Raw genomic sequence first — 112,644 nt, forward strand, 5'->3', positions numbered from 1 at the left:
CGGCCGAATGCATGGTGGGACCAAACGCGGCCGCCGTTCGGCCGGGTTGAGGGCTGGATTTGGCGCCGGCGAACCTTCCATGCGGTCCCGGTTTGCATCACTCGCGTCCGGCAGCCAACCGGCCGTGGTCAAGATGGCGTCCTTCGGTGGCGGCAGCAGGCTTGGCGCGATGATCGGCTATATCTCGCGCAACGGCGACGTCGTCGTCGAGAACGAGCGTGGCGAACAGCTGCGGGGCCGCGATGAACTGTCCTCGGTCCCGGGTGAGTGGGACCACCTGATGAAGAATCGCGCCGAAAGCCGCGATATCGGGTCATTCGTGGTGGAGGTGAAGGAGCAGTTCGATCCGGCATCGGCTATTCACGAGCAGGCGCGGGCGATCCTCAAACGCGGGCTTGGTGACCGGATGTTTGCCTTTGCCGCATCGCCTCGCAATGATGACACGGGCTTTACCATCGAGGGCGTCACTGTCTTGCGCGACAGCATGGGTGAGCGCCTCACCGGTGACGCGAAAGCATCGGCGATCGTGCAAGGTCGTCTGGATGGTGACGAGGGCGAGCAGAGCGTGGCAACGATGTTTCGCTTCACCGGTTACGGCAACGGCACAGACTACGGCTCCGCCCGGCTTCGTGATCTTGTCGGTCGACACCAGGGCGTCGTTCACGATGAGCAAGGCGGTGCGATCACGGATGCCAAGCAGGCCGGTGATGTCGTGCAGCTCAAATGGCGCGACGGCCTGCATAGCCGCAAGCCGCGCGACGTCATGCATGTCGTCCTCTCGGCACGGGCCGGAACGGATGTCCAGGCTTCCCATGCCGCCGCACGAGGGTTCCTGGCGCAGGAATTTGCCGGTTACCGCTATGTGTTTTCCCTGCATGACCCGTCGAAGGACCCAAAGCCCGAGGAGGCGGGCGGCAAACGGCCGCATGTGCACGTCCATGCGATCGTTGCCATGCGTTCGGATGCCGGCGATCGGATCGAAACGACGATTTCGGTGTTTCGTCGCTGGCGGGTGACGATGGCGGAAAAGGCACGCGCGCACGGCATCAATATGGAAATGACCGATCGGCGCGAGCGGGCGAGTGCCGCGGCCTATGGCAAAAACCAGGTGCGTCCGACAAATCGCCACGGGCGAACCGAACACGAGGCAACGAGCGAGGCCGCGCAGCGACGATATGATGCGAAGCGGTCCGACAGACATAGCTTGCCTCAAACAGAGCGAAGCCGACGCTATACTGATTTCGCTAAGCGCCAATGGGAGGCTGTGGCCACAGAACATGGCGGAGAAGGAGTCGAAAGCTTCGCTCAATCGCAGCTTATCCGTTTAGAATCAGAAGTGGTGCGTGATCATCCCCGAGTGCCTGGTGGGCGTAAGACGGAAAGTTTGCGCTCGCAATTCATAACGCATCTGGTATCTCTGGATCAGATCGTTTCGAGGGATGAGCCAATGCGTCAAATGAGCCGATCCGAATTCGAAGCCTATGAGAAGCGTGTCGAGACCGCCCTGTTCCAGGCGGAACGCGTCATTCCCGCAAACGAGCGCGCAAACTTCGACGAGATTGCCTCTGCAGCCCGTGAGCATGTAAGTGTGCGGCGCGAACTGATGGAACTGCAGGAGCAAAACGGTGAGCGGATCGCCAGCGATGAGCCAAGGCTGCGCGAAGGTGACAACGATGCCAACGTGCGCTGGGACGAGTCGGTCGCGCGCCATGGGCTGCGGACCGTCGAAGCAGCAAACGAGATCATGCTCGAGGTGGAGCACTACCGTGAAGCGATCGACCTCGCGGATGCAGGCGAAGGCAACGCCAATAAAGCGTCGTTGCAGGCAAGCCTGGACCTTGTAATTGCCCGTGTGGGTGAGCTCGGTGCCTCCGGCAATACATTGATCCGAGAAATCGCCGAGGTGGATCACGACCTCAGGATTGCGATCGAAGCGGCCGAGCGCTCGCCGCAGCGCGGTGGCAAGATGACACAGGAAGGGAACGGCACCTCGGTGATCCAGACGTCACCTACCGCTCTGGACGTGTTGCGCGATCATGACGATGAGGCAAGCCGTGTTCAAACTGAAGAGGAACGGGACAGGCCGGTCGCCGATATGACGCAGCAGAGTCGGGATCGTCCAGCTCCTCGATCAGGCGATGCGACGCGCTCCGATCCAGCCCAGCAACATATTCCGAGCCTCGACCAGCTCCAGCGCGAGACCGATGAACGGCAAGAGCGCGAACGCGACGATCGCGAGCGATAAGGCGGCTGATCCATGCGAGGCGAACGCGCGGCGGGCGGTCCGGTTCGTTGCAGGGCTGAGAAGCCGGTACGCCGCGCTTCTCGCTTTGGCCAGGTGTCCGATCAGCTGTCTTTCAACGCTACATCATGTTTTACATCGTCCATGACCACGCCGTCCGTATCGAGCGGGTTTTGCATGGCGCCCGCGATTTGGAAGCCATCCTTGGGGACAACTAGCGACGTGCCGCCTCTCGCGTTGGGCCGCATTTGCCATATGAGCCTCCTCGTGCGGAGACCTGGCCTATTCTAAGCCGATTTCGACCGGATCAGGGATGGTTTGCGCCAAAATCTCCTTGATGTTCTTCCGCCGCGGCAACGGCATATCGGGTACTGCAGCAAGGGACGCAGCAATCGCAGCTTTCAAACGACTACCTGTCGGTAACAACTTTTCTTCGACTTGCGCCTGCCGATCGCCGGCCAGTGCACCTTCGGGCGATATCAGCTTCGATTTCGCTTTCCGACTTACGCTGGATCTTGGTCTTGCCCGGATGCTGCGCGCTACCTTCTTCGCGCCTGTCTCCGCACTCTCAGTTGTCGTGTACATGTTTGACATTGGGGCGTGCGCTTGACCTCCCTCGGGAGGGAGACTTGACACGGTCTCATCTCCCGCTGCGATGGCGGGAACCCGAAGGGTCGCGGCGAACTCCGTTTCCGGAACGTCGACGGGATGTTCCGCGGCATATTTCGCAGCACTCCTGAATGGTTCGCTCACGTGATAGCGAAGCTTTGTTTGGAAGATCGGACGCTGACCCTCGACCAACAGGATGAAGCGATCTTCCGGCATCTGCCGAACCTCCTGCGGCATCAGCAAGTCGCGCTCACGTATCTGCTCGACCTTGGTGCGACGGGGAAGGCTCATCAGTTCCAGTGTCCGGGATTCCGATTGGTAGCGAATGGTACGCTTGCCAAGCGCCCGTGAGGAATATTCGGCGGTAGCCTGATCATTAGCGCCGAGAATGAGCTGCAGGCCGCAATTGCCGAGAAGCGAGTGCCGCGCAGTTTCTCCGTAGATCTCATCGAGGTTTTTAAGGTCCTGAATGATGAAGGCCATCTTGACGTTGTAGCCGGCCACATAGGGCAGCTTGTTCATGATCTCGTCCATCTTCTTCAGCTGGCGGAATTCGTCGAGCAGGAAATAGACGGGAAGGGCGCTCGAGTTATGCTCGCGGGTGAGCAGCTCCATGGTCTGCTGCACGAAGAGCGTCAGCAAGGGTCTCAGGATCGTCATGTCAGTGATATTCGGCGCCAGGTAGATCGTGACCGGCCGCCGCTGAAGGGACGCCAGGTCGATGTCGGTCACGTTGGTAGCGGCGATAACGCGCTCGTTGCGAAACGGTGCCAGAGCCTTTTGAATATCCAGAAGGGCAGAACGTGCCGCTCTCTCATTCAGAGCGATATAGGCATTGAAGCTCTCGGTCGTGAACCTGGAGAGATCGGGCTCCTTCTCCTTGATCCGCTTCATCAGGACCTGCAGATCGACGCCTGAGTTGAAGAAGCTGTTGACTTCGCCGAGGTTGCAGCGGTTCTTGTAGTGCGGGCTTTCCAACACGTAACTGATGACGCCCGCAATCACCTGCTGAGCAATCCCTTGCCAGATGGCGTTTTCCGAGCCCATTGTTTCGGGAATGAGGATACTTGCCATGTTCTGCAGGTCGAGCGTGCGGCTACCACGATCGGTCCGCACAAAATCCAGCGGGTTCCAGCGGTGCGTCTTGGCCGATCCCGGCGAGAACAGGTAGACGCCGTTACCGCTGTGCGCCCGGTAGCCGGCGGTGTGCTCGAATATTTCGCCTTTCAAATCCGTGACGATCATCGAGCCCTTGTGCATCAGAGCATTTGGAATGACATAACCGACACCCTTGCCGGAGCGTGTTGGGCCGATTACCAGATGATGGCGGTCATCCTTGCGGCGAAGAATTTTGCCTCCGACGCGGCCGAAGACATGTCCATCCTTCCGAAACCAGCCCCCACGTCGCAGCGACGCCATGTCCTGAAATGCGGCATCTCCCAGCGGGTTTGCGGGACGACGCAGTCCGAATGCGGCCGCAGCAGCTGCGACGAAAATCGCTGGACCCAAAGATCCGATTGCCACCAGTCGCAACGGCCGGCTGTTCGAGTAGGCGACGAATTGCTGGATTGGCGCCAAGGGATTGGTGGTCGTCATCAAATGCAGAATTCGACCATCCTTCCAGACAAGCAGCAGGATCAGGCTGTAACTCATCATCCAGACGGCTGCGGCGATCAGCACGCAGAACAGCAGATAGATCGAAAGATAAGATCGGCTCATGGCACGCGCCGGGCATAGTAGATCTCCGATACGCCGCGCCGGCCACCGTCACGGCGCAGCTGGATCACCACCGGTATCACCATGCGGATGTAGGACATCAGATCCGGCTTCGAATAGCCCGACGACAGCCCCGCCTGCATCATCATCATGGCGAGCTGCTCATAGGCCCCCATGGGCGTATCGGCGTGCACGGTCGACATGCTGCCGGGATGACCCGTGTTGATGGTGCGCAGGAACGCGAAGGCCTCGGCCCCGCGGATCTCCCCGACGAATAGCCGATCCGGCCGCATGCGCAACGATGCCTCGAGAAGCGATTGGATTGTCACATGGGCCGTCCCCTGATCGCCACGCGATGCGACCAGATGGACGCTGTTGCGATGAGGCGGGAAGAGTTCGCGTGTGTCTTCGAGCGTCAGGATGCGTTCGTGCACGTCGATGCTCTTGAGGCAGGCGTTGAGAAAGGTCGTCTTGCCGGTGGACGTGCCGCCGCTGATCAGGATCGACACGCGTTCACGGACGGCCGTCTCGACAAAGTCGTGGATGCGGTCCGCCTTCAGGAGCGCGACAAGCCTCTGCTCGGTCCCGCTCAATCCGCCGACGGTGACGGAAACCTTATCGAGCGCGCCGCTATCGCGATACTGCGCCAGCGTGAAATCGCTGATCACCTGCTTACGGATCGAGATGGCGCCCCCATCAGGAGCAGCCGGTGGAAGAATGATCTGGATACGCTCGCCGCCCGGCAGTGCGGCACTGAGCAGTGGATTGATGCGGCTGATGAACTGGTTGCTCGTGGCGGCCACCCGCTCGCCGATATGTTCGATCTCGGTCCCCGTCAGGGCCGGGATTTCATGAAACTCCATATGCGGTGAACCGAGACGCTCGATGAACACCTCGCCCGGCCGATTGATGGAAATCTCGACGACTTTTGGATCGGCGAGAAACTCTGCCAGCGGGGAGAGCGCCCGCTTCAGGAAATAATGCGGATCATTGCCTGACGCCGCGACCCGTGCCAAGGCCTCGCTCATGCTTGATCTCCTTCAAGGCTGCCTCGACCGGATCCGGATACATGGCGGAGAAGTCGAGATCCTGGCGGACATAGACGAAGATGCGCTCACCCTGGTGGACGCTGATCGTCGGCGGAATTTTGAGGTTTTCTCCGAGCGCCTGGTTGGCCATGTCGGAGAAGGTCTGGGCGATGGTCTTGCGAGCCAGGTCGGCGGCGCGTTGGGAATCGGACTCTCCATTGTTACTGCTGCCGGAACTGTATTGGCCGGTGCCATAGCCGGTAAGATAGGATGAGCCAGCACCGACAATGGAGAGCAGGACGGCCGAGCCGAAACGCTCGCGCCATTTGTTGTCGACGACACCGGTGAGGCCGGACCGGCCGAGGCTGTCGGTGCCGATGCTGTTCAGCCGAACGGAAACGCCGTCGTCGCGCAGGAGCCGTGTCCAAATGACGAAGATGCGCTTCTGCCCACGGGTCATATCGGACTGGTATTCGCCAATCAGCCGCGTTCCCGTCGGAACGAGGATCCGACGGCCATCGAAGGAATAGACGTCCTGGGAAGTGATGGCGCGGATCTGACCAGGGAGGTCGCTGTTGATGGCAGTTTCAAGAATCCCGGGGATCAGCGTGCCCTCGGGGATCATGGCATCCAGCCGCCCGATCTGACGCGCCTTGGCCGAGCGATCGCCAATTGCCGAGGCCGTTGCCAGGAACTTGCTGTTGCTATCCTCACCCGCCACGGTCGGTGCACCCTCCGCAGCGGCACCGGTCAGCGAGCCGTCTCCGCTGTCGGCCTTGGCGGAGTCTGTAACAATCTGCTTGGAAAGAAATCGCTTCGGGAATTCCTCGGGCGGCTGTTGCTTCTGTTCGGCGGTTTCGACGGCGACGGGCGGAGGCGGAACATTAAATTCCGTGGTATCCGAATGGTCTTCTTTCTCTTCCTCCGGCGGCTGCGGAAGCTGGATGATATTCTCGGCCGGTTTCTGCTCGGGCTTGCGGTCCTCACGGAGAAAGGACGGCGGCCGGAAGGTGGTCGTGGAAAATTCTTCGTCACCCTGAGGGACATCCCCTGGACGCTTTTGCGGTGCGAAGACGATCACATAAGCGAGTGCTGCCCCCCCGAGCAACAGCGCAGCACCGCCGATGAGCTGCTTGCGCCGGGCACCCTGATCGCGCACTTCAGTCTCGTCCGCAGCCAACATCGCCTCGAGTTCGGGCGATCGTTTCATCCGTTGCCGCTCCTTCTTCGCATTGTCGCCTTGTCATCCGGCACTGGCCCCATGATCGCTGGATCCGGGGCGCCGAAATCGGGCTTTCTGAGATTGAAGATGCAGGTCCACTGGTTCCCGTCGCGCAGCGTATATTGTGCAGCGGTTCCGTCGACGACGATGTAGTCGCCCTCGCGCCGGAAATTGCGCAGGGTCTCGGTGAAGTCCGCGTTGACAGCAAAGATCGCCGGTACTCTGTCGCCGAATTTGAAGAACGTCTTTTTACCATCATCGAAGACCATCAGTGGCTTCAGCCGGCCATCGCCGGAAAAGGAATAGTCGATGTTGACGTTGGCCTTCTCGATGCCTGAGATGTTCGGGTAGCCGGCGCGGACTTCCGCCTCTTTTCGAAGCGAGGCGTTCAGGGCCTTGTCGGGATAGATGAAGCGAATGCCGAACACCAGTTTGTTGTCCTCCGGCGCATAGTCGTTAAGCTCGAGATAGTAGATGCGCTTCGTCGTCACGACATTCATGTTGGTCGCGATGTTCTTCGCCTTCGGCTTGACGAAGAGGATGTTGCCCTTGTCGGTCGGTACCACGTCCCAGCTGTCCGTATCGCCGACGGCGATCGTTTCGAACTTCTCGTCTTCGTCGAAGATGATCATCGTCGAGACGCCGTAGGTCGCGAAGACACGTACGACGTTGTTCGCTTGATAGACGACGCTGGTGACGCGAGGGTCGAGACGGCCCGCCAATGGCGTCTCGGCGCCTGTGGCGCTGTCGGCGCCGTTAATAGCCATGACGGCAATGGCAAAGAGAAGCGGTTTGATCACTGGCCGCTCCCCGTCACCGTTTCCTGGTCGCGGCGATAGTCATAGGCCTGGAAGCCCAGAGGGTTCTCGAAGCGCCACTCGTTGGTCGCCGGCGTGTCGGTGTAGCGATAGCGAACCACCGCGATCCAGTGGTTGGTAACGGAATCGGTGTCGGAGAGCTCCGTCGTCGAAAAACGAACGATGCCGGTGGAGTTGTTCGGGAGGGTGACCGAAGCGATCTCGGTGGTGATGCGCTTGCTCTTGCCGTAGACCTTGGCCGGGTTCTTCGCATTGGTGGCGCTGTAGAGGTCCTGCAGCTCGCGCGCCGCATTGCCCGTCGACAACAGTGCCGCTATGCCGAAATTCTGTTCGATGGCATAGGGATCGTACCCCTCGCGAGCCCGAATGTATCGGACGATACTGGCCTGGGTGATCGCCTGCTGTTCCGTGAGGTTCGTCGGTCGCGTTAGACCGGTCTTCACCTCGATATAGCCCGTGCTCCTGTCGACTTCGACGATGTAGGGCTCGAAGCTTTTCAGCGGCACGAGCATGACGAGGGCGAGCAAGCTCAACAGCGTGATGCCGCCGAAAATCGTTGCAACGAACCACGCAAGCGTGCGCGAGCGCTTCGCCTTTTTGACGATCTCCTGCTCCCAGATATCGCCGCTCTGATAATAGGTGCGTAGATTGAGGTCTTTGGAATCGGCCATAGCAAATGTCTTTTCGGAAACGGTTCCGTTCAGGTTGGCGTGCTGTTCTGGGTGATGCGTGATTGCATGGCGGAACGCGTGCCGGAGGCATCGTCGTTACCGCCATTTCGGGCGCGCTCGCCCAGACCCCGCCCGGCCTGGTAGGCGGCTCTCCCAACGCTGAGAGCGGCCTTACCGGCCGCAAGCGGTACCCTTACGCCGGCAAAACGGGCAATGTTGGTCGCCGCGTTGCCGATGCCTGCAGCGATTCCGCCAGCGATGCCCTGGCCCAACGACTGGATGTAGAGCATGACGAAGCCGCCCGCGATGCACAGCAGCAGGAAGCCGGCGATATCGGCGAGCGTGAGTGTTCTCGAACCACTGGCTGCGTCGATCTTCAATAGTTCAGGATTCATGGCGGCAATCAGGAATGCGGCAATGACGTAGATGAACAGCGGGATCAGGGCGTAGGTGAGCAGCTGATTGAACCAGCCAACGCCGTAACCGCGCGTTCTCTCGAACAGCATGCAGCTGATGAAGATAGGAGAGGTTCCAATCAGCACCCAAAGCATCACCTTGGCGAGGATCAGAATGGCAAGCGCGATCGCAATGAAGACACCGGCGCCGACCATGATAGTGACGCCGATCATGCTTGGCAGGATGGTGAGGTAGCCAGACTGCTCGGCAAGAGCCGAGGCCGCCTCGTTGGCGGTGCGCCAGATCATCGACATGCCATTGGTCGGCTCGGAAATTCCGGTGCCGGATGCTGCCAGGATCGCACGGCCGACGTCCTCGGGCGTGTCGTTGATCCAGCGGTAGAACAGGTTGTTGAAGTTGCCCCAGGAGCTGACCAACGTAAGGATGATCATCATACGCACGATGCGTCCGACGATTTCGCCGACGCCGAGCCGGGCTGTTCCCATGACAAGCTGGAGCCCGTACCAGGCGACATAAACGACGAACAAGGTCTGCAGCAGCGGCATGATCTCGTTGCCGACGATCGTATAGGCTTTCTCCGAGAAGCTCGTCCCCGAGTTCTCGATGCGGTCGAGCAGATCACCGAGAAAATCCTGCATTGGCGCGTTCCTAATGCTGATCCTGATCCATCACGCCGATCACCGCAAAGGCCGCGGCCGGATCGTTCACGCGTCGCATCGGCCCGCACTCATGCCTCGGATCGCCCGCAAAGGACGTGAGATTGACCGGACGCCTGCAAGGCGCCGTCTTTTCCTTGACGGTGCCGCAGCCGGCAACGATTGCCGCGACCAGAAGAGCGGTGCCGATTTCACGCTTTGCCATGTCAGTTCCCATAGGCCAGCGCCTTCTTGGTGTTTGAAATATCGGTGAGACGCCGCTGGTTCTCCGCTTGCAGGGACGTGACGGCGCCATTCATGACGCCGATCATTTCGTTGAGCGTCAGGCCTGATTGAACCTGCAGCTGTGTGTTCTGATCGATCGAACCCTTGATGTCTTGCGCTGTGCCGATCTGGCCCCCTGCCTGCTCGAAAGCGCTGCGTCGGCTCTTGATCGCCTGCTGCGACCCGTTGACGAGTGCCGATACCCCCAGGACCGTGTTCACCAGCTGCTCGTAGGATTTGTCGCCGGAAAAAGTGCTGTCTTCTTTGCCGGACAGCGATTTGACCAGTTGCAAACCGTTGATGAACACCGTTGCGCCCTTGGCAATGTCGCCGCCCATGTTGCCGAGGTTCGGAACGCCTTCTTTCAGGATGCTGTCGAAGGACGGGATCGCCGAGACGCTGAAGCCGCTGCCGATGGCAAGGTCTTTCAAGGGGGCCGCCGTGCTGCCGCGATCGCCGGTGACCGCTTTCAACGTATCCTCGACGGTCGTCAGGATATTCTTGTTCGTGTCCAGGATCTGCCTGGTCGTCTCCGCGGTCTTTTGGGCGACCTTATAGTTGGTCCTGTCGATCACCGGCACGTCAGCCAACACGACGCTCGGCAGAACGTGCAGCGCAAGGCTGCTCAGCACGATGGCTCTCATATCGATTCTCCTATCATTGCGGCTGCAGCATCAGCTCAACCTGGTCCTCGTTTTCCCGTTTCTCGATGCAGGCCTTGTGCGCATCGCTCCAGACGAGGTTCTGGCGCGGGTCGCAGAGACCGGTGACGTCCCGTGGCTTTTCATCGCCCTCGTCATGGGCGGTGCTTCGCGACGAGCTGGAAAGATTGACCGAGGACACGGCATTGCTGGCGTTGACAAGATCGGCCATCGCCGTGCCGAGCTTGATGACGTTGTTCATCATCTCGAGATTGGCGTTGCGCACCGTGGAATTATGGTCCCAGCTCTCCTGGATGGTGCCGGTCTGAAGTTGACCGAGCTGCTGATACCAGCTCGAAACATTGGCAAGGCTGTCGCCAGTCGCCGCAGTGGTTCCCATCGCGTTCAATGTCGCGGAACGCATTCCGGCATAGGCCATCTCGCCACCCCCGAAATTGAGGAGTATTCCTGATTTGTCCGAGCCGCCGAATGCCGGCAGCCAATCCTGCGTGATACTGCGGACGTAGCCCTGCGTCTCCTTGAACGGCGGAATTCCGCCATACCTGTTCACATTGCCGGGGCCGGCATTGTAGGCGGCGAGCGCCAGCGAGACATTGTTGTCGTAGCGGAGCAACTGCTGCCTATAGTACCGCGCGCCACCGCGCAGGTTTTCCTCGATATTGTTCTCGTTGACGCCGAGCTGGGCCGCCGTCCCCGGCATAAGCTGCGCCAGGCCCGTGGCGCCGGCACTGGATTTGGCGCAGGGATTGAAACGGCTTTCCTGGTAGACCAGCGCGAGGAACTGGTTCTCATCGACGCGTTCCTCGCGGGCGACGCGCCGTACGAGGCCGGATATTTCAGGATTGGCGCTCGCCGCACCAACCGGATCATTGCTGCGGCCCGGCCGGTAGACCGAGCATGTCACCGAGGTGTGGATCGTATGGCGATCGTGGTCGGTATCCTCGATGTCATCAGTCGTCTTGTCGCGCTCCTGGTGCTCACCGAGATTGATGCCATCGATCACGGGGACGTTGGCCATCGCAACGCCTGCATCAAAGCCGATCAGCAACAGGGTCAGGACGGAGACCGGCAGGGGGCCTCGGCTCATGTGCCATCCTCCCAGCCACAAAAGGTAGGGAGCCATGCTCCGGCATCATCGCCATGGGTCTCGCGCAGGCTCGCGCATTCCTCGATCGTTTCCTTCCGTCCCGACAGAACCTTGATCAGATCAGGCATCGAGCTGAGATCGAGCCTGGCAATCACGCTGTCATGGCCGTGCTTGATCAGGAAGGCCCGCTTCTCCGGCGGCGTGTTACGGATGAAGTTGAACTCCTTCACCGTCAGACCGAACCCGCCGATATAGCTTTCCTCATCCGCCCGGGGATTGGGGAAATGGATATTGGTCGCCGATTGTTCGATCAGGGTATGCGCCGCCGGCGAGCGGACGATGTCGGCGGCCGATTGCGTTCCGAACCCGACGATGCCGTTCAGCTTTCGGATCGTCTTCGCCTTGTCGATGATGAAGTCGCTGAAGGTTTGATCCCTCAATAACCGCCAGCCTTCATCCATGAAGATCATCACCGGCGCGCCATCGAATAACTCATCGAGACGGTGGTAGATGTACATCAGCGCTGGCGTGCGCACCTCGTCATTGTCGAGGATGCTTGTCATGTCGAAGCCGACGGCGTTTCGATCGGAGAAGGACAGAACATCATGGCGAGCATTGAACAGCCAAGCCTTCTCGCCATCTATCCATGGCCTCAGACGCGAATGCAGATCGTTGGGATCAGCTCGCGATCGGCCGGTCAGCAGACCGGAGAGGTTGGAAAGATTGCGCTCTGCGGCCGGCTCCTGCATCAGCCGCACGATGGCGCGCTCGAGCACGTCCTCTTCTTGTTGATCGAAATCGCCACCATCGCCACGCCGCAGCATCGTTTTGAGGAGGCGCAGGAGGAATTCGCGGTTCTCGCCGATGTTCTCAAGCTGCAAGGGATTAAAACCGGTCTGCGTTCCCGGGGTGAGCACCTCATAGGTGCCGTTGATCGCCCGGATGAAAATTTCAGCACCCCGGTCTTTGTCGAAAAATACCGCCTTAGGCGTCGGTCGCACACGGAACGCCTGCGCCAGAAGGAACGTCAGCGCCACGGTCTTGCCTGAACCGGTCGGGCCGGTCACCAGGAAATGGCCGATATCGCGCTGATGAAAATTGAACCAGTAGGGCGTCTGGCTGGTCGTCTCCAGGATGGTGATGGGACTTCCCCAGTGCAGGCGCTCGCTCTGGCCGGACGCGAAATTATGCATCGACGAGAGGCCGGAGAAATTGGCGCTCGACAACATCGCTTTTCGGGCGATGTAGGCATGGTTGCCTGGAAGCTGGGCCCAGAAGGCCGCCTCTGCGTTCAGATCTTCGCGCAGCCAGTTGATGTTCATGTCGGTCAAGCAGGCGCCGAGTTCGGACACCACCTTGTTGATGCCGTCGAGGTCGCGCGAAAGGCAAAGCAGGGAGAGATGATGGAAACCGAACACCGCTTCCTGGTTCAGCAGACTGTTCAGCGCGAAATCGATATCGTTTTCGACATCGCTGCCGGCCTCATCGGACGCGCGATCTGCCGCTTCAGGCGGGTGATGCGCTCTTGGGCCACCGGTTTGTCGGCGATCGTAAAGGACTGGGTGAGGATGAACTCGTGGTTCACCTGAAGGAGCCCATCGAGCATGCCGGGACCGGTGAAGGGGGGATATTCCTTGATGGAGAGCATCGCGCCATAGCGGTTGTCGTCAGGCGTCGCGCCCTGAGCCTGTAATGTTCGCCTCGAAAAGTGCAGTCGTGAGGCTCCGACGTAGTTGGCAATACCCATCCTGGGCAGGCGCATCTTCCGCGGGATGCCACAGGTCAAAATGGTGTTCAGGAACTCCAGCGGCTCCGAATAGGGTTCGCCGGCGCGATGGACGACGCCGAGTGCGCGGGCGCCGTACTTGCGAAGATCGCGCACAATGTTTTCCGTCAGCTCCTCGAGCTCGCCGACCGCTTCGCGCAGTTGCTGGTCACGCAAATCGCTGCCCGCTGTACGATCCAGGAGGCGCCGCAGCTTGTCGCCGATCGCAAGCGGGCCACGCATGCCCGAGCGAACAATGGTGAGATAGAGTTCGTTCGCAAACAGTCGCTTTTGGGCAAGTGCTGCCATGTAGCGGCGGTTAAGAGCAGCACAGAATGGGTCCTCGTACGCGCCCTCCTGAGCGGCATCAATCTGGCGGCGGATCACCGTCGACCAGATTGAAAAGCGGCTCGATCCGAGCGCCCTGATCATCGTGTTCTGGACTGCCGAGCGCATGTTGAGCTCGGCCTGGTCCTCTGTCTGGAAGAAGAGGCCGTCGAGTTTGATGACACTCATCAGCGCGCCATCGGCGAGATTGACGACCGTATCCGCCACATGCCTGAGATAGGGGATGTGTTTCGACATCGGCCGTTCGCGGCCGCCGATGACGCCGAAACCGAGCTCTTCGCGCACGACCTTCAGCATGGTTCAAGGCCCATAGGAATTGCCGCCCCAGAAGACCTTGTTCGGCGTTCGCGGCGTCAATCGTGTTGAGACTTGAAGGACGTCCAGAATACGAGCGTCCCAGGTGCAAAGGGTGAAAAGAGCCAGATAGGCGATCGGGGCGGTCAGCAACGCCCACAGCCTGTTGGTGGCAAGCCAGGCGATGATCGTGAGACCCATGACGATGATGGCCGCCATGTACGGCACCCCCCACAAGGTCGGCGAGCGCGTCAGACCGATGATCAACGGGGTGAGGATCGGCTTTGTGAGGTCGGGCTCGGCCATGACTTAGTGCCCGACAACGGATATCAGTGCATCGACAATGCCCGGCCCCCCAAAGACGAGACCAATGCCGAGTGCAACGCCGCCCACGAGGAGCCAGCTGAGGCGACCGGCAAAGGCGAGGAAGCCCATCGAAATTACCGCGATGATCGCGCACAACCGTCCAAAGGGTCCGGTGATGAAGTCGACGATCGCCTGCATCACGGCCTGAAGTGGTGCGAAGGCCTGGCTCGTTTGCTGCGCCATCGCCAAATCGGCGCTGAAAAACTGGGCTGTCGCAACGAGCGAGCAGATTGTCACGATGTGGAGCGCCCGGGATTGCCGGAAAGTATCGGGAATCTTCATGTCCTTCTCCTCATGCCACTAGTGCCGCGCCACAGAGATTATGACTCTTTGACGGGGTAAGCTTTGCGGAGCTTTTGGCGGGCTTTTTCGGTTGTGAACATCCATTGGATCTTTGCGCCATTAGCGTTGCGTTGCTGCTCCCAGGCTGCGACTTCGGCGATTATGGTGTCTTTATTGTCGATACGACGGTCGAGGCATTGGCTGCGCAGGACACCGATCTCGATCTCGACCATGTTGAGCCAACTGGCGTGCTTGGGCGTGTGGTGGAACTCCAGTCGCTTCAGCACCCTTCGAGCCTCCGGGGCTGGAAATGCGTCGTAAAGCGCCCCGGCGGAATGGGTGGAGAGGTTGTCCATCACCACGCGGATGATCGGGGCGTCGGGATAATCGACGTCGACCAGTTCGCGCATGCACTGGGCGAAGTCTTGGTTGGTTCGCCGATCGGTGACCTTCACCCTGCGCCAGGGCTGGTGGGCGTCCATGAAGACAAACAGATTGACCGTGCCGTTTCGGCGATACTCGCAGTCGTAGCGTTCAAGCTGGCCAGGCTTGGCCGCAATGGGCTCGCGCACTTCGCCGATGAGTTGGGTCGGGCTCTCGTCGAAGCAGACCACGGGCCTTTGTGGATCAGGCGTCTCTGCGTAGAGGTCGAGAACATCCTCCATGCGCGCGACGTATTCCCCATCGAGCTTTGGGATGCACCACATGTCTTTGCGCCAAGGTTTGAGATGATTCTCAGCCAGCCGGCGACGTACGGTCTCCGAGGACAACTCGTCATGATCGGTGAGTCGGACCATCTCATCGGCCAGAAGCTCCAGGGTCCAGCGGGCTCGCCCGGGCGGCGGCTTTGAGCAGGCGGTCGCCACCAACAGCGCCTCCTCCTTGCTCGATAGCTTGCGCTCAACACCCGGGCGCGGTTCTTCACTGAGCGCGCCTTCCAGATTGGCTTCCACAAACCGGCGCTTGGTCCGGTAAATCGTCGATCCGCTGACGTTCAAGGTTGCCGCGATCACCTCGTCGCTGAAGCCTTCGTCCGCCGCCACCAGGATCTGGGCGCGCTTGATCTTGCGCGACGCATGGCGTCCCCCGCTCAACAAAACGGCCAGTTGATCACGTTCCGATTGGCTAAGCTCTACGTGAAACTTTATATTCATCGACACCTCCTTCAGCGCGGAGACGCAGATGAATCCGAAAATGAGTCCCTCACTTGACCCGCAAGCCGCAACGGCAAGACATGGCCTTACGCAAGTCCAAGGCCAGTACCTGGCCTTCATCTACGCCTACAGCCGCATCTTCAAACAGCCTCCGGCCGAAGCCGACATGCGTCGCCACTTCGCCGTTACGGCTCCGTCTGTTCACCAGATGGTGCTGACCCTCGAGAAGGCAGGATTTATATCCCGCGTGCCAGGCGCAGCACGCAGCATCCAACTTCTCATCCCACCAGAAGACTTGCCCATTCTACGATAACCCAACCCGTCATAATCTCTGTGGCGCGGTACTAGAATTGCATCACGCCGCCAACGAACTTTGCCGTGGCGGTTGCGCCGATGACGCTGTTGCTTCGAGTTGATGATCGGTCGCCGTCGCCCGACTGCAGCGTCGCGCTCTTTACGCGGAGCGGCTGGAGCCCAAGCTGATAGTTGAGGACGGCTGCGACATAGGCGACGGTCTCGGGGTAGGGCGGCACACCGTGATGGTCGTAGATCGGCTGCTCACCGGCATTGTAGGCGGCTGCCGCAAGCAGCGGGTTGCCGAACTGGTCAATGAGCGAGCGGAGATAGCGGACACCACCGTCGATGTTCGAGACGGGATCGCAAACGTCGCGTACCCCGTAACGCTGCGCGGTTGCCGGCATCAACTGCATGACGCCGCGCGCGCCTTTCGGGCTGTTGCGGATCCGATCGAACCGGCTTTCGGTCCAGGCGATCGCCGTTGCAAGGCTTCGGTCGACGCCGTGCTTGTCCGCCGAGGCGATGACCAAATCACGGATAGCTGCCGGGCCAAGTGGCGACGGCCCGCAACGGCTAGTCGACAAGTGACTATGACTCAGTTCGTTATGTTCATCGCCGACGGTTTCGTCTTGTCGCGTGTCATATTCGCGTTCTAGAGCGATAGAGACGTTCGGTTCAGCTATACGTATATAGTAATACGAAAGATCGCGACTTGCGTTGCTGAGAATGCCGTCTTTCCCCATCGAAAACTCTTGTCTCGCGTCCGCCTGAAGATGTGAGAGAACTTGATCCAGCGCAGTGCCAATGTTCCGTTTTTCGTTTGGAAAACGGCTAAAAGCAAATGATTTCAGATCGTTTGCGCTGATACCAGTCATGGTGCCGGCAGTCAGTGCCATGATCGTTGCGGAAAAAAGTATGCCCTTCATTGCACGCCTTTCATCCAGAACTACGCTCGACAAAAACGGTTGTCGTTTCCTAAGAAACCCGCTAGCCTAACCCAAAACAATAACTCAATACGTTATCTGCTACATCGAAAATGCGGATTGTGGAAGCCCGAAAAGAAACTTTTGAGCGAGAGCTTCAATGATTACGAATTTAGTGAAGTTCCGAAGGTGGGCTTGCAGCCTGGCTTTGGTCGTGCCGGCGATGCCGTCATCGCCCGCTTCAGCTGCGGGGGTGGTCGACGAGGTCTATGTGAAATCGCTTGCAGCGCCTGGGAAGACGGTCCTGGTCATCGAGTACTACGACGGCAATCGGAAGGTCGTCGGCCGACAGGGTTTTGCCTCGGCCAGCGGTTTTAAAGCCGCGTCGCCGACCGACATCCGCGTTGACGATAAGGTTAGGCTGCATCTCTATGGCGTCGAACCGTGCGCCGGCGAAATGGTAAATCGCGAAGAGAATTTCGCCGGCCGCTGTGAGGACTTCGCGCGGACCCAGCTCGAGATCCTGCTGAAGAACCCCAAGGTGCTGTTCTGCCGTGCCTTTGTCTCGGAAGAGCATGCGCCGAGCCAGGATGTCACCTGTTTTGGCTATTACAATATTCCAGGCACGCTCGACACTGTCGCAAACCTTGAGGAACAGCTCGTTTCGCTCGGCGCACTGAGGCTCGCGAAAAAGCCGGGCGGATCGCTAATGCGGCCCGATCTTGGCGATGCGGAGAAGATCGGACGTGGCGGCTTCGGGATGTGGGCCGATCCGAGGGTGCAAGGGCAATGAAGGGGCCGGCTCATATTCCTGGCTAGTATCGTTTGGCTCGCCGTCACGCGGGCTGCCCATGCCGAGACGCCAACCGTTCTCGCTAAGAACGATCAGAGAACGCACGCCTCATACCGGGACGAGCCGATCATTGACGTCCGCACCTGCGAGCCGCTGCCGGAAGGACCCGTCTCGTAGTTGGTCGGCCGGATCGCTCCGGCGAGGTCGTCGAGCCGGCCTTCCTTGAGGCCCGCGACGTTGAAGCGGGAATCGCCGACCATGTAGATCCCGAACTCGTCTCGCAGGCGGTCGACCTGCGCTTCGGTCAGGGCGAGGCGCGAGAACATGCCGCGGTGGTCGGCGATGAAGTCGAAGCGCGAGGAACATCGTCTTGTCTCCTTGCGCGCGTTGCTTTCGGGACACGCCTGTAGCCGGCCAAACAGAAGGTCGCTTTCCCAGACGGTGTCGGTCAGGAGATGCATGCATTGGCGAAGCGCCGAATTCCTGATCGTGCGGTTCGCTTCGCTCTGGTGGGCCGTGCCGATTGACGATGATGTGGCGCGCTGTGGTATTCCCGAGCGCAATCACGGCAATTTCAATTGCCCTTCACCTCTCAGTGCCCGAGCGCCGACTCCAGGCAACCGATCAGCTTTTCGATATCGACAGGCTTTCCAAGAAAAGCGAATGCACCCGCGTTCATCGCCGCGCTGCGCGTCCGTTCATCCTTGTAGGAGGTGACAAAGATCATCGGGGGGCGCTGCGAATGCTTGTTCAATTCAGCCTGCAGCTCGATCCCACTGAGACCGGGCATCTTCACATCGACGAGCATGCAATCGATTATCGATCGCGGTTCGAAGGCGAGAAACTCTTCCGCCGAGGCGAACACCTGGCACTCGTAACCGCAGGACTTGACGAGATCATCCATGGCTTCACGGATAGCCTGGTCGTCGTCTACGACGGCTATGGTAGGGACTGGGGGCAATGAAACGACCTTTTTTGACTGCTTTCGAAGTCTTGTTATGCGCTCATGCCCGCTTCAAAGATACCATACTAAGATACAGGTGGTCGTACGCCATCGCCCAGCATTTCGGCCTTCCTCACAAGCTCTGCCACCGAGCGAACGTCCATTTTCCGCATCACATTGCCGCGGTGCAGTTTCACTGTGACCTCGCTGATGCCGAGCTCATAGGCGATCTGCTTGTTCATCAGCCCCCTGACCACCGCTTCCATGACTTCGCGCTCACGCGGTGTCAGGCTTCCCGCAAGCGAGGCAACGGCTTCGCTCTGCGCATTCTGGCGTCGGCGCACGGCATCGCGCGCGATCGCCGTTGCCACCGCGTCGAGAATATCCTGATCCTTGAAGGGCTTGGTCAAAAAGTCGACGGCGCCGGCTTTCATTGCCCGCACGCTCATCGGAATGTCCCCGAATCCGGTCATGAAGACAACGGGCATCTTGCTGCCGATGCGCTCCAGTTGCGTCTGGAATTCCAGACCGCTGACACCAGGCAAGCGCACATCGAGGAGAATGCAGCCGGGGCGATCGACGTTTGCGGCCTCCATGAAGGCCGTCGCGCTGTCGAATGCCTGCGCGTCGAATTTCATCGAGCGGAACAGGTCCGTGAGCGCTTCTCGCATCGAGAGGTCGTCATCGACGATGAAGACCACAGGTCCGGGCGCTTCCTTTTGTGACTTGCGTGTCTCAGCCATGTTCCACCTCCGGCTTTATCAGAAGGCGCATTTCGAAGATCGCGCCACCTTCGGGATGATTGGTTCCATCGAGCTTTCCACCACGGGCCTCCAGTGTGCTGCGGCAGATTGACAGGCCCATGCCCATGCCGGTCACCTTCGTCGTGAAAAACGGGGCAAACAGCTTGGCCTTCGCATCTTCGGTGATCCCGGGTCCGGAGTCACGCACGGCAATACTCACATGCTCGATATCCGGCCGCTCCATCGCTATCTCAATGATCCGCTGTGCACTGCCGGCCTCGTCCATCGCCTGGATAGCGTTGGTCATGAGATTGATCAGCACCTGCTGCAACTCGATCTTCACGGCCGAGACAGGCGGAATGTCAGGCATCCGGTCGACAAGCACGGTCGTGCCACTGCGCTGTAGCTCGTGCTCCATCAACGCCATCGTCTCGTCGATCAGCCTATCCAGGCTGACGTTCTCGAGCTTGTTGCTCGAAGGAGAAAGCAGGCTGCGTGTATTCTGGATGATCTCGCTCGCCCGCTGGCTGTCGCGGATCATTCTTTCGGCCGAGCGGCGCACGGCGATGAGATCCGGTGGGTCGCGGTCAAGCCACCTCAGCAGCGTTTGCGAATTGACGACGATCGCGCCGAGCGGCTGGTTGAGCTCGTGCGCAAGCGATGCCGACATCGCGCCGACCGTCGCGGCCTTTGATGCCTTTGTCAGCTCCGCCTGCGCTTCGGCTATGGCCTTCAGGGCCATTTCGCGCTGGGTGATGTCGACCATGCTGACAACAACGCGGTTGAAGGCGGCCGGATCCTCGGGAAAGCTGATGCTGAGCAGCACGAGCTTGTCTTCGCCGTTGTCCGCCCGTGCCTCGACCTTGTCTTCGAACACCCTTGCGTCGTCCATGATCGCCTGAAGCACGTCAAGGAATTTCTCTTGCCCGGGGAGGGCGGACCGGCGCAGGGTGCCGACCGCCGCCGACTGAGGTCCCAGCAGTTCGCGTGCCGCTTCGTTCGCCGCGACCACTTCGATGAGACCGACGCAATGATCGACGACGGCCGGATTAATGCGCGCATGCGCCTTGATATCGGTGATGCCCTGCGCCCTGATATCCACCAGATAGCTGCGCAGCTTCGAATAGTCTCGCTCCCAAAGGGCCACGCGCGTGCGGTCGAAAATCGACCGGTATCTGGCCTCGCTGTCCTTCAGCGCGGAGTTGATCGAAAGGAGCGCGAGGCGGGCGCTCTCCGTTTTCAGGAGCAGCATGGTCGTAACGAACAGCGCAGCAAGCGCCACAATCAGGCGGATGGTTGATTGAAGGTCTGCATCGTTCCTATGCGTGGTGGCGTAGGAAAGAAGCGTGAGGGCAGCGCAAACGGCAGCGATGACAAGCAGGCCGGTGCGCGTGGTCGCTTGGGCGGCAAGCAACATGGTGACGACATAGAGAACCGCGACGGCGCCCTCGATGTCCGTATAGGTATCAACGTAAAAGACCGCGGCTGCAAGCGCGACGGCAATGAGGCCGAAAGCCAGATTGTGGCCTGATCCTCCGACATCGCGAAAGCGAAATATCGTTGACGCTGTAGACATTGTTCCCCCAGCCGATGTTGCCGAAACCATACCTTCTTCCTGGCCCAGTCTAACCTATACATAGGTGTGAGTCGGACTGGCTTTTGCCGGGCAGCCACAAGCCTGGGGTCGAACGCCATGCTTCGTCTTGGACGATCGTGTGACTTTGCTCCGATATCGCCGCTGACCGGCAAGCATGATGGGCGCTTGTCGATCAAGCGGCCTTGCTCTGTGCAGCTGGGGTCCCTGCTGCGGGCCCCTTATGATGAAAGTCTGGGTGGAGTGGGCCGAACGGCATCGCGCCCATCAGTGTGACCAGCCCCAAACCAACGACGGCGAAGCAAAACGACAGGATAAAGCCATCGGAATAGGCAAGCACATAGGCCTGCGCTCGCACGTGTGTCGCAACGGTCGACAATGCTTCCAGGCTTCCCCGCGACGAGGCACCGAACAGCGTCTCCAGCCTGGCCATCACGCCATGAAAATCTCGTGAAGAGGCCGTAATGGGGCCAGTCAGTATGTTGGAGTGAAACTGCTCGCGTTGCCGCAGCCAGGTGCTCAGCACACTGACAGCCAGCTCAGCACTTCCAAGACGGATGACCTGGATATAGGCGGACGCCGCGGTTGCCCGCTTTGGATCGGTGTTTGCCAAGAGGTAGACGACAGTTGAGAAGAAGGTGAACGACTGGCCCGCGGTAAACAGGAAAACGACGGGCAGGAAGTTCCATGGAGACCATTCAATCGTCAGCCTGGAACCAATGAGAGAACCGAGCGCCATCGCCACCAGACCGATGAGCATGCACAATCTCGAGTCCACCCGACGTTGCAGATAGACGGCCAGCGTGATGAAGACAAAGACCGGGATGACGGCACCGACGACATAAAGTTCTGAAATCGCAATGGGTCGCAACCCGACGACGTTTTGCAGGAACGCCGGGATGACGATCGAACCGCCGGAGCTGGAGAATGTGAAGGCGATAATAACGGCGTAGCCGAGCCCGATGTTACGCGACAGGATGACGCTGGCATGCGCCCAGGGGAGTTTTACCACGCTCTCGTTGATGAAAAATCCGATGACAAGGATTGCGCCGCCGGCAAGAAGCGAACTGATGATGCCTGACTGGAACCAATCGAGCCGGTTTCCCTGGTCAAGAGCGATATAGAGCATCGTCATCGATGAACCGAGCAACAGCATTCCGCCCCAATCGGCAGTCGCAAGCAAGCTGACGTTGATCTCCTCCTTGGGGGCCGCAACGATCAGCAAGAGCGCAATAAGTGGCGCGACGATCACGTCCTGCCAATAGAGCCATTGCCAACCGAGGTAGTCCCCATAAACCCCGACAAGCACGAAGCCGAGGTTTTGCGACAACGGAAGGCGAAGCGCGTAAATCGCAATTCCGACCAGCCAGTATCTCATGTCGAGGTTCCGGAAGATCACCATGATCGTTGCCGGGATGAAGACGCCGAGCAGCAGCGCCCGCACAGCATGAAGCGCATAGAGCGCCGTCCCGTCATGGAGCAGCGGGATTGCAAACGAGATGCAGGCGTAGACAAGGCTCGAAGGGATCATCACCCGGCGGACGCCAAACACTGTGGCAAGCCATGCCACCGCTGACGAGATGAGGATCTGCGGTGCGTTGGCAATGGTGTTCAGCCAGGAGGCCTCGTCGGCCCCCAATGAATAGGCGCCCCGCAGGTCTGGAAGGCCGACAGTAAAGACCCTGGTGTCGAAACCAACGACGAAGGATGCCAACAGCAGCGCCGCGACGATCAGGTGAGGGCGGCTGGCTGTCGTGCCACTCGTCACCGGACCAAAGGCGCTGGCTGCGGCGCTCACGGCTTTGCGTCCGCCGCTGTATCGACGCTGACGACAGCCGACATTCCCGGCTTGAGCTGATTGGCGAGCGTTTGGCCTGGATCGAGATCGATCCTGACAGGAATGCGCTGCACGACCTTGGTATAATTGCCGGTGGCATTGTCAGGCGGCAAAAGCGCGAAAATGGAGCCGCTTGCCGGCGACAGCCGGGAGACCTTTCCAGAAAGCGTCTGGCCGGGAAATGTATCAATGGTGACCTGTGCCGCACGGCCTGGGGTCATACGGGCAAGCTGTGTCTCCTTGAAGTTTGCCGTCACGTAGACGCTCGGAAGGGGCACCTCCGAAATGACGCTGGTGCCGGCGGCGACAAAATCGCCTTCGTGGACGAGCTTGCGGCCAACGACACCATCGAAGGGTGCTGAGATGCGGGTGTATCCCTGGCGGATCAGAGCTGTGTCCAGATTTCCCTGTGCGGCGCTAACCTCAGCGCGCAACAACGGATCCTGTCCATCAAGAACCTTCAACTGCGCCTTCTGTTGCTCGATGGCGGCTGCGGTCGATTTGACGGCAGCCTGGGCCTGGAGATAGGCCGATTGTGCCTGCTGCAGCAGCTGCTGCGACGTGGCATCTCCAAGATTTGTCTGCCGGTGAAACTCAAGCTCAGTCTGTGTTTGCTGGGCAAGCGCGGATGCGTTCTGCGCTTCGGCTGCCTGCACGACAGCCTTCTGCAACGCGACTTGGTTCGCAAGATTTGCGAGCGAGGCGTTGGCGGATGCCAGGTTTGCTTTCGCCACCTCGACGGCGGCGTCATACTCGCGGGGATCGATTTCACCGAGCAACTGGCCTTTCGTGACCCGCTGATAGTCTCCAACCGGCGTGCTTCGTACCGTGCCGCTAACCTGCGCGCTGAGAGTGGAGACATCAGCATTAATCACCGCATCGTCTGTCGATTGCCGGGCAGCACCGGCCACCCATCGGTTCCAGTCTGCCATGACCAGTGCCATGCTGGCGCAGACGACCGCGATTGCCAGGGCCGGAATGGCGAGCCGTCTGATTGTCGCCGTGGCCGTCGAAGGCTGCGGGCTAGGGGCGAAAGCCTCCCCGGCCGGCGCGAGACTGGCCGGCGGTGGGCTGAGGTTTGTGATATTGAGTGGGTCGTCCATGACGAGCCTCACTCGTTTGTGTTGGCGGAAATCTTTGCCCGGACGGCTATGGGAGCGGGCACGACCGAAACGTGCCAGCTGTTGTGGAACTGCGCCCTGCCCAAGGCCATGAAGGCCGTGCCGCCGATCAGATTGGTGATCCAGACCAGATTGTGAAGAGCGCCGGCAACAGTGATATTTGCGGGATAATCGCCAATCAGCCTCATGGAGAAGGTGGCAGGATCGACATGCACACCGGCGGGGAACGTCAGAATGTCGCCGAAGCCGATATAGGCGCCCGCCATCGCCGCTCCTATCAGGAACGCGAAGAACAGGGTGCGGACCATGGGTGCGTTGCATTCACCCAAGCGGGCAAGGTTGGTGACGGAATCCTGGTACATGACGAGATCCTCGCATCCTGCCCGGACCGAGCCGAGCGCGTCGCTGGTTGATGCAAGGAGTCTAGTCGAACGGACTGGTGCGGTGAATCATACGTAGGTGTAGGTGATGAGTGGTGTAGGATTGGCACGCGGGACGACTGCAAGCAAAGGACACAGGGCGCAGCTCGCGATCTCATTCGCGCTCCTTCCCGGGCAAGGAGGCCTGGAAAGAATGACCCCGGTTCCGTCGGTAACGAAAATTGGAGACGCTGCCTCGATCTGGCAGTCCACTGCCTCACATGGACGTGGGTGGCAAAACGGATTGTCGCGATCGTGAGCTCGCAAGCATGCTGATCGCCAAAATCCTGCGGCCTGGGGGAGTTATGCCCGATATTTGGAAAGGATTGTTGATGATGCCGTGGTTTCTTGCAGGGGCCAAAGCCTCCGGCTCTTATAAAAAGTAGGCCGTCTCCGGGCAGATGGAGACGGCCTAGGCGGACCTTGGGAGGATCCGCGGCCTCGGCGGAGGGGAGGGACACCGAAGCCCGGTAGCTGGGAGGATGCTACCCGCCTCATCGAGGGGTTGAGGCGATAGAGAAAAGGTAGGCCTATCGGGGAGATTGCGTAACTACACTTAGGTATGGTCCCGCCTATACCACCAGGCAATCTCGGTCCATCTGCGCGCTCGTCTATCGATGAACGTTTCCGACCGGTGGGCGCGTGAGAATAACCTTGGGCGGCCATACTCTGCGTCGTGCCCATGGGCTGGAGGTAAATTGCTGGGAGGAATGTGGCTGGTGGTAGCTTTGCTACCGAGTTCGGTAAAATCCTATCGCCGAGTAGATAGGTGCCCTGCCGCCAATTCTGTCCGGCAAGCCTCGCCAAAATCGAGGAGAAAGTTCATCGCGCCGGAACGGGCAAGATCCCGGATTTCAGAGAGCGAGCGATTGGGTGTCAGATAGGTTTCGACGATCCTTGCCATCGCCAGCTCGGCTGCATCCACGACCGGACGGGATGAGATCAGACGCATCTGGGCGACCAATGCGTAAAGCAGCACGAGGTCAGAGACGTCGTCCTTCTGGTGGCTTATTGCATCACCATAAAGCCGGGTGGCTTCGGCGATGAAATCCGAAAACAGCTTTTCGCGCTTGGCAGCCTCGAGCTCCCGATGTTTTTCCCTCACCTGTGATCGATGCGTCATCCACGTGGTAGCAAACGAGGTCAGGCTGCCAATCGCAATGCCGGCGAGACCCATCAGAGCAGAGATGTAGGCGTCCATGAGAATTCTCCTCTCGGAACGAGACGGCGCGCGCACCACGTAAATGACAGAGCGGTTGCCCGACCAGCTCCAATATTCAAGCTCGCTCGTCGAAATGTCAGCAGGTCGCCGATCGGGAGGCTTGGGACGTCCTACTTGGCAGGCGGAGGACCTATCCAAACGCCCTCTGGTACCGTGGGGATACAATTCGCCAATCCGTCGAGCATGCCTTGCAAGACGTTTTCGGTCAGCTCCTCTATCCTGTCGCTGGGGCCGACGAGGCCGTCTACCAGCAGCAAAGTGAGTCCGTGCATTTGCGACCAAAATATTAGAATGGCCCCGTCAATCGTACGTGTGTTTGCCGCGGTGTTTGGAATGAGACGCCCGAGCGCGCCGTCGCATATCGCGTCTACAATTTGGGCTTTCATGTTGTTCGCCGCGGTTCTTTCGATCGCAGGATTGTTGACGCCGCCGCAAACATACGCGCGCGCCATGGCTGCCAGCCGCTCGCGCGGACTGTCGAGTTTCTTCGTCGCGTCGGTCATCTTTTTTGCGAGGAGCTCGAACCCTACCGCCGAGACGGCCGCCAGCAATTCACGCTTGTCGGCGAAGTGTTTGTACGGGGCGTTATGGCTGACGCCCGCTCGACGGGCGAGCTCCCGAAGCGAAAACTCCGTGCTTTGGGATTCGCTGAGAACATCGAGTGCGGCACGTACGATCGCCCTGTGCAGGTCACCATGGTGGTAGGGGCGCTGCTCTGTCGTGGAAATGTCTTGGGTCATATCCGTCCGTTTAGGTGCTGAAGTTGCTCTTGTCAACATTTTTACTTAAGCGATGTTGGCATTGCCCACTCCAACGTTTAAGTGGGCGTTGTCAACATCGCCAACCGCCCCTTATTTCGCATCAGATTGAAGACTGCGGCGAACCGGCTCTCTTTTGGTCACAACCCCACCGGAGCAAAACATGCAGTCCTTTCGATTGCTGGGAATTGGTCTCGCCTGCGCAGTTCTGGCTGCCTGCGAAGACAAAGCTGAAGTGGTGCCGCCGCCGCAGCAGGTCCGCGTTGTTGCGGCGTCGGCGGCTCAGTATCAACCGGGTGCGGAAATCACCGGCGATGTGAAGGCACGGGTCCAGACAGAACTCTCTTTTCGCGTCAGCTCGAGTTCTCGAGAGAAAGGTCGACGTCGGATCGCACGTCCACGCCGGCGACGTGCTTGCAAGGCTCAACGACACGGAACAACAGGCGGACGTGAGTGTCGCCCGCGCCGCGCTGGTGAGAAAACGACCTTGGTAGTGGCCAATTCGACTGTAAATAATTGATTTTCTGCATCCCGAAGGGAAATTCGATCGAGAAATGGCCATTCTTGAAGCTAAAACTGGCCAAAGATCGAAGGCAAAGAAAAAGCCGGATCGAAATCCGGCTTCTCGACATTTCCAACTACTCGGACGGGAAAAGGTGTAAGACATCAAGCCGCCGATAGAAGGCCATTTCACTTGACGTGAACGCTGGGTCGATGAGCGATTCCTCGAGAAGAAGCCTGAGCTTCTTGCTGTTCCAGCCTAAAGTGGCCGCAAGGTTCGAAAGCGGAACTCGCGCGAAACTGGTCCTCGCCGTCGCGCAGCAGATCGTACCCGGTGCCCGCACATGTAGACCATTCCTGTTCGTCGATCGCCGCCATCCGGAAGCGGGTTCCATGCCTCACCGAGGCCCCAACCATTTCGCAAAGGCGAATAGCGACGTATAGCCGAAGAGTATCGAGCCAAGCCGCGCCTGTGTCGGTACCCGCGAGCCTTGCCTCCACATAGGTCTGAAGGCTGTCCGTTTCCCAGTGTTCGGCGCAGGATTGCAGCGCGTCGATGTTCTCATTCTCTACTGCCAGATTGGCAGCAAAGGTGGCAAGGCTGCCGAGAAAGCAGTCCTCGAGGAAATGTACGCGGGTTCCGGAGGGGGTGAAGGATCTGATCTGCATCTGGCGTTGGACATTGCAACGATCCTCATTGCGACCCACGGCGTGAGCGCCTTGGGTTTCACGAGCTTCACAGGATCCCGCGACCTCGAACGAATTCGTCGCACGGATCCTATCCTGAGGCGGCGGGTTGAACGCCTGCTTGCCGAGGAGCTGGCGCGGGCGGAGGAAATCATCAGTGAACGGCGGGCGAATGTCATGCGGGTCGCCGAAGCCCTAATGGAACAGGAGGTTCTGTCGGGCGAGGTTGTCGCTAAGTTCATCCTAGGACGAAATTCTCCGTCCTAGGTTCCGCCAAATGAGGTCGTGGAGGAATCCTGGTTCGCTCGTCGAAGGCGGCCGCCCCTGGCCGCCCTACCGGCACTTGCTGCTGCGTGGAATCCAGGTCACGCTTGATGAACAACCTTGGAAAGGCCTGCTCGAATCCTTGTCGACGTCAAACACCGGCGAAAATCGTGCCCATGATGACCACCAAAGTTCCCCGGAGTAATTTTGCGGAGAACGCCTCGTAGTCGAGCGACACGGCTGAACCCAGACCTCCGCGGCTATGAGATTGGATCGGGTCGGTTACGCCTGGCGGACTACCACGCGTCGATCGTCCTTTATCCGGGCACCCTTCAATCATAGGATGTCGGCGTCAAGTGCCATGATGGCTGAAGCGCCGGAGCGGATCGCCGCTTCCAGTCCCAGAGTTCGAGGCAGCAGACGGGCCGCGAAGAATTGCGCCAGGATAAGCTTGCGCTGCTTCAGTTCGGCAGTCGCATGGGCGGATGCAGCAGCCTTTCCAGCCATGCGAACCCACAACCATCCGAAGGTAACCAGCGCGAAAAAGCACAGGTAGTCGGAGGCGCTAGATCCCCCCTCCGACGGATCTTCGCCAATGGCCAACAGATGTTCCGTCAGTTTCGCCAGCCGGGCGAGGGCCTCGCCGACGGCTGCCTTCGCCGTGTCAAGCTCGGCCGGTCCTCCGGCTGCGAATAGTTCGGCACGCATCATCGCGAAGAACCGCCGCGGCAGATCGCCATCTTCCATCGGCAGTTTTCTGCCGACGAGATCCATGGCCTGAACGCCGTTCGTCCCCTCGTAGATTTGAGTGATGCGCGCGTCGCGCACATACTGTTCCATGCCCCATTCGCGGATGTAGCCGTGCCCGCCGAATACCTGCTGCGACAGGACCGCCGTCTCGAACCCGAAGTCGGTGAAGGCAGCCTTTACTACCGGCGTCAACAGGGCGACGAAGCCAGCGGCCTTGTTGCGCTCTCCTTCGTCGGGATGAAGGGCGGCGATGTCCATCTGCATCGCGGTCCAGACGCCGAGCGCTCGTCCAGCATCGGCAAACGAACGCCCCGTGAGGAGCATCTTGCGCACATCGGGATGCTCGATGATGGGTACAGGGCCGCGGGCGCCGTCCGTGGAGCGGCCTTGCAGGCGCTCGCGGGCATAGGCGACGGCCTTCTGGTTGGCTGCCTCGCCGATGCCGAGACCCTGGACGCCGACGAACAGGCGCTCGGCGTTCATCATCGTGAACATGGCGTTCAGGCCGCGGTCGGGTTCGCCGACCAGCCAGCCGATGGCCCCGTCATAGTTCATCACGCAAGTCGGCTGGGCATGGATGCCCATCTTGTGCTCCAGCGATCCGACCGACATGCCGTTGCGTTCACCAAGCGAGCCGTTCTCGTTGACAAGGAACTTCGGTGAAAGGAATAGACTGATCCCCTTCACTCCCGTCGGCGCATTGGGAAGGCGCGCCAACACCAGGTGAATGACGTTGCCGCCGAAATCGTGGTCGCCGGAGGAGATAAAGATCTTGGTGCCCTTGAGCGCAAAAGACCCGTCGCCGAGCGGTTCCGCGCGGGAAGTGAGCAATCCGAGGTCGGTGCCAGCCGAGGATTCGGTGAGCGCCATGGCGCCCGTCCATTCGCCAGAAATCATCCTAGGCAGGTACTTCTGCTTCAGTTGGTCGCTCCCGTGGTGGGCAATCGCCTCGACGGCGCCGCGGGTGAGGCCTGTGAACAGGCCGAAGGAGAGGTTGGTCGATGATAGCATTTCGTCGAGCAGGATCTGGAGCACGCGCGGCAGGCCTTGGCCGCCAAACTCCGGAGCTCCAGAAAGCCCGGCCCAGCCGGCCGCGACAAAGGCCCTGTAGGCGTCAGCGAAGCCCTTCGGCGTGGTGACCGCGCCTTTTTCCAGTCGGCAACCTTCCTCGTCGCCGGGGCGGTTCAGTGGTTCGAGCACCTCGGCGCAGAACTTGCCGCCTTCTTCGAGAATGCTCGCGGCAAGGCCCGTATTGACCTCTTCGCAGCCCGGAAGGGCGACCATCAGCGCGTCGAAGTCGAAGACCTCGCCGAGCAGGAACGTTATGTCGTCGATGGGGGGGATATAGGCAGCCATAGGTTTTCCTTCGTTGGTTCAGTTGCGCTGCGGCTTGACGGTCGCCAGCATGTGCTTGACGCGATTAGCAGTTGCCGGCGTTGCGAGGAGTTCGATAAAAGGTCTCGCGCTCGAGCGCGATGACAGGGTCTTCGGTAAGCGGCTTCAGCGGATCCGCGTAGGGACCAACCGGTCAACACGTTGGCGACCGCGCGTCCCACCACGCCGTCCTGGGCGGTGGCGCGTCCGGCCAGCGCCTCCCTTCGATGAAGTTGCGGATTGCGGATGCCCCGAAAGGTGCCGGCGTGACGATCACCGGTGATTTCGGCGCGACATAATTTTCCGCAAGGGCCAGGGCCTTGGCTTTGGCATCGATCAGTCGGCTGCGGTGGTGATGCCGTCCGAGGCTCTCATAAAGCCGAGGTTGCGGCCTGGACGGCGTCGCAATGAAGCAGCAGTTCGCAGGCGCCGTCGAGCCCCAGCGGACGCTGCGCTCCCCCAAAGAATGTGGGCACCAACTTCGGAACTCTTTTTCACCACAACGGCCGAGATTTCCTGTCCTGCGGCGATCGCGCGCTGCTTGATCACGATGGTCGCCGAAAGACCTGCCGGCTTGGCGCCCATTATCACCACATCAAGTTGTATGGCTTCCCTGGTCGTGTTGATCAACCTTTTCTCCTTGTATTGTCGCGATGAGATGTATCAAACGGTTGTTACAGTCCGCAAGGACAAAATTTGGCTCTGCAGGGGAGGCGAGGCGTGGGGAGTTGGGAAATGCGCAAGTCTGCGCTAAGAGCTTCTTCAGATGGGCGCAGGACATACGATCACCAGGAGAGGCGATGGCTGAAGTTGAAAATCCGAAAACGGCGGCGGCAGCAGAGGGCAGGCTGGGTGGCGCATTGCTGCAGGGCGAGTTCAGCGACCGGCACCGGGACATACTGGAAGCCGCCGCGTCCCTCTTCGCAGAGCGCGGCTATTCGGCGACATCGGTCCGCGATATTGGCGAGCGTGTCGGGCTACTCGGCGGCTCCCTCTATCATTATATCAAGTCGAAGGAAGCGCTTTTCGTCCGCATCCATGACATTGCACTGCAGGTAGCCGAGGACCGTATTCTGGCCGCGGTATCAGGACTGACCGATCCGTGGGCGCGGCTGGAGGCGGCATGCGTCACCATGCTGGAAATTCAGCTCGACCCAAATTCGCTTACCATGCCCCTAATGAATGACTTCGCTTCCGCCCCGTTGGAGATCCGCGAGCGCCTCGTCGCCAAGCGAGACGCGTTCGAGCAAATGTTCCGGGACCTGATCGCTGATCTTTCCCTGCACCCCGCGTTTGACAGAGGCGTTTATCGTCTGCTGCTTCTGACGCTCCTCAATAATGTCGGGAGTTGGTATCGCCCCGGCGACATGACGCCGGAAGACATCGGCCTTCAGATCGTTCGCATTTTCCGACACGACGAAATTTGTGCGAACGATGGGTAACACTGACACGCGCCAAATCGAGTGGTGCGGTTGGCAGGCTTGGTACTGCGAACTAGATGCCGGCCATTCGCTCCTTCACGAGGCGCTCATACCCTCCGGTTGGCGTTGGCGCATGGGTGCTGCTTTGAGGGCCGCTTTTCGACGATCGTCCGGACGCTGCATTTTGAGCTGACGTCGCTCAGCAATTTGAGACCTCGCTCCCGTTCCTCTGATCTGACGCCTGCCGAGTTCTAGTGTGGCTCTGTCAGGCGCAGCCGGCAGGACTTCGGTGAGCACACCCGCCGCCTGGCACAGGGAATCATGCTCCCAGGTCCGCCTACATGGATGCCTTTCGGATCTTGTGAAAGCACTCGCAGGCCTTCGATTCGAGGCGTGCGCGATTCGCGATCGTAACGTCCCCACGGGAATATTCGATAAGTCCTTCGGATGCCAGTTCTGAACAAATTGCATTCACTGTCGCGCGCCGTAGACCCAGAACCTCCGCTATCACCTGCTGCGTTAGATTGAAACGGTCCCCCACTACGCAGTCATGAGCCCTCAGAAGCCAGCGAATGCTCCGTTGCTCCGCGGAATGAAGGCTATTGCAGGCCACTGTCTCCATGAGTTGCGTGATCAGCGATTTCGCGTATCGCAGCATGGTTTCCCTGACGCATTGGAACTCCTCCAGTGCCTCGTCGAGGTCGGCTATCGAAAGCCAGGAGGCATAGCCCGGAACCTGTGCGACGCACATGCCGAGCGCACCGGTTCCACCCATGATCAGCCCGAAGCCGAGGAACCCCTCGTGCCCCACGGAGGTTTTCTCCACGCGCCTTCCATTCGCCATTTCCGTCATCAGCGAGATAAGACCCGTGTGAGGAAAAACGGCGTGAGTGAAGGGCGCACCCTCTTCGTAAATGACCTCCCCGGCGACCATGGGCCTGACGAGCGATCTTTTCGCAATGAAGTCTTGGGCTGCCGGCCTTAATGCAAGCAATAACCGATTCCGAATTGCGTACTCTTTCAAGTTAGCCTTCCAAACAAAAGTTGCTTTACTCCAGATGACATACTTTGCGTTAACCGACGCAATGTACGGTAACGAACATAGTTAGTTCCGATACCGTACTATGAAGGCACGTGGCTGAGTACGCTACGACTTCGAATACCTCCTGTCGACCGCAACCGCGTAACGCCGTCTTGGAATTTGTGCAAGTCCAGCAAGGGGAACAAACAATGCCGGGCCAAGAGAACAGAGCAGACTTATTGAAATCCGAACAGAGAAATGCCGGGCCACATGCGTGCGCGACCCTGGATGATCTTAAAGACATGGTGGCGGAACTGGCATCATTCAAAATGGCGCTTGATCCCCATACGATCGTTGGGATTACCAACCGCGCCGGAACGATCGCCTACGTGAATGATCATTTTTGCCAGATCAGCAAATATTCGAGATTTGAACTCCTGGGAGCCAAGCACAGTCTATTGAACTCGGGACACCATCCGCCATCGTTTTTCCAGGAGATGTGGCGGACGATCTCAACGGGGAGCACGTGGCACGGAGAGGTATGCAACAGGGCAAAGGACGGTTCGCTCTACTGGGTCGATACGACCATCGCGCCAAAGCTGGACGCATCAGGTTCCATTCGTGGCTATGTCTCAATTCGGTATGACATCACGCAACGCAAATTGGGCGAAGAGACGCTGCTGGAAGAAAATCTCCGGCGGGAGCGCATGGAAATTCTTCTCCGCGACATCATTGAGACAATCCCCAATGGCGTTGCTGTGTACGATGGAGACGATCGGCTCGCCTTGTTCAACTCCGGCTTCCAAGACTGCTATAGGCGGACCGGGCCCGCCATCCGGGAAGGCCAACCGTTCCAGGAGATTTTGGAACGCGCAATTGCGTGCGGCGAGTTTGCGGATGTCTCGTCCGGGGATGATGGCAGGCGGAACTGGATCAACACGAGGCTGCGCAATCACCGCAATCCGGGAAGGGCATTTCTACTGGCGCTGACTGGAGATCGGTGGCTTAAGGTGCAGGAGCGGCGATCTGCCTCCGGATACATCGTCGGTGTCCAAACCGACGTCACCGATCTAAAGAGGGCAGAGCGACAGATCAAACTCCAGGCGGAAACCGACCCACTCACGGGCCTCCTTAACCGCCGTTCCATGATTGAAGGACTGGATGCCGTTATATCCTCTGAACGGACAGACCGGTATAGTGCGCTGGTGCTCGTCGATCTGGACCACTTCAAAGCGATCAACGACACTTTGGGCCACGGCGCGGGCGACGTACTTCTCGTCGAAATCGGAAAACGCTTCAAAGAAAGCGTGAGGAAATCGGATTTTGTCGCCCGCCTAGGAGGTGACGAATACGCCGTCCTGCTCGTGGATATCGGCAGCGAAGCCAACGCAATCCGGATCGTTCGGAAGATGCTGAAGGGCCTCGAGGCCCCAGTCCGGCTCGGTCGAAAGTCAGTTAACGTCAGCGGTAGCTTCGGACTGGCTGTCGTCCGGAGCACGAAGGCAGGTACTCCGCTAGAAGTAATCAAACGTGCCGACATTGCCCTCTACCAGGCTAAACGCAACGGACGGTCGACCTATGCCGTCTACAGCACAGATATGGAACGGAGCATCCGGCACCGAAATGGGATGGTCGAGGCGCTGCGCCGTGCAATCGAACGCGACGAAATACAGGTGGCTCTGCAACCTCAGTTACGGTTTCTTGACGGAGCCCATTCCGGTTTCGAGGCTCTCGTCCGCTGGAAGAAGGATAGTGAATGGGTACCGGCGGCGGAACTCATATCTCTGGCGGAGCAATCGGATCTGATTAGTGCGGTTGGGCGATCCGTTGTTTCCGCTACTCTCAGCGTGATGCGCGACATGAAACGGAAGGGTCGCGTACCCGGCAAGGTGGCCATCAACGTTGCCGCGGCGCAGTTGCGCGACCTCAACTTCGCTAAAGAACTCCTCGCTGCCATCGCGGCTCACGGACATTCGGGTTCCGAGATCGTCATCGAAGTCACGGAGAATGTCATTCTCGACCGTACTAACGAAGCGATCGGTGTGACGCTGAACCGGTTGTCGGAGGCAGGCGTCAAGATTGCGCTTGATGACTTCGGTACGGGCTACGCTTCGCTGACCCATCTGCAGCGCTATCCGGTGTCGTACATCAAGATAGATCGCTCCTTTGTCGCGGACCTTAACCGTGGCTATGGAAACGGTGCGATCGTGAGGGCCATTATCTCCTTGGCCCACGACCTCGGCATGGAGGTAGTCGCGGAGGGTATCGAGACGCAGGCCCAATATCAGTCCCTTATGGAGATGGGTTGTGACTATGCGCAAGGGTATCTTCTGGCCAAACCCATGCTCGTCGAGCAGATCGACGCTTACTTCCTCGATTGCGAAGCAAAGCGGCCGGTTGCCGCACTGGTCGCTTGATCGTTTTCCACCAAGCAGAGGAGAATAATTCATGTCGCATCACTACCCCCATCCCGCATATAATCAGCGTTCGAATGCCGGCTCCGGCACGGCGGAGGAAAAAAAGCAGAACGTCGCCCGTCGCCTCGAATTCATGCAGTTGGATACTGCTGGCCGCGCCAGCATCCGTTTGCTGAAGGCTGTTGTGGAACGCGAGCTGCCAAACGGTCTGGATAAGTTTTACGCGCAACTCCGCCAGAGCCCCGAAGTGAAGAGGTTCTTTTCAACGGAAGAGCATATCGCTCGCGCCAAGGGGGCGCAGCAGGGCCACTGGATCAGCATTTCCAACGGCAATTTCGATGAAGACTATGTCAACAAGGTTCGAACGATTGGATCGGTTCATGCCCGGATTGGCCTTGAACCGCAGTGGTATATCGGTGGATACGCGATTATTCTCGACCATCTTATCGGCAGCGCCGTTGAAGAGGTGTTCCCCAGGGGCGGTCTGTTTTCCAAGAAGACAATGAAGCCGACCGAATTCGGAAAAGCACTCGCAAGCTTGGTCAAAGCCGTTTTGCTGGACATGGATCTGGCAATCTCCGTCTATATCGACGAAGCGGAAGTCGCAAAGCAGAAGGCACATGCCGAAGCAATTTCGGCCGAGCAGAAACTGGTCGCCGACTGTTTTGGCAAGGCGATGGCCGCCATCGCCGCCAAGGATGTAGGCTATCGGATCACCGACGATCTGCCGGAAGCCTATCATGGGCTGAAGAACGACTTCAACGATGCCCTGGAACAACTCTCCGCGACGATTGCCAAGATTGATGCCGGAGCTTCGCAGATTCATTCCGGGGCCGAGGAAATTTGTTCGGCCGCCGACGATCTGTCTAGGCGAACGGAACAGCAGGCTGCCTCGATCGAACAGACGGCGGCGGCACTCGAACAGATCACGACGACCGTCAAGGATTCAAGCCGGCGCGCCGAAGAAGCCGGTCACCTCGTCGGCAAGGCCCGGGTGGGCGCGGAGAAATCCGGTCAGTCGTCCAGCAGGCGGTGGCGGCCATGAGCGGGATCGACACCTCGTCGCGCGAGATTTCGAACATCATCGGCGTAATCGATGAGATCGCTTTCCAAACGAATCTCCTGGCGCTAAACGCCGGTGTTGAAGCCGCGCGCGCCGGCGACGCCGGGAAGGGCTTCGCTGTCGTCGCGCAGGAGGTACGTGAACTTGCACAGCGCTCCGCCATGGCGGCAAAGGAAATCAAGAACCTGATCAACAATTCCGGTGAGCAGGTCAAGAGCGGCGTAGCCCTTGTCGGAGATACCGGTAAAGCGCTGACAGTGATCGTTGATGAGGTCAAGGAGATCGACCGGCACATCAATGCCATTGTCGAAGCTGCCCGTGAACAGGCAACAGCGCTCCAGGAGATCAACACCGCCGTCAACACCATGGATCAGGGCACCCAGAAGAACGCTGCCATGGTGGTGGAGACCACGGCGGCAAGCCACGCGCTTGTATCCGAAGTGGTGGGAATCGCGGAGATGCTGCGGGAATTCAACATCGGCGAGAACAGGCAAAAGCCGACTTCCAGGCCCGAACCGGCACCGGCGTTAAAAACAGCCGCGATGACCCAGAATATGACGGTTAAGAGATTGCAGGCGAAGGTCGCATAGCAACATCGCATCGCGTGGAAACGTTGCAGTCGCACGCGACAATTGAGAAGAGTTTTTATCTATCGCGATCCGGAACTGCGGCTGCTGCCGCAGTTCCGAGACTGAAGTAGGTTGGCGCCGGTGGAGTAAGAAGTAATTTTACTTCGAGGAGGTTGCACTGCCGGTCGACCAAGCGGCCACTGCGGAAAGCACTGAGCCAGCCCCCCCATCAGCCACAAAAACCACCGCTTTCCGGCGCAATCATCGTCTGCGCGCTTGCTTCATTCGCTATTCGGTTCGCCGACCGACGAGGTCGAAGTGAACTTCCGCAAGAAGGCGGGTCGAAAGCATTTGTCTGGTATGAGTGGGGATCCTCCCGCGGCGAGCGGTTCCCTCGGAGATCATCAGGCGGAGGAGCGATCGGTCGCTCGCAGCACGCTCGGGCGCTTCAGCATTTCCTCGTAGAAAGCGTTGAGCGGCGCGGGCAGATCGACGTTCAACGCTATGGCCCATTGCGTGACGTAAAACAGCGCCGCATCGGCGACCCCGGGGCGGGTGCCCGACAGCCACGGCGTCTCTCCCAAAAGAGCGGAGACATGGTGTAGACCGTCAGTCGCCACCTGCAGTCCATTGGCGCGCAATTCCTGCTGCGCCGCTGGCGATGAGACGAACTTGCCAGGCATGATGACTAGTGCAAAGCCGCGCATGTGAATCGTGCCTACGATGAACTCCATCACCTCCGTCACGCGCGCCGCAGCGTCGGGATCGTCGGGAAGGAGCCCGGCCTCGGGAAAGCGCCATGCAAGCCAGAGGGCGATGGCCTGGAACTCGGTCAGCACCGTCCCGTCGTCACGGAGTAGGGCGGGCACCTTGCCCTTGGGATTGACTGCCAGGGAGGCATCGTCGCGCTGGTGGCCGGATGACAGATCGATCGCCGAGACCTTGTGGGGGACGCCGATTTCCTCGAGGAGAACCCGGATGCCCAGCGAGCAGGATCTGGGAGCGTGAAAAAGTTGCATAAAACTGACCTTTGTTTCGGAAGGTGACGCGATCGTGTGGATCAGGCCTGCGCCAGGCTGAAGGCGAACTCGGTTTCCCAAGCCGCGAGTTCCGTGAGCTTCCATTCGCGCGGAGCCATCGGGAAGTGCCCGTGCCAGGGGCGTGCCTCGCACATGTTCAGTTCCGGGATGAACACGTCCATGTCGGTGTAGAGCTCGATCAGCACCTGGTCGGGGTCGTAGTGATAGCTGGCAATGTTGTGACCGGCGGTATGACGCGTTGGACCCCACTTCACCGGAAGACCGCGCTCGGCCAGCAGATCGCCTGCCATCGCGTGGCTGGCGTTGCCCTTTAGCTGGAAGGCTATGTGATGGACCCGCTGGTCCGGCATGCTCACCAGATTGACGACGTGGTGCTCGCGATTGCAGGTGATGAAATTGGAGATGCCCGCGATCGTATCGGTGAACCAGAAGCCCAGGAAGTCCATGAAGAACGTCTTCAGCTTCGGGCCTTCGGGCGAGATCACCGCCACATGTCCGAGCCGGAGGGGTGACACGCCGGTACGCTTGAAGCCGGGGGCGGGAGCATCGATGTCGGTATAGAGCTGCAGCGTTGTGCCGGGAACCGGCTCGACTTCGACCAGTTCGCGGATTCCCGGCTGACTGTCGGACTTGATCTGAGCGCCCAGGCCGAAGGCGCGCAGCTCGGCCACGAGCTGCCTGAGTTCGGTGCCGGGGTTGAGCTGGAAGCCGAGATGGCCCATCGCCTTGTGCATGGCTTGGCGCAGGACGATGTTGTGGTGCTCGTAGCCGATGGACAGATAGCTCTCTCCATCATGACCGGTCGCGGTCTCGCTCATGCCTATGGTTTCTGCGTAGTGATCCCTGGCGCGCATGACGTCGGGCGTTTCCAGCGCGACGTAGCCCAGTTGGAACACTCTCGGGGCGAATTGTTTGTGCACAGTTTCCTCCATTGAGATGGGTTATGTTTGGCGCCCCTCGGGCGCGGGTTGATGCCGGTTCCGCGATACCCGCGTTACCGAAACCTGGCTGCCGAAGGACCCGTGTGGAAGCGACGACGAGGTCCGCGCGGGAGCGGTTGCGTGGGTGATGTTCGAGGATCTCAGTGTCTGCGGCGGCAGCTCCGGTCAAAACGCGTACCCGACCTTGACGGCAGCGCTGAGGACGTCGTTGTCCGTGAAATTTCCGAACGAGCCCGAAGCATCGCCGAACTGGTAATAGGTTATGGCGCTGGTTATCTTCACCTTGTCCCTGGCGTAGATCGCGCCAAGTGTCGCGCCCCACAGTCCGTCCGTTGCATCGATTGGTGCGTCAGCCGATATGCCGGTTTTCGGCTCGTAGGTCAGGGCCGTGAACCCCGCCCAGTTCTCGCTGAACATTTGCACTACGCCCAGTCTGTAGGTCGTCGTGTCGTTGAAGTGGGTGAGCGATCCCAGAGGATAGCCCGGCGGACTGATCGTGGTTTCACTCCATTCGGCCCAGCGGACCGACGCGAAGACCAGCGTCGAAAGACTGACAGGGGCCTGGAGATCGACGTTGACCGATTGCGGCGTCTTGACGTTCGTCGTTCCTACGTAGGCACCGGACGTGTCCAGATCGTAGTCGATCGCGGAATTGTACGTGACGGCGATCCGGACATGGGCTTCGGGAATTTCGAAGGCGCCCCCGACCACGTAGCCGACCGCCCACGTGTCCTCGAACTCCACGTTGGCGAAACCGGCAGGCAGGCCGCCCGCAAAGACCGAGATGTCGGTGTTGCCGCCGAGGCGCTGGAGCCTGGGACCGCCGAACACGCTGAATCGATCCGTGAGTTTGTAGCGCAGCAAGCCTGTAATCGCGATCGACTCGACTTCCCCCGACAGGCCGGACAGAGGTCCGCGATCATACTGGAGTTTGCGCCCGTAGGGATTGTCGACGATGACTGCTCCCGAGAACTGCTCGTTTATGTCGTCCTTGAAGGCGCCATTGTAAAATGGAAGCGTGGGCGCGGTGTCGCCCGAAGCAAACGGCGGTCCGGCGGCGGTGATTTGTCCGGCCACATCCGCACCGCCGAGGCCGAGCCCGAACTCGGCGTAGCGCCCCGGTTCGAAAAGGACGTCGTTCGGTTGCCCCAGAATGTCGAAGCCTCCCGCCATCGCGGGCGTGATGAAAAGACAGCCGAAAAATCCGGTCAGCAATTTAGTAGTCTTCATGCAGGTCTCCCTCCTCCGAGACGTCCGCCTTTCCGCAACGCCCAAGGAATGGGCGTTTGCCACCATGCCTGCAGTCACTGCGCCTTTCCTCCAACCAGCCGTCTCCCCCAGACCGAGCGGCCGGACTGCGGCGACCCTCGAGCCCATGCCGCCTCCGGCGATCACGCTGCGGAGCGAGCTGCATCGACCCGCCCGTGCTGGTCCGCCTGGGATCACGCGTCCACGACTTCGAGCATCTGGCGGCCGAAATCGACCGTGCCGTCGTCGGTGCGCATTTCGGCGCGCATGACGTCGCCCGGCGCGAGGTAGCGCGCGTGCGCGGTCGCCTCCTGGGCGATCGCCTCCTTCCGCTCCGAATCCTTGAAGAGCTTGGTCGTCAGAATCTGGGCGAGGGCGGCGCTGGCTTGCAGGATCACGCCGCCTGGCGTCCCGGTCAGCACCAGATCGCCCGCAGACAGGTCCATCAGCGACGCAACGTCGTTGAGGCAGGTTTCCGGGCGAAAGACGAAGTCACGGGTATGGGCCGACTGCCGCAGTTCGTCGTTCAGCCACAGACGGATCTCGATCCTGTCGAGCAGGTCGGCTACCTCGTTTGGCTCGGGAACGACCAGCCAGGGACCGCAGGGGCAAAAGGTGCGGGCGCTCTTGCCGCGGAACCACTGAAGGAAGGCTTCGCCGAACATCACGTCGCGGGCCGACACGTCGTTGCACAAGACGAGTCCGCCGATGAAATCGCCGAGGGTCTCTCTGGTGACGTGATCGCCTGCTCTCAAGGGTCGTTTCAATACGAGCCCGAGTTCCACTTCGTAGTCGAGCATCTGAACTCCGTCAGGGCGGATCACGGGATCGAACGCCCCTGACAGCGAGGATGCGGCCTTCATGAAAAGCAGGTTTTTCTGGCGTGGCGCATGCCCTGATTCAATCGCGTGATCTGCGTAGTTCAGACCCTGGCAGATGATCTGCGCCGGCGCGGTGACGGGGCTCAGAATCTTTGCCGAGGTGATCGGGAGACGTTCGACGCCCGCGCGCGTCTTGAGTTCGGCGGGAGAAAGGCGAAGGATGTCGGAGGTCGAGACGAAGATGCCCTCGAGTGGTGCGATCTCGTCTCCGTCTACAATCCCCCACAAGGGGTCGCCGCCCGTCGTAAATCGGGTCAATCTAACTACCATTTTTCATTTCCTTTGGTTGGAAGGGCCACTTCGAAGGCGGTTCGAGCATCCGCTCAGAGCGCCTTTTGATCGGACAGGGTCAGGCGCGTTCGTCGCCCTTGAGGTCCCCGTATCGCGCGCGATAATTCTCGATCGTGTCCATGGCCCCACAGAATTCGACGTTGTGCCAGTCGGGATCGTAGAGGTAGCAGGCGACGTTGCCGCCTGTTTCGCCGTCTCCCAGGTGGGGCTCGCTGTTGTGGCGGACCGGACCGTAGTTCAACTGGAATCCGTCAGCCTGCCGCTGTTTGGCAAAGGCCATGACATCCTCCAGTTGGTTTCCTTCCACCTCGAGCGCAAAATGGAAGAAGCTCATGCCCGAAGGCACGGTAGCCCTGCCGGAGGGGTCGTGCTCCTCGACGAGCACGAGGCATTCCTCGTGGTCGGCCGCGCTCATGTAGCAGCAGCGAATGCGCCAGCCTTCCTTGAACGGGTGCCGTTCGGGCTCGCAGGTGCGGGCGTGGACCATGCCGGCGACTCGCTCGTACCAGGCCCGGCTTCGCGCGATGTCGCGCACGTAGATCGAAAGCTGCCCCATGTGAGCGACGAGCGAGGGCTTGAAGACGCCGTAGTCCTCGGTCTTGTTGGAGAACCGCCGCCTCGTCAGCGTCGGCCACAACAGCACAATTTCGCGAAACCATTTCCGCTTCAGCAGGCCTGCGAAGCGTAGCTTGAATGGGGACAGGACGTTCGGGGGAACGAAGGCGGCGTTGCTCATCTGCTAGTCTCCTCGATGATCTCGATCCAGTGCTTGTCCGGGTCCTGGACGCAAAAGGCGCGCGACACGGGGCGTGCGGAGGCGAGCATGCGCCCTTCGCGGATCGGCAAGCACATGTCTCGTGCGCGGCTTCTGACGGCATCGAACGCTCGTGCGTCCTTCACCGCCAGCGCGAAGTGCAGCATGGATTTATTGTCCATCTTCAGCTTGTGGTGCTTCACCAGGCAGATGTCGTGATGGTGGAAGCCGAAGGAGAAGAAATGCATCTCCTGCTGCGACAAACGCATTGCGGCGCTGCTGTCCGGATGGTTGAGAGCGGAGAACTGCAAGTCGAAAAGCTCAATGTAGAAGGCCTTTGAGCGCTCCAGTTCGGTGACGTAGAAGACGTGGTGCTGAAGGTTGGTGACGGGGATCCGTGCTGTAGCGTTCATGACTGGTTTCCTGACTGCTGGAACTGGGCCTTGAAAGCATAGCGACCGAGCTTTTCGCGGAGAGTGGCTGGATCGCTGTCGGTCGCGATTGTTGCGAGCAGTCCGAGGCGGGCGTCTTGAACGACCGCTAGCGATATGAGCCTGATGCCGGAGGCTTCCGCCTCCTGTCGCACCACGTCCTCGATCTCGAGCATCGACAATGCCGGTTTGAAGATCTTGCCGACGGGCGTGACGGGCAGCGAGGAAAGAATCCGGACGAATTTCGGGTGCGCGGCGCGCTCGGGAATACGGTGGACGGCATGGGCAAGCAGGTCTGCTTCCGACGCCACCATCGCCGGCTTCAACTGGACATAGAGGATCGGCAGTTCACCGGCGCGCTCGTCGGGCCGTCCGACCGCTGCGGCGAGTTGCACCGCCGGGTGGTCCTGCACCGCATCCTCGATCAGCTTGGGATCGATGTTGTGGCCGCCGCGGATAATGAGCTCCTTCCTGCGACCCGTCAGCCAGAAGTAGCCGTCCGCGTCCTGGCGGGCGAGATCGCCGGTGTTCAGCCAGCGCTCGCCGTCGATCTCGATCCAGAGACCCTTGTTGTGTTCGGCGTTGACGTACCCGGCAAAGACGTTCGGTCCGCGGATCGCGAGCACGCCGACCTCTTCCGTCCCGGCGAACCCGAGGAAAGTGCCGGAATCATCAAGTCTGACCGATGCCATTTGCTGGTAGGGGAGGCGCAGGCCGATCGAGCCGATGCGTCGCTCGCCCTCCGGCGGATTTACGCTGGAAACGCAGGCGCCTTCCGTCAGGCCGTACGCCTCCAGAATGCGGATGCCAATCGTCTTTTCGAACGTTCGGAACAGTTCCACGGGCATCGGAGCCGCGCCGCAGAAGCCGTAGCCGGCGCTTGAAATGTCGCGGCCGCCGACCGGGACTTGCAGTAGTGCCGAAAATACTGTGGGAACACCCGAGAAGGCCACGATCCGATAATGTTCGACGATCTCCCAGAAGGACGGGATCACTCCTTCTCCGCGATAGCCGTGCGGCGTGCCCAAGACGACATGTCCGCCTTGCGACCACGGGATCAGGCCCGTCACCAATTGCCCGTTGACGTGGAAGAGCGGCAGGCCGCAGAAAATCGTCTTGCCGGGCGCGAACGCGTCCCCCGTCATGGCCTTTGTGGACCACGCGTCGAATACCTCCGACAAATGCGTGCGTGCGGCGATCTTCGGCAGTCCTGTCGTACCGCCTGTGCAGAAGTACGAAGAGATGTCCCCGGCGGTGGGCGCGTCGAAGGTCAGCCTGTCGCCGCTTTCCGTGTTCATTTCCTCGCGAAGGCTGAGAACGGGGATGGAAAGTCCATCGACGCCCGCGATCTGTAGCCGCTCCTCCGGCGCGTCGTCGGAGTTGTAGCGGAGATACGGTGCTAAGCTGACGGTGAGGATACCTTGCAGATCCGGCAGGTTCGCGGCGGCCCTTGTCGCCTTCTGCCAGATGTCATATCCCGGAAAGGGCGCCAGAGTGACGAGCCACTTCGCCCTGCCGGCAGCAAGGAGTTCGGAGATCTGTCCCGCTTCAAGCAGCGGGTTGACTGCGAAAGCGATGCCCGCCGCCTCGCTCCCCCAGATCACGAAATGCGTTTCGGGCAGGTTGGGCAGCACGAAGGCGACGACGTCGTCGCGGCCGACACCCAGCCGGCGGAGGGTATTGGCCGTTTTCGTGATGTCAGCCAGCAGTTCGGCGTGCGTCCAGACGAAGGCCTCACGGAAGTCGTCTGAGCGTAGAAAGAAGGACAGCGCAGGCTGATCCGGCGCTATGGCGGCGCCGCGCTCCAGCATTTCGTAGGTGTTTGCCGGGAGGTCACGCTCGGGCAGCGGGAACTGCTCGAACGCCTCGACGTCGGGCAAGGCGACTATGGGACGGCCGAAGCCGCCGGGGGTGGTTGCAAGCATGGTGGTCTACCTCCCTAAAGGTCAGCGTCGGCGCGCCTTGGCGGCAAGCCGGATGCAGCGATGCGACCGACTTCCTCAGAGCCGGCCTCCAGCGCCATAGGCATGAACTTCGCCGCGTCTGATCCGTCGTCTCGCCTGGTCCTGTCGCCCGGCATCACCGGAAGGGCCGCGGAGAAACGGATGCAGACCGTCGTCGTCAACATGGAAGAGCTCCATTCCGGAGCGCCTCGATGCTGAATGAAATCAACTCCTCGGGCGTAATGAGCGAGCGCCTCAGATGGAACGTCTTGATGGCTTTCGGTTCCCAGAGTGCGGCAGTCGACGTGCACAGGCATTCGGCGGCGCGAAGACTGTCCTGCTGGCGAAATTCCCCTTCCCGGACACCCGCCTCGACCAATTCTGCGACGATGCTTCTCACGCGCTTGACGTGTGCTTCGAAGGCGGGCCAGTGTTCGTCATCGGCGATCGTGAGCAGCTCGAAGAGCTTTTCCTCATCCCGCATGAGGGCGAGAAAACCTCGATGAAGGCCGCCGAAGAACTCGCGAAGTGTTGCAGCGCTGAGCTTTCTGTCGGAGCCCGATCGCGTTGCCGGAAATGTGTCTTCGAGCACGCGCGCAACGAGCGCATCGTACAACGCCAGCTTGGACGGAAAGAACCTGTAGACATTTGCCGGCGACATGCTGAGGTAGCTCGCGATGTCGCATACGTTCGTCTTGGCGGATCCGTGGATCGCGCACAAAGTCTCTGCTGCACCGAGTATGCGGGCTACGCTTGTTTCCCGGCTCTCCTGCCGTCTTCGTCGGCGAGATGTCATGCCAGGGCGGCAATGATCACTCTCAAGCATCGGCGCCTCCACGCGAATCCGCGGGTGAATTGCCAGTCAACCTCAGTTCGCCGAGATAGACGCTCTCCGACAGAACGCAGTCGCGCCAGATCCCACCAAGGGCATGGGTGATGTCGATGCGATAGGTGCCGCCGTCCCCGGCGAGCTTGTTGAAGCGAAAGTCGCCGAAACCGTCGGTGACCGTCCTCGCGAGAACCGTGCCGTCCTGGGACAGGGTGACGTCGGCCGCCTCGACGCATTCCACGGTGCCGCCGACATCGGCGCTGACGCTACCGCCCACGAAGCATGTCTCCCACCTTTCCAGTCCCCGGTACCAGACGCGGGGGTTGGCTCCGAGGTTGGGCTTGAGCACCTGAAGTCCGTCTGTTTCCGCTTTTTTCTTCATCGCGGCGTCATCGACTTTCAACGCCTCGAAGACGTCCGTCGGGCAGGACTGTTGACAGCGGGGCCGGTCCCACCCCTGATCCAGTAGGTGGGCGTCGAAGAACCATGTCTCCGGCACCTGTTGCTCCTCATTCCAGACGATCGCGCCATACGGGCAGGAACGGACGATGTCCTTGCGGCCACGCGACTTCACCGGATCGATGATGACGATACCGTCATCGCGTTTGCGGATGGCGTCGCCGGCGCGGCGAATGCAGGGCGCATCGTCGCAGTGATTGCACATCACCGGCAGGTAGGTGGTCTCCACCATGGGCGCGCTTCCCTGCGTACGGCGCAGGATTCGGATGGGGCTCTCGCCGACGGCGGCGGCCGGCGCCGCGTAGCCGGGGAAGTCGTTGCCGACGTGTTCATCTCGATTGGCGATGACGCAGTTGTAGCAGTTCTCGCAACGGCCGACGTTGATGATAAGATTCCACTTGCTCACAAGACTTCCTCCTAAGCCGCGCGCGCCATCTTGAAGGCTTCGGCGTTCCGCCACTTCTCGATCTGCACGAGGCACGAGTTGGGCGCCATGCTGCTGGTTCCGCGGCTCTGCGATCTGTCCGGCGTCAGCGTGTTCAGGCAGCCGCCGATCTCGACGGTCTCGCCTTCGACGTCGACGAGCTGAAATTCCGCGCTCGCTTCGTAGGATTTGACGACGCCTGGGGTGACCAGGGGCGAAATGTCGGCGGCGCAGATGACGGCGCCCCGGTCGTTGAAGATTTTCACCAGGTCGCGATGGCGGATGCCCCGCGCCGCGGCGTCGGCCGTGTTGACGCGCAGCAGCCAGAAGCGATGCCCGGCAATCAGGGCGCGATGGTCATCCACCTGATTGACCGCGCTGTTCTTGCCGTCCATGCTGGTGTGGAAGCTGTAGCGGCTGTGCGTCGCGATCATCTGCAGCGGATAGCGTTCCGCCAGCTCGGCATTGCGGCCTTCCCAGGACGGAATGTAACGGTTGACCGCCGGCCGGTCCGGATTATCCGCAGTGTGCCGCTTGAATATCTCGGGCACGAATTCCAGCTTGCCGCTCGGCGTCTGCAGGCCCATGCCGAACTGCTCGGCATACTGGGACGGCATCGGCGCAGGTTCGGGCAGGTCCTTGCGCCGACCCTCGGCGAACCAGCGCATATCGACGGGCTGGCGCAGCTCCGGCTTTTCCGGCGGCACGACGTAGTAGCCCTTGCGACAGAATTTCTTCCAGGCGACGTGATCGGGCAGATCCGACGAATCGAAGACGCGCTTGACCCAGTCGAGTTCGCTGCAGCCCTCGGTGAAGACTGCGCCCAGGCCCAGCCGGGTCAGGATGGCGGTGAATATCTCATAGTCGGACTTCGACTCTCCTAGTGGCTCTATGCATTTGTGCTGGAGGGTGACGACGCGATGGTTGACGACGTTGACGCCGTGATGGGCGTAGCCTCCGGAGTTCGCCCATTCTCCGATGTCCCAGCGCTCCAGTGACGTGCAGGCCGGCAGGATGATGTCGGCGAACTGGGCCTCGCCCTCCATCCAGATGGACTGGTTCACCACGAACTCGATGCTCTCGTGCCGGTAGGCGTCCACCCAGCGCCCGGACCGCGTCACGGTGCTGAGCGACGATCCGCCGTAGCGGTAGATCATGTGGATCGGCGAGTAGCCAGGCATCGGATAGGTGAACGGCGCGAACTGCGCCTCCTGGGCCATGCCGTCCCACAGGTAGCCGGTGGCCTCGCCGTCTATGATCGCGTCGGGCATTTGCTGGCGCGGCACCATCTGCTTGACGGGGTTCATCGTCAGGATGTGCGGCATGCGCTGATAGTTGTTTACGGCATTGCCGGTAAAGGCGAGGTCGCCGGATATCCCCCCGTCCGCATAGCCCGGGAAATAGAAATGCAGGTCGTGCGGGATGCCGATCTCGAGGTTGCCGAAATTGACGCCGGGCTTGCCCCAGCCCTGCATCGCCATCATCATAATCATGCAGCGCGCCCATTGCGCACCCGTCGCGCCGCGGCCCGCGCCGCCGAAGCCGGTGCCGGTCATGCCGACGGCAAGGTAGACCTTCCTGCCGCCCCATTTGCGGGCCAGGGCGCGCACGTCCTTGGCAGGGATTCCGGTCTCGGACTCCTGCCATTCAGGGGTCTTGGGGACTCCGTCGGTCTCGCCGAGCAGGTAGGCCTTCCATTCGTCGAAACCGGTGGTGCGGGTGGCGACGTAGTCCTTGTCATAAAGGCCTTCCGTGGCCCAGACATACATGATCGCCTGGGCGAGGGCCGCGTCGGTCTGCGGCCGGACGGGAAACCAGCGTCCGCCAAACAACTGAGCTGTCGGATTGCAATGCGGATCAATGTGAACGAACTCGATGCCGAGTTCCTTCGCCCAGAGGCGACGCGTCGTGCCCTCGAATCCTGCGTAGGCTCCGTTGGTGCTTTCGGGATCGCTGGACCAGAAGACGATCATCTCGGCTTCCTTGAGGCAATCCTCGACGCCGCCATAGCCCGCCGGCACGCCGACACGCATCGAATTGCCGAAATGGTGCATGGCGCCCCAGTACCAGCCCTCCCAACTGTCCGGATTGGCGGCCACCCGCGTGAACCCGATCAGGTTGGCGAACCGCATCAGCGAGCTGAGATAGTAGCCGACGTTGCCCCACTGGTGGTGGGACGACATCGGGAAGGTGATGGCACCCGGCCCATGGACGCGCTTCTGCCGGTTGATCTCCTTGGCGACGATGTCCAGCGCTTCGTCCCAGGTGATCCGCACGTAGCCGGATTTGCCGCGGTTTTGGGGATTGCGTTCGCCATCGGGATCGAAGTCCACTCGCTTCATGGGATGAAGGATTCGCTTGTCCGAATAGACCAGGGATTTCATCGTCAGGGCGTGGGGCGCCACCAGCGCCCGACGGGGCGGACTGAACTTGCGGCCGCGCGCCTCGATCACCCAGGTGGATGGATCTGTCGCGTCGAACTCGAGGGGGGTGACCCGTAGAATGCGGCCATCCTTGACGTAGACGAAGAGGGGACCGCCGTTGGTGCAGGTGGTGTACCTTAGACTGCCATCGGACATTCGCGTCCCCATGGACAGACCGGCGGTATCGCTCATGTTGAGGGTCTGCGTGAACCAGACGACCAACTCGTCCGGCCCGGTGGTCACAACCTTGAAGTTCTTGGCCGCGTGGATGATCTCGCCCTGATCGCGATTGGGCAGCAGGAGTTTCAAGGCGGTCGCCACATCCTTGAAGGACATCGCCACCTCGGCCTCGGCGGCCGCAGCCTGCCGGGAGCGGAACCTGCCGTTCCGGATTTCCACGATGCGGCCAATGCTGCCGTCCTGCAGCCCGATCCATGCGACGACGTCGCGCTGCTTCAGCCGTTCCCGGAACGCGGGATTACGGGAGGCCGTGAGGTTCATCACCTTCGGCAGGGCGACAAGGATGGCCCTGAGGAGCTGCCGGTTCATCTTAGATCTTATGGCTGACATGTCGTGCCGGTCCTCGAGTCGTAACGTTCGATCTGGAGGCGAAGAAGGAAGAGGCCCGATCGCTCATCGCGAGGGTCCGCCGCTTCGTCGATGGTGCTCCTCCGATCCCATCTTTCAATATGGACCTTTATGTCATAATGACTATAAGGTCAATTTGAAAATTATTGACCTGTTAATCTAATGATCTGGCCGCCCGCATCGGGGCGGGCCGCAGGCATTGACGACGCGGGCGGCGCCACTAGAATCGTCCGGAGATCCGGATTCGACCGGACCATGATGGAAATTCCGCCGGGGCCGTCCTTCGGGGCAGGGCGGGTCTGATGCGCTGGCAAGGAGCGGTAATGGCACGAATCAATCTTGAGCGTCGGGCGGCGATCGGCGAGGCGAAGCGCGCCCGCACGCGCGCGGCGATCCTTGAAGCCGCGCGCGCCTGCTATGCAGCCCCGGAGCCGGTCTCGGCGACGGTGGATGCCGTGACCCAGGCCGCAGGGGTGGCGAAAGGAACCTTCTATCTGCATTTTCGGGACCTTCCGGCGCTGGAGGCGGAGCTGGGCGAGACGCTGATCGCGGAATTGAGCGAGCGTCTGGAGCCGGCCCGCCTGGCGGTCGACAACCCGCTGACCCGCATGGCCACGGCCGTCACCATACTGCTTCGCGACCTGGCCGCAGCGCCAGCGCAAGCCCGTCTCGCCGCGCGCGCGGCCGTCATGCTGCCAGATGTCGCCCAGGCGGTGCAGGCTCGGCTGCGGGGGGACCTCGCCGACGCCCAGGCGGACGGCCTGCTGGCGGTCGGGTCCGTCGATCTCGCGGTCCGCATCGTTGTCGCGCTTGTCGAGCAGGCTTCATCGCTTTTCAGCACGAGCAGGATCGATGCGACGGCCATCCCGGACATCGTACGCGCGGTCTTGCGCGCGATGGGATGCCCGCCGGGCGACGCCGCGAACCGGACAGACGAGGCGGCACTGAACGCCGATGCCTTTGCTCAACGAACATCCGCGGTCGCCGGCGCGGTTTCCAGAATTCATCAGACCAACCAAGTCGAATAAGACTATGGCTCGTGAACTACGCCTTCAACGAGTACTGCGCTCTGCACGAACTCTTCTGAAAGGCCCGCCTTGCGGAATCCGCGTTCGCAGACGTATGCACGGGCTATGGCAGCCAGCCGCATGCGCGGGCTGTCGAGCTCCTTCGTCGTTTCGGCCATGCGCATCGCCAGAAGTTCGAACCCCACCGCCGAGACGGCCGCGAGCAGTTCGCGCTTGTCGGCGAAATGTTTGTACGGGGCGTTGTGAGACGCCCGCCCGGCGGGCGAGCTCACGGGGCGAAAACAGCGAATGGCAAGTAGCCTCCGCGCAGAAGCTGGCCGTCAATGGCGCGCGGAACGGGTAGGTCGGCGCGGTAAGCAACCCCATGAACAGCTCAGGGAGGCGGCCTCAGCGCCTGTGAGGTCGCGAACCCGATCGGCTGGAGGGCAAGCCCAACGCGGGCCGCAAGCACCACTTTGTTCAAAACACGCGGAAACTTGTGACGCCGCGGTTGGCTTCGATGCGCTCGAGCAGGGCAAACCCGGCAATCGTGACGACTGCGATGAGCGAGGAGGCCAATCCAAGCGCAATCACTGCTCTATCCTTCGTGATAACTTCTTACTGTTCTGGAGGGAGGAAGCGGTTGAAGGTTCATTCATAGCAGCATTGTCGAGCATGGTCTCCGCCAGCAGCCGCATCAGCTTCGTATTGGACGACGGAACAGCTTCCTCTGCTCGTCCTGCCGGTAGCCTGGCAAATCCCACAAAAACACCGAGCGAACCTCCTTGAGCTGGGTGCCCGAGGACCACGTTCGTCAGCGTCGGCCAACGCGGCAGGAATTCGCCATAAGACCCAGGAACCAAGCCGACCGTTTGGCGACCGTCGTCAAGCGCGGTCCTATCTGAATTATCGCAAACTCTCATCCGAATCTCTCTTTTGCTGCACTACAGTACGAGGGCGCGATCAAGACATGCCACGTAGCCGTCGAGCGACAGGTCGCTTGCGGTAGCGCTGGTACCGTGAAAGTGAAGAGCCGGAACTTCAGTGAAGGCACGAGCACTGCTTCCTCAGTCCCTCGCTGGATGATCGTCCAAGGCGGGTCGGAACTTGGTAGACGTGTTACTGCAGCCGGCAAAAAAAGATCGTGGAAGTGACTGTGACGACCGAGGGCCAGGTTCCCGTCGGCATCATGAATGCGAGGCAGGAGCTGTCTCTTCCCGATGAAATGGACGTCTCGGTCTTCCATCCCGATCGCGACTCCGGACGACCCGACGAGTTTATCGATCGGGAAGAACTCCGGACCCTGACGGAGCCGTGGATAGATTCAGTCGGCATCCGATTCCCGGCCCCCATAAGTGAAGACGCTGTGGATCGTTTGAATGAAGCGAAGGCCGCCCGAACCGTGTTGGAGGAAATCATTGCATCGGCAAGCGAGGCCGGCTGGGGGACGCGGGAAATCACGGTCGCTCTCATTGAGGCAGCGCAATCGCTCACGGATGCTAACCGGGCCGATCCAGAGCCGGCAGGCGATCCCGATGGCGAGGACGCAGTTCGGGAACAGATCGGACATGGCGAACAGTTCGATTAATGTGTTTGTCCAGTCATCAGGACGGAACTGACCGACGTCCTTGAGAAGGCGCGATGATCATCCATGCTGCGGAAATCCGCCGAGGTTGTTGGCCGCCAAGTCGACTGGCGGCCGTCAGCTACACGGTCGAACGACCGGATATCGCTCATGCCTTAATCACGGGACCAGGGACCTCTCGGTATTTGCTGCTCGCTCGCCGGAAGGCGGCGGATGGTTTAACCTTTCCGCAAAAATCCTATGATCGGGTCGATAGGTGCCCGCCGCCAATTCTGCTCGGCCGGCCTCACCGAAATCCAAGAGAAAGTTCATTGCGCCGGAACGCGCGAGATCCCGCATTTCAGAAAGCGAGCGGTTAGGGGTCAGGTAGGTTTCGACGATCCTTTCCATTGCCATTTCGGCGGCATCCACGACCGGTCGCGATGAGATTAGACGCATTTGAGCGACCAGGGCGTAAAGCAGCACGAGATCTGAGACGTCGTCCTTCTGATGGCTGACCGCATCACCATAAAGCCGCGTGGCTTCGGCGATGAAATCCGAAAAGAGCTTTTCGCGCTTGGCAGCCTCGACCTCGCGTTGTTTTTCCTTCACCTGTGACCGGTGCGTCGCCCAGGCCGTAGCGAACGAAGCCAGGCCGCCGATCGCGACGCCGGCGAGGCCTACCAGGGCAGAAATGTATGCATCCATGAGAATTCACCTTCCGGAACGAAAACACGGCGTGCACCAGGAAGATGACGGGGGCCGCTCACCGACAAGCTCCGACTCGTCATCGGTACTTCTACCCCGCCAGCGGAGGACCTACCCAAACGCCTTCTGGCACCGCGGGGATGCTGTTCACCAATCCGTCGAGCATTCCCTGCAGGACGTTCCCGGTCAGCTCCTCCATCTTGTCGCTAGGGCCGACGAGGCGGTCCGCCAGCAGCAAGGTGAGACCGTGCATTTGCGACCAAAAAATGAGAATGGCCCCATCGATCGTGCGGGTATTGGCCTCGGTATCTGCAATTGGCCGCCCGAGAGCGCCGTCAGAAATCGCACCTACGATGAGTGCTTTCATGTTGTAGGCCGCGGTTCTTTCGATTGCGGGGCGCCCATCGTCCTGACCGGCGAGGTAGCCGCCGAACATCAATCTGTAGAGCGCCGGATTTTTGACGCCGCCGCAGACATATGCGCGCGCCATGGCTGTCAGCCTCTTGCGCGGACTGTCGAGTTCTTTGGTCGCTTCGGCCATGCGTTTTGACAGCAGTTCGAACCCAACCGCCGAAACGGCGGCGAGCAATTCTCGCTTGTCGGCGAAGTGTTTGTACGGGGCGTTGTGGCTGACGCCTGCCCGACGGGCGAGTTCCCGCAGCGAAAACTCCGTGGTCTGTGATTCGCTGAGGACGTCGAGCGCTGCATCCACGATGGCCCTGTGCAGGTCGCCATGGTGGTACGGGCGTTGCTCTGTGCTGGAAATATTTTGGGTCATACCGGTCCAATTAGCCTCTCAAGTTGCTTCTGTCAACATATTTGGAGGTGATGTTGAAATTGGCCGCTCTGTTCGACAAGGTGTCGTTGTCATCATGGCCGGCTCGCTCCGCTCAATGTCACGTCACTCACACCTCAGTCTTTTACGGGCACCTAACTTCTCTTCCACCTCTCGCTCTGCGTTTACGCTGGAAGGCGGGATGCAGTCTTCGGCGGTCCTTCCCGCAGCGTGAATGTAGACACCATCGGATAGCGAGATTGAACGAGCGTATAATTGCCGCAGAGGGCTCCTCCGACTACGATGTTTTCGGTGACAAAGGAGCTCAATACTGCCGTTGTCGAGGTCGGAACGTGAATCGTTCAGTGTCGGCGGTAAATGAAGGCGGACACGATTGTGGCATTCGTCCCCTCTGACGCGGTGGAACATCTTTCTACATACACAGGGTGGGGCACGCCGCCAAAACTCACCCTTGTCGGCGAAGCGCTTGTGGACCGTTCCGACCGACACCCATTCGACGGGCGAGCCCCCTAAAGAGAAACTCGGCGTTCGGTCCGCCCCCAAACTTCGATTGCCTTGTCTACGATCGGCCCCGTGCAGATCCGCCGCGATGGGGCGTTGCCTGACTATGTCTTCTGGTGGTTGTCCGTAGTCGTCAACCTTGGTTGGAAAGCTGCGTGGTGTCGACACACAGGAGGATCAATGTTGCTGTCGCCAACTTTTGGCCATTTTTGATGCCTAAGTGGGCGCCGTCAACTTTCGCAGGGCCGTTTGCGCAGATCAGATTGGAGTTTTCAATGAATCGTGAAGAACGCAGCGTAGCAGTATCGGAATCCATCACGAGCGCCGGCGGGTGGGGCCTGCGCTACCCAGGTCTTGTCATGGGCAAGGGCAGCAAGAACGAGGTGAAGGAGTTCACCGGCATGTGGGGACTGAAGTCCGGAGCCGACCTGGTGGCGTTCACGGACACGCTCAGCCGAGAGGTCCCTGTCTGGGGCGGGCCCGGCAAGACGTTCTCGGAGGCGACGACGATGCTCGGCTTGATCCGGACGGCGCGATGGTTCGTCGCGAGGACTCAGGACTTCGATGGTTATGCCCTGTTCTTCATCTCCCAGTTCGACGGGAGTCTCGACAAATACTTCGACGACTTCGTTCTCAATGGGAAGGAGAACCTGACGAAGATCTGGGGTCAGTGCGTAGGGTGTCCAAGCGGCCCGGATGCGACGGCAAGCGATATCGTGGAATATATCGCACGCGGTCAGATCAAGACCCTGGCCTGTTACGATGTTTTTCCGAGCCTCAGCCTCGGCCAGATCTACAAGGCCGCTGACTGGTACGAAAAGACCCAGAAGTTTCAGCGCGCGGTCGCCAAGGGCGAGGGCAAGCTCGAGGACATGGTCACCGCGTTTTTCGGAGAGCTGGCCGAATCCTACAAGCAAGTGCCAAGCGACGCGATGATCGACACCGAGGTCGGTCACCAGTGGCAGTACGAGGATGTTGCCGAACACATCGGCAAATGACGCCCGCGAACACCGTCAGCACCAACTGACCTCCCAGAAGATGAGGTCGGCAGTTCGCCCCCGGCTCGGGCGGCCTCATCTTCTGACGACTGCGTCGACTTTTTGAGACAAGGATTCCGACAATGCCGACTCTAGGTTCTCAGCCTGGCTTAACTTCTGCTGACCTCAAGGGCAACCTGCACGACATCCAGGATAATGTCGTGACGCCAATTCTCCTGCGATACGGCCGTCACGTTTTCCTGAGGTTCAGCGACGGGGCGAAGTCGCGAGCATGGCTGCGCAACATGTTCCAACGCGTCAATGCGCGCCAACAGGAGCGTGGCACGCGATTCACGGTCAACATCGGGTTCACCCATCATGGCCTGAAGGCGCTCGGACTTTCCCAACGGGCGCTCGGCAGCTTCCCGGAAGCGTTCCGGGTCGGCATGGGGGGACGTGCAGGGGCGGTAGGCGACGCCGGACCCCATTCGCCGGAACATTGGGAGGGCGGCCTTGGGGGGCCCGACATTGACGCAATGGCTTGGCTTCGAACCGATTCCGATCAAGGTCGCGAAGAGGCAACCCGCATCCTCCGCGAGGAGTTCGAGTCGACCGGCGGGGTCGAGATCCGGTTCGTTCAGGATACCATGGCGCTCGCGCATGAAAGCGGGATCGGGTCCGAAGGCGAACATTTTGGGTTTGCCGATCCAATCTCCCAACCGCCGATCGAAGGCGCGGATACGCCTGCCTATCCGGGCGACGGCGTGCTCGAAAACGACGGCACCTGGCGTCCGCTGAAACCGCGCGAGTTCCTGCTCGGGTATGAAGACGAGGTCGGACCCGGCGGCACGATGATGCCCGAACCATTCGAACTGCGGGTGAACGGAACATACATGGTGTTCCGCAAGCTCTACCAGGACGTTGCAGCGTTCCGCCGATATCTGGCGACCGCCGCGCGCTCGCTCTACGGCAGCGACGATCAGGACCATCGGGACCTGGTGGCGGCCAAACTCATGGGTCGCTGGCCGAGCGGTTGCCCGCTCGACCTGTCGCCCGAGAAGGACGATCCGGCCATCGCCGCCGACCCTGACCGGCGCAACGATTTCACCTATGCCGGCGACGACGAAGGCCTGCGGTGCCCGCTCGGATCGCACCTGCGTCGCAGCAACCCGCGTGCCACGCGCCTTAAACGGGCGACTGCCGTAAGGCGCCACCGACTGCTTCGGCGCGGCGTCGAATACGGTCCGCATCTTGAGGATGGCGCCCTTGAAGACGATGGGATCGATCGCGGCCTGATTAACCTGTTCATCCAGGCCGACATCGAACGACAGTTCGAGTTCGTCCAGGCCGAATGGATGAAAGGTGGGGAGTTCATGGGACTCGACCCCGCCGAGCAAGACCCGATCAATGGCGTCGGTGGCGAAGGATCGCAAATGTCCGTGCCAGGCGCCAAGCGACCGTTCCTTTTCGATCTACCCACCTTCGTCACGGTCAAGGGCGGCGAATACTTGTTCGTGCCCGGGCTGAACGCGCTCGCGGGCATCATCGAACAGAAATTCTGATCCATCGAAAGAGGCGAATACAATGTCAGATCATTTCAGCGGCCCGGCGGTCATGGACGACCCCGCCGTCGACATCACCGATTTCTACGCCTTTCCCAGCCCGGAACGTCCAGGCAATCTCGTCCTGATCATGAATGCGTTTCCCATGGCCACATCGCAGTCGTTTTTCAGCGATGTCGTGACCTATCGTTTCCGGCTGCGACCGCTGACCCAGTCGGGAGCCGGCTTCGTGCACGGTCCGGAAGACTATACGATCGACGTGCGTTTTAGTGATGTGCCAGACGGGACGTCGGCCCAGAAAGGTTCCATCGTCACATCGGATGGGCGCGAGACAGGATTCGTCACTGGCGAGCCTTCGGAACTCGAGGGCATGCGGATCTACGCGGGACTGGTCAGCGACCCGTTTTTCATGGATGTCGAGGCCACCATCCGCACGGACATTTCCGGCAAGCTCTCCTTCGGAGCCAAGGGCACGAACACCGTCGAGTTTCGCGACGTCTTGACGATCGTCGTCGAGGTGCCGTTCGCTCCAATCCTTGAAGGATTGGATGGCGTTACTTTGATTGGAGCCATTGCGGAAACGCTAGTCGCACGCAGCAAGCCCATCCGGCTCGAACGTGTCGGCCGGCCGGAAATCAAGAACGTGATGCTGTCGAACGCGACACGCGATCCCAAGGGTGTCGAGCTACGCGACCTTTACAACAAAGAGGACGCCTTCTCCCTCTCCAGGGAATATCGGCCGCTCTACGAGTCGCGTGTCGATGCGACGCTTGCGTTCTTCGACGGTCTCGACGGCGAGATGGCCTGGCAGTTGGCAGCGGATGGGCGGCATCCCATGCGCGATCTGCTCATGGACGACTACCTGGTCCTGGATCTCGCTCATCCCTTCGCGACGGGCAATTTTCTCGAAATCGAACGGGCGGCGCTCGAGAACCGTCCGCACGCGAGCGCAGGCGGTCGCTGGCTCGACGACGACATCCTGGACGAGATGCTCACGCTTCTCGTGAACGGCGGGCGGGGCGAACGGCTGGGTGATGGCGTCGACGGTCCAACCAATCCGGCCGCACCAATCTTTCCTTACGTGCGTCAAGCCAACGAGCGGACGGATCTTTCCATGCCCGCATTTGTGGAGAAATGAACATGAACATCATGAAAGACAATGGCAGCGCCACCGACTGGTTCCTGGAGTACCCAGTGATGCCGACGCTGAGGCCCAGCTATCCTCGCGGGCCTTGGCACTACAAAGACATGCACCAGCTCGTCGTCACCTACGAGAGCACTGCGGAGGCCATCCGGGCGGTCGTCCCAAGACCTCTCGTACCCGCCGAGGGCAACCGCGTCACCATAGAATGGCGGCGTATGACGGAAGTCACAGGTTTCGGACCCTACACGGAGGTCGGCCATTCCGTGGCGTGCACCTACGAGGGCGAACCGGTCATCTACGTCTTCCAAGCATATCTCGACAGCGAAGCGCCGACGCTGGCCGGCCGGGAGATCCTGGGCTTTCCAAAGCGACACGGCGAGCCTGAACTGACGGCCGTGCGAGACGTCCTGACTGGTGCCCTGTCCTATGGCGGGACCCAGGTCGCGCTTGCGACCATGCCGTACCGCATGGTCGATCTGTCGGATCGTCTGCCCGAGATCGAGAAGGAACTGCAGACCACCCAGCTCGTGCTGAAGCTGCTTCCCGACGTCGACGCTCGCACCCCGAAGGTCGCCCAGCTTGTCAAGGTCAATCTCTACGATGTCCGGTTGAAGGGCGCATGGGGCGGTCCCGCGGAGCTGTTCATGGTCCCGCATGTCGGCTGCCCGGTCGCGGCGCTTCCGGTCGTGCGCGTTCTCGAAGGGCGCCAGCACCTCTGGGACATGACGCTCAACGACGGTGAAGTCGTCTACGACTACCTTGAGGCCGACGCCGCTAGAGCGCGCTGAAGGTGGCGCGGAGAGCGACTGCCCAGGCAGCGCTCGTCGTCCGCTTCCCTCAAATACTCCAATAGCAAAAGGAAACCAAATGATTGCCAATGTTGACCGCAACAGCCTTCGTCGTGGCGAACCACTCGGCGCCGATGCCGTGGCCCAGCTCTTTACCGAGGCGCGGACCCACAATGCCTTCCACGAGCTTCCCGTTCCTGACGCGCTTCTGCGTGACGCGCTCGACCTCGCCAAGATGGGGCCGACCTCGGCCAACCAGCAGCCTCTGCGCGTGCTTTTCCTGACCTCGACGGTAGCCAAGGAGCGGCTGCGTCCGGCGCTCATGTCCGGCAATCTCGAAAAGACCATGGGCGCACCGGTCGTCGCCATCACGGGCTATGATCTGGAGTTTTACGAACACCTGCCGTTTCTACTCCCGCACGCCGATGCGAAGAGCAGGTTCGCCGACAACCCGGACCTCGCTGCCCGCAGTGCCGCTCAAAACGGCACCCTTCAGGTCGCGTACTTCATTCTTGCGCTGCGCGCCGTGGGCTTGGATGCGGGGCCGATCACGGGCTTTGACCCAGCCAAGGTCGAGCGGGAGTTCTTTCCCGACGGCAACATCAAGGCAAACGTCATTATCAACATCGGCTACGGCAACGACGCCAAGCTGTTCCCTCGCAGCCCGCGGCTCTCGTTCCACGAGATGGCGACGATCCTCTGAAGCTTGCAACCCAAAGGGCGTCCGGACGTAGGATCCGATCCCTATGTGGAAACCATTCCACAGATCAAGGAGAAGTAAATATGGACATGTTGAAGGGCAAGGGCGCCGTCGTGACCGGCGCCGCATCCGGTATCGGCAAGGCCATCGCGACGGCATTTATCGAAGCGGGCGCGAGCGTGGTGCTTTGCGATCTCAATGCAAAGGCGCTCGATGAGGCGACCCGTGAGCTTGGCGACCGCGCCATCGGCCGGGTCGTCGACGTTTCGGACGAGGATCAGGTCGAAGGCGCGCTGCGGGCGGCGCACGATAGGTTCGGGTCGCTCGATGTCGTGGTCAATTGCGCCGGCTTTGGTGCGATCATTCCGCTTACCGAACTCTCCGCCGACAAGTGGAGAGCAGTTCATGCCGTGACGCTCGGCGGGGTCTTCTTCGGCGTCAAGCATGGGGCCCGGATCATGATCGAGCAGGGACGACCGGGTGTCATCATCAACATCTCCTCGGTGAACGCACGCCAACCCGGCGAGGGTCAGGCGGCCTACTGCGCCGCGAAGGCCGGGGTGGACATGATCACCCGGTGCGGCGCGCTGGAACTCGGTGGCCGAGGCATCCGCGTCGTTGGCATTGCGCCCGGTCTCGTGGAAACGCCATTGACTAGGAAGGAACTCGAGGATCCCGCCATGCGCGACCTGTTCCTGAGCGTCATCCCGATGAACCGCGCCGTGGAAGCGGAAGAAATCGCCGCGGCTGCCGTGTTCCTTGCATCCGCCAAAGCGAGATCGATCAATGGCGACACGATTGCGATCGACGGAGGCTCCCTGACGCGGGGCTATCCTGCGCTGCTGACCGGCCTCAAGGTTGCCTCCTGATGATGATCCAGCCCCATCGCTATACAAGCGGGCGGATTGCTCTCGCCAACCTGTCGACATCGATCGACAGGTTGGAGCGGGAGCGTGCTGCGGGTGGGAGTTCCGAAAGCTTGCTGACGCTCGCGAAGCTCCTCTTTCTCCGCGGTGACGTGCTCGGCAGAATCGAGGACCATGACCGGGGCGAGTCCATCGCCACTGAGGCGATCGACATGTCGTCCAACTGCGCAAGAGCGGTCTATGTGCGTGCGCAGATGGCGGGACGCTTCCACTGTTTCGCGAAAGCCAAAGCGCTTCTCGCTCAAGCGTTGGTGGCTGGATATTCGAGACAGGAAATTGAAGCAGAGCGCGCGGCTCTGCTTCAGGCGACGGGATACTATAACGAAGCGCTGGTCCTGCGTGAAAGACTCGCGAAGCGCAATCCTCGGATTGATACGCTTGCAAGCCTCGCGACGCTGCTGGCGGAAATGGATCAATGGGGCAGGGCGGAGACCTACTATGCTGCCGCGCTCGACGCCGACGATGGTGCGTCCCCTTTCCCCTGCGGACAACTGCTCTTCGAATGGGGAGTGAGTTCGATGCGCCGAGGCGATCTGGATCACGCGGAGGCGGTCTTCGCAGCGCTCGACGCGGTATTGCCTGCACACGTTCCGGGACGCGGGCATCGTGCCGAGGTGGCGTTCGCCCGCGGGAAACTGGACCTGGCAGAATCTCTCGTCGCCCCCCTGTTGGAAGCCTCCGATGATCCGGAGTACCGCGCGCTCTATGCGGAAATTCTCGCCGCGCGCGGCGACGGCAGGTCCGCGAGACACGCCGAACTTGCAGGCGAAGCATATGAGCGGCTGCTGGCGCGTCGGCCCGAAGCCTATGCGGACCATGCGGCGGCTTTCTTCATGGGGATCGGCAATCGGCCAAAGCGAGCGGTCGAGCTTGCCTTGGCCAATTTAAGAGTCCGCGACACGCCGAGGTCGCGCAAGCTGCTTTCCAAGGCGAGTGCTTCGGAACAAGCCACCACCCTGGCCCGCGAGTTCACCGTATGAACGCTCGCCTCACCGTCGCGACAAACCAGACATCGCGGGTCAAGATCGTTGTCATCGGCGCAGGTTTCGCCGGCCTGGCAGCCGTACGCGCCCTGCGCAACAGCAATGCCGATATCACGCTCGTCGACCGCAACAATCACCACCTGTTTCAACCTTTTCTCTTCCAGGTCGCCACCTCGATCCTGGAGCCGGCGGAAATCGCGACGCCGATCCGATCGCTTCTGCAGGAGATGCCCAACGTCCGGGTGGAAATGCGCGAGGCGACGCGCATCGACCTGTCCCGCCGGGTTGTCGTCATGAACGAAGGCGGCAATCTGGCCTATGACATCCTGGTGGTCGCGACGGGAGCGCAGACGAGTTATTTTGGTCGCGAGGCGGAATGGGCGCCACACGCGCTCGGACTGAAGTCGCTCGGCGACGCCATCACCGCCCGCAATCGACTTTTGAAGGCGTTCGAGCGAGCCGAGTTGGAGCCTGACCGTCGGAAACAGGCGCGCGATATGACGGTGGTCGTCGTCGGCGGTGGGCCGACAGGCGTGGCGATCACAGGCACGATTAGCGAGTTTATTCGAAGGACGCTCGCATCCGACTTTCGAAATATCGACCTCGGCAAGGCGCGCGTCGTTCTGGTCCAGTCGGGATCAAAATTGCTGCCGGCATTCAGCGAGCAACACTCGGCCTATGCGGCCCGCGCGCTGGAAGACCAAGGGGTCGAGGTGAAGCTGGGCGTTCCCGTAACTCACGTGGACGCGACGGGTGTTGTCGTCGGCGACGAGCATATCGCGGCCGCGACCGTGTTGTGGTGCACAGGCGTCCAGGGAGTGCCGCTAGCCCGCACGCTCGGCGCGCATGTCAAACCCGACGGAACGGTTGCGGTCCTGAATGATCTTTCAGTGCCGGGGCATCCCGAGTGCTTTGTAATCGGCGATGCGGCCCATGTTATCGGCCCCGACGGTCGCCCGATGCCGGGCCTGGCGTCGGTTGCGCAGGATCAGGGCCGATACGTCGGCAGGCTCATCGCCGCCCGGCTTGCAAACACCGCCCATTCCAAGCCTTACGAGTCCTTCACGCCGAGCAAGCTGGCGACCATCTCCCGCCACGTCGGCGTTGCGGAATTTCGCGGCCGTTCGATCATCGGCTTTCCAGCGTGGTTGTTGTGGGGACTGCTGCATCTTCGAATCCTGTCTGGCGGCGGTCATGCAAGGCTGTCGATCCTGGGGAACTGGGTGCGCCTTCTAACCACCTACCGCCGCAGCGGACGGCTGATCGTAGAGCCGTCCGAGGTGGGAGCCGGTCGGGGAGGGTACGCGCCTGCAATCAACGAAATCGCCGAAGACACTGCCATCTGGAGAAGATAGATGTCGAATCCATCCACACCGTCCGACAAGCTGCAGCGACACGACCCTGACCAAGGTGTCAGGCCTTCGAGGCCCCACCAGATCGTCGTCGTCGGCGGCGGAATCGCCGGACTTGAAATTGCCTCGAAACTGCCGGGAAGCATACGCAACGCCTCGATCGCCGTGACGCTGGTCGACAGGGAGCCTGCCTATGTATGGAAGCCGATGCTGCATACGATCGCCGCCGGAACCACCGACGTCTCCCAGCAGGAAACCTCCTACATCTCCCAAGCCCGCAACCGACGTTTCGTGTTCGAGACGGGAGAACTCAAGGGCATCGACCGGAAAGAGCGGAAGCTTCATCTGAAGCCCTTGGAAATCGAGGGTCGCTCCATCTTGCCGGAGCGCGCGATTTCCTATGATACGCTGATCCTCGCGACGGGCAGCGAGGCGAACGACTTCGGAACGCCAGGCGTGCGCGATCACTGCCTCACGATCGATAGCCGTTCCCAGGCGATGAAATTCAATCGCGAGGTGATGGCTCACATGCTCGAAGCGCTGGCCGCCAAGAGCAGCTTGCACATCGCGGTGGTCGGCGGCGGCGCCACAGGAGTCGAACTCGCAGCAGAGCTTGTCCAGCTAGCCGATACCTCTGCCTACTACGGCGCAGCAGGCCTGCTCGACCAGGTCAAGGTGACGCTGATCGAGAGCGGGCCGAATCTGTTGGGTGCGTTTCCCGATCGGGTGGCGATCGCCGCCCGCGAGCGTATCGAAAAACTCGGCGTCACCGTCCTGACAGGCGCGCGCGTCGTCGCTGCCGAAGCCGGTTGCCTTCGACTGGCGGACGGAACACAGATCAACGCCGGGCTGAAGGTATGGGCGGCCGGTGTGAAGGCTTCGGACGCCTGTGCCTCGTTCGACGGGCTCGAGGTGACGAGCAACAACCAGATCGTGGTGCGACCTACGCTGCAGACGACGCAGGATCCCCGGATCTTTGCCGTCGGGGACTGTTCCAGTCTTTCCGTGGGAGATCCCGGCAGGCCACTACCGCCGGCGGCACAGGTCGCGCATCAGCAGGCTTCGCATTTGATCCGCCATCTTCCTGGCTGGCTGGAAGGGAAAGAACTGCCCTCATTCTCCTACAGGGACTTCGGTTCGATCGTATCGCTAGGCGGCTATGGCGCCTATGGCTCGCTTGGACAATTCGGACTGTTCACGGGCGGCTTCCTACGTGGGCGCGTGGCACAACTCGGTCACGTTCTCCTCTACCGCAGCCATCAGTCGCGGCTGCACGGATTCTGGCGTGGCGGGCTGATATGGCTCGCGGACATGATCAACTCCCATGTCCGAGCGCGCATTCGATTGCCCGACCGATGATGGGCGCCGTGGCCGGACAACTGCTCCGTGCCACGTTGGTCGCGCTCCCTGACCGCTATGCGAATTGGATCGCCCGAGAGGCTACGACATGACCCCCTTCTTTCTGACGACCCTTCTGGCCTCCGGGCTCCTCGCAGGCTTTGTTCACGTGGTCTCCGGGCCCGATCACCTTGCAGCCATCGCGCCCTATGCCGTCGACGCCAAAGCTCGTGCATGGCGCACGGGGATCCGATGGGGGGTCGGGCACAGCGCCGGCGTCATCGGCGTTGGGCTGCTCGCGCTTGTGTTGCGGGGCGCTCTGTCCATTGACGTCGTCTCCGCCTGGGGCGAACGTTTCGTGGGAGTCATGCTCTGCGGCATCGGCATCTGGGGACTACGGACAGCATTTGCCGACCAGGCTGAAACTCATTCCGACGGGTATTATCCGCACGGTCGCCGGCACAAGCATCCGGCCTTCGCTGTCGGTACGGTGCACGGACTGGCCGGCAGTTCTCACTTGCTAGGTATCGTGCCGGCGCTCGCATTGCCCACGAATACCGAAGCGGCGGCCTATCTCCTCGTCTTCGGTCTTGGCACGATCGCAGCGATGGCGACCTTTTCAACCTTCATCGGCTGGTTCGCAAGTCGGCCCGGCGCCCGACGTGCCAGAGTGCAAAGCGGCCTCATGTCCACGTTCTCGATGCTCGCGATCATCGTCGGAGGCGTGTGGTTTTGCCAAGGCATTTGAGCATCCCATTCCTTGGGCGCCGAACGCTCAAGCGCGTGGAAAACGTCTGCTGGCGGGAACCTTCGTTGGGCCTGCCTGCCATCAATGAATCTTCAATCAAAGAGGAAATGAACATGAAAGTTTGCAATGGCTCGAACCGAATCCTATTGAAAGGCCTGCGCTGTTCGGTCGCGGCGGACCCAACTGTCGATGGCGCAAGCGGGGGAGGTTTGAATGCGATACTTCGAAATGCCGTCCAAGCCGTCGCGCTCGTCGTGTGCGTAGGATTCGCCGCGCTGCCGACAGCCCGCGCAGATGAGTCGGAACCTCCGTTCAAGCCGGCGATCAGCGACGAGGCCGAGACCGCCGTTTCACAGATGGGAAAGACGCTACTCGCAAGGGACCTGTCGATCACTGCGAGAACGATCCGCGTTTATTTGGATCAGTCCGGACAACCGCTTCACATTTTTCACACAATGAAGATCGCCGTGCGCCGGCCTGACCGGATCGTCGTCGAATTTACCGGCGATGACGGAAAGCACAATCTGTTCTACGACGGCAAGGCGGCCTCGCTCTTTTATCCCGACAGTAAAAAATACGTGACGACCCCCGCGTCGGGCGACATACCGTCCGCGCTTGAGGTGGTCGCAGACAAGCTCGACTTCGATTTTCCGCTGGGCGCACTTTTTGGAGCTTCTCCGGATAAAATCCTGTTGGGCGATGCCATGGCCGCCTGGCAGGTTGGGACGGCCGAGGTCGACGGCATCGAGTGCAGGCATCTGTTTTTCTCTCAGAAGTCCGGTATCGATCTGGAACTGTGGGTCGAGAAGAACACCGCGGCGACGCCACATCGCCTGATCGTCACCTATCCGTTGCTGCAGGGCCAACCCCGGTTCATCGCAGAATTCACGAGCTGGAAGACCCAGCCTCCTTTGTCCGACTCCGAGTTCACCTTTGACCCTCCCGCCGGGGTGAAAGAGGTCGACTCGACACCCGCCGTCGCGTCGGGAAAGGAAGGCGGCAAGTGATGAACCGTCTGAAGTGCACCAGCCTTGCTTTTGTCGCTTTAACGGCCATTACGTCGGACGTGGCCTTCGGTCAGTTTGCGCCACCGCCCGGCGGTCCGCCGAGTCTGCCAATGGGACGGCCACCGCGTTTCCCGTCAGGAGGGATGCCGCACCTGCCGTCGGGAGGGCCTGGCGGGTCGCCGCGTCCGCAGGTGGGTCGGACACCGCGTCCGCCGATGGCGAGCCACGGTCGGCCGCCGATAAGCGCGCAGAACCGTCCTACAGTGAAGCCAAGAAGTCGTATGCCAGGTGTCGGCGGCGCAAAGGGGCGACTGGCGGAGGGCCCCGGCCGCGAAGGGAGCAATGTGTCCGGAAATATCCGCAACACGCTGAACTCGGGCGGCAACGTCGTCGGGAACCGCGCCTTCATGAACTCCGGGGGCAATATCGTCGCGAAGGACTCAGGCAACCTCACCGTCAACAACTCAGGCGATCTCAAGGTCTCGGGCAACGGCAACGGATACTTTGGCCGTGGATACTATGGTGGTGGAGACCGCGGCGTCGGCGACTACGGTTACGGAGAGTATAGCGGCGGAGACTACGGGCGCGGATACTATCGCCGCGGAGCCTACGTTCTGGGCGGGTATGCGGCAGGCCTCGTTACCGGTGCGGCAGCCGCCTCGAGCACCGGCGGAACGACGTATTCTTCCTATGGAGATCAGTCGGGATCCGCTACGGGTTCCTCCGGCGCGGCGTATTCGAATTCGTCCCACGGCAGCGCAGGCTCCGCTAACGCGGCGTCGTCGGGTTCGTCCGGGGGCTCTTCGAGTTCGTCTCACGCCAGGTCTTCGGGCCCTTCTGGCGAGGTATCTCCGACCTCTTCCGATCAAATCCGCTCGGCTCCGTCCGATGGCGGCGGAGGAGGGGGGACGAACCAGGGCGGCGGGAACAGCAGCTCCTCCTCTTTGAGTCCTTTGATCGTAGGCCTGTTTGAGAGTTTACCGCCGGAGGGAACGGCATGGACCTCGGAGGATGCCGTCGGTTGGCTTCAGGCTGCGGCTGCCAATTTGCGGATAGTCTATAGGATCCAGGGAAATATCTCGGTCACGGGCGACATCCAACCATCTGATTACAATCGCGCGCCTCGCGAGAACTAGAACCAACCTAGCACGGGGAAGGTTACAGGCCGGACGGTCGCACGTCTCGTCCGGCCGTTGCCCGCATTGAAAACTGTATTCCCTGGCAGCAACGACGGTGTCGATATGCTCAAACTCACCGCCGAGGAGGTCGATAACTTGGTCGATCCGCTAAACGGCAACCAAGCGAGCCTTTGGGGCTTTGCCGGATCGTTTTAGAAGGAACACGGCTGCCGCGTAGATACGGCGAAGCTGGCGCCGGAACGCGGCATCTCCGTCGGAGCACCGATATGGAATGGAGTTGGTTTGCAAGGCGGGAACATCGTTGTGATGTTCCAATCGAACCCTCGAATCCTTGGCGACGCCGAACGCCGGCGAAATTGTTCGTCGTCTCCGCAAAGGAAACTTTGCGACGCCTTCCATCTCGTTCTTTGTTTTTGGGCTGAGGTCGATATGCTGGACCTCAATTCTCTCGGCCGAGTATATTGAGGGCGTCTTGCAATCTAAGGGCAGCCAGCGCCTTCGTTGCCTCATCGGCGGGCCATCCGGCCTCCATCGCCGCCGACAGCAGGGTGGCCTCGGTGTGAAGCTCCAGTCTCTCATAGAGGGGCTCAAGCGCCTCTCGGGCGGTGACAACATGCTCGTCTGGAGGCGTGATAGGAGTCGGAGATACCGTCGGCATTCTGCGTCCCTTCCTAACGGTTTTGGAACCTGATTAGCCGTGGTTCCAACGTGTGCTGAATGGCTGCCGACGCCGGTGCGAACATGATCAATTTGGGGAGCCAGCACTCATGAGCAAAAGGTAAAGCAAAGTTCGTAGGTCCGCCATGATACTTGTGTATGCGCAAATTATACGGAGGCAGCACACGGGCGGGCTGCCACGGAGTTATGGCCGGCTCAGCCACTCGTTTCGAAGCGTCCCTACGTCTCGCGGCGGCGCGCTCAAGGCGTCCAAGGAAACGCGGCAACGCAGTTCGGGACGAGGGTTTCCATCTGGTCGATGTCATCGGCCGTGGGAACAGGAGGGCCGAAGGCGCCTCATCGCGCGGGAGCGGATGGCGGTCTGATTTCTGCCAGTGGGCCTCGATGAAGGACTACTAAACCCCCGTATAAGCCGTCTCCTCCTCTTCGCTACCCGATCCTTCCTCAAGATCAATAGCAGGTCGAGCCGCGTCCTGTTACGGTCAGGATACTTTCTCCCGCGCGGCAATGTCATCTAGCTCACGAAGGCGCTCATCACGCCGATGCCTGCATCAAGAACAGACTTGAGGCGGTTCACCAGCGATGCGTGGCCGGCGAGCCGATGGGTCGGACTGTTTGCCTATTCGTTGCTCCGCGTTCCTCCAAGGATTGAGACCATGACACACGAACTCCACCGCATCCAAATCGAGCTGGTCCCATTGACGCTGTTTCCCAGCGCATATGGGGAAGCTGGGCCTTGCGCTCCGGGCTCTCCGCTCCACACGCCGCCAGATATTTCATCATGGCCGACTACGGACTTGGAGGCTCATTTGATGATGTTCTCCGTCATGCCACGCGAAACGATCAAGTCTCCCTGGGGACAAGCTTTGCAAGCCTGGAGATCTGCCTTCACCCTATACGTTGCTGGGACCCGGTTTGGTCTCTTGTGCCACTCCGTCGAGCTTCTCCGTCTTTTAGACGATTTCGGGGATCTCCGCCCTCTAGTGATTTCCGCGACCATGCATTGAGCCGAAGTCGCGTCCTGGGTCCGGAATTGAGGGCCATCGAGCTTGGTGCTCAGCACTTTTAGCCGATGTAGACAGGTTGACGCTCTCCACCGCTTCGCCCAGTTTTCGCAAGCGCGATTGCGCACCGTGATCGATGCGTTTGTTACTTCCGCCACTGCCGCCTGTCGGCCCGAGCGTGAAGGTGGAACCAGTTCGGGGCACCCCGTTGTCTCGCGATGGAAGAGAGGACCTTCCGAAGGCCTTCACGCTTCGCGGAGACCTGCCTGGCTCGAGAGCTTCAGCCAGTTCTTGGTCATACGCAGTCTCTCAACATTGCGGTTTGGTCGGCAGGCTTTGCGCCAGTGGTTTCGTCTGGTTCGAGAGGCAGGGTGAACAGAAACATTGCCCCACCAGATCCACTAGTACCGCGCCACAGAGATTATGACGGGTTGGGTTATCGTAGAATGGGCAAGTCTTCTGGTGGGATGAGAAGTTGGATGCTGCGTGCTGCGCCTGGCACGCGGGATATAAATCCTGCCTTCTCGAGGGTCAGCACCATCTGGTGAACAGACGGAGCCGTAACGGCGAAGTGGCGACGCATGTCGGCTTCGGCCGGAGGCTGTTTGAAGATGCGGCTGTAGGCGTAGATGAAGGCCAGGTACTGGCCTTGGACTTGCGTAAGGCCATGTCTTGCCGTTGCGGCTTGCGGGTCAAGTGAGGGACTCATTTTCGGATTCATCTGCGTCTCCGCGCTGAAGGAGGTGTCGATGAATATAAAGTTTCACGTAGAGCTTAGCCAATCGGAACGTGATCAACTGGCCGTTTTGTTGAGCGGGGGACGCCATGCGTCGCGCAAGATCAAGCGCGCCCAGATCCTGGTGGCGGCGGACGAAGGCTTCAGCGACGAGGTGATCGCGGCAACCTTGAACGTCAGCGGATCGACGATTTACCGGACCAAGCGCCGGTTTGTGGAAGCCAATCTGGAAGGCGCGCTCAGTGAAGAACCGCGCCCGGGTGTTGAGCGCAAGCTATCGAGCAAGGAGGAGGCGCTGTTGGTGGCGACCGCCTGCTCAAAGCCGCCGCCCGGGCGAGCCCGCTGGACCCTGGAGCTTCTGGCCGATGAGATGGTCCGACTCACCGATCATGACGAGTTGTCCTCGGAGACCGTACGTCGCCGGCTGGCTGAGAATCATCTCAAACCTTGGCGCAAAGACATGTGGTGCATCCCAAAGCTCGATGGGGAATACGTCGCGCGCATGGAGGATGTTCTCGACCTCTACGCAGAGACGCCTGATCCACAAAGGCCCGTGGTCTGCTTCGACGAGAGCCCGACCCAACTCATCGGCGAAGTGCGCGAGCCCATTGCGGCCAAGCCTGGCCAGCTTGAACGCTACGACTGCGAGTATCGCCGAAACGGCACGGTCAATCTGTTTGTCTTCATGGACGCCCACCAGCCCTGGCGCAGGGTGAAGGTCACCGATCGGCGAACCAACCAAGACTTCGCCCAGTGCATGCGCGAACTGGTCGACGTCGATTATCCCGACGCCCCGATCATCCGCGTGGTGATGGACAACCTCTCCACCCATTCCGCCGGGGCGCTTTACGACGCATTTCCAGCCCCGGAGGCTCGAAGGGTGCTGAAGCGACTGGAGTTCCACCACACGCCCAAGCACGCCAGTTGGCTCAACATGGTCGAGATCGAGATCGGTGTCCTGCGCAGCCAATGCCTCGACCGTCGTATCGACAATAAAGACACCATAATCGCCGAAGTCGCAGCCTGGGAGCAGCAACGCAACGCTAATGGCGCAAAGATCCAATGGATGTTCACAACCGAAAAAGCCCGCCAAAAGCTCCGCAAAGCTTACCCCGTCAAAGAGTCATAATCTCTGTGGCGCGGCACTAGAACCCGCAAAGACCTGTCAAACAACTCTAACATAACTGGTCATGCCGGTCTTTTGATGCTCGATGATGTGGCAGTGCAGCAGCCAATCGCCCGGACTGTCGGCAACGAAGGCGAGCTGCACCTTTTCGTCCGGTTGGACGAGATAGGTGTCGCTGATGAGTGGCATGACATTGCGCGTCGATGACGACAGCACGGTAAAGCTCATGCCGTGCAGGTGGATGGGATGGGTATGTGGCGTCAGGTTCTCGAGCTGCAGGATGTAGCTCTTGCCGAGCTTCAGTTCCGCCAGTGGCGCCGTCGGGTCAGGTGTGTCGCCTGGCCACGGCACCTTGTTGATGGCCCAGAAGCTGTAGCCCAGCGTGCCGCAGATGCTGTCGGCAGGCGCGCTTTCGGCCGTGGCGCTGAGAATGAGCGGAATCTTTTGTGCCGAGGACAGATCGGCCTTAGCGACGGGGTTTTCGCCGAGCGTGGCAAGATCGCCGACATGGCGCTTCAACGATGTTGCGACAGCCCTAAGCTTGGCGATCGTCTTCGGCGTCGTGCCCCTGATGTCTTCGAGTGTCGCAATGGCGCCCTCGCTGTCCGGCATCCGCACGGCGAGATCGAGGCGCTGGCCGGGGCCGATCAGCAGCAGATCGAGCGGAAAGCGTTTCGGTACGGGATTGCCGTCGATCGCAATCACGGTCGCCTCGGCACCTTCCATCTTCAGCGAGAAGATGCGGGTGACGTCGGTCACGGCAATCCGTAGCCGGATGAGACCGCCGGCCGGCGCATCATATTGCGGCTCCTGGTGCCAGTTGGCCGTCCTGACCGTTCCGTAGGTGCCGGTCTTTGCCGCGTCGCGCGGGCGGAAGGCCGCAATGAATTGGCCGTCGCCGCCGAGGCGCCAGTCGCGCAGATTGAGCACCACTTCGGCATCGAATGTCGGGTCAGCCGGATCCTCGACCACGAGGACACCCGTCATGCCGTGGCCCATCTGCGTCAGCGTGTTGCAATGCGGGTGATACCAGAAGGTGCCGGCGTCCGGCGGCGTGAAGGCGTAGTCGAAACTGTCGCCGGTATAGACGTAGGGCTGCGTCATGAACGGCACGCCGTCCATCTTGTTGGCGATTCTCAAACCGTGCCAGTGGATCGTCGTCGGCTCGTCGAGCGCGTTCGTCAGCCGAGCCGCGTAGGGCTTGCCCTTCGTCATCCGCAGCACTGGTGGCATGCCGCCGTCACCCCAGGTCATGATGTCGTTCGTGACACCGGCATCGGTAATACTGGCCGTCGTCTTCACCGCTTTCAGGATCTGCGGCTCTGGCGCTGCTTCCGCCAGCCCGAATTTTCCCGCTATGCCAACACCCACGCCGTAGGCTCCTGCGACGCTAGAGGCTTTCAGGAGATTGCGGCGAGTGAGGAGGGGCATGTCGAGGCTCCGCGAGAACGATATCGTTCCTCTTTAAAGTTGACCGGCAGCTTCAGCAATATGGCGCGGGATTGCCAAACTGCCGCATGGCCGTTTGCGATCCCGCGGTTGCACCGCTGCCATAAACCGCTCTCAAAGCGCAGGCTTGGTGCTCCAACCCTTGACAAATCAGACCGTCCATGCGCTTTTCCGCCCGATTTTCTTGTCGGCGCGGGAGAGCCATTGGAGCCCCTTGCCGCCGTCTTTAAGCCAAATACTGGGAATTGAGATGATGCATCGTTACCGCAGCCACACATGTGCAGCCCTCCGCAAGTCGGATGTCGGCGCCAATGTCCGGATTTCCGGCTGGGTCCACCGTGTTCGTGACCATGGCGGCGTTCTCTTTATTGACCTGCGCGACCACTACGGCATCACCCAGGTCGTCGCCGATCCGGATTCGCCCGCCTTCAAGCAGGCTGAACTGGTTCGCGGCGAGTGGGTCATCCGCATCGACGGCCTCGTCAAGGCTCGTACAGAAGACACCGTCAACAAGAACATGGCGACCGGCGAGATCGAACTTTACGCGCAGGAGATCGAAGTGCTCTCCGCTGCCAAGGAATTGCCGCTGCCGGTCTTCGGCGAACCTGACTATCCGGAAGACGTGCGCCTGAAGTACCGCTTCCTCGATCTGCGCCGCGAGACGCTGCACAAGAACATTGTCAAGCGCACGCAGGTCATTTCAGCCATGCGCCGCGAGATGGGCAATATCGGCTTCACCGAATACACGACACCCATCCTGACGGCCTCTTCGCCGGAAGGCGCACGCGACTTCCTCGTGCCGAGCCGGATTCATCCCGGCACGTTCTACGCGCTGCCGCAGGCGCCGCAGCAGTACAAGCAACTGCTGATGGTCGCCGGTTTCGACCGCTACTTCCAGATCGCGCCGTGCTTCCGCGACGAAGACCCGCGCGCCGACCGCCTGCCGGGCGAATTCTACCAGCTCGACCTCGAAATGAGCTTCGTCGAGCAGGAAGATGTCTGGAACACGATGGAGCCGGTCATTCGCGACATCTTCGTCGAGTTCGCAGACGGCAAGCCGGTGACGGAAACGTTCCCGCGCATTCCTTATGAGACCGCGATGCGCAAGTACGGCTCCGACAAGCCGGATCTCCGCAACCCGATCGAGATGCAGGCCGTCACCGAGCACTTTGATGGCTCCGGCTTCAAGGTCTTCGCCAACATGATTGCCTCGAACCCGAAGGTCGAGGTCTGGGCTATTCCGGCCAAGACCGGCGGCTCCCGCGCCTTCTGCGACCGCATGAACGCCTGGGCGCAGAGCCAGGGTCAGCCGGGCCTCGGCTACATCTTCTGGCGCAAGGAAGGGGAGAAGCTCGAAGGCGCCGGTCCGCTCGCCAAGAACATCGGTGAGGATCGCACCGACGCGATCCGCACCCAACTCGGCCTTGATGACGGTGACGCCTGCTTCTTCGTCGCTGGCGACCCCGCGAAGTTCTACAAGTTCGCCGGGGAAGCCCGCACCAGGGCTGGTGAGGAACTGAACCTCGTCGATCGCGATCGCTTCGAATGCTGCTGGATCGTCGATTTCCCGTTCTACGAATGGTTGGAAGAGGAAAAGAAGATCGACTTCGCCCACAATCCGTTCTCGATGCCGCAGGGCGGCATGGAAGCACTCAGCGGTGCCGATCCGTTGTCGATCAAGGCTTTCCAATACGACATGGTCTGCAACGGCTTCGAGATCGCTTCGGGATCGATCCGTAACCAGCTGCCGGAAGTCATGGTCAAGGCCTTTGAATTGACCGGTAAGTCGCAGGCGGAAGTCGAGGAGCAGTTCGGTGGCCTCTACCGTGCCTTCCAGTACGGCGCCCCACCGCATGGCGGCATGGCCTTCGGCATCGATCGTATCGTCATGCTGCTCGTTGGCGCCAAGAACCTGCGCGAAATCTCGCTGTTCCCGATGAACCAGCAGGCGCAGGATCTGCTCATGGGCGCTCCGACTCCGGCGACGCCGACGCAGCTGCGCGAACTGGCGATCCGCCCGATTCCGCCGGTCAAGAAGGACTGAGCAGGTCTGTTTGAACACAAAAAGCCGGCGACCGATTTCGCCGGCTCTTTTGTTTCTAGGGCCGATCAGATCGCAGCGTAGATCGCCTCGCATCCAGGCGCGTGACGGTCGGCTCGCAAATACAAGAAACCCGGCGGGCAATTGCGCGCCGGGTTTCAAATACTCAAGCTCGGCACATCAATCGTTGGCCGAAACCTTCACGCCGAGAACCTGCGGCAGCGTGTTCGGTGCGCCCATCGCGGCCCCCATGATCATCGGGAACGGTACGGGCTTTGCTGGAGCAGCGGCAAGCGTCAAGTTCTTCGGGTCGTCGAGGAAGGTGTTGACGGCCGCCGACACGGCGTTCTGTAGCTCCGGAATGTTGAGCTGCGCCAGCATGATCGGCGTCATCGCCTTCAGCGAATCCGCCATCTGCTGGCCGGAGATGTTCTGCTGGCTGCCGGCGTAATCGAGCGCGCGCTTGGTAATGGAGGCGTCGTCGAAGCGGATCTGGGCGCTTTCAAACGACAGCTGCTGCATCAGTCCGAGCATCGAGAGGCCGAGAGCCTGCTGCGCTTCTTCCTTGTTCTGGTTCGCTTCGGCCTGCTTGGCGGCTTCCTGCAGCGACTTTATGAAGGGCATGGTGTAGCCGGAGATTTTGAAGGCGAGGTTCAGCTTGCCGATGTTGTTGAAGTCGAACGCGAATTCGGAAACGTCGATCGTGCCGGGTGTCAGTTCCCAAGCGCCCTTCATGGTGATGTCGCCTTGGATGTGCTGCAGCGCCAGCTTGTCGATCGCTTCCTTGCTCTGAGCGTCGCTTGCCTTGCTGAGATCGGCCTTCAGGCCCTTGAAGGCACCATCGAAATCGAAGCCGGACTCGTCTTCGCGAAGCGTCAGGTTGACGTCGCTTTCGGTGATCGAGAACAGCTCGGCGCCGTTCTGGACGACCTTCACCGGGCCGCTGTGGGCGTTCTCGTAGAGCAGCATGGCGTCGAGCCCTTCGCCCTTCGGATCGGCAGGGATCGAAATGCCGTTAAGCGTCAGATCGGATGCCGTGAAGGTGGCGCCTTCGCTCGTGGCGCTGATGTTCGGGAAGGACGCTTCCTCGACATAATAGCCGCCGTCGTCGTCTGCCTCGACGCTCGTCATGGTGATGTCGCCGATCGACACCGCTTCGCCGCTGTTTGCCTTGAAGCTCGCCTTCTTCAGCGTCACTGTCGTGCCGTCGACATTGACACTATCGGCAACGATCGTGCCGCCCTGCTGGCTATAGGCCGCGTTGATCTTCTTCAGCAGATCCTGGCCATCGAGAGCGAAGGCGGAGCCGGCGAGAGAAAGAAAGGCAACGCCCGAAAGCATCAGCCGTGTCGTCCGGTAAAAAGTCATCTGGGGTCCCCTAGTGGCGGTTCGTAGCGACGGCTCAATTCGTGGCCGATCTACCTTGGTTCAATCGCGGTTTATATTTGCGGATTTCTAAATTTGTGTTGAAGGGAAAACGAAACAACGACCAAATTCAGGCAAAGTGTCGCGGCGCATTGTTTTCCTGTCCTTCGAAGACTTCATCCACAGCCGGAATGCCCGGATTCCTTGCTCAAAAGGGTCATCTCGGCTAGTCAGGACATATGGGACAAGAGATTTTGCCGCCCTCTGGCGGAGACGACGATAGTATCCTTCCGGTCGATCTGAAGGCGGCGCTCGAAGAGCGATACCTTGCCTATGCGCTATCGACCATCATGCACCGCGCGCTCCCGGACGTGCGTGATGGCTTGAAGCCGGTGCACCGCCGTATCATTCACGCCATGAGCGAAATGGGCATTCGGCCCAATTCCGCCTTCAAGAAGTGCGCCCGTATCGTCGGCGACGTCATCGGTAAGTTCCATCCGCATGGCGACCAGTCGGTTTACGATGCGCTGGTGCGCCTCGCGCAGGATTTCTCGCAGCGCTATCCCGTCGTCGACGGGCAGGGCAACTTCGGCAACATCGACGGCGACAGTGCTGCCGCCTATCGATATACCGAAGCGCGCATGACCGAGGTCGCGGGTCTGCTGCTCGATGGCATCGAACAGGATGCGGTCGATTTCCGGCTAACCTACAACGAGGAAGACGAGGAGCCGGTCGTTCTGCCGGGCGCCTTCCCGAACCTGCTTGCGAACGGTTCGTCCGGTATTGCGGTCGGCATGGCAACGTCGATTCCCTCGCACAATGTCCACGAGCTATGTGATGCCGCGCTTCACCTCATCAAGCACCCCGACTCTACGGTGGAGAAACTGGTCGAGTTCATTCCCGGTCCGGACTTCCCGACTGGCGGCATTATCATCGACGGCCGTGAAAGCATCATCGAGGCCTACAAGACCGGCCGTGGCGGTTTCCGCACACGCGCCAAGTGGGAGATCGAGGATCTCGGCCGCGGCGGCTACCAGATCATCGTCACCGAAATCCCGTTTCAAGTGCAAAAGTCCCGCCTGATCGAAAAGATCGCCGAACTGCTGCTGGCGCGCAAGCTGCCCTTGCTCGAGGACATCCGGGACGAATCCGCTGAAGACGTTCGTGTCGTGCTGGTGCCGAAGAACCGCACGGTCGACCCGACGATCCTTATGGAATCCATGTTCAAGCTAACGGAGCTGGAAAGCCGCTTCCCGCTGAACATGAACGTTCTTTCGATGGGGCGCATCCCGCGCGTCATGGCTCTGAATGAGGTGCTGAAGGAATGGCTCGACCATCGGCGCGACGTGCTGCAGCGCCGCTCGCGCTTCCGTCTGGCCGCCATTGACCGGCGCCTAGAAATCCTCGGCGGCTTGCTGATCGCTTACCTAAATATCGATGAAGTCATCCGCATCATCCGCGAAGAGGACGAGCCGAAACCGGTGATGATCGCGCGCTGGTCGCTCACCGACAATCAGGTCGAAGCGATCCTGAACATGCGATTGCGCTCGTTGCGCAAGCTCGAGGAGTTCGAGATCCGCACGGAGTTCGACGAACTCACCAAGGAGAAGGGCGAGATCGAGGCCCTGCTGGCATCGGACGAAAAGCAGTGGCAGACGGTCGCCTGGGAAATCGGCGAGGTGAAGAAGAAGTTCGCGAAAGCAACCGAGCTCGGCCGCCGCCGCACCCAGTTCGCCGAGGCGCCCGAGGCCGACGAGCAGGCCATCCAGCAGGCGATGATCGAGAAAGAACCGATCACCGTCGTCGTCTCCGAAAAGGGTTGGATCCGCGCACTGAAGGGGCACATCTCCGACACCGCGACCTTGACCTTCAAGGAAGGCGACGCGCTGAAGGTTGCCTTCCCGGCGCAGACGACCGACAAGATCCTCATCATCACGACAGGTGGCAAGGCCTTCACCCTAGGCGGCGACAAGCTGCCTGGCGGTCGAGGCCACGGCGAACCACTGCGCATCATGATCGACATGGAAAACGATCAGGACGTCCTGACCGCCTTTGTGCACGATCCGGCCCGCAAGCAGATGATCGTCTCGACGGCCGGCAACGGCTTCGTCGTTGCCGAAGCCGACATGGTGGCCAATACCCGCAAGGGCAAGCAGATCATGAACGTCTCCATGCCTGATGAGACGAAGCTGATCGTTCCCGTCAGCGGCGACCATGTCGCCGTCGTCGGCGAGAACCGCAAGCTGCTCGCCTTCCCACTGGCGCAGGTGCCGGAAATGGGTCGCGGCAAGGGCGTTCGCCTGCAGCGCTACAAGGATGGCGGCATCTCGGACGTGCGCTGCTTCGCGATCGCTGACGGGCTCGTCTGGGAAGACAGCGCCGGCCGCACCTTCACCAAGAACAAGGACGAGCTTGCCGAATGGCTCGCTGATCGCGCGACAGCCGGCCGCACCGTTCCGAAGGGCTTCCCGCGCAGCGGCAAGTTTGCCGGCTAAGACAAAAAATATTGGCCTCGCTCTTGGCGAGCGAGGCAACTCCTCTACCTCTGTCCTGTAATCACAACATGGACAGACATCATTCCGCAGGCGGACGGAATGATCGAATGTGGCGCTTCAGGGAAAACGTCATGTCCGATCACGGAGGAATGTTGATGAGTGCTTGCAATACCATCACCTTGAACGTTGCGCATAGTTTCAATGCCTCGCCCTGCGCTGTCTATGACGCATGGCTGAACCCGCAAATCGCAAAACGATTCCTCTTCGCGAGCGACGAAGGCCGCGTTATCCGCGCCGATATCGATCCGAAGGTGGGCGGCCATTTTCTCGTCATCGACCGGCGTCCGACAGGTGACGCGGTCCATTACGGCGTGTTTCTGGAATTGCGCCGGCCGCGGCGAATGGTCTTCTGCTTCTCGGCAGCGGAGCATGACCACAACGCAGATCGAATCCAGATCGACATCGAACCACTGGCCGAAGGCACGCGGTTGACACTCTCACACGAAATGTGCGCCGAATGGGGGCAGTTCGAGGAGCAGACGCGACAGGGCTGGGTTCATGTGATGCAAGGGCTTGAACGCGAGCTCGAGGCGATGCAGGTGGTCAATGCGCCAGAGATTGTCGCGCAAGCCGCCTCCGAACCATCCAAAGCGAGTGCGCCATAATCGCAAAGACCAGGATCGCGCCGCCGATGAGCGTCATCGTCGGGGGCGTTTCCGCGAAGACCAGCCAGATCCAGATCGGAGCCAGAATGGTTTCGAGCAGATAGAACATGCCGACTTCGGGCGCTGATAGATAGCGTGGTCCCGTGGCGAGGCACCAAAAGGCAACCGGCATCAGAAGTGCGCCATTGAGGATGATCCAGGCCGGATGTTCTATGGCGAGCCCGCTCGGCAATGCCTTGGCAAAGCCGAGGATGGCGGGCAGGGCGGCGGCAAGCAGGGGCACGAAGCCCATGTCCCGGCGTGATGCCCGGCCGACCGTAATTGCCGATGCAAGGATAAAGGCGCTGAGCAGCGCCATGGCATCACCAAAGACATGGCCGCCGGCCAATCCATCATGCACGATCAAGCCAACACCGAACACCATCACCGCCATGGTGACGAGCGTGGATACCGAAGGGCGTTCCTTGAGGAACACCCATGATAGAAGCGCTCCGAACATCGGATTGAACGCGACGATGAAGACCACATTGGCTGTTGCCGTATTGAAGACGGCAAGCAGGAAGGTCAGCGTCGAACAGCCATAGAGCAGTCCCGCCGCAAGGCTGTGCCTGCCGGGCACGAGCACCGGCCACGTGCCTTTGACGTAGCTGGTAAGGCAGATCACCAGCACCGCGACGGCAACCGTCGTGAGGCTGCGCATGCCGAGGATCGACCACATGTCTCCGTGTGCAAGGCGTACCAGCGGAATATCCATGGAAAGGGCCAGACCGCCGATCGCCGTCAGCAGCAGACCCTTCCGATGATCGGAGAGGGCAGGGAGGGGCATTTAGTAGCGTGTGCTTTCGGGCATTGTGGAGGGATCGAAACGTTCCCAGCCGCGCGAAGTCAGGTGCTCCTGTGGCTGGAAGCGAGTCTTGTAGTCCATTTTCCGCGACCCTTGAACCCAGTAGCCCAGGTAGACATGCGGAAGACCCAAAGCCTTTGTGCGCTTGATGTGATCAAGAATCATAAACGTACCAAGGGAGCGTCGATCCATGTCAGGATTGAAGTAGGAATAGACCATGGACAGGCCATCGCTCATCGTATCTGTGAGAGCGGCGGCCAGCAGCTCACCCGTCGGGCGCTCTTCGAGGCCAGCGCCTTCCTTTCGAAGCCGATACTCGATGATCTTGGTGTTCACATGTGTATCCTCGACCATGATGGCGTAGTCGAGCACGGTCATGTCGGACATTCCGCCCTGTTGGTGGCGAAAGTCGAGATAGCGTCGGAATAGCGAGTATTGCTCGCTGGAGGGCTGAGCGGGGAATTCGGTGGAGATGATATCGGCATTCGTCGCCAACACCCGCTTCATTGATTTCGTCGGCAGGAACTCCTGCGCGAGGATACGGACGGAAATGCAGGCACGGCAGGCCTCGCAGGCCGGTCGATAGGCAATGTTCTGCGACCGGCGAAAGCCGCCTTGTGTCAGGATATCGTTCATCTCCGCTGCGCGGGGGCCGACGAGATGTGTAAAGACCTTGCGTTCCATCTCGTGGGCCAGATAGGGGCACGCAGCCGGAGCAGTCAGATAAAACTGCGGTGATGGCGTCGTCTGCGTATTCATCTGTTGCGGAGATTTCCTTCGGTTCGTTGCTTGTCTGACAGGATGACTTAAGAATAGAAAACGTCAACAGCGGGGCCGGTCTCCTGCCCCTTGTCGCGCGTTATACTTTTGGATATGGCGCCGAAAGGCTCCCGGCAAAGGCCAGGAGCAGCGTTTATTTTAGCTTGTAGCGGGCCTGATCAGGCGGTGCGTACCGTGACGGTGCCCACCAGAAAATCGTGGATCAACCGGCTGCGCTCGGTGAATAGGCCGACCAGCAAGATCAGCGGCGTCAGAACGGAGTTCAGGATCCAGAAAAGCGCCAGGTGAACGATGGCGGTCAGAAAGTCCATCCGCTGGCCATCGACACGCACGATCGCAATCCCCATTGCGCGCATGCCCAGAGAGGCTTGATTGGGGCCGCCCACCGTAAAACCGAAATAGAGGCCCGCGACGATCAGGAACAGCGCCGGATAAAGAAAGAATCCCAGCCCCAGTGTGACGATCGACAAGAAGAAAAGCACGACCGCTGCCGGGATGCAGAGCAGCAGGACGATCACGTAGTCGAGGATGAATGCGAAGACACGACGGCTCAGCGTGCCGCTATAGGCGCGCCAGTCGTCCGGTGCAGCATAAAGCGGGTTGGGAGTGAGCGTCATCGTTGCGGTCTCCTTTCGAGAAAACGATGCCGCTGATATGGTATCGCTTCCTGGAAATGCAATATTGGGCGCAATCAGCGCTTGGTGAGGATCCTGGCCACCTCGACCGCAAAATAGGTGAGGATGCCATCGCAGCCCGCACGCTTGAATGACAGCAGGGTCTCCAGCATCGCGCGCTCGCCGTCGATCCAGCCATTCATCGCGGCAGCCTTGATCTGTGTGTACTCACCGGAAACCTGATAGGCGAAGGTCGGCAGACCGAAGGCCTCCTTCATGCGCCAGCAGATGTCGAGATAGGGAAGTCCTGGCTTGACCATCAGCATGTCGGCACCTTCCTCCACGTCAAGCGCGGCGTCGCGGATCGCTTCGGTGCCGTTTGCCGGATCGATGTAGTAGGTCTTCTTGTCGCCCTTGAGCAGTCCACCGGTCGAGATCGCCTCGCGGTAGGGGCCGTAGAAAGCTGAGGCGAATTTCGTGGCATAGCTCATGATGCCGACGTTCTGATGCCCTGCGGCATCGAGCGCGCGGCGGATGGCTCCGATTCTGCCGTCCATCATCTCCGAGGGGGAAATGATGTCCGATCCGGCATCGGCCTGCATCACAGCTGCGCGCGCGACCTGATCGACCGTCTCGTCGTTGACGATCTCGCCCTGTCGCAGGATCCCGTCATGGCCATGGCTCGTGAAAGGATCGAGCGCCACATCGGTGATGACGCCGATGCCGGGCACCGCTTTCTTGATCGCGGTCGTTGCCTGGTTGATCAGGTTGTTGGCTTCGAGACTGTTCGAGCCGGTTTCGTCGCGCAGTTCCATCTCGATATTGGGGAAGGTCGCGATCGCCGGGATGCCGAGGTCAGCCGCTTCTTTCGTGGCTTCGACGAGCTTGTCAACACTCATGCGGTTGACGCCGGGCATCGCCGGTATCGGCTCGACGATGCCGGTGCCCGGCACGACGAAAACCGGCCAGATGAGATCGTCGACCGTCAGGCGGTTTTCCTGCACGAGGCGGCGCGTCCAATCCGCCTTGCGGTTGCGGCGCATGCGCCGATGGCCGGTGATTTCATCGACGAGGTGGGTCTTGTCCTGCATGGTCGTTCCAGCTTTTGCCATTCCAATTGTCGAACCGCTCATTATCATGGCGTCGCCGAAATCCAAACCGGACGATTGGCCGCAATCGATGAGGCGCTGGCGAAGTCGCAACCACAACCCTATTGTTTGAGACATGGACGCTGATTCTCCGACGATACCGAAACGGACGCTGACCAGCGTTCTCTTCATCCTGTTCCTGCGGCTTGTCGCCATTTCCTGCTTCTGGTTCGGATTGCAGTATTGGGCGATGCTTGTCGGCTATTCGCTTGTGGGGGCAGGGCGCTTCGATCTGCTCAGCCTTCCCTGGAAGGTCGCAAGCACCTGCCTTGCCGTTCTCTTCCCTGTCGCGTCTCTCGGGCTGTGGCTTGCCGTGTCCTGGGGACCGGTTATCTGGGTGCTCGCGGCAGGCGGACAGATCATCATGTACGGCTTCATGCCGGAGATTTTCGGGGGCAATCGGCTGATCGTTCTGCTGCATTTTGCGGTAGCCCTGGTCTACCTGGGATTCCGCGCCGCGCTCTGGTACGAGAAGCGCAAGCGGCGCCAGCAGGTAAGCGTTGATTTACCCTGATACAACGTGGGTTTCCGGTAAGGCACTGTTAAGCCTGCGGTTTAAGTAGAATTTTATTTGTATTCGATAGGGTCTGTCTCAAGGCGGGAAGAAAACCAACACCGCCAAACAAACAGTGAGGCAGTCATCATGAACACGAAAATCAAGCCGCAGGCGGTATCGAACTTCCGTGACCAGCAGGAACAGGGCATCCGTGATCTTTACATGGAATCCCTTCATCTTGTTGAACGTCTTCACCGCCGTCTGCTCGACGTCATCAAGGATGAGTTCGACCGTCAGGGTCGCAGCGACGTCAACGCCGTCCAGGCGCTTCTTCTCTTCAATATCGGCAACTCCGAGCTGACCGCCGGCGAACTTCGCTCTCGCGGTTACTATCTCGGCTCCAACGTCTCCTACAACGTCAAGAAGCTGGTCGACCTCGGCTTTATCAACCATCAGCGCTCGCGCATCGACCGTCGCTCGGTCCGCATCAGCCTGACGGAAACGGGCCAGGACATCGCCGAAACCGTCGCCAAGCTCTATGAACGCCATATCGGCTCGATCGACAAGGTCGGCGGCATCGGCACCGACGAATTCACGCAGATGAACAAGCTGCTCACCCGTCTGGACCGCTTCTGGAACGACCAGATCCTCTATCGCCTGTAACCTTTTAAGCCAACTTCCCTGCTGGCTTAATGGACCTCCAAGGCACGAAAGGGCGCAACGGTATTCCGTGGCGCTCTTTTCGCCGTTTGCTGCGCCTCGTTGCGGGGGCTACATATTTGGTCGCCGACTTGATAATGACGTCCGCACGAGTCTAGGGTTTTTCGCGTGAGCCAGGAGTTGCAGGTCATGACGTCAGCTGTATTGGCTGCAAGTGGTGGGGTGAAGCAGGTCATCTGCATAAGCTGGGGAACCAAGTACGGCGCCCCCTTCATCAACCGCCTCTACGCCATGGTGAAGCGCAACATTACGCCGCCCTTCACTTTCACTTGCTTTACCGACGACCGCGCCGGCTTGAATCCAGAAATCCTATGCGAAGACCTGCCGCCGCTGGATGTCGAGAACATGCCGGTGAGGACGAAGGGCATCTGGCCCAAGGGGCGGCTTTGGGGTCCGAAGCTTGGAAATTTGAGCGGCCCGGTCCTGTTCCTGGACCTCGATCTGGTGATTGTCGGCTCTCTCGACTCGTTCTTCGAGGTTGGCGAACCGGATGACGTCATCCTGTCGCGCAACCAGACGACGCCGTTCGAACGCCTCGGGCAGACCTCTCTCTTCCGCTTCCCGGTCGGCAAGCTTGTTCCGTTGCAGGAGACGTTCCGCGCCGATCCGCAGGGCGTGGCTGACAAGTACGAATTCGAACAGCGCTTCGTGACACGAAATGCGCCCGGTGGCGCGACGTTCTTTCCCCGCCGCTGGGTCCTGCACTTCAGGCAGGATTGTCGCTGGCCTTTCCCTTTGAATTATTTCCTGACACCGCGCCTTCCCGCGAACGCCCGGGTGATCCTCTTTCCACGCGATTTTCATCCGCAGTTCGCGGTCGAAGGGCGCTTCGGTCTGAAGGGGCGTGCCGCGCCGCCGCTTGATCACATCTCGCATATGTTCGATCCGGAGCGGCGGAGGAACAAGTCGCTGTTTCGTTATCTGCGCCATTATATCCGCCCAACCCCGTGGGTGGCCGACCACTGGCGCGAGTAATCCGGACCGCGTCGGCGATTTCGTGACATCTTTGCAACGCATGGCAGGCAAGCATAATCGCCTGTATTCAAGCCGTTTTTTAGCCGCTATTAACCGCCACATTCTGTGGATCGGTATGGTTTTTCGCGCATCGCCCGCCACCGACGGTTGAGCGTGGTGCAGGGCGACACGAATTGGCCATATTAGCATGTCAGCGGAAATACACGGCAAATGGCGCTTCCCCAATTGAGGTCCGATAACCTCGCGCTCCCTGCATGCAATCATGTGATCGCCGGCAGAGAGATTGTGCGATGCGCCGTGGCGACGGGTTGATAGAGATTTGCGTTCTCGCAGGGATAGCGAAGCCGCCGGTCTCTCAAGGGCAATTTAGTGGTTGGGATGAATGTCGAAGAAAATCGGAACTGAAGCTTTCTCTCGTCGCGCGTTTCTGACGTCTGCGGCAATGGTCGGCGCGGGCGCTCTGGCAGCCCCCGCATTCGCGCAATCGGCCATCGATTCGCTCATCAATGCTCCGCAGCGGGGCGATTGGGACGACCAGTTCGATGCGAAGGCCGCATCCCGCACGGCGACAGCCGTCGTTTCGAACACGCCGATTCTCGGGCCGCAGTCGGTGCCGAGCATCCAGCAGGCGATCGCCCAGTATCAGCAGATCGCTTCCGCGGGCGGCTGGCCGGAAGTGAGCCCAAGCCAGCAGCGTCTGCAGATCGGTGTGAATGATCCGGCCGTCCAGAGCCTTCGTCAGCGCCTGATTATCACCGGCGACCTGCCACGCGAAGCGGGCATTTCCAGCGCATTCGACTCCTATGTCGACGGCGCCGTCAAGCGCTTCCAGGCGCGCCACGGGCTTCCGGCTGACGGTGTCATCGGCGAGTTCACCTTGAAGGCCATGAACATTCCGGCTGACGTTCGCCTGCAGCAACTGAACACAAACCTCATCCGCATTCAGACGTTCCCGGAAGAACTGGGACGCCGCCATGTGATGGTCAACATTCCGGCGGCTTATGTCGAGGCAGTTGAAGACGGCAGCGTTGCCACGCGCCATGCAGCCGTCGTCGGCCGCATCAGCCGTCCCACGCATCTCGTCAACTCGAAGATCTACGAGGTCATCCTCAATCCGTACTGGACGGCACCGCGGTCGATCGTCGAAAAGGACATCGTGCCGCTGATGCGCAAGGATCCGACCTACCTCGAGAAGAATGCCATTCGCCTGATTGACGGCAAGGGCAATGAGGTGGCGCCGGAAACGGTCGACTGGAATGCCGAGAAGGCGCCAAACCTGATGTTCCGTCAGGACCCAGGCAAGACCAACGCGATGGCCTCCACGAAGATCAATTTCTACAACAAGAACGGCGAGTACATGCATGACACGCCGCAGCAGGGCCTTTTCAACAAGCTCATGCGCTTTGAGTCATCCGGCTGTGTCCGCGTTCAGAATGTTCGCGACCTGACGACGTGGTTGCTTCGCGAGACCTCGCCGTGGTCGCGTCAGCAGATGGAGCAGGTCATCACGACCCGCGTCAACACGCCGATCAAACTCGCTGAAGAAGTGCCGGTTTACTTCGTTTACATCTCAGCCTGGGGCATGCCCGATGGCGTCGTGCAGTTCCGCGACGATATCTACCAGCTCGATGGCAATGCCGAACTCGCGCTCGACACGACGGCGGGCACCGAGCAGCCGGTTCAGTAGCGTCATGCATTTGAATTGGGAAACCGCGCTGGGAGGCGCGGTTTTTTGTGTTTCCGTCCCTCTGCCGGATTCCTGTGATCAGCACAGTGAGGTAGAGGTGAGCTAGGCGCGGTATTTGTTGCGCGTAGATTGCCTAGCAAATGTCGTTCTTCGTATTGCCCTTGACAGGGCGGGACGCTAATACCTTCGCGCATTCCAGTTGAGGAGCCCGCCCATGACAAATGCTTCTACCCAGACCTTCTTCAATCGTTCGCTTGCCGATACCGATCCGGACATCTTCGGCGCGATCGAAAAGGAGCTCGGCCGCCAGCGGCATGAGATCGAGCTCATCGCCTCGGAAAACATCGTTTCTCGTGCGGTGCTGGAAGCCCAGGGCTCCATCATGACGAACAAGTATGCCGAGGGATATCCGGGCAAGCGCTATTACGGCGGCTGCCAGTTCGTCGACATCGCCGAAGAACTGGCGATCGAACGCGCCAAGAAGCTCTTCGGCGTCAACTTCGCCAACGTTCAACCGAACTCGGGTTCGCAGATGAACCAGGCCGTGTTCCTCGCGTTGCTGCAGCCGGGCGACACCTTCATGGGCCTCGACCTCAACTCGGGCGGTCACCTGACGCATGGCTCGCCGGTCAACATGTCCGGCAAGTGGTTCAACGTCGTCTCCTACGGCGTCCGCGAAGGCGACAACCTGCTCGACATGGACGAGGTCGCCCGCAAGGCGGAAGAGCACAAGCCGAAGCTCATCATCGCCGGCGGGACTGCTTATTCCCGTATCTGGGACTGGAAGCGCTTCCGCGAGATCGCTGACTCCGTTGGCGCGTACCTCATGGTTGATATGGCTCACATCGCTGGTCTGGTTGCAGGTGGCCAGCATCCGTCGCCGTTCCCGCATTGCCACGTTGCCACGACCACGACCCACAAGTCGCTGCGCGGCCCGCGCGGTGGTGTGATCCTGACCAACGACGAGGATCTGGCGAAGAAGTTCAACTCGGCCGTTTTCCCGGGTCTCCAGGGCGGTCCGCTGATGCACATCATCGCAGCCAAGGCCGTTGCCTTCGGCGAAGCGCTTCAGCCTGAGTTCAAGGACTATGCGGCCCAGATCGTCAAGAATGCCAAGGCGCTTGCCGAAACGCTGATCGCCGGTGGCCTCGACGTCGTCTCCGGCGGCACCGACAACCACCTGATGCTCGTCGACCTTCGCAAGAAGAATGCGACCGGCAAGCGGGCGGAAGCAGCGCTTGGCCGCGCCTACATCACCTGCAACAAGAACGGCATTCCGTTCGATCCTGAAAAGCCCTTCGTTACCTCGGGCGTGCGTCTCGGCGCACCGGCCGGCACGACGCGCGGCTTCAAGGAAGCGGAATTCAAGGAAATCGGCAACCTCATCGTCGAGGTTCTCGATGGCCTGAAGGTCGCCAACTCCGACGAAGGCAACGCCGCCGTCGAAGCCGCAGTACGTGGCAAGGTGATGAACCTCACCAACCGCTTCCCAATGTACGACTACATCGGCTAAGGATAGCGCATGCGCTGCCCATTCTGCGGATCGGAAGACACACAGGTCAAGGATTCACGCCCGGCGGAGGACAACACGTCCATCCGCCGGAGGCGTATCTGTCCCGACTGCGGCGGTCGCTTCACGACCTTTGAACGCGTGCAGTTGCGGGAGCTGATGGTGTCGAAGAAGACCGGCCGCAAGGTGCCGTTCGATCGCGACAAGTTGGTGCGTTCTTTCGAGATCGCGTTGCGCAAACGCCCGGTCGACCGCGACCGCATCGAGCGCGCGGTCTCCGGTATAGTTCGACGGCTCGAAAGCTCCGGCGAAGTCGAGATCAGCTCCGAGCAGATCGGCCTGCAGGTGCTCGAGGCGCTAAAAAGCCTCGATGATGTCGGCTTCGTTCGCTACGCCTCGGTCTACCGGGATTTCTCGCACGCCGAGGATTTCGAGAAAGTCATTTCCGAGATCAACGCCAAGATCGCTCGCGATCCCCTGGACAACTAGCCCATGAGCGCTTCGGAAGACGACGCGCGTTTCATGCAAGAGGCGATCCGCCTGGGTCTCCTGCATCTCGGCCAGACATTCACCAATCCTTCGGTCGGCTGCGCCATCGTGCTTGACGGGCAGATCGTCGGCCGTGGAGTAACGGCAGTTGGCGGGCGACCTCATGCCGAGCCGCAGGCATTGGCCGAAGCCGGAAAACTGGCGCGGGGCGCCACTGCCTACGTGACGCTGGAACCCTGCTCGCATTACGGCAAGACGCCGCCCTGCGCCGAGGCGCTGATTGCCTATGGCGTCGGTCGCGTCGTCATCAGCGTGACCGATCCGGACCCGCGTGTTTCGGGTAGGGGTATTGCCAGGTTGCGCGATGCCGGGATCGAGGTCGAGTCCGGGATTCTCGAAGTTGAAGGCAAGCGCTCGCTCGCTGCCTATCTCACGCGGCAGACGAAGAACCGGCCCTATGTGACTCTCAAGCTTGCGGTTTCCGCTGATGGCATGATCGGGAAAAAGGGCGAGGGGCAGATCGCAATCACCGGTCCTGCCGCACGCGCCGAGGTCCAGAAGCTGCGCGCTGAAACCGATGCGATTCTGGTTGGGATCGGCACGGCTATCGCCGACGATCCCTTGCTGACGGTTCGCACGCCTGGCCTTGAGACGCGATCGCCGATCCGCGTCGTGCTGGACGAAAATCTGTCCTTGCCGCTGGACAGCAGGCTGGTGACTACCGCAAGGGAGGTGCCGGTCATCGTCGTCGCAACCGAGCCGCCCCGCTTCGACAACAGCGAGGACGAGGCTTTCCTCGCACGTCGCGCAGCGCTGGATCGGGCAGGCGTCGAAATCGTCCAATGCAATCCCAACCGCCCGGACGAGCTGCTGCCCGCGCTCGCATCGCGCGGCATTTCCTCGCTTGTCGTAGAAGGTGGCGCGCGGACGGCGAAGCTCTTCCTTGATGCCGGATACGTCGATCGCATTCTCTTCTACCAGGGACCGGTCGTGATCGGGCAGGACGGTATTGAATCGCCGGTGACGACGACCGATATGCCATCGGGCTTCCTGCACAAGGGCACCTTCATGTTTGGCGACGATCGCCTGGACGAGTACGAAAGAGAGCTTTGATGTTTACCGGAATTGTTACCGACGTCGGCACGATCGAATCCGTTTCGCCGTTGAAGGAAGGCATCAAGCTGCGTGTCGCCACTGCCTATGATCCGGCGACGATCGACATGGGCGCCTCGATCTCCCACTCCGGCATCTGCCTGACGGTGACCGGCTTGCCTAGCGACGGCAGCAACGGGCGCTGGTTCGAGGTTGAAGCCTGGGAGGAAGCGCTGCGTCTGACGACCATCGGGACGTGGAAGGAAGGAAGCCGCATCAATCTCGAGCGCTCTCTGAAGATCGGCGATGAGCTCGGCGGTCACATCGTTTCCGGGCATGTCGACGGCAAGGCCGAGATCCTCTCCGTCACCGAAGAGGGCGATGCGACGCGCTTTCGCCTGCGGGCGCCCGAGCATCTCGCCAAGTTCGTCGCACCCAAAGGCTCTATAGCCCTCGACGGCACATCGCTCACCGTCAACGCGGTTGATGGGGCCGATTTCGACGTGCTGCTGATCCGTCATACGCTCGAGGTCACGACCTGGGGCGAGCGCAAGGCCGGAGATTTCGTCAATTTCGAAGTCGACACCATGGCGCGGTACGCCGCTAGGCTGGCTGAGTTCCCGACCGCGAAAGCAGAATGACCTCTCCATTGTAGTTGCATCGCTGGATTTCGCGGAAGCCGAGCTTACGTGCGAGGCGCAGCGAAGCGTCGTTTCCCGGGTCGATGATGCAGGTCATGGGTTTGGAGGGGAAGCGTTTTTCTGCCCAGGCGATCAGCGCGGTTAGCGCTTCGCAGGCGTAACCGCGGCCTTGCGCGAAGGGCATGAGGCCCCAACCGGTTTCCAAGGTGCCTTCCGTGGAGACCGGATGCATGTCCCGCTTCATGTCAAGAAAGCCTGCTTCTCCGATGAAGCGTCCTGACTGCTTTTCCTCGATCGCCAGAAACCCGAAACCCATGTGATGCCACATGCCTGCGACGCGAAGCAAGCGTGCCCAGGCCTGTTCGCGGGTGGAGGGCACACCCCCGATGAAGCGCACCACCGCTTCGTCGCTCCACATCGTCTGGTAGTCCTCAAAATCGTCAACGGTATGCGGCCGCAGCAGCAACCGCTCGGTCTCGATGGTCAAAATGCTGGTCATTTCGAAATGCTCTCCTGAATGGGCGTCATGCACCGGGTTCCCCATCCCAATAATCCAGGTTGCTGCTTTCGCTGCCGATGAAGCGAAAGCGGTTCGTTTGCGCTCCGTCGCGATTGGTCTTGGCAAGAAATTTGCCGGAATCCGGATATTCGACAATCTCGGTCTTCGCCATTGTCGAGATGCCGATGTAAATGAGAGGCGTCGAACCTGTGTTGATGATCTGGTGGGCGGTCTCTTGTCCTCCGGCTGGAGCACCAAGCGTGTCGCCCTTCCGGATTGGATAGCGGTCAGGACCGAAGCGATACTCGCCGGTGCCTTCAATAACGAAGAACAGTTCATCCTCCACATGATGGTTGTGGAACGGACAGCTCGATTTGCCGGGCGGCACTTCATTGTAGCTTATGCCAAGACCGGCGAGGCCGAGAAGCGACCCGAACGAGACATCTGCGCTCTCGTACAGATCTCCTTGCTTCCAGTGCTCAAGCTTCACATCGGCGACGTTGATCACTGGCTTCGATATGCTGGGCATTTGCTCCTCCTGTTTCCGGGGAGGAGGCACCATCCTGTGGGAAAATACAACCGCAAAGCATAATATCGGGCGACAGCCTTCCGCTGCCGCCCTTGCTTTTATCGATAGTAGACGGTGATACCGCCATCGGCGGCCTGGTCGGCATTGACGATGTTTCCCAACAAGACGCCTCTGGCGTTGAGTTGATGCACAAGTGGCTTGTTGACGGCAATGCCGGCGCGGATCATTTGGATGTCGTTCAGGCTGCGTGCGGCAAACGACTTGGGGTCACCGATATTTCCCGAGCCGCCGTGATCGTACACCTGCCGAACATCGAGATTGCCGCCTCTAAAGCTGCGCAGCGTTAATTCGATGCCCGACGGGGTATTCATATCGAGGCTTTCCGCACGGTCGGCGTCTGCGAAGGCGAGAGTGGCGACTGCGGAGGCGATGGCGGCAACGCGATTCATGGGAGTATCCTTTCATCTGCTCTGACGATCGGTTGTCGGCAGTGGATCGTCAGCGTTACACAGGTGAAATTGGTGTCGGGATGATCCGCCTTCAACTGATAAGTATCTGGGATTTAGTTACAAATTGTTCATGCGGTTCGCCCTTCATTTGCCATCTTCGAGGCGCCGGGAAGCTGTCGCGGCAACGCGATGCGAGGATTGTCCGCCACGCCCTTGCCGTGATTCCAAGATTTCGCATCCAATCCATGTTCGGAATTTGCTTGCCATTCGGGTCGTGGCGTGTTTTGACCGCGGCCTGCCGAATGGCGAAGTCCTCTAGCTACCCAAGGTGAAGCATGGCGCGAGAAACCGCTCCCCACATTCTGATCGTTGAAGCACGCTTCTACGACGACATGGCCGATGCCTTGCTTGAAGGCGCGACTTTCGCGTTGAAAGAGGCCGGCGCGACCTATGAGGTAGTCACCGTTCCCGGCGCTCTCGAAATTCCGGCGGCGATTGCCATGGCGCTCGACGGAGCAGATAATGACGGTACGCAGTACGACGGGTACGTCGCCCTTGGCATTGTTATCCGTGGCGAGACGTATCATTTCGACATCGTGTCGAATGAATCCTCGCGTGCGCTGATGGATCTGGCAGTGAGCGAGTCCATTGCCATTGGCAATGGTATTCTGACGGTGGAAAATGACGATCAGGCATGGGCCCGTGCCCGCCGTTCGGACAAGGACAAGGGCGGTTTTGCCGCCCGCGCAGCTCTCACGATGATCGAGCTGAAGAAGAGATTGGGTGCATAACGAATGAGCAACGAAAACTCGGAGCGTCCCGTCAAGACCGCGAACCAGCGAGGCGCTGCGCGCCTGGCTGCCGTTCAGGCGCTCTACCAGATGGATATTGGCGGCACCGGCGTCCTGGAAATCGTCGCCGAGTATGAGGCGCATCGCCTCGGCCAGGAACTCGACGGCGAGACCTATCTGAAGGCCGACCCCTCCTGGTTCCGCTCCATCGTCTCCGGTGTCGTGCGAGAACAGCGTCGACTCGATCCGCTGATCGCGTCCGCCCTTCAAGACGACTGGGCTCTGTCGCGTCTCGATAGCACGGTTCGCGCGATCCTGCGTGCCGGCGTGTTCGAGATCCTCGATCGCAAGGATGTTCCCGTTGCGGTCATCGTGACGGAATACGTCGAGATCGCCCAGGCCTTCTTTAGCGAGGATGAGCCGAAGCTCGTTAATGCGGTGCTTGACCGCATCGCGAAGCAGGTTCGCGGCGAAGCCAAGAAGTAGCGTTCTGCCGGGGCCGTGGCCCCGACCTCCAGAAACTCCCGGTTCCCATTGTGCTGCAAGGGCTTTTGGCGTTTGCGGGCTTGACGCGCCGTTTTCCTCCACGCAATCTCCTCGCGGCGTTGCAGCATTTCTGTGGGAGGAAATCGAGTCGGCGTATTCGCAGCCGGAGAGGGAGTGAACTCCGGCTCTTTTGGAGGAAAGAGCGAAATGAGCATTCTTTTATGGGTAATAGCATGCGGTCTGCTCTCGGTGGTCTATGCCATCTGGGCGACCCGGTCGGTGCTTGCCGCCGATCAGGGCAACAAGCGCATGCAGGAAATTGCAGGCTATATTCGTGAAGGTGCGCAGGCCTACCTGACGCGCCAGTATAAGACTATCGCAATCGTCGGCATCGTCGTTTTCATTGCAGCCTGGCTGCTGCTCTCCGGCATCGCTGCAATCGGCTTCCTCATTGGCGCGGTTCTTTCGGGCGCCGCGGGCTTCATCGGCATGCACGTCTCGGTGCGCGCCAACGTGCGCACGGCCCAGGCAGCGTCTCAAAGCTTGTCGGCGGGACTTGAGATCGCGTTCAAGTCGGGCGCGATCACCGGGCTTCTGGTCGCTGGTCTCGCCTTGCTCGGCGTGTCCGTCTACTACTACGTCCTGACCGTCATTCTTGGGCACGAGGGAAGCTCCCGCGAGGTCATCGATTCACTCGTCGCGCTTGGTTTCGGTGCGTCGCTGATTTCGATCTTCGCCCGTCTGGGCGGCGGCATCTTCACCAAGGGCGCCGACGTCGGCGGCGACCTTGTCGGCAAGGTTGAAGCGGGCATCCCGGAAGACGATCCGCGCAACCCTGCCACGATCGCTGATAACGTCGGCGACAACGTTGGCGATTGCGCAGGCATGGCTGCGGACCTCTTCGAAACTTACGCCGTATCCGTCGTTGCAACGATGGTTCTCGCAGCGATCTTCTTCGCCGGCGCGCCTATCCTGCAATCGGCAATGGTCTATCCGCTTGCCATCTGCGGCGCCTGCATCATCACCTCGATCATAGGCACCTTCTTCGTCAAGCTCGGCAGCAACGGGTCGATTATGGGCGCCCTATATAAGGGCCTGGTCGTGACCGGCCTGCTGTCAATCGTCGGTCTCGGCGCTGCGACGTCCCTGACCATCGGGTGGGGAAGCGTCGGAACCGTCGAAGGCCGTGACATCACCGGCACACACCTGTTTCTCTGCGGTATCGTCGGTCTGATCGTGACAGCGCTGATCGTCGTCATTACCGAGTACTATACAGGCACCAACAAGCGCCCGGTCAACTCGATCGCCCAGGCGTCGGTGACCGGTCATGGAACCAACGTCATCCAGGGGCTGGCAGTTTCGCTCGAGTCGACGGCGTTGCCGGCCATTGTCATCATCGGCGGCATCCTTGCCACCTATCAGTTGGGTGGTCTTTTCGGTACCGGCATTGCGGTTACCGCGATGCTCGGCATTGCCGGCATGATCGTTGCTCTGGATGCCTTCGGTCCAGTAACGGACAATGCCGGTGGTATTGCCGAGATGTCCCATCTGCCGCCTGAAGTTCGCAAGTCGACCGACGCGCTTGATGCCGTGGGAAACACGACGAAGGCGGTCACCAAAGGGTACGCGATTGGCTCGGCGGGCCTCGGAGCACTCGTGCTCTTTGCTGCCTATTCGTACGATCTCAAATATTTCGCGGCGAACGGGGACAAGTACCCTTACTTTGCGGGAATTGGTGAGATCTCGTTCGACCTCTCGAATCCCTACGTAGTGGCGGGGCTGATCTTTGGTGGTCTGATTCCGTATCTCTTCGGCGGCATTGCCATGACTGCCGTCGGTCGTGCGGCTGGCGCGATCGTCGAGGAGGTTCGCCGCCAGTTCAAGGAGAAGCCGGGCATCATGCAGGGGACGGAGCGGCCGGACTATGGCAGGGCCGTCGACTTGCTGACGAAGGCAGCCATTCGCGAAATGATCATACCGTCCTTGCTGCCGGTGTTGGCGCCGATCGTCGTGTACTTCGGCGTTCTTGCCATCTCCGGATCGAAGGCTTCGGCCTTTGCGGCGCTGGGCGCATCCTTGCTCGGCGTGATCATCAACGGTCTCTTCGTCGCCATCTCGATGACATCGGGCGGCGGCGCCTGGGATAACGCCAAGAAATCCTTCGAGGACGGCTTCGTCGACAAGGACGGCGTTCGCCACATGAAGGGATCAGATGCGCACAAGGCCTCGGTGACTGGCGACACTGTCGGCGACCCCTACAAGGACACGGCCGGTCCGGCCGTCAATCCGGCGATCAAGATCACCAACATCGTCGCGCTTCTTCTTCTTGCCGTTCTGGCCTGAGGCTAACCGCGAACACTAAAAACCCGCCGTCTCACACCAGACGGCGGGTTTTTCTTTGAGAATTCTACCCGCGTTAGCGCAAGCTGGCCGGGTTCTGCGGCGAGGCCGGCTGAGAGGTGCCGCCCCCGAAGAGGCCCTTGGCAGCGTTCGCGGCACTGCCGCCAGACAGAAGCTGCTGCAGGAAGGTGAAGTCCTTTCCGCCTGTCGGGGTGACGCGGGTAATCGTATCGAAAACCTTGCCGTCCTTGAGGGTGTAGTTCGCGCGACGCGTAACGATGCCGTCCTTGTCGAAATAGATCGCCAGAACGCTCTGGTCGACGACCTTCAGTTTCTGGAAGGCCATGGAGCGCTCGCGGCGCTGTGAGATGTAATAGAAGACTTCACCATCGAACGTCGCCGTCGTTGACGGCGTGCCCAGGGATAGGAGAACCTGCTCGCGGCTCGATCCTTCCGGGACAAGGTTCAACGATTGCTCGTCGGCGACATACCCGCCATTAAGCACGGTTCCTGTCTGGCAGCCCGAAAGTCCGGCGGAGGCGATCATGATGGCAATGGCGGCATTGCTGAGGAATTTTTTGTCAGACTTGAAATACCGTTTCGTCAACGACATCTACTCCCTAAAATTATGAATAGCAGCCACCGGCCTCAGATCGCTGATGCAAAACCATTGTGGCCATTCCGGGGTCAGACCTCCCGTTGGCTCGTGCGGACAGATGGGGTGCTGTCCCGAAAGTGGCCACCTTCGGCATTGCAATTCGCGCCTGCTTCGGTAAACCAGCTTTCGAAATCATGCAACAAGGCCGGACGCCGCTTGGCGTCAAGAATGAGGTCTTTCCGGAAAAAACGATGATCTTCGGGCTCTTTGGCAAGAAAAACAACAATCAGGCAATCGTTGATCGGCAATATAAGGCATTAACGTCGGCGGCGCGGATGCCCGAACTCTACGAGCGCTTGAATGTCCCGGATACGGTCATGGGGCGCTTCGAAATGCTTTCGGCGGTGATGATCCTCTTCTTCCGACGCACGCGAACGTCCGGGACAAGCGGTCAGGAAATCGCGCAGGAAATCGTCGACGCCTTCTTCGAGGATATCGACTACTCCATCCGGGAACTGGGGATCGGCGACAACACCGTTCCGAAGCGCATGAAGAAGCTGGCCGGCATGTTCTATGGCCGTCTTGAGGCCTACTCCAAGGCGATGGACATCAAGGATGCCGAAGGGCTTGCTACCGCACTCGTTCGGAACATTCATCCCAAGGCGAATGAGCCGGTCGATATGGGCGGTCTCGCGAGCTGGATGTTTGCGGCTGAGGATTATCTTTTGTCTCAGTCGGAAGACGTCATCGCGACCGGCTCGGCGACGCTCCCGAAGGTTGCCTGAGGAGAAGACGATGAAGAACAAGAGAGATGACGTGCCATTCTCCTACCTCGTAAATGTCGGTCATATATCGGCCAATCCTGTCGAGGTGCATCTGGAGGCCGATAAGCGGGAGTTGGCGGCGCTCGCTGAGCGTTGGAATGTCCTCTCGGTCGACAGCCTCAAAGCCGAACTCCAGATCGCTCGGTGGAAGCGCGACGGCATCCGTCTGAAGGGCAGAGTTCAAGCAAATATTGTCCAATCCTGCGTCGTCACCCTCGATCCGGTCCCATCCGCGATCGACGAGACCTTCGAGCAGATCTTCGTGCCTGAAAATTCGAAGCTTGCACGCCGACCAGCCAACGATGCGGGCGAAATGGTGCTCGATCCCGACGGTCCGGACCTTCCTGAAAGCTTTACCGGCGATACGATCGACGCAGGTGAGGTGGTCACGGAATTTGCAGCGCTTGCGATCGATCCCTATCCGCGCAAGCCCGGTGTGGAGTTCGGCGGTCACACAGAAGACACCGCAGAGATCGATAAAAAGCCGTCCGCCTTCGCCGTGTTGAAGGATTGGAAAAAGGACTGAACCCCGTTGGGGATTTGACACAATTCAGTTGTAAGCGACGGGAAAACCGGTATTTTGGCCGAAATTTCGCCCGCCGGAGGCGAAAAATAAGGATCAGGGACGCGTGATCAGAATTTCTATCGACCTCATGGGTGGCGACTTTGGTCCCCAGGTTGTCATCCCCGGCGCTGCCAAGGCACTGGAAAGACATCCCGATATTTGCTTCGTGATGTATGGTTTGAAGGAACAGTGCGAGCCGGTTCTCGACAGGTTTCCGAAGCTCAAGGAAAAGAGCGTTTTCCACGATTGCGAACTCGCCGTCCGCATGGATGAGAAGCCGAGCCAGGCGCTTCGCCGCGGTCGCTATGTCTCCACCATGTGGCGGACGATCGAAGCGGTGAAGACGAAGGAAGCCGACGTTGCCATATCTGCTGGCAACACCGGCGCCCTCATGGCGATGGCCAAGTTCTGTTTGCGGACGATGGCCAATATCGAGCGGCCGGCGATCGCCGCTATCTGGCCGACGCTGAAGGGCGAGAGCATCGTGCTTGATGTCGGCGCGACGATCGGGGCGGATTCACAGCAGTTGATGGATTTCGCCCTCATGGGTGGGGCAATGGCACGCGCACTGTTTGAGATCGAACGTCCGACGATCGGCTTGCTGAACGTCGGTGTCGAAGAGATCAAGGGGCAGGAAGAGGTGAAGGAAGCGGGGCGCCTGCTCCGCGAGGCGAACATCGACTCGCTCGAGTACTATGGCTTCGTCGAAGGAAACGATCTCGGCAAGGGGACCGTCGATGTCGTCGTGACCGAAGGCTTCTCCGGCAATATTGCGTTGAAGGCGGCCGAAGGTACGGCGCGCCAGATCGGCGAATATCTGCGCGCTGCAATGTCGCGCACGCTGCTTGCCAGGATCGGCTACTTCTTCGCGAAAGGCGCGTTCGACATGCTGCGCGAAAAGATGGATCCGAGCCGTGTGAACGGCGGTGTCTTCCTGGGCCTCAACGGCGTTGTCATCAAGAGCCATGGTGGCGCTAACGCCGAAGGCATCGCTGCTGCCATCGAGGTCGGCTATGACATGGCCAAGAATGGCCTCAATCAGAAAATAGAAAACGATCTTCAAAAATATCATGCCAAGCGGCAGCCCCCGATCGGGCCGGAAGCCGCATGAGCGACGGGGTTTAAGCAATATGATCCGTTCAGTTGTTCGCGGGTTCGGAGCCGCACTTCCGAAACGCGTTATGACCAACCGCGACATGGAAGATGTCGTGGACACATCTGACGAATGGATTGTCCAGCGCACGGGCATTCGCCAGCGCTACATTGCCGGCGAGGGCGAGACGACATCGTCGCTCGGCGAAGCGGCAGCGCGTGCTGCGCTCGACAGGGCCGGACTGACGCCGGCCGATATCGACCTCATCATCTGTGCCACCTCGACGCCGGATAACACCTTTCCGGCGACTGCCGTCAATATTCAGAATCGCCTCGGCATGAGCCATGGCTTTGCCTTCGACGTGCAGGCGGTTTGCACGGGCTTCGTCTATGCTGTGACGACGGCCGACGCCTATATCCGCGGCGGTCTTGCCAAGCGCGTGCTGGTGATTGGCGCCGAGACTTTCTCGCGCATCCTCGACTGGAACGATCGCACAACATGCGTACTCTTCGGTGACGGTGCAGGCGCGATTGTGCTCGAAGCCGCGGAAGGCGAGGGCACGACTGCCGATCGCGGCGTATTGACGGCGCATCTGCGCTCCGATGGCTCCCACAAGGACAAGCTCTATGTGGACGGTGGCCCCTCGACGACGGGCACGGTCGGCAAGCTGCGTATGGAAGGCCGGGAAGTCTTCAAATATGCCGTCGGTATGATCACCGATGTCATTCAGGCTGGCTTCGACGCAACCGGGACGACTGCGGATGATCTCGACTGGCTGGTGCCGCATCAGGCCAATCGGCGTATCATTGATGGCTCCGCCAAGAAGTTGCATATCTCTCCTGAGAAAGTAGTCATTACGGTTGATCTTCACGGCAACACGTCTGCCGCCTCGATTCCGCTCGCGCTGGCAACGGCAGCCGGCGATGGCCGGATCAAGGAAGGCGATCTGGTGATGCTGGAGGCGATGGGCGGCGGCTTCACCTGGGGCGCAGCACTCCTGCGCTGGTAACCCGAAAATCCAAAAAACTACCGACGAACAAGAGCTTGACCGTGAGGCGCAAGACAAATACTCTTTGTTCGCTTTCATAATATAATTGGCAAATGGGCGGGGAAACCATGACCGGAAAGACAGTGACGCGAGCAGACTTGGCGGAATCGGTTTTTCGCAAGGTCGGTCTTTCGAGAACCGAATCTGCCGAGCTCGTGGAAACTGTCATCGACGAGATTTGTAACGCGATTGTCCGCGGCGAGACCGTCAAGCTCTCGTCCTTTGCGACCTTCCAGGTGCGAGACAAGAACGAGCGCATCGGACGTAACCCCAAGACGGGCGAGGAAGTACCGATCTCTCCCCGACGCGTCATGACCTTCAAGGCGTCCAATGTCTTGAAGATGCGGATTCTCAAGGCGCACACCCTGCGCAAGACCAAGCAGAAAACCGCCAATCCGGCCTCCTGATCGGACCCAAAAGAGAGAATCGTTCTCTCGTTCGGCGACAACAACTATAATCTTCCCTGAACGATCTGTGCGGTATTCAAGACGTGACTTGAATTCACGGCGTCAAACCGTTGAAATATGATGAGTCGCGGCTCGGTTCTGGCGTTCGTGAGATACAGCTGCGTCCTATCAGCCGAAGAGACGCGCGGCACGCCCCGAGACCGCGTAGGGAGTAAGGATGTTGGATAAGAGCCCCGATGCTTTCCGCACCATCAGCGAGGTGGCGGATGACCTAGACCTTCCACAGCATGTCCTACGCTTCTGGGAAACGCGATTTCCTCAGATCAAGCCGATGAAGCGCGGCGGTGGCCGCCGCTATTACAGGCCCGAGGATATCGATCTCCTGAAGGGCATTCGCCACCTGCTCTATGATCACGGCTACACGATCAAGGGCGTGCAGAAGCTTCTGAAGACCAATGGCAACAAGTTCGTCATCTCGATAGGACATGGCGACCTTGCCAGTGTCCAGGCGCTGACGGGCGGCCCGCAGGATGACGCCAACACCGCCGAACCGCGGGTCGGAATGTCCGACGAGGATCAGGTGGTCGGGCGCGCGAAACCGCCGATCACCCGCCGCTTCTTCAATTTCGGCGGTGGCGACGAAGAATCTCCCGAGATTTCGATCGGCAAGTCGAGCGTCGGCAAGGAGGATCGGGCTCTGCTGCAGGAAGCACTCTACGATCTCCTGGAGTGCAAACGCTTGCTGGACCAGGTTCGCTGACCAACGTGTTCGCCTTCGGGTGATCTAGGGAAGCACCGTTCCTTCATTCGATCGGAGAAGACGCCATCGGCTGCCGATGCGGAATTCGATACAACTTACTAAGGAAGCCCTCGTGACTGCGTCTCATTCCGTTCCCGGCAAACTTTATGACGCCTTCCTCTTCGATATGGACGGCACGCTCTTGAATTCCATTGCCGTGGTTGAACGGGTCTGGAGCGAGTGGGCAGTGCGCCATGGACTGGAGCCGGAGGTTTTCCTCAAGACGATTCACGGCATTCGCGCCAGCGATGTCATTCGCCAGCTGGCGCTGCCGGGCGTCGATCCTCAACATGAGGCGAGGGAATTGTTGAAAGAGGAGATGGAGGATGTCGAAGGCATCGTCCCGATCCCGGGAGCGATTGATTTCCTAAACAGCATTCCGCAGGCGAAGTGGGCGATCGTAACCTCGGCACCGATCGAACTCGCCAGAAGCCGCATGGCGGCGGCGGGAATTCCGACGCCGGTCGCGATGGTGAGCGGCGAAGAAGTGGCGGCTGGAAAGCCTAGCCCGGAATGCTACCTGCTGGGTGCCAAGCGCCTCGGAGTCGATCCGACGAAATGCCTGGTGTTCGAGGATGCCGTTGCCGGAATCCTCGCGGGCGAAGCGGCGGGCGCAGATGTGACGGTCATTACCGAAACGCATACGACGCCGTTCGCGACGCCGCATTTTTCGATCCCCGACTACCGGGGCTGGCGTGTTGACACCAGCCCCGACGGCCGCGTTGCGCTCGCCAAATAGCGCGGGCTAGTGCTTGCGTTGTTGCTGCGCTTGCTTCTTCATGCGCTCGTAGGCGGCAAGCATTTTTGCCTTGGCCGAGCCCAGCGTCCCCAATTCATGCCCGCAGGTGAAGCAGATGAGGATATCGGTGTCGAGCGGCTCGGGACGCTCGAATTTCATTCGTGTGTTCCTGCATTTCGGGCAGGGGATCTCGATCTGCATGTTCTTATCCAAAGTCTCGCGTTTTGCAGGTCTCTTATTCGCGTAGCGCGGATCGAGCAAGCATTTTTGAGTTACTGGCCAACAGCGACATGTGACGTGCTACTGGCAAGCAAAGAAAGTCGAGTAGCCTCCGATCACAGCTACTCCCGCGTATCGCAGGTTGGGTCGAAGCAAGTTCGTGTTGTGACCCGGGGACCTCCTCCAGCCAGCAAAAAGCTGCTGCGGAGTCGTATACCCGACGCCGACATTTTCTGAACACACCACGCTGAGCCCCGCAGCTCTGGCTTGAGCCGATCTCTGGCGAAAGCCATCATGGTTGATGGCTCTCCGTGTTGCTTGGTACCGGCTGTGTTGGCGAGCCAAGGCTTTCAAAGTGCCATTTGCGGCGAGGGGAGATAGGCCGCGGCTCGTCCTATAAGAATTAATGAGAGCCAGTGTCTGGGAGCCAAAATCGCTTGTCGTCGTTGGCGGTTGTGCTGCACTTGCACATGCTGAACTGAGAATCGCAATTGCTGTTGTCCGTAGCATTTTCATGGTCGGATTTCTCATCTTGGCAACGATTCGCCTTTGGCGGGTCTGCCCAATAGAGCAGAAACAAAGCAAGCGATCCAGGCAACCATAAACGAGGCATTGCGCCACAGTTATCGATATCGAGCAGAAATGTGAGCTACAAAGAGCTAGGCTAGCTGGATTGATGCGGTCAGGAGGCACTCGAAGGACGAGCCTCAGCTGACGACGCCGTTCTGCCGGCACATGTCGTTGAGGTTTGTTTGTGCGTTGCCCTGGGCGGTCAGGGTGAACGAAAAGGCGGATCTCCCGGCCGCAATCGTGTTTTTCAAAACGCCAGCGAAGGGCTCACCGCCAGTAAAGGCCCCAGCTTTGTTCTTCGAGTTTACTATGCCGCAAACATAGACGATGCCTGGTTGTCTCTGTGCTGCCATCATGCGTCCGAACGTCGCACTGGCGGGATCTTTAAGGAACCTTCGAATTCCATTCTGAACGGCAGAAATCTCGCCCATGGAGAGCGTGTACGGGATCGTTTGGTCTCGCTGAGTGAAGCCTGCGCAAGAACTGAGCATCAATATGCCGGCAATCACGATTTTCTTCATGTCGTCCCCCAAGAGCATCGCCGAATTGCATGGTATGTCCCCGGGACAATTCGCCTTAAGTGGTTGCTAACGCAAGCCCGTATTTCGACGTATATCGATATGAGGCGCGAGCCGGGATTCCAAGAGTCCGTTGCGTCTCAGAAATTTGTGGCTCACTTGGCCCATCGCAAAGCCACTGCGTCCCGACAAGCGAATGGCGTTCGCTGACGCGAGTTGTTGTGAGATGCATTGCCTCCCGGAACGCAGCGGAACCCTTAGCGGCCGAAGCGCGCTTTTCCCCTCGTCGTTCCTTTTTTATTCTCTCCTGTCGATTTCCTCTTGCGCCCCAAATCCCAAAATACTAACAGGATCAGGCCGTTTCGGCAGGTCGGGGCGTAGCGCAGCCCGGTAGCGCACTTGACTGGGGGTCAAGGGGTCGCTGGTTCGTTATACGGGATAGGCGATTGTGTTCAGATCTGCGGGTACTGCAAGGTGACGGAATGTAGCGCAGCCTGGTAGCGCACTTGACTGGGGGTCAAGGGGTCGCAGGTTCAAATCCTGTCATTCCGAGATATTTCAAGGGCCTATCACATGATGGTGCCTGATCTTTCAAAGCCAGTTGGTCTCCGGACTAGCTGGCTTTGTTGTTTGTTCGAGAGGGTTTTCTACGAACTGAACACGTGAACACCTCTATCCAGTGTATAACGCTCGAGACAAGCACTTTATGCTCACTCATCCGCCGACTAGGCGGATACCGTTTGCATGCGAATGCAAGTCGGGACGAGCGCTTATCCAAATAGCAGGTCGAGGACCGACTTGCTGTCATTCGCATAAGAATGTCGGGCGACAGCCCGTCAACTTCGACCGAAGGTCGTTGGTCCCGTCCTTTGGACGGGCTTGGAGCTGTAACGGCAGGCGCTATCTGAACCTATGTTCGGTTCCTTCAAGATCCGTCAAATTGCGGAGTGTCCGGTTGGACGGCGCTACACTAGATTTGCTACAGCCTAGGTAACAATTGGCTATTTCCGGTTCTTGCGCCATCATGCATCGCGGCGGGTCGTCGCCGAGGTGACTTCTGTCGATTTTCCCCGAGTCCTGGGTTCCTCTTTTACAGAAGCTGTGTTGGGTTTGGAGACCGTCTTAACTGACTGGTTAAGCCTGTTCAGTTCTCGCTCTTCAAGCAAACAAAATGAACTGTGCCTGAGATTAAGAAAAATTGAAAGAACATCGTTGCCTTTCCAAACGCGGAAAAATCGAGTGACCGAAGTTCAACAGCTTACCCCGCAAGAGAACCCTCGGTATTTACGACGCAGCGAAGGGCAGAGGTTCTAACTGAGCGTTCGTCGTCGCACGCGACACTGCAAGGCTATGAGTCATTCGAGGAAGGGGAATGATCGTTCGACTCTGATGATGGAACATTTCCGAGTCTGTTCAGGGTTTTGAAATCGTCCTTCGTGTTGGCATTGAACACACCCCAACCTTCGTCGCCACTTGGCGCGACGAACTTAATGCCCTGATCCTCGTAAAACCTCTGCACCGTCGAAACGTAGTGGACGACGACACCTTTGTCGCGCTCCATCTTGGCGATCGTCTTGCGAGATATGCCGAGAACTCCCGCGACGTCGTCCTGGCTGAGGCCAAGAAACTCACGTGCAATCCGAAGAAGGGGCGGCGGTACAGGGTGCATAAGGATTCATAAGCACGGATCTGTGGGCGAGCAAAATCCGACGTCAACAATTGTTGACGCCGGTTCCCATTTTGGGTCTATAGGTTACATAAAGAGAATTTGATTCCCAAAACGAGTACCGAATCCTTTGCGCATTTCGTCGCAATTTTTGTGGAGGCACGCGAATCATGGAGTTCCAGACTTATGAGCAGGTCTCTCGACTGCACCGGCTTGTCACCGATTTGAAGCGTCTTGAAGCCGGTCTCGTGCGCCCGCCGGATCTTATGGCGGAGCCCTTCCTTGACAACTGGCGTCACTCCGCCCGGCAGGTGCCTTGCCTCCAGGGTATCGTTGAGGGACATCCGTCTTTTCCAGACGGGCACGTGATCGTTACGAGCGAGGTGTTCGGATACTTCCGTGGCGATGACGAGCACTTCGTCCGCACTCGGAACAAGTGGTATCGACTGGGCGAAAAGAGGGGCTGAGGTCATGCAGCACAGAATGACTGCAGCCGCGTTTAAGGAAGTGCGAAAACGTCCCGGCGTCCTGCTCGCTTATTTCCTACTTCGGCGCGCGTTTCGAAATACGCCGCAGTTTCGAGGAAACAACGCGGGCACCCTGATCGCAATTGTTGACAAGCAGTGGATCGGGCGTTTTGAACGGGCCGGCCAACTGCTTCTGTCGGGGCAGGCCAAAGCGTTTTTCCGTCCCGAATTGACCCGCCATCAAGTCATCACGGTGGAGACCGGTTCAAGGAAAAAGATCGACATGGACGTGCTGAGAGGCTTCGCACAGACGATTGTCGTAGCGGATAGTCCGCGGGCCATTTCCAAGACGATGCGACTTGCCGCCGATGCCATGTTTGTCGTCGAGAAGCCCTCAGCGCGGCACGTGATGGCGATCAGGAAGCTGGCTGGTCGGTCCAAGGTCGAACTCGGGGAGGCAGAAAAACTCGTCCGCCAGGATTGGGATGTAATTGACGCACTTCTTTGCCGACAGGTGCTCGGGGACAATGCGTTCGAATCCTCCGCCATGCAGGATTCAATTGCGGAAGTGCAACCGCGCCTCAGTGAGTTGCCGGGCTATGCAAATGCGAAACCTTGGGCGGCGGAACTTGCGGCCGACGTCGCGTCGTGGAGAAACGGAGCGCTGGAGTGGTCTCAGGTGGACAGGGCAGCGCTCTTGACGGGTCCACCGGGAGTAGGGAAGTCCTTTCTGGCGGGAGCCCTTGCGGCCGAACTTCAAGTCGCACTCGTCGCAACGTCCCCTGGGCAGTGGCAGTCGTCCGGCGGCGGATATCTGGGCGACATGCTGAAGGCCATGCGCGCCTCGTTCGAAGAGGCACGTTCAAACGCCCCGGCCGTGCTGTTCCTGGACGAGCTCGACAGCATCGGCAATCGGCAACACCAAAGTCAGCACGCTTTCTATGAAACGCAGGTCGTCAACTTGTTCCTCGAGCTGACCGGGAGCGCCTCGAAGTGGCCCGGCGTGATACTTCTCGGCGCGACGAACCGTCCCGACGATATAGACCGGGCGGTTTTGCGATCCGGGCGGTTCGAGCGTCACATCAGGCTGGAGATCCCGACGCCCGACGAACGTGCGGAAATCCTCTCGTACCATCTATCGGGGCCCTGTTTACAAGAGGTTCGTCCACTCACCGATCTCCTCGAGCGATACAGTCCTGCCGATCTTGAATGGCTGGCCCGCGTCGCCAAACGACGCGCGCGAGCCGAAGGACGCGCAGTCGAGATCGTGGACGTCGAGCGGAGCATGCCCCAACGGCTGAAACTACCCGCCGACGTTCTTCGGCGCGTTGCCTTGCACGAGTGCGGTCATGCGTTGATTGCCCTAGATTCCGGCTTCGTAGAATCCGTCATCGTCTCGGTGACCGACACGATATTGGACGATCCAGCCAGGCAGTCGGGCGGGAAGGCGCACTTCGACATGAAGGATTCGTTCCTACAGACCGAGGATTTCCTTCGAGCTCAGATCCGGATCGCCTTGGCTGGCGCGGTTGCGGAACAGGTGGGCATGGGAGGTCGGTCGACGGGAGGGGCTGGAAGCCGTGGCTCGGACCTCGATCTCGCCACCTCGATCGCAATGCGAATGGTGGCGAGCTACGGCATGGGGCCGGTGCCGCGCCTGTACGCCGATCTGGACAGAATTACCGAATCCTTCCGTCCATCGCCCGACATCTCCCGCGAGATCGATCGAATCCTTCGTGAAGAGTGGGACAAGTGCAGGTCATCCCTGACGCGGGACCGTGACAGACTGCTGGCCATGGCGGCGGATCTCGTGCGTCAAGGGAGGCTCTCTCTAGCAGCGTAGCTAGTTTGCGGTTCTCGGACCAAACCTGTCGTGTCCAGCTCGGAACGCGATCGCCCGCCCTGCTACGACCAGGTATCGTGTTCGCGTGGTGCCATCATGATGCGTTTCCGCGAGGATGGACGACGTCCCAGTTCAATGGCTTGCTGACGCCGGCTGGGCGTCTGATATTCGTCGTCTCACCCACCGCGACCATGACCACTCTTTTTCACGACGGAGCTCGATTTTGACCCTGCAAGACCTCGCTTGCCGCCTCCGTGCAGAGAAGAGATTCCATATCCAACGCGCGCTTTCCGAATCCTGCTATTGGGGCCGCGCGATCGAGCGGAACCAGAAGAAGCCTTCGGATCAACGTTGGATCGAGACCTTCTCGAAAGGCAGCGCGACTATCGACGATGTTAAGGAATTCTTCCCGACGTATCAGATCCATCGTGCCCCGTGGCGGTTCGAAACCGTTGCTATCCAAGTAAACGGTCTTCACGACGACAAAGACTGGACGCCGACTTCGGGAATTCAGGCCCTTGCGAGATCCCTTCCCAAGGCGCTCGAGAACTCGAAGGACGGGAAGGCGTTGCAGGATGGCCACCGGACATCCGCGGCAAGTAAGGTAGCGATGTTCGCACGGCCTGGAGATGACGTCTTCATCTGGGATCGCCTGGCGAACGTCGCCGTGGGCGTACGGGTGGCAGCGCGAAACACCGTGGCAAAGGCGATCAAGTATAATGTCAAAGGTCCCAACGGATACGACGTCTTCCATCGCCATTGCATGCTCGAACTCGAGGCCGAACTTGAGGTGGTAGAGTTCATTGCGGCGGTCGATGAGTTCATGGACTTCACCGCCTTTACGCGCTCCGGCAGGGAACCAGAACAGCTCGCTGGGCGACGGTATTTCGAGCGTCGCCTGTTTGACAAGCTGCTGGTCTGCGAAGGGGTGAGGATCGAGGAGCTTCGCGCCGCAGGGAGGGAGTTCGATCGCTCCTAGAAAGGAGCGAACGACGTTCCAGCAACGCGCCGACTCGAATCATCGTGCCGCACCAAATATTGGTGTGTTCGAACCAATGATGGGTGCATCCATGTCCCTGGTAGATTTCCTTCTCTCGCGACGGCAACAGAAGATGCTGGCGGCTCTGTTGGTCAATCCACGGCGGCAGTACGGCTCGAACGAGCTTGTTACAATCGGTGGACCAGGATACGGGGCTGGGAAACGAGCTCTCGACCAGTTCGAGTCGTCGGGACTCGTCGTCAAGACGGCGCGGGGTAACCAGCGCCTTTACTCGATAAACACGGAACACCCGGTCTTTGCGGAACTTCGCTCGATCTGCATCAAGACTTTCGGAATGGGAGAAACGATAGCCGAAGAACTTGCCCCATTCCGCGATCGGATCAGCCTGGCATTCGTATTCGGCTCGATCGCGCGCGGAACCGACGGCGCCGACAGCGACGTCGATCTGATGGTTGTCGGACATATAGACGCGTTCGAACTTGGGGAAACCATCGAGCGCATCGAAAGGAAGTTAGGTCGGTCGCTCGATCTCAATCTTCACCTTCCGGAAGAATGGGAGGCGTTGAAGACCGATCGGGTTGTCGCCGCGATCCTTGGGCAGCCGAAAATCATGCTTCAAGGAGAGATACCACAGCCGTCTGGCGCGCAGCCCGCCACGACGCGCACATGATGTCCGCCTCGTAAGGTCAGTTACAATTCTTCGGAGCCTTCAGGGTCTTCACCATCCGGTCGACGAGCGGTCCGTAGCGCTGCTGCTTGGAGGCCGGGTACTCTAGTGTGAAGCTGCCCATTGCATCGTCGCAGAGCGCAATCTGCCGCATGTAGATGATGCGGTCGCCTTTGACCCCGGAGTAGCTCGCCCAGGACGCGCTGCGTTTCTCGTAGGTGAACTTCCAGCCGTCGTCGGATTCGAACTTCCGTCGCAGGTCGCTTTCCTGTGCGAAGCCGCCTTCAGTCACGTAGCTTCCCCGCACCGATAACTTCCCTGTCCCGTCCACGCTTTCGAGGCCGATGCCGTCCCCGTTCTCTGGCGTAGGCATGGTCCTGAAGTCCGCAGGCAGGTCGATCTCGTAACCGAAACGACCGTTCTCGTAGCGTTTGAAATCCGCACCGACAGCCGCAGTGGTGCAAATGGAGACGATGGCGATGGCAGCGATACGACACATGGCAGCTTTCTGGATTTCTCTAAAATACTGAGGTGACGAACGACGATCGGAGTCAACAGGCGCCAGCGAGCGATTTCACGAAAGTAACGACGGACTTCCGAATTCGGGTGTCAATCCGCTGGAAGGCATCATTCAGCTCTTTGCCCCGCCGAGGCTATGAACGCCTCAAGATCCTTCACGCCGCCGGGAACGCCATCGTTCGCGCTGGTGTCCTGCCCGGAACAGGGTTGCCGGTGTGACGCCGAGCGCGTCGGCAATCTTTTGAAGCCTCCTCGGGGACACGCGATTGGATCCGATCTCATGTTTCTGGATCCGTTGGAAGGAGACGCCGGATTTCTTGCCAAGCTCCGTCTGAGACATCGTATGGAGCTGTCTAAGCCGGATGCGGGCGCCAAGTTCCGATTGGAGAGCGGACGAACCGCGGCGCGGCCGCCGGACCTACCACTTCACAGTGAAACCTATCTTGGCGCCGATTGTGTTGCTGTCGCCGAAGTCTTTGAGGCTGGTGCGGGCAAAGGCTTCACCGTGGGCTGCATAACGCTCATCGGACCAACTGAGCGAGCCGCCCAGGCCAAGACCGCCCCAGAGCGCCTGGTTCTCGCTGACGAGGCTGGTCCCAGAGACATCGACATCCGAGCCGTCAAGGAAGTCGTAATAGAGATTGGCGATGCTGTAGAGCGTCGAGCGACTGGTCTTTCCGGAGGCATCCTTCCACTCGCTGTCAAAATCGGCCGAGACGCCGAGGCGGCCTGTCAGGCTGTCACCGTCGTCAAGCGAGACATCGGCGCCATAGGCATCGGTGAAACTGTCGAAGCGCACTGAGGAATAGGCGAGCTGTGCCTGCGGCGTCAGCGACCATTGGCTCGTCAGAGCGATCCTCTGTCCGGCTTCGATGCTGAGGCCATAACCGAAGCCGTCATTGCCGTCGCCAAGCGAAGTTTGAAGCGTCGAGGATTTGAGGTCGCTGTCGTACCAGGTGACGGCAGCCTGCGTATCGACGTAGAAGCCGCTCTTGCCGTACCAGGTCAAGGTGCCGTCGAAGCCATAGCCTGTGGTGTCGATGTCGCCCTTTCCGAAGCGCGAGGAGATGTCGGCCGAAGCGGTATTCATATGAAAGTTGATCCCGCCGATAAGGGCACCGGCCTCGCTTTCGCGCAGCATTCCGTCGACACCAGCCTGCAGCATCCAACTACTGACCTCATAGTCGGTGCCGGTGGTCGAGCTTTCCGGCTCGAAGTGCGATCGGTTAGCGCCGATGCGGGTCTGGATCCCGGTGGCGGCGGTGTTGCCGTCCTGGTCTGCGGATCGATCACCGTCGAGCATCCACCCACCGGTGCGCTGGCGTAGCGTGCCGAACTGGTTGAGGCTTTGCAGCACGCCGGCATAGGCCTCGTAGACCGGCACGCCGGGCGCATAGATCGGTCCGATTGCGACGCCTGCGGCATCGAGCTCGGTCGAACGCAGATACCAGTCGCCATCGGCAGGCGTGCTGACGCCGCCCTGATAGAGGCGGTAGGCATATGCGCCGCCAACCACGGCCTGATCACCCTCGAACACATAGTTGCCGAGCAGCGAGAAGTTGCCGGCTGATATGCCGCCGACATCGATGATCTTGATGCCCTCGACCGTCTGTGCACCGCCGCCACCGAGGTTGCTGACAGTGACATTGGTCGTGCCTGCGGTATTGCCCGTCACCACCAGACGGTCAGTCGGCGAGGCGTCGCCGCCGAGGACTGTTTCGATCTCTACCGTGCCGCCAGTGCCTGTATAGTTGCCCGCGATCGTCAGCGTGCCGATCGAGTTGCCGGGTGCCACCACGCCGGCATTGGTCACATCGCCGAAGATCGTGCCGATGCCTCCAAGAATGCCGCTGCCCGATGTCGTGAGCGCGCTGGTGATCGAGCCGTTGACGGCAAGCCGGCCACCGCTCACCGTCGTCGCGCCGGTATAGGTGTTGACGCCGGAAAGCGTCTGATTGCCGCCAGAGACGTTCAGTCCGCCCGTGCCGCCGATGACGCCTGCGAAGGTGTCGTTGGCATTGGTGATTGCCAGAGTTTGGGCGCCGAGCAGCACGCTGCCGTTGCCGGCCAGGCTCTGGATGGTCGGCGTCGTGGCAGCCGAAACGTTGAAGATACCATCCGCGACAACCCGGCTGGAATTGGCAATGGCGCCGGCGCCGGATAGCGCGAGGCCGCTGCCGAAGTCGATCTGCGTCTCGCCGGTATAGATGCTGTTTGCCAGGAGGCTGAAGACACCCCCACCGGTGACGGTCAGGCCGCCGACGCCTGAAAAGCCCGACGTTGCGTCGGTTCCAACAGCAAAGCCGGCAGTGTCGATCGTCAGCCCGCCGGCGAGCAGGTTGAGTTCGTTGCCGGAAAATCCATTGATGAAGGTCGCGTTGGCGGCCGTCGCGCGCAGAATGCCGTCGTCGAAATTGGCCTGGCTCGCGCCGGGGCCGCCCCGAAGGGATAGAGCTCGGAGGATGCCGCCGCTGCTGATGTTGAGCGTGCCTGACGAGTTGGCGTTATTGTTACCCAGGATCACGGTGCCAGCGTTGAATTGCCCGCCATTTTCAATGTTGAGGATGCCCGTACCGAGAAAGCCGATATAAAAACTGGCGCCGGTGATGTTCCACTGCGATCCTGGTCCGGTGACGGTGGCAATTCCGGTGGTAAAGGCAGCACCGCCCAGACGGGAGGTGCTATTGCTGGTCAGGGTGCTGCCATTCTGGATCGTCAGGATGCCGGGCACGGTACCGCCTTGTCCGACTGTGATCACCCCTACCGTTGCGTTGGCCGGCCCGGTCACGCCGAAGACAACCGGAGTGTTCCCCGGTGCACCCGCCGTACTGATGTTGACGGGTGTACCAGCGCCGGGGACGATGCCTCCCGACCAGTTGCTCCCGTCTGTCCAGTCGCTGCTTGTGGATCCGTGCCAGTCAGCGGCCTGGATCACTCCTGCGGACATCGCCATCAACGCCGCGCCTGAGACGCCGGCCAACAGTCCGCGCAAATTGAAGGATAGTCTGCGCACCTGGTTGCTGGCTCGCGATGCATCGCCCATGATCGTCCCCGGAATCGTTTACGGAACAATACGGTAGGTGGGACGCAGAAGGATGACAACCTGCCGGCTCAACTAAATTCTCCTAGAGCTTGAACAATTCCTTGCCGACTTCGGGCAAGTTGTAGGGGCTTCAAAGCCGGCCCGAGCGATTACGCCAGCTCATAAACAGTCGCCACATCAGCCGCGTCGCGCAGCCCTTTGTAAGACGCATGCCTCAGCTTGCCGTCGTGCGTCCATGCCCGATACTCGATCTCGGCAACAAGTTTGGGAGCGATGAAGACCGCGTTTCGCTTCCTCCCCGTATCAACGGCGGGCTTGCTGATGATCAGCTTGTCCATCTGCTCCCGGAGCTCGGCGGCGGATCGCTGATTAAAGCCGGTCCCTACTCCACCGACGTAGACGAACTCATCTCCTTTGCGCGCCGCGAGGAGCAGTCGGCCGATGCCACCGAACGACGCTGATGATTTCTCATATCCGACGATCGCGAAGCCGTCGCTCTGGGTGCACTTTATCTTCAGCCAGTCGCCCAGGCGGCCGCTGCGATAGGGCGCGTCCCGGCGCTTGGCGATGATGCCTTCCAACCCGTGTTCGCAAGCGCTTGCCAGCAACCGATCGCCATCGGCCTCAATCTCCTCCGAGAGCCGGATATCGCCCCGCTCGCCGGCCGGCACCAGGTCCTCAAGCAGATGCCGGCGCATGTCGAGTTCGGAGTTTCTGAGATCGTGGCCGTCGAAATAGAGCAAATCGAACGCCATGAAGATGGCGTCGGATGAACTCTTGTTGCCGCCACGGCCGCCGAGGCTTTGCTGCAACAGTCCGAAATCCGGCCGGCCCTGCTCGTCGAGAACCACGGCCTCGCCGTCGAGGATTGCCGTGCCAACGGGAAGCCACAGGGCCGCTTGTCGGATTGCCGGGAAACGATGCGTCCAGTCATGGCCGCCGCGCGTCAGGATGCGAATGCGCGTTGGCTCGACATGAACCGACAGGCGATAGCCATCCCATTTGATCTCATAAACCCAGTCGTCGCCCATCGGCGGTTTCGCTTTTAGCAGCGCGAGGCACGGCTCAATGCGATCCGGCATTGGGTCGAGAAGAAGATTCGGTTGCGCCGGGTCGCGGGGTTTGCGCGGCCGGGATCGAACCGGTTTATCGGCATCTCTCAGGAGCGGTTTTGACTTCGGAGGTTTGGCCATGGAACCATCACATCAGCAAGTGCTTAAGATGCTGTCTACCGATGAGTGAGTCCACGCAATGGAAGGTGTATACCAACCGCGCTACAAATGGCGCGAGACTTGGCCAGGAGAAGGACATCAGGACTTCAGCGGGTTCGACGGCGAACAGTCGTTCGGCCGCGTCCAGTTAGACCAGACGAGCCACGGCAAGATGGGTATGTGGAAGTGGAACGCCACCCACGTCCATTGGGTGCGAGAGCATATCGTGCCTCACAGCGGATGGGAGGTTACCTCGCGGGAGGCATGCCGGAGGGTTGAGGAGCACTATGAAAAGCTGAAGGTATTACACGGACGTTAGGCCATTAGCCGACAACGGCGTGGTCGATCGCTTAGCTCATGGTCTTGCGAACTGCGCCCGCTGTCGGGCGTCCAACTCTTCTCCCTGTCGTATCCACTCAAATGAATTGAGCTTCTTTTTGACTTCATCGTACCGATCCAGCCGGATACAGAATTGCTCTGGGTCCGGCGGATTGCGTCGTTCGACAGGTTTCGGGAATAGCTCGCCGAGCAACAGTACTTGCATCTCGCTCTGAAAATCTGCGACCCATGCTGAAAGCCGGATGATTTCAAAAATCTTTTGATCGATCAGAACGTTTAAGGCGGTGCGGTCTTCCGGGCTAGGCATCGTCCAGCCCGTTTCGTGGCCAGGAAAAGGCATCGTCTTGACCAACAGATTGGGAGCCCGATCCGTTTTTCTAAGTTCGTCGAGACCCACTGAAATCGCGAGCCGAAACACATCCAACTTGGGCTCTATTATGTGCCATGACTCGATCACCGTCATCACGCCAATGAAGCTTGCTGACGCATCGTTGTAGAGTTGCTGATACTCGGTAAACCGTTCAGCCGGAACGCGCACATTCCGCGTCGTCGGGAAAACGTCCCTCAGATCCAAGCTCATGCGAAACTTCCGCAGATATCCTGTAAAATCGACGGCCGCCACCTGTGCCTTTCGCGTGGTTTCCAGCATCCGCTCGTATATCTCAACCTTCCGCTTTAGCTCTTCATTTTTCGTGTTCGCCTTAATCGCGTTCCGGCCTTGCCGGCCGATCTGAATGAACACGGCAGTAAAGCCGATCAGCGCGGAAACGCACGTGGCTGTCGCCGTTATAATTGCCGCCTGCACAGGAGCCTCAAGCTTGAGAAAGAAATCCAGCATCTCTCAGATCGCCCCTTTGACGCGGCGTCGCTATTCGTCACTGCTGATAAGTGATGTGCCCTGAACTGTTAAGTTGCTGCACCCATCTAAGCGCCTCAGGGCAGTCCTGACCGAATTGTGCAATGGCTTAGGCATCCAAGGGCTGAGAATGATCCTGTCGATCCAACCCAGCTCGATATCCACATCCACCTCTTCGATCACCTCATCGGCGG

Annotated in this window: 108 protein-coding genes, 1 tRNA gene and 4 pseudogenes (2 of these 113 running past the window's edge); 51 read left to right on the plus strand and 62 right to left on the minus strand. The window is 60.0% G+C overall.

The window, feature by feature from the left end:
- Together WGT02_RS08420 and WGT02_RS08425 are read left to right on the plus strand one after the other, a co-directional pair.
- Positions 1-2,245 carry the 3' portion of a conjugal transfer protein TraA gene (locus WGT02_RS08420; RefSeq protein WP_208248299.1) on the plus strand. 149 nt of this gene lie to the left of the window's left edge, so 2,245 of the gene's 2,394 nt are visible here — the last part of the coding sequence; the start codon falls outside the window, past its left edge; its stop codon occupies positions 2,243-2,245.
- A gap of 125 nt (positions 2,246-2,370) precedes the next feature.
- Positions 2,371-2,460: a hypothetical protein gene (locus tag WGT02_RS08425; protein ID WP_231052139.1), complete on the plus strand. Its 90-nt coding sequence runs from the start codon at positions 2,371-2,373 to the stop codon at positions 2,458-2,460.
- Between the two features lie 64 nt (positions 2,461-2,524).
- Here the strand turns inward: WGT02_RS08425 and WGT02_RS08430 are convergent, their stop codons facing one another.
- From WGT02_RS08430 to WGT02_RS08490, 13 genes and pseudogenes are all read right to left on the minus strand, one after another.
- Positions 2,525-4,570, minus strand: coding sequence for a type IV secretory system conjugative DNA transfer family protein (locus WGT02_RS08430; RefSeq protein WP_208248296.1), 2,046 nt, complete (start codon positions 4,568-4,570; stop codon positions 2,525-2,527).
- Complete coding sequence (gene virB11, locus WGT02_RS08435; RefSeq protein WP_024317092.1) at positions 4,567-5,595, minus strand: P-type DNA transfer ATPase VirB11; 1,029 nt, start codon at positions 5,593-5,595, stop codon at positions 4,567-4,569. Before virB11 ends, WGT02_RS08430 begins: the two co-directional genes overlap by 4 nt.
- Positions 5,555-6,805 (minus strand): type IV secretion system protein VirB10, encoded by a 1,251-nt coding sequence (virB10, locus tag WGT02_RS08440; RefSeq protein WP_024317093.1) that lies wholly within the window; start codon positions 6,803-6,805, stop codon positions 5,555-5,557. Before virB10 ends, virB11 begins: the two co-directional genes overlap by 41 nt.
- A complete protein-coding gene (locus WGT02_RS08445) occupies positions 6,802-7,617 on the minus strand; it encodes a TrbG/VirB9 family P-type conjugative transfer protein (protein WP_375679367.1) in 816 nt (271 codons plus the stop codon). The genes virB10 and WGT02_RS08445 overlap by 4 nt, the downstream gene beginning before the upstream one ends.
- Positions 7,614-8,306, minus strand: coding sequence for a virB8 family protein (locus tag WGT02_RS08450; protein ID WP_024317095.1), 693 nt, complete (start codon positions 8,304-8,306; stop codon positions 7,614-7,616). Before WGT02_RS08450 ends, WGT02_RS08445 begins: the two co-directional genes overlap by 4 nt.
- Before the next feature lie 29 nt (positions 8,307-8,335).
- On the minus strand, positions 8,336-9,361 hold the full coding sequence (locus WGT02_RS08455) for a type IV secretion system protein (RefSeq protein ID WP_024317096.1): 1,026 nt from the start codon (positions 9,359-9,361) through the stop codon (positions 8,336-8,338).
- 10 nt (positions 9,362-9,371) lie between these two features.
- Positions 9,372-9,584, minus strand: coding sequence for a hypothetical protein (locus tag WGT02_RS08460; RefSeq protein WP_024317097.1), 213 nt, complete (start codon positions 9,582-9,584; stop codon positions 9,372-9,374).
- A 1-nt stretch (position 9,585) separates the two neighbouring features.
- Positions 9,586-10,287 (minus strand): type IV secretion system protein, encoded by a 702-nt coding sequence (locus WGT02_RS08465; RefSeq protein ID WP_024317098.1) that lies wholly within the window; start codon positions 10,285-10,287, stop codon positions 9,586-9,588.
- A 13-nt stretch (positions 10,288-10,300) separates the two neighbouring features.
- Complete coding sequence (locus tag WGT02_RS08470; protein ID WP_208248294.1) at positions 10,301-11,392, minus strand: lytic transglycosylase domain-containing protein; 1,092 nt, start codon at positions 11,390-11,392, stop codon at positions 10,301-10,303.
- A pseudogene (locus WGT02_RS08475) lies at positions 11,389-13,802 on the minus strand (VirB4 family type IV secretion/conjugal transfer ATPase). Before WGT02_RS08475 ends, WGT02_RS08470 begins: the two are co-directional and overlap by 4 nt.
- A 3-nt stretch (positions 13,803-13,805) precedes the next feature.
- The gene (locus WGT02_RS08480; protein WP_024317100.1) at positions 13,806-14,105 is read right to left on the minus strand and encodes a type IV secretion system protein VirB3; all 300 of its coding nucleotides are present in this window, start codon (positions 14,103-14,105) and stop codon (positions 13,806-13,808) included.
- Positions 14,106-14,108: 3 nt separating this feature from the next.
- On the minus strand, positions 14,109-14,447 hold the full coding sequence (locus tag WGT02_RS08485; RefSeq protein WP_208248292.1) for a TrbC/VirB2 family protein: 339 nt from the start codon (positions 14,445-14,447) through the stop codon (positions 14,109-14,111).
- A gap of 38 nt (positions 14,448-14,485) precedes the next feature.
- Positions 14,486-15,601, minus strand: a complete 1,116-nt coding sequence (locus WGT02_RS08490) for an IS630 family transposase (protein ID WP_208245192.1) — start codon at positions 15,599-15,601, stop codon at positions 14,486-14,488.
- A gap of 28 nt (positions 15,602-15,629) precedes the next feature.
- Here WGT02_RS08490 and WGT02_RS08495 point away from each other — a divergent pair, with 28 nt between their 5' ends.
- Complete coding sequence (locus tag WGT02_RS08495; protein ID WP_225039569.1) at positions 15,630-15,914, plus strand: LexA family transcriptional regulator; 285 nt, start codon at positions 15,630-15,632, stop codon at positions 15,912-15,914.
- A gap of 31 nt (positions 15,915-15,945) precedes the next feature.
- Here the strand turns inward: WGT02_RS08495 and WGT02_RS08500 are convergent, their stop codons facing one another.
- The gene (locus WGT02_RS08500; RefSeq protein ID WP_374046182.1) at positions 15,946-16,482 is read right to left on the minus strand and encodes a lytic transglycosylase domain-containing protein; all 537 of its coding nucleotides are present in this window, start codon (positions 16,480-16,482) and stop codon (positions 15,946-15,948) included.
- Positions 16,483-17,044: 562 nt separating this feature from the next.
- Between WGT02_RS08500 and WGT02_RS08505 the strand changes: the two genes are divergently transcribed.
- Complete coding sequence (locus WGT02_RS08505; protein WP_029710268.1) at positions 17,045-17,614, plus strand: hypothetical protein; 570 nt, start codon at positions 17,045-17,047, stop codon at positions 17,612-17,614.
- Positions 17,615-17,706: 92 nt separating this feature from the next.
- Here WGT02_RS08505 and WGT02_RS08510 read toward each other — a convergent pair whose 3' ends face one another.
- The 9 genes from WGT02_RS08510 to WGT02_RS08550 all read right to left on the minus strand — a co-directional run bounded on the left by WGT02_RS08510 (position 17,707) and on the right by WGT02_RS08550 (position 26,233).
- Positions 17,707-18,177, minus strand: coding sequence for a hypothetical protein (locus tag WGT02_RS08510; RefSeq protein WP_037071051.1), 471 nt, complete (start codon positions 18,175-18,177; stop codon positions 17,707-17,709).
- 29 nt (positions 18,178-18,206) lie between these two features.
- Positions 18,207-18,575 (minus strand): response regulator transcription factor, encoded by a 369-nt coding sequence (locus WGT02_RS08515; RefSeq protein ID WP_024317105.1) that lies wholly within the window; start codon positions 18,573-18,575, stop codon positions 18,207-18,209.
- 68 nt (positions 18,576-18,643) lie between these two features.
- Positions 18,644-19,300, minus strand: a complete 657-nt coding sequence (locus tag WGT02_RS08520) for a response regulator transcription factor (RefSeq protein ID WP_024317106.1) — start codon at positions 19,298-19,300, stop codon at positions 18,644-18,646.
- Positions 19,293-20,876, minus strand: coding sequence for a sensor histidine kinase (locus tag WGT02_RS08525; protein ID WP_208248289.1), 1,584 nt, complete (start codon positions 20,874-20,876; stop codon positions 19,293-19,295). Before WGT02_RS08525 ends, WGT02_RS08520 begins: the two co-directional genes overlap by 8 nt.
- 193 nt (positions 20,877-21,069) lie before the next feature.
- Positions 21,070-22,692, minus strand: coding sequence for an MFS transporter (locus tag WGT02_RS08530; RefSeq protein WP_208248287.1), 1,623 nt, complete (start codon positions 22,690-22,692; stop codon positions 21,070-21,072).
- Positions 22,689-23,834: an HlyD family secretion protein gene (locus WGT02_RS08535; protein WP_024317109.1), complete on the minus strand. Its 1,146-nt coding sequence runs from the start codon at positions 23,832-23,834 to the stop codon at positions 22,689-22,691. Before WGT02_RS08535 ends, WGT02_RS08530 begins: the two co-directional genes overlap by 4 nt.
- Before the next feature lie 8 nt (positions 23,835-23,842).
- Positions 23,843-24,214 carry a hypothetical protein gene (locus WGT02_RS08540; RefSeq protein ID WP_024317110.1) on the minus strand — a complete coding sequence of 124 codons (372 nt, stop codon included), beginning with the start codon at positions 24,212-24,214 and terminating at the stop codon, positions 23,843-23,845.
- Positions 24,215-25,022: 808 nt separating this feature from the next.
- Positions 25,023-25,472 (minus strand): hypothetical protein, encoded by a 450-nt coding sequence (locus WGT02_RS08545; protein ID WP_024317111.1) that lies wholly within the window; start codon positions 25,470-25,472, stop codon positions 25,023-25,025.
- A 131-nt stretch (positions 25,473-25,603) separates the two neighbouring features.
- Entirely contained in the window at positions 25,604-26,233 is a 630-nt protein-coding gene (locus WGT02_RS08550) for a TetR/AcrR family transcriptional regulator (RefSeq protein WP_208248285.1), read from the minus strand.
- Between the two features lie 181 nt (positions 26,234-26,414).
- Here WGT02_RS08550 and WGT02_RS08555 point away from each other — a divergent pair.
- Positions 26,415-26,724, plus strand: a pseudogene (locus tag WGT02_RS08555) (biotin/lipoyl-binding protein); the annotation flags it as partial.
- A gap of 571 nt (positions 26,725-27,295) precedes the next feature.
- On the plus strand, positions 27,296-27,706 hold the full coding sequence (locus tag WGT02_RS08560) for a hypothetical protein (protein WP_225039601.1): 411 nt from the start codon (positions 27,296-27,298) through the stop codon (positions 27,704-27,706).
- 333 nt (positions 27,707-28,039) lie between these two features.
- On the opposite strand, the gene WGT02_RS08565 is transcribed toward WGT02_RS08560, so the two are convergent.
- Positions 28,040-29,809 carry an acyl-CoA dehydrogenase C-terminal domain-containing protein gene (locus WGT02_RS08565; RefSeq protein WP_208248283.1) on the minus strand — a complete coding sequence of 590 codons (1,770 nt, stop codon included), beginning with the start codon at positions 29,807-29,809 and terminating at the stop codon, positions 28,040-28,042.
- Between the two features lie 354 nt (positions 29,810-30,163).
- Positions 30,164-30,457 (minus strand): hypothetical protein, encoded by a 294-nt coding sequence (locus WGT02_RS08570; protein ID WP_024317117.1) that lies wholly within the window; start codon positions 30,455-30,457, stop codon positions 30,164-30,166.
- Between the two features lie 170 nt (positions 30,458-30,627).
- Here WGT02_RS08570 and WGT02_RS08575 point away from each other — a divergent pair, with 170 nt between their 5' ends.
- Entirely contained in the window at positions 30,628-31,269 is a 642-nt protein-coding gene (locus tag WGT02_RS08575; RefSeq protein ID WP_024317118.1) for a TetR/AcrR family transcriptional regulator, read from the plus strand.
- Positions 31,270-31,585: 316 nt separating this feature from the next.
- Here WGT02_RS08575 and WGT02_RS08580 read toward each other — a convergent pair whose 3' ends face one another.
- The gene (locus WGT02_RS08580) at positions 31,586-32,074 is read right to left on the minus strand and encodes a Crp/Fnr family transcriptional regulator (RefSeq protein ID WP_225039603.1); all 489 of its coding nucleotides are present in this window, start codon (positions 32,072-32,074) and stop codon (positions 31,586-31,588) included.
- A 404-nt stretch (positions 32,075-32,478) separates the two neighbouring features.
- Here WGT02_RS08580 and WGT02_RS08585 point away from each other — a divergent pair, with 404 nt between their 5' ends.
- Both WGT02_RS08585 and WGT02_RS08590 read left to right on the plus strand, forming a co-directional pair.
- Positions 32,479-34,686 (plus strand): EAL domain-containing protein, encoded by a 2,208-nt coding sequence (locus tag WGT02_RS08585; RefSeq protein WP_208250483.1) that lies wholly within the window; start codon positions 32,479-32,481, stop codon positions 34,684-34,686.
- A 115-nt stretch (positions 34,687-34,801) separates the two neighbouring features.
- A pseudogene (locus WGT02_RS08590) lies at positions 34,802-36,339 on the plus strand (globin-coupled sensor protein); the annotation flags it as partial.
- Between the two features lie 383 nt (positions 36,340-36,722).
- Here the strand turns inward: WGT02_RS08590 and WGT02_RS08595 are convergent.
- The 11 genes from WGT02_RS08595 to WGT02_RS08645 all read right to left on the minus strand — a co-directional run bounded on the left by WGT02_RS08595 (position 36,723) and on the right by WGT02_RS08645 (position 48,531).
- Entirely contained in the window at positions 36,723-37,337 is a 615-nt protein-coding gene (locus WGT02_RS08595) for a glutathione S-transferase family protein (RefSeq protein WP_024317120.1), read from the minus strand.
- 41 nt (positions 37,338-37,378) lie between these two features.
- Positions 37,379-38,278 carry a glyoxalase/bleomycin resistance/extradiol dioxygenase family protein gene (locus tag WGT02_RS08600; protein WP_024317121.1) on the minus strand — a complete coding sequence of 300 codons (900 nt, stop codon included), beginning with the start codon at positions 38,276-38,278 and terminating at the stop codon, positions 37,379-37,381.
- A gap of 186 nt (positions 38,279-38,464) precedes the next feature.
- Positions 38,465-39,529: an OmpP1/FadL family transporter gene (locus tag WGT02_RS08605; protein ID WP_208248281.1), complete on the minus strand. Its 1,065-nt coding sequence runs from the start codon at positions 39,527-39,529 to the stop codon at positions 38,465-38,467.
- Between the two features lie 212 nt (positions 39,530-39,741).
- Positions 39,742-40,698, minus strand: coding sequence for a fumarylacetoacetate hydrolase family protein (locus tag WGT02_RS08610; protein ID WP_024317122.1), 957 nt, complete (start codon positions 40,696-40,698; stop codon positions 39,742-39,744).
- 79 nt (positions 40,699-40,777) lie between these two features.
- Positions 40,778-41,455, minus strand: coding sequence for a VOC family protein (locus WGT02_RS08615; RefSeq protein ID WP_024317123.1), 678 nt, complete (start codon positions 41,453-41,455; stop codon positions 40,778-40,780).
- Positions 41,452-41,886, minus strand: coding sequence for a VOC family protein (locus WGT02_RS08620; protein ID WP_024317124.1), 435 nt, complete (start codon positions 41,884-41,886; stop codon positions 41,452-41,454). The genes WGT02_RS08615 and WGT02_RS08620 overlap by 4 nt, the downstream gene beginning before the upstream one ends.
- Positions 41,883-43,829: an acyl-CoA synthetase gene (locus tag WGT02_RS08625; RefSeq protein ID WP_208248279.1), complete on the minus strand. Its 1,947-nt coding sequence runs from the start codon at positions 43,827-43,829 to the stop codon at positions 41,883-41,885. Before WGT02_RS08625 ends, WGT02_RS08620 begins: the two co-directional genes overlap by 4 nt.
- A gap of 14 nt (positions 43,830-43,843) precedes the next feature.
- Positions 43,844-44,032, minus strand: coding sequence for a hypothetical protein (locus WGT02_RS08630; RefSeq protein ID WP_208248277.1), 189 nt, complete (start codon positions 44,030-44,032; stop codon positions 43,844-43,846).
- A complete protein-coding gene (locus WGT02_RS08635; RefSeq protein WP_225039606.1) occupies positions 44,026-44,673 on the minus strand; it encodes a TetR/AcrR family transcriptional regulator in 648 nt (215 codons plus the stop codon). The genes WGT02_RS08630 and WGT02_RS08635 overlap by 7 nt, the downstream gene beginning before the upstream one ends.
- On the minus strand, positions 44,666-45,541 hold the full coding sequence (locus WGT02_RS08640; RefSeq protein ID WP_024317128.1) for a 4Fe-4S dicluster domain-containing protein: 876 nt from the start codon (positions 45,539-45,541) through the stop codon (positions 44,666-44,668). Before WGT02_RS08640 ends, WGT02_RS08635 begins: the two co-directional genes overlap by 8 nt.
- Positions 45,542-45,552: 11 nt before the next feature.
- Positions 45,553-48,531, minus strand: a complete 2,979-nt coding sequence (locus WGT02_RS08645) for a molybdopterin-dependent oxidoreductase (RefSeq protein ID WP_208248275.1) — start codon at positions 48,529-48,531, stop codon at positions 45,553-45,555.
- Between the two features lie 362 nt (positions 48,532-48,893).
- Here WGT02_RS08645 and WGT02_RS08650 point away from each other — a divergent pair, with 362 nt between their 5' ends.
- Positions 48,894-49,598: a TetR/AcrR family transcriptional regulator gene (locus WGT02_RS08650; protein ID WP_024317130.1), complete on the plus strand. Its 705-nt coding sequence runs from the start codon at positions 48,894-48,896 to the stop codon at positions 49,596-49,598.
- A gap of 86 nt (positions 49,599-49,684) precedes the next feature.
- Here WGT02_RS08650 and WGT02_RS08655 read toward each other — a convergent pair.
- A pseudogene (locus WGT02_RS08655) lies at positions 49,685-49,964 on the minus strand (TetR/AcrR family transcriptional regulator); the annotation flags it as partial.
- Positions 49,965-50,733: 769 nt separating this feature from the next.
- On the opposite strand from WGT02_RS08655, the gene WGT02_RS08660 reads away from it, so the two are divergent.
- Positions 50,734-51,165, plus strand: coding sequence for a hypothetical protein (locus tag WGT02_RS08660; RefSeq protein ID WP_375679381.1), 432 nt, complete (start codon positions 50,734-50,736; stop codon positions 51,163-51,165).
- Between the two features lie 156 nt (positions 51,166-51,321).
- Here the strand turns inward: WGT02_RS08660 and WGT02_RS08665 are convergent, their stop codons facing one another.
- Together WGT02_RS08665 and WGT02_RS08670 are read right to left on the minus strand one after the other, a co-directional pair.
- Entirely contained in the window at positions 51,322-51,849 is a 528-nt protein-coding gene (locus WGT02_RS08665; protein WP_024317133.1) for a hypothetical protein, read from the minus strand.
- 91 nt (positions 51,850-51,940) lie between these two features.
- Positions 51,941-52,627: a TetR/AcrR family transcriptional regulator gene (locus WGT02_RS08670; protein ID WP_024317134.1), complete on the minus strand. Its 687-nt coding sequence runs from the start codon at positions 52,625-52,627 to the stop codon at positions 51,941-51,943.
- Positions 52,628-53,421: 794 nt separating this feature from the next.
- On the opposite strand from WGT02_RS08670, the gene WGT02_RS08675 reads away from it, so the two are divergent.
- The 12 genes from WGT02_RS08675 (at position 53,422) to WGT02_RS08730 (ending at position 65,807) form a co-directional block, all read left to right on the plus strand.
- Positions 53,422-54,144, plus strand: coding sequence for a hypothetical protein (locus tag WGT02_RS08675; RefSeq protein ID WP_024317135.1), 723 nt, complete (start codon positions 53,422-53,424; stop codon positions 54,142-54,144).
- A gap of 200 nt (positions 54,145-54,344) precedes the next feature.
- A complete protein-coding gene (locus WGT02_RS08680; protein WP_208248273.1) occupies positions 54,345-55,685 on the plus strand; it encodes a Dyp-type peroxidase in 1,341 nt (446 codons plus the stop codon).
- Between the two features lie 22 nt (positions 55,686-55,707).
- Positions 55,708-56,823 carry a DUF4331 family protein gene (locus WGT02_RS08685; RefSeq protein ID WP_024317871.1) on the plus strand — a complete coding sequence of 372 codons (1,116 nt, stop codon included), beginning with the start codon at positions 55,708-55,710 and terminating at the stop codon, positions 56,821-56,823.
- A 2-nt stretch (positions 56,824-56,825) separates the two neighbouring features.
- Positions 56,826-57,617 carry an acetoacetate decarboxylase gene (locus tag WGT02_RS08690; protein WP_225039608.1) on the plus strand — a complete coding sequence of 264 codons (792 nt, stop codon included), beginning with the start codon at positions 56,826-56,828 and terminating at the stop codon, positions 57,615-57,617.
- 79 nt (positions 57,618-57,696) lie between these two features.
- Positions 57,697-58,320, plus strand: coding sequence for a malonic semialdehyde reductase (locus WGT02_RS08695; protein ID WP_024317873.1), 624 nt, complete (start codon positions 57,697-57,699; stop codon positions 58,318-58,320).
- Between the two features lie 80 nt (positions 58,321-58,400).
- The gene (locus WGT02_RS08700; protein WP_024317874.1) at positions 58,401-59,186 is read left to right on the plus strand and encodes an SDR family NAD(P)-dependent oxidoreductase; all 786 of its coding nucleotides are present in this window, start codon (positions 58,401-58,403) and stop codon (positions 59,184-59,186) included.
- Positions 59,186-60,223, plus strand: coding sequence for a tetratricopeptide repeat protein (locus tag WGT02_RS08705; protein WP_208248269.1), 1,038 nt, complete (start codon positions 59,186-59,188; stop codon positions 60,221-60,223). The genes WGT02_RS08700 and WGT02_RS08705 overlap by 1 nt, the downstream gene beginning before the upstream one ends.
- Entirely contained in the window at positions 60,220-61,581 is a 1,362-nt protein-coding gene (locus WGT02_RS08710) for an NAD(P)/FAD-dependent oxidoreductase (RefSeq protein WP_208248267.1), read from the plus strand. Before WGT02_RS08705 ends, WGT02_RS08710 begins: the two co-directional genes overlap by 4 nt.
- Entirely contained in the window at positions 61,582-62,937 is a 1,356-nt protein-coding gene (locus tag WGT02_RS08715) for an NAD(P)/FAD-dependent oxidoreductase (protein ID WP_024317877.1), read from the plus strand.
- An 88-nt stretch (positions 62,938-63,025) separates the two neighbouring features.
- Positions 63,026-63,664 (plus strand): sulfite exporter TauE/SafE family protein, encoded by a 639-nt coding sequence (locus WGT02_RS08720; RefSeq protein WP_208248265.1) that lies wholly within the window; start codon positions 63,026-63,028, stop codon positions 63,662-63,664.
- 356 nt (positions 63,665-64,020) lie between these two features.
- Positions 64,021-64,671, plus strand: coding sequence for a DUF2092 domain-containing protein (locus WGT02_RS08725; protein WP_339151149.1), 651 nt, complete (start codon positions 64,021-64,023; stop codon positions 64,669-64,671).
- Between the two features lie 344 nt (positions 64,672-65,015).
- A complete protein-coding gene (locus tag WGT02_RS08730) occupies positions 65,016-65,807 on the plus strand; it encodes a hypothetical protein (protein ID WP_225039610.1) in 792 nt (263 codons plus the stop codon).
- A gap of 442 nt (positions 65,808-66,249) precedes the next feature.
- Here WGT02_RS08730 and WGT02_RS08735 read toward each other — a convergent pair whose 3' ends face one another.
- The gene (locus WGT02_RS08735) at positions 66,250-66,468 is read right to left on the minus strand and encodes a hypothetical protein (protein ID WP_024317881.1); all 219 of its coding nucleotides are present in this window, start codon (positions 66,466-66,468) and stop codon (positions 66,250-66,252) included.
- Between the two features lie 1,460 nt (positions 66,469-67,928).
- Positions 67,929-68,213, minus strand: coding sequence for a LexA family transcriptional regulator (locus tag WGT02_RS08740; protein ID WP_225039569.1), 285 nt, complete (start codon positions 68,211-68,213; stop codon positions 67,929-67,931).
- 28 nt (positions 68,214-68,241) lie between these two features.
- On the opposite strand from WGT02_RS08740, the gene WGT02_RS08745 reads away from it, so the two are divergent.
- Positions 68,242-69,357 carry an IS630 family transposase gene (locus WGT02_RS08745; RefSeq protein ID WP_208245192.1) on the plus strand — a complete coding sequence of 372 codons (1,116 nt, stop codon included), beginning with the start codon at positions 68,242-68,244 and terminating at the stop codon, positions 69,355-69,357.
- Positions 69,358-69,393: 36 nt separating this feature from the next.
- Here the strand turns inward: WGT02_RS08745 and WGT02_RS08750 are convergent, their stop codons facing one another.
- Positions 69,394-70,785 (minus strand): multicopper oxidase family protein, encoded by a 1,392-nt coding sequence (locus tag WGT02_RS08750; RefSeq protein WP_024316623.1) that lies wholly within the window; start codon positions 70,783-70,785, stop codon positions 69,394-69,396.
- Positions 70,786-71,056: 271 nt separating this feature from the next.
- Here WGT02_RS08750 and aspS point away from each other — a divergent pair, with 271 nt between their 5' ends.
- Positions 71,057-72,847 carry an aspartate--tRNA ligase gene (aspS, locus tag WGT02_RS08755; RefSeq protein WP_024316622.1) on the plus strand — a complete coding sequence of 597 codons (1,791 nt, stop codon included), beginning with the start codon at positions 71,057-71,059 and terminating at the stop codon, positions 72,845-72,847.
- Positions 72,848-73,024: 177 nt separating this feature from the next.
- Here aspS and WGT02_RS08760 read toward each other — a convergent pair whose 3' ends face one another.
- Positions 73,025-74,212: a hypothetical protein gene (locus tag WGT02_RS08760; protein ID WP_208248261.1), complete on the minus strand. Its 1,188-nt coding sequence runs from the start codon at positions 74,210-74,212 to the stop codon at positions 73,025-73,027.
- 236 nt (positions 74,213-74,448) lie between these two features.
- On the opposite strand from WGT02_RS08760, the gene parC reads away from it, so the two are divergent.
- Positions 74,449-76,704, plus strand: coding sequence for a DNA topoisomerase IV subunit A (gene parC / locus WGT02_RS08765; RefSeq protein WP_208248259.1), 2,256 nt, complete (start codon positions 74,449-74,451; stop codon positions 76,702-76,704).
- Positions 76,705-76,859: 155 nt separating this feature from the next.
- A complete protein-coding gene (locus WGT02_RS08770) occupies positions 76,860-77,369 on the plus strand; it encodes an SRPBCC domain-containing protein (RefSeq protein WP_024316619.1) in 510 nt (169 codons plus the stop codon).
- Here the strand turns inward: WGT02_RS08770 and WGT02_RS08775 are convergent.
- The 4 genes from WGT02_RS08775 to hemB form a co-directional block, all read right to left on the minus strand.
- Entirely contained in the window at positions 77,308-78,195 is an 888-nt protein-coding gene (locus WGT02_RS08775; protein WP_024316618.1) for a DMT family transporter, read from the minus strand. The genes WGT02_RS08770 and WGT02_RS08775 overlap by 62 nt on opposite strands.
- The gene (locus WGT02_RS08780; RefSeq protein ID WP_024316617.1) at positions 78,196-78,972 is read right to left on the minus strand and encodes an arginyltransferase; all 777 of its coding nucleotides are present in this window, start codon (positions 78,970-78,972) and stop codon (positions 78,196-78,198) included.
- Between the two features lie 179 nt (positions 78,973-79,151).
- On the minus strand, positions 79,152-79,610 hold the full coding sequence (locus WGT02_RS08785) for an RDD family protein (protein ID WP_024316616.1): 459 nt from the start codon (positions 79,608-79,610) through the stop codon (positions 79,152-79,154).
- Between the two features lie 74 nt (positions 79,611-79,684).
- Positions 79,685-80,698, minus strand: coding sequence for a porphobilinogen synthase (gene hemB / locus WGT02_RS08790; RefSeq protein ID WP_208250471.1), 1,014 nt, complete (start codon positions 80,696-80,698; stop codon positions 79,685-79,687).
- 133 nt (positions 80,699-80,831) lie between these two features.
- Between hemB and WGT02_RS08795 the strand changes: the two genes are divergently transcribed.
- From WGT02_RS08795 to WGT02_RS08830, 8 genes are all read left to right on the plus strand, one after another.
- Positions 80,832-81,269, plus strand: a complete 438-nt coding sequence (locus WGT02_RS08795; protein WP_024316614.1) for a DUF6163 family protein — start codon at positions 80,832-80,834, stop codon at positions 81,267-81,269.
- Between the two features lie 129 nt (positions 81,270-81,398).
- On the plus strand, positions 81,399-81,914 hold the full coding sequence (gene ldtR, locus WGT02_RS08800; RefSeq protein WP_007801049.1) for a transcriptional regulator LdtR: 516 nt from the start codon (positions 81,399-81,401) through the stop codon (positions 81,912-81,914).
- 186 nt (positions 81,915-82,100) lie between these two features.
- The gene (locus WGT02_RS08805) at positions 82,101-82,946 is read left to right on the plus strand and encodes a hypothetical protein (RefSeq protein ID WP_024316613.1); all 846 of its coding nucleotides are present in this window, start codon (positions 82,101-82,103) and stop codon (positions 82,944-82,946) included.
- A gap of 382 nt (positions 82,947-83,328) precedes the next feature.
- The gene (locus WGT02_RS08810; RefSeq protein ID WP_024316612.1) at positions 83,329-84,633 is read left to right on the plus strand and encodes a murein L,D-transpeptidase; all 1,305 of its coding nucleotides are present in this window, start codon (positions 83,329-83,331) and stop codon (positions 84,631-84,633) included.
- Positions 84,634-84,847: 214 nt separating this feature from the next.
- Positions 84,848-86,146, plus strand: coding sequence for a serine hydroxymethyltransferase (gene glyA / locus WGT02_RS08815; RefSeq protein WP_024316611.1), 1,299 nt, complete (start codon positions 84,848-84,850; stop codon positions 86,144-86,146).
- Positions 86,147-86,155: 9 nt separating this feature from the next.
- Positions 86,156-86,632 (plus strand): transcriptional regulator NrdR, encoded by a 477-nt coding sequence (nrdR, locus tag WGT02_RS08820; protein WP_007531462.1) that lies wholly within the window; start codon positions 86,156-86,158, stop codon positions 86,630-86,632.
- Between the two features lie 3 nt (positions 86,633-86,635).
- Positions 86,636-87,745: a bifunctional diaminohydroxyphosphoribosylaminopyrimidine deaminase/5-amino-6-(5-phosphoribosylamino)uracil reductase RibD gene (gene ribD / locus WGT02_RS08825; RefSeq protein WP_024316610.1), complete on the plus strand. Its 1,110-nt coding sequence runs from the start codon at positions 86,636-86,638 to the stop codon at positions 87,743-87,745.
- Positions 87,745-88,365 (plus strand): riboflavin synthase, encoded by a 621-nt coding sequence (locus WGT02_RS08830; RefSeq protein ID WP_024316609.1) that lies wholly within the window; start codon positions 87,745-87,747, stop codon positions 88,363-88,365. The genes ribD and WGT02_RS08830 overlap by 1 nt, the downstream gene beginning before the upstream one ends.
- On the opposite strand, the gene WGT02_RS08835 is transcribed toward WGT02_RS08830, so the two are convergent.
- The 3 genes from WGT02_RS08835 to WGT02_RS08845 all read right to left on the minus strand — a co-directional run bounded on the left by WGT02_RS08835 (position 88,328) and on the right by WGT02_RS08845 (position 89,842).
- Entirely contained in the window at positions 88,328-88,864 is a 537-nt protein-coding gene (locus tag WGT02_RS08835) for a GNAT family N-acetyltransferase (RefSeq protein WP_024316608.1), read from the minus strand. The two genes, WGT02_RS08830 and WGT02_RS08835, sit on opposite strands and share 38 nt — an antisense overlap.
- 25 nt (positions 88,865-88,889) lie before the next feature.
- Positions 88,890-89,393, minus strand: a complete 504-nt coding sequence (locus WGT02_RS08840) for a cupin domain-containing protein (protein ID WP_024316607.1) — start codon at positions 89,391-89,393, stop codon at positions 88,890-88,892.
- A gap of 98 nt (positions 89,394-89,491) precedes the next feature.
- The gene (locus WGT02_RS08845) at positions 89,492-89,842 is read right to left on the minus strand and encodes a hypothetical protein (protein WP_208248257.1); all 351 of its coding nucleotides are present in this window, start codon (positions 89,840-89,842) and stop codon (positions 89,492-89,494) included.
- Positions 89,843-90,177: 335 nt separating this feature from the next.
- On the opposite strand from WGT02_RS08845, the gene WGT02_RS08850 reads away from it, so the two are divergent.
- The 3 genes from WGT02_RS08850 to WGT02_RS08860 all read left to right on the plus strand — a co-directional run bounded on the left by WGT02_RS08850 (position 90,178) and on the right by WGT02_RS08860 (position 93,462).
- Positions 90,178-90,633, plus strand: a complete 456-nt coding sequence (locus tag WGT02_RS08850) for a 6,7-dimethyl-8-ribityllumazine synthase (RefSeq protein ID WP_208248255.1) — start codon at positions 90,178-90,180, stop codon at positions 90,631-90,633.
- A 3-nt stretch (positions 90,634-90,636) separates the two neighbouring features.
- Positions 90,637-91,119, plus strand: a complete 483-nt coding sequence (nusB, locus tag WGT02_RS08855; protein ID WP_024316604.1) for a transcription antitermination factor NusB — start codon at positions 90,637-90,639, stop codon at positions 91,117-91,119.
- 207 nt (positions 91,120-91,326) lie between these two features.
- Entirely contained in the window at positions 91,327-93,462 is a 2,136-nt protein-coding gene (locus WGT02_RS08860; protein WP_024316603.1) for a sodium-translocating pyrophosphatase, read from the plus strand.
- A gap of 73 nt (positions 93,463-93,535) precedes the next feature.
- Here the strand turns inward: WGT02_RS08860 and WGT02_RS08865 are convergent, their stop codons facing one another.
- Positions 93,536-94,072, minus strand: a complete 537-nt coding sequence (locus tag WGT02_RS08865; protein ID WP_024316602.1) for an outer membrane protein assembly factor BamE — start codon at positions 94,070-94,072, stop codon at positions 93,536-93,538.
- A gap of 179 nt (positions 94,073-94,251) precedes the next feature.
- Between WGT02_RS08865 and WGT02_RS08870 the strand changes: the two genes are divergently transcribed.
- The 7 genes from WGT02_RS08870 to WGT02_RS08900 all read left to right on the plus strand — a co-directional run bounded on the left by WGT02_RS08870 (position 94,252) and on the right by WGT02_RS08900 (position 99,532).
- Positions 94,252-94,842: a ubiquinol-cytochrome C chaperone family protein gene (locus WGT02_RS08870; RefSeq protein ID WP_208250469.1), complete on the plus strand. Its 591-nt coding sequence runs from the start codon at positions 94,252-94,254 to the stop codon at positions 94,840-94,842.
- Between the two features lie 10 nt (positions 94,843-94,852).
- Positions 94,853-95,407: a DUF177 domain-containing protein gene (locus WGT02_RS08875; RefSeq protein WP_208248253.1), complete on the plus strand. Its 555-nt coding sequence runs from the start codon at positions 94,853-94,855 to the stop codon at positions 95,405-95,407.
- A 103-nt stretch (positions 95,408-95,510) separates the two neighbouring features.
- Positions 95,511-96,557, plus strand: a complete 1,047-nt coding sequence (gene plsX / locus WGT02_RS08880) for a phosphate acyltransferase PlsX (RefSeq protein ID WP_024316599.1) — start codon at positions 95,511-95,513, stop codon at positions 96,555-96,557.
- A gap of 19 nt (positions 96,558-96,576) precedes the next feature.
- A complete protein-coding gene (locus tag WGT02_RS08885; RefSeq protein ID WP_024316598.1) occupies positions 96,577-97,548 on the plus strand; it encodes a beta-ketoacyl-ACP synthase III in 972 nt (323 codons plus the stop codon).
- Between the two features lie 107 nt (positions 97,549-97,655).
- A complete protein-coding gene (locus tag WGT02_RS08890; RefSeq protein WP_024316597.1) occupies positions 97,656-97,994 on the plus strand; it encodes an integration host factor subunit alpha in 339 nt (112 codons plus the stop codon).
- Between the two features lie 217 nt (positions 97,995-98,211).
- The gene (locus tag WGT02_RS08895; RefSeq protein WP_024316596.1) at positions 98,212-98,754 is read left to right on the plus strand and encodes a MerR family transcriptional regulator; all 543 of its coding nucleotides are present in this window, start codon (positions 98,212-98,214) and stop codon (positions 98,752-98,754) included.
- Between the two features lie 112 nt (positions 98,755-98,866).
- Complete coding sequence (locus WGT02_RS08900; RefSeq protein WP_318246545.1) at positions 98,867-99,532, plus strand: HAD family hydrolase; 666 nt, start codon at positions 98,867-98,869, stop codon at positions 99,530-99,532.
- A gap of 6 nt (positions 99,533-99,538) precedes the next feature.
- Here the strand turns inward: WGT02_RS08900 and WGT02_RS08905 are convergent, their stop codons facing one another.
- The 3 genes from WGT02_RS08905 to WGT02_RS08915 form a co-directional block, all read right to left on the minus strand.
- A complete protein-coding gene (locus tag WGT02_RS08905) occupies positions 99,539-99,733 on the minus strand; it encodes a hypothetical protein (RefSeq protein WP_208250596.1) in 195 nt (64 codons plus the stop codon).
- A gap of 99 nt (positions 99,734-99,832) precedes the next feature.
- Entirely contained in the window at positions 99,833-100,282 is a 450-nt protein-coding gene (locus tag WGT02_RS08910) for a CAP domain-containing protein (RefSeq protein ID WP_318246546.1), read from the minus strand.
- A gap of 176 nt (positions 100,283-100,458) precedes the next feature.
- A complete protein-coding gene (locus WGT02_RS08915; RefSeq protein WP_029710222.1) occupies positions 100,459-100,842 on the minus strand; it encodes a hypothetical protein in 384 nt (127 codons plus the stop codon).
- A 475-nt stretch (positions 100,843-101,317) separates the two neighbouring features.
- On the opposite strand from WGT02_RS08915, the gene WGT02_RS08920 reads away from it, so the two are divergent.
- Positions 101,318-101,391 (plus strand) — tRNA-Pro (locus WGT02_RS08920).
- 796 nt (positions 101,392-102,187) lie between these two features.
- Here WGT02_RS08920 and WGT02_RS08925 read toward each other — a convergent pair.
- Positions 102,188-102,508 (minus strand): helix-turn-helix transcriptional regulator, encoded by a 321-nt coding sequence (locus tag WGT02_RS08925; protein WP_208248251.1) that lies wholly within the window; start codon positions 102,506-102,508, stop codon positions 102,188-102,190.
- Between the two features lie 167 nt (positions 102,509-102,675).
- Between WGT02_RS08925 and WGT02_RS08930 the strand changes: the two genes are divergently transcribed.
- The 4 genes from WGT02_RS08930 (at position 102,676) to WGT02_RS08945 (ending at position 106,485) form a co-directional block, all read left to right on the plus strand.
- Positions 102,676-102,972 (plus strand): hypothetical protein, encoded by a 297-nt coding sequence (locus WGT02_RS08930; protein WP_208248249.1) that lies wholly within the window; start codon positions 102,676-102,678, stop codon positions 102,970-102,972.
- 4 nt (positions 102,973-102,976) lie between these two features.
- Positions 102,977-104,815, plus strand: a complete 1,839-nt coding sequence (locus WGT02_RS08935; RefSeq protein ID WP_225039612.1) for an AAA family ATPase — start codon at positions 102,977-102,979, stop codon at positions 104,813-104,815.
- Positions 104,816-105,038: 223 nt separating this feature from the next.
- Positions 105,039-105,794 (plus strand): hypothetical protein, encoded by a 756-nt coding sequence (locus WGT02_RS08940; protein WP_130749183.1) that lies wholly within the window; start codon positions 105,039-105,041, stop codon positions 105,792-105,794.
- Positions 105,795-105,885: 91 nt separating this feature from the next.
- The gene (locus WGT02_RS08945; protein ID WP_208248245.1) at positions 105,886-106,485 is read left to right on the plus strand and encodes a nucleotidyltransferase domain-containing protein; all 600 of its coding nucleotides are present in this window, start codon (positions 105,886-105,888) and stop codon (positions 106,483-106,485) included.
- A 16-nt stretch (positions 106,486-106,501) separates the two neighbouring features.
- On the opposite strand, the gene WGT02_RS08950 is transcribed toward WGT02_RS08945, so the two are convergent.
- From WGT02_RS08950 to ligD, 4 genes are all read right to left on the minus strand, one after another.
- Positions 106,502-106,981, minus strand: a complete 480-nt coding sequence (locus WGT02_RS08950) for a hypothetical protein (protein WP_208248243.1) — start codon at positions 106,979-106,981, stop codon at positions 106,502-106,504.
- A gap of 165 nt (positions 106,982-107,146) precedes the next feature.
- Positions 107,147-107,341 (minus strand): helix-turn-helix transcriptional regulator, encoded by a 195-nt coding sequence (locus tag WGT02_RS08955; RefSeq protein WP_208248241.1) that lies wholly within the window; start codon positions 107,339-107,341, stop codon positions 107,147-107,149.
- Positions 107,342-107,419: 78 nt separating this feature from the next.
- The gene (locus WGT02_RS08960; protein ID WP_225039614.1) at positions 107,420-110,044 is read right to left on the minus strand and encodes an autotransporter outer membrane beta-barrel domain-containing protein; all 2,625 of its coding nucleotides are present in this window, start codon (positions 110,042-110,044) and stop codon (positions 107,420-107,422) included.
- 149 nt (positions 110,045-110,193) lie between these two features.
- Positions 110,194-111,237 carry a non-homologous end-joining DNA ligase gene (gene ligD / locus WGT02_RS08965; protein WP_208248239.1) on the minus strand — a complete coding sequence of 348 codons (1,044 nt, stop codon included), beginning with the start codon at positions 111,235-111,237 and terminating at the stop codon, positions 110,194-110,196.
- A gap of 58 nt (positions 111,238-111,295) precedes the next feature.
- On the opposite strand from ligD, the gene WGT02_RS08970 reads away from it, so the two are divergent.
- Complete coding sequence (locus WGT02_RS08970) at positions 111,296-111,574, plus strand: hypothetical protein (RefSeq protein WP_225039616.1); 279 nt, start codon at positions 111,296-111,298, stop codon at positions 111,572-111,574.
- Positions 111,575-111,610: 36 nt separating this feature from the next.
- Here WGT02_RS08970 and WGT02_RS08975 read toward each other — a convergent pair whose 3' ends face one another.
- Together WGT02_RS08975 and WGT02_RS08980 are read right to left on the minus strand one after the other, a co-directional pair.
- On the minus strand, positions 111,611-112,432 hold the full coding sequence (locus WGT02_RS08975) for a hypothetical protein (RefSeq protein WP_208248237.1): 822 nt from the start codon (positions 112,430-112,432) through the stop codon (positions 111,611-111,613).
- Positions 112,433-112,462: 30 nt separating this feature from the next.
- Positions 112,463-112,644, minus strand: partial view of a hypothetical protein gene (locus WGT02_RS08980; protein ID WP_208248235.1) — the 3' end only. The gene runs 439 nt beyond the window's last position; the window shows 182 of its 621 coding nt (coding positions 440-621); the start codon falls outside the window, past its right edge — the gene reads right to left on this strand; its stop codon occupies positions 112,463-112,465.

This window comes from Rhizobium sp. T1470 (assembly GCF_042140505.1).
In the GTDB taxonomy this organism is placed as follows: Bacteria; Pseudomonadota; Alphaproteobacteria; order Rhizobiales; family Rhizobiaceae; genus Rhizobium; species Rhizobium favelukesii.

What these genes read in the sequence shown, in the direction of transcription:
- WGT02_RS08620 (WP_024317124.1), bottom strand. Translation starts at nt 41,886, where the DNA reads ATGAACGCTACAGCACGGATCCCCGTCACCAACCTTCAGCACCACGTC.
- WGT02_RS08935 (WP_225039612.1), top strand. Translation starts at nt 102,977, where the DNA reads ATGCAGCACAGAATGACTGCAGCCGCGTTTAAGGAAGTGCGAAAACGT.
- WGT02_RS08715 (WP_024317877.1), top strand. Translation starts at nt 61,582, where the DNA reads ATGTCGAATCCATCCACACCGTCCGACAAGCTGCAGCGACACGACCCT.
- ligD (WP_208248239.1), bottom strand. Translation starts at nt 111,237, where the DNA reads ATGGCCAAACCTCCGAAGTCAAAACCGCTCCTGAGAGATGCCGATAAA.
- WGT02_RS08695 (WP_024317873.1), top strand. Translation starts at nt 57,697, where the DNA reads ATGATTGCCAATGTTGACCGCAACAGCCTTCGTCGTGGCGAACCACTC.
- WGT02_RS08835 (WP_024316608.1), bottom strand. Translation starts at nt 88,864, where the DNA reads ATGACCAGCATTTTGACCATCGAGACCGAGCGGTTGCTGCTGCGGCCG.
- WGT02_RS08735 (WP_024317881.1), bottom strand. Translation starts at nt 66,468, where the DNA reads ATGCCGACGGTATCTCCGACTCCTATCACGCCTCCAGACGAGCATGTT.
- WGT02_RS08845 (WP_208248257.1), bottom strand. Translation starts at nt 89,842, where the DNA reads ATGAATCGCGTTGCCGCCATCGCCTCCGCAGTCGCCACTCTCGCCTTC.
- WGT02_RS08745 (WP_208245192.1), top strand. Translation starts at nt 68,242, where the DNA reads ATGAATATAAAGTTTCACGTAGAGCTTAGCCAATCGGAACGTGATCAA.
- WGT02_RS08595 (WP_024317120.1), bottom strand. Translation starts at nt 37,337, where the DNA reads ATGCAACTTTTTCACGCTCCCAGATCCTGCTCGCTGGGCATCCGGGTT.
- WGT02_RS08495 (WP_225039569.1), top strand. Translation starts at nt 15,630, where the DNA reads ATGAATCCGAAAATGAGTCCCTCACTTGACCCGCAAGCCGCAACGGCA.
- WGT02_RS08480 (WP_024317100.1), bottom strand. Translation starts at nt 14,105, where the DNA reads ATGGCCGAGCCCGACCTCACAAAGCCGATCCTCACCCCGTTGATCATC.
- WGT02_RS08960 (WP_225039614.1), bottom strand. Translation starts at nt 110,044, where the DNA reads ATGGGCGATGCATCGCGAGCCAGCAACCAGGTGCGCAGACTATCCTTC.
- WGT02_RS08465 (WP_024317098.1), bottom strand. Translation starts at nt 10,287, where the DNA reads ATGAGAGCCATCGTGCTGAGCAGCCTTGCGCTGCACGTTCTGCCGAGC.
- WGT02_RS08665 (WP_024317133.1), bottom strand. Translation starts at nt 51,849, where the DNA reads ATGGATGCATACATTTCTGCCCTGGTAGGCCTCGCCGGCGTCGCGATC.
- WGT02_RS08625 (WP_208248279.1), bottom strand. Translation starts at nt 43,829, where the DNA reads ATGCTTGCAACCACCCCCGGCGGCTTCGGCCGTCCCATAGTCGCCTTG.
- WGT02_RS08675 (WP_024317135.1), top strand. Translation starts at nt 53,422, where the DNA reads ATGAATCGTGAAGAACGCAGCGTAGCAGTATCGGAATCCATCACGAGC.
- WGT02_RS08770 (WP_024316619.1), top strand. Translation starts at nt 76,860, where the DNA reads ATGAGTGCTTGCAATACCATCACCTTGAACGTTGCGCATAGTTTCAAT.
- WGT02_RS08875 (WP_208248253.1), top strand. Translation starts at nt 94,853, where the DNA reads ATGAAGAACAAGAGAGATGACGTGCCATTCTCCTACCTCGTAAATGTC.
- WGT02_RS08915 (WP_029710222.1), bottom strand. Translation starts at nt 100,842, where the DNA reads ATGAAGAAAATCGTGATTGCCGGCATATTGATGCTCAGTTCTTGCGCA.
- WGT02_RS08740 (WP_225039569.1), bottom strand. Translation starts at nt 68,213, where the DNA reads ATGAATCCGAAAATGAGTCCCTCACTTGACCCGCAAGCCGCAACGGCA.
- WGT02_RS08425 (WP_231052139.1), top strand. Translation starts at nt 2,371, where the DNA reads ATGTTTTACATCGTCCATGACCACGCCGTCCGTATCGAGCGGGTTTTG.
- WGT02_RS08830 (WP_024316609.1), top strand. Translation starts at nt 87,745, where the DNA reads ATGTTTACCGGAATTGTTACCGACGTCGGCACGATCGAATCCGTTTCG.
- WGT02_RS08545 (WP_024317111.1), bottom strand. Translation starts at nt 25,472, where the DNA reads ATGGACGCCTACATCTCTGCTCTGATGGGTCTCGCCGGCATTGCGATT.
- WGT02_RS08565 (WP_208248283.1), bottom strand. Translation starts at nt 29,809, where the DNA reads ATGGCTGCCTATATCCCCCCCATCGACGACATAACGTTCCTGCTCGGC.
- WGT02_RS08550 (WP_208248285.1), bottom strand. Translation starts at nt 26,233, where the DNA reads ATGACCCAAGACATTTCCACGACAGAGCAGCGCCCCTACCACCATGGT.
- virB11 (WP_024317092.1), bottom strand. Translation starts at nt 5,595, where the DNA reads ATGAGCGAGGCCTTGGCACGGGTCGCGGCGTCAGGCAATGATCCGCAT.
- WGT02_RS08460 (WP_024317097.1), bottom strand. Translation starts at nt 9,584, where the DNA reads ATGGCAAAGCGTGAAATCGGCACCGCTCTTCTGGTCGCGGCAATCGTT.
- WGT02_RS08610 (WP_024317122.1), bottom strand. Translation starts at nt 40,698, where the DNA reads ATGGTAGTTAGATTGACCCGATTTACGACGGGCGGCGACCCCTTGTGG.
- WGT02_RS08720 (WP_208248265.1), top strand. Translation starts at nt 63,026, where the DNA reads ATGACCCCCTTCTTTCTGACGACCCTTCTGGCCTCCGGGCTCCTCGCA.
- ldtR (WP_007801049.1), top strand. Translation starts at nt 81,399, where the DNA reads ATGAACACGAAAATCAAGCCGCAGGCGGTATCGAACTTCCGTGACCAG.
- WGT02_RS08840 (WP_024316607.1), bottom strand. Translation starts at nt 89,393, where the DNA reads ATGCCCAGCATATCGAAGCCAGTGATCAACGTCGCCGATGTGAAGCTT.
- WGT02_RS08795 (WP_024316614.1), top strand. Translation starts at nt 80,832, where the DNA reads ATGGACGCTGATTCTCCGACGATACCGAAACGGACGCTGACCAGCGTT.
- WGT02_RS08725 (WP_339151149.1), top strand. Translation starts at nt 64,021, where the DNA reads ATGGGAAAGACGCTACTCGCAAGGGACCTGTCGATCACTGCGAGAACG.
- WGT02_RS08635 (WP_225039606.1), bottom strand. Translation starts at nt 44,673, where the DNA reads ATGCTTGAGAGTGATCATTGCCGCCCTGGCATGACATCTCGCCGACGA.
- WGT02_RS08585 (WP_208250483.1), top strand. Translation starts at nt 32,479, where the DNA reads ATGCCGGGCCAAGAGAACAGAGCAGACTTATTGAAATCCGAACAGAGA.
- WGT02_RS08690 (WP_225039608.1), top strand. Translation starts at nt 56,826, where the DNA reads ATGAACATCATGAAAGACAATGGCAGCGCCACCGACTGGTTCCTGGAG.
- WGT02_RS08805 (WP_024316613.1), top strand. Translation starts at nt 82,101, where the DNA reads ATGACGTCAGCTGTATTGGCTGCAAGTGGTGGGGTGAAGCAGGTCATC.
- WGT02_RS08905 (WP_208250596.1), bottom strand. Translation starts at nt 99,733, where the DNA reads ATGCAGATCGAGATCCCCTGCCCGAAATGCAGGAACACACGAATGAAA.
- WGT02_RS08700 (WP_024317874.1), top strand. Translation starts at nt 58,401, where the DNA reads ATGGACATGTTGAAGGGCAAGGGCGCCGTCGTGACCGGCGCCGCATCC.
- ribD (WP_024316610.1), top strand. Translation starts at nt 86,636, where the DNA reads ATGAGCGCTTCGGAAGACGACGCGCGTTTCATGCAAGAGGCGATCCGC.
- WGT02_RS08750 (WP_024316623.1), bottom strand. Translation starts at nt 70,785, where the DNA reads ATGCCCCTCCTCACTCGCCGCAATCTCCTGAAAGCCTCTAGCGTCGCA.
- WGT02_RS08540 (WP_024317110.1), bottom strand. Translation starts at nt 24,214, where the DNA reads ATGTACCAGGATTCCGTCACCAACCTTGCCCGCTTGGGTGAATGCAAC.
- WGT02_RS08785 (WP_024316616.1), bottom strand. Translation starts at nt 79,610, where the DNA reads ATGACGCTCACTCCCAACCCGCTTTATGCTGCACCGGACGACTGGCGC.
- WGT02_RS08810 (WP_024316612.1), top strand. Translation starts at nt 83,329, where the DNA reads ATGTCGAAGAAAATCGGAACTGAAGCTTTCTCTCGTCGCGCGTTTCTG.
- WGT02_RS08890 (WP_024316597.1), top strand. Translation starts at nt 97,656, where the DNA reads ATGACCGGAAAGACAGTGACGCGAGCAGACTTGGCGGAATCGGTTTTT.
- WGT02_RS08650 (WP_024317130.1), top strand. Translation starts at nt 48,894, where the DNA reads ATGGCACGAATCAATCTTGAGCGTCGGGCGGCGATCGGCGAGGCGAAG.
- WGT02_RS08970 (WP_225039616.1), top strand. Translation starts at nt 111,296, where the DNA reads ATGGAAGGTGTATACCAACCGCGCTACAAATGGCGCGAGACTTGGCCA.
- WGT02_RS08945 (WP_208248245.1), top strand. Translation starts at nt 105,886, where the DNA reads ATGTCCCTGGTAGATTTCCTTCTCTCGCGACGGCAACAGAAGATGCTG.
- WGT02_RS08865 (WP_024316602.1), bottom strand. Translation starts at nt 94,072, where the DNA reads ATGTCGTTGACGAAACGGTATTTCAAGTCTGACAAAAAATTCCTCAGC.
- WGT02_RS08450 (WP_024317095.1), bottom strand. Translation starts at nt 8,306, where the DNA reads ATGGCCGATTCCAAAGACCTCAATCTACGCACCTATTATCAGAGCGGC.
- WGT02_RS08850 (WP_208248255.1), top strand. Translation starts at nt 90,178, where the DNA reads ATGGCGCGAGAAACCGCTCCCCACATTCTGATCGTTGAAGCACGCTTC.
- WGT02_RS08775 (WP_024316618.1), bottom strand. Translation starts at nt 78,195, where the DNA reads ATGCCCCTCCCTGCCCTCTCCGATCATCGGAAGGGTCTGCTGCTGACG.
- WGT02_RS08525 (WP_208248289.1), bottom strand. Translation starts at nt 20,876, where the DNA reads ATGTCTACAGCGTCAACGATATTTCGCTTTCGCGATGTCGGAGGATCA.
- WGT02_RS08520 (WP_024317106.1), bottom strand. Translation starts at nt 19,300, where the DNA reads ATGGCTGAGACACGCAAGTCACAAAAGGAAGCGCCCGGACCTGTGGTC.
- WGT02_RS08685 (WP_024317871.1), top strand. Translation starts at nt 55,708, where the DNA reads ATGTCAGATCATTTCAGCGGCCCGGCGGTCATGGACGACCCCGCCGTC.
- WGT02_RS08860 (WP_024316603.1), top strand. Translation starts at nt 91,327, where the DNA reads ATGAGCATTCTTTTATGGGTAATAGCATGCGGTCTGCTCTCGGTGGTC.
- WGT02_RS08930 (WP_208248249.1), top strand. Translation starts at nt 102,676, where the DNA reads ATGGAGTTCCAGACTTATGAGCAGGTCTCTCGACTGCACCGGCTTGTC.
- WGT02_RS08780 (WP_024316617.1), bottom strand. Translation starts at nt 78,972, where the DNA reads ATGAATACGCAGACGACGCCATCACCGCAGTTTTATCTGACTGCTCCG.
- WGT02_RS08605 (WP_208248281.1), bottom strand. Translation starts at nt 39,529, where the DNA reads ATGAAGACTACTAAATTGCTGACCGGATTTTTCGGCTGTCTTTTCATC.
- WGT02_RS08485 (WP_208248292.1), bottom strand. Translation starts at nt 14,447, where the DNA reads ATGAAGATTCCCGATACTTTCCGGCAATCCCGGGCGCTCCACATCGTG.
- WGT02_RS08955 (WP_208248241.1), bottom strand. Translation starts at nt 107,341, where the DNA reads ATGTCTCAGACGGAGCTTGGCAAGAAATCCGGCGTCTCCTTCCAACGG.
- WGT02_RS08535 (WP_024317109.1), bottom strand. Translation starts at nt 23,834, where the DNA reads ATGGACGACCCACTCAATATCACAAACCTCAGCCCACCGCCGGCCAGT.
- WGT02_RS08950 (WP_208248243.1), bottom strand. Translation starts at nt 106,981, where the DNA reads ATGTGTCGTATCGCTGCCATCGCCATCGTCTCCATTTGCACCACTGCG.
- hemB (WP_208250471.1), bottom strand. Translation starts at nt 80,698, where the DNA reads ATGCAGGACAAGACCCACCTCGTCGATGAAATCACCGGCCATCGGCGC.
- WGT02_RS08705 (WP_208248269.1), top strand. Translation starts at nt 59,186, where the DNA reads ATGATGATCCAGCCCCATCGCTATACAAGCGGGCGGATTGCTCTCGCC.
- nusB (WP_024316604.1), top strand. Translation starts at nt 90,637, where the DNA reads ATGAGCAACGAAAACTCGGAGCGTCCCGTCAAGACCGCGAACCAGCGA.
- WGT02_RS08870 (WP_208250469.1), top strand. Translation starts at nt 94,252, where the DNA reads ATGCAACAAGGCCGGACGCCGCTTGGCGTCAAGAATGAGGTCTTTCCG.
- WGT02_RS08710 (WP_208248267.1), top strand. Translation starts at nt 60,220, where the DNA reads ATGAACGCTCGCCTCACCGTCGCGACAAACCAGACATCGCGGGTCAAG.
- WGT02_RS08470 (WP_208248294.1), bottom strand. Translation starts at nt 11,392, where the DNA reads ATGAGCCGAGGCCCCCTGCCGGTCTCCGTCCTGACCCTGTTGCTGATC.
- WGT02_RS08455 (WP_024317096.1), bottom strand. Translation starts at nt 9,361, where the DNA reads ATGCAGGATTTTCTCGGTGATCTGCTCGACCGCATCGAGAACTCGGGG.
- WGT02_RS08895 (WP_024316596.1), top strand. Translation starts at nt 98,212, where the DNA reads ATGTTGGATAAGAGCCCCGATGCTTTCCGCACCATCAGCGAGGTGGCG.
- WGT02_RS08575 (WP_024317118.1), top strand. Translation starts at nt 30,628, where the DNA reads ATGGCTGAAGTTGAAAATCCGAAAACGGCGGCGGCAGCAGAGGGCAGG.
- WGT02_RS08505 (WP_029710268.1), top strand. Translation starts at nt 17,045, where the DNA reads ATGCCGTCATCGCCCGCTTCAGCTGCGGGGGTGGTCGACGAGGTCTAT.
- WGT02_RS08670 (WP_024317134.1), bottom strand. Translation starts at nt 52,627, where the DNA reads ATGACCCAAAATATTTCCAGCACAGAGCAACGCCCGTACCACCATGGC.
- WGT02_RS08615 (WP_024317123.1), bottom strand. Translation starts at nt 41,455, where the DNA reads ATGAGCAACGCCGCCTTCGTTCCCCCGAACGTCCTGTCCCCATTCAAG.
- parC (WP_208248259.1), top strand. Translation starts at nt 74,449, where the DNA reads ATGGGACAAGAGATTTTGCCGCCCTCTGGCGGAGACGACGATAGTATC.
- WGT02_RS08885 (WP_024316598.1), top strand. Translation starts at nt 96,577, where the DNA reads ATGATCCGTTCAGTTGTTCGCGGGTTCGGAGCCGCACTTCCGAAACGC.
- WGT02_RS08925 (WP_208248251.1), bottom strand. Translation starts at nt 102,508, where the DNA reads ATGCACCCTGTACCGCCGCCCCTTCTTCGGATTGCACGTGAGTTTCTT.
- WGT02_RS08630 (WP_208248277.1), bottom strand. Translation starts at nt 44,032, where the DNA reads ATGTTGACGACGACGGTCTGCATCCGTTTCTCCGCGGCCCTTCCGGTG.
- WGT02_RS08490 (WP_208245192.1), bottom strand. Translation starts at nt 15,601, where the DNA reads ATGAATATAAAGTTTCACGTAGAGCTTAGCCAATCGGAACGTGATCAA.
- WGT02_RS08760 (WP_208248261.1), bottom strand. Translation starts at nt 74,212, where the DNA reads ATGACTTTTTACCGGACGACACGGCTGATGCTTTCGGGCGTTGCCTTT.
- nrdR (WP_007531462.1), top strand. Translation starts at nt 86,156, where the DNA reads ATGCGCTGCCCATTCTGCGGATCGGAAGACACACAGGTCAAGGATTCA.
- WGT02_RS08430 (WP_208248296.1), bottom strand. Translation starts at nt 4,570, where the DNA reads ATGAGCCGATCTTATCTTTCGATCTATCTGCTGTTCTGCGTGCTGATC.
- aspS (WP_024316622.1), top strand. Translation starts at nt 71,057, where the DNA reads ATGCATCGTTACCGCAGCCACACATGTGCAGCCCTCCGCAAGTCGGAT.
- WGT02_RS08975 (WP_208248237.1), bottom strand. Translation starts at nt 112,432, where the DNA reads ATGCTGGATTTCTTTCTCAAGCTTGAGGCTCCTGTGCAGGCGGCAATT.
- glyA (WP_024316611.1), top strand. Translation starts at nt 84,848, where the DNA reads ATGACAAATGCTTCTACCCAGACCTTCTTCAATCGTTCGCTTGCCGAT.
- virB10 (WP_024317093.1), bottom strand. Translation starts at nt 6,805, where the DNA reads ATGAAACGATCGCCCGAACTCGAGGCGATGTTGGCTGCGGACGAGACT.
- WGT02_RS08910 (WP_318246546.1), bottom strand. Translation starts at nt 100,282, where the DNA reads ATGAGAAATCCGACCATGAAAATGCTACGGACAACAGCAATTGCGATT.
- WGT02_RS08645 (WP_208248275.1), bottom strand. Translation starts at nt 48,531, where the DNA reads ATGAACCGGCAGCTCCTCAGGGCCATCCTTGTCGCCCTGCCGAAGGTG.